This is a genomic window from Winogradskyella pacifica (genome assembly GCF_003386275.1).
GTDB classification, from domain to species: Bacteria; Bacteroidota; Bacteroidia; order Flavobacteriales; family Flavobacteriaceae; genus Winogradskyella; species Winogradskyella pacifica.
Window position 1 is genome coordinate 519,042 of record NZ_QREI01000001.1, and the last position, 115,343, is coordinate 634,384.

Below are 115,343 nucleotides of genomic sequence, written 5' to 3' on the forward strand. Positions count from 1 at the left end.
TTCCTAGTAGTCTAATTTTATGAGTTAAGAATTAATTACAACTTCTTTATTTGAATTATCTTATACGTTTCGTAAACCTCTGTGTATCCATTTTCATCTTCTTCTTCAAACTCAGTAATTTCGTAAGTGATTTCAAAACGTTTCCCAACCAAATCCTTAGACTTTAGGTTTACGGCCTTAAGAGCTTCTTCAGAAATTTCAGAAAAATATACTGTTTCTTCGCTGTCTTCATCGTCAGCATCCTCATTAATTAAAAAAGAATAACCATCATCGGGATCATAACCATCAAAGATACCAGTAGTCGTTACTTTTATCTTTTCCTGAATAATTTCACTTGCTTTTGAAAATGCATTTGCGCTTAAAACCATTACTAGAAGCACAAATACTGTAATTTTTTTTGTATTCATTGCGTTTAATTTTTATGCTGAATATTATCAGCATGTTTTAACTATAGATTGTGGTTTTGGGAATTTGCCACCTCAAGCCCAAATGCTTTTAGATTACAACCTCTTGGCTATAATTGCGTGGATATGTATGACGTTTATTTTTCTGTATCGTACTAAATAAATAGTAACAATTATATTTTAAATATGTCTTGAGAGTCTTTAAAACTCTTAAATTCTAACATGTAATCATTTGGATCCTTGATAAAAAACGACAAATGTTCGCCTATTTTATCTTTTAAAAATGTGGTTTGAGTGACCATTTTTAAATTCAAATGATTCAGCTTAGCATAGAGTTCTCCCCATTTTTCAACATCGATAATAACACCAAAATGAAATGAGGGTAATAACTTACCTTCAAACACATAATTTGGACTATTGAAATTGAATTTTTCGGCTTGAATAAAAGTGAGTTGATGATTAAATAAATTTATATCCAACCAGTTCTCACTAGTTCTTCCTATAGAAGCGCCAATATTGTTAGTATAAAAGTTTTTTGTGTCTTCTACACTTAAACATGGTAATGACATGTGAAATGATGATTCCATAATTCAACCATTTAAAATTTATACAATTTTAATTTAAAGTTCAACTTAACTTTTAGTAGGCCAAAAAGTTAAGTTGAAATCTTATAGTAAATTACAAAATTAGTTTCAACTAAACTAAACTTTAATCGAAATCTTCGTCCTCTGCACCAGGTTCTAAATCTGGATCTACAACAGCATCCGGATCGTCATCTTCGAAGTCTTCATAATCGTCTTCGTCGTAATTTTCCATGGTCTGCTCTAGTTTCGTACTCACTTTTACCAAATACTTGGTATCTTCTGTGGTAACTTCTACGGCTTCGACTGTTTCGTTTTTTGCATTTTTAAACGAGATAACATTATCGTCGTCATATCCATCAGGATATTTTTCAACCAGAAGGGACAAAATTTCTGGTGTCAATTTTTTAAAATCAACTATAACTCGTTTTAAATGTGCGTCTTTTGGTTTCATTAGGTAAATTCTATTTTTTCTATATGTCAGATGTTATAGTTATTTCAAAATTAATTCTCCGTGATAAACTTTTAGCAGCGGCTATTTCATTTGTAATACTATTTCTGATGCTAATTTTTTTTTAAATATAATACTTATTTGTTTACTCGAATAACATCATAAAAATCTTTTCTACGATCTTTTAAATTTTTCACCGCTCCGAAGGAATGTAATTCTCTTAATAATCCCAAATCTACATCAGCAACTAATATCATTTCTGTGTTTGGTGTCGTTTCTGCTTTTATACCATTACTAGGGAATGAAAAGTCACAAGGCGTAAACACAGCCGATTGCGCATACTGAATATCCATATTATTTACATTTGGTAAGTTACCAACACTACCAGCAATAGCAACATAACATTCGTTTTCTATAGCTCTTGCTTGCGCACACAAACGTACTCTAGAATAACCATTTTGGGTATCTGTTAAAAACGGAACAAATAAAATATCCATACCTTCATCTGCTAATAACCTTGATAATTCAGGGAATTCAGAATCATAGCAAATTAAAACTCCAATTTTTCCAGCGTCCGTTTCAAAGGTTTTTAACTGATGACCTCGTTGCATTCCCCAAACTTTAGCCTCATCTGGGGTCACATGAATTTTTTCATAACGCTCTAAACTTCCATCTCTACGACATAAATACCCCACATTATAAAGCACATCATCAACAACTTCAGGCATACTACCCGTAATGATATTGATATTGTAAGAAATTGATAATTGCTGCATTCTCTCTACAATAGTCTGCGTATAACTTGCTAGTTCTCTAATCGCTTGTGGCTCGTGCATATGATTATACTTAGCCATCAATGGTGCGTTGAAAAACTCAGGAAACACCGCAAAATCTGAACGATACGCAGAAACACTATCTACGAAGTATTCTACTTGCTGCATTAAGTCATCTAAGCCACTGTATGGTCGCATTTGCCACTGAATTAATCCTAGACGGACTACAGTTTTAACGCTACTCGCTTTTTTATTAGGCTTGGTATAATAAATATTATCCCACTCCATTAGCACCGCATACTCACTAGACGCTGTATCTCCTTCTAAATACCCTTTTATAATCCTTATTGGATGAAAATCATTCGACGTCTGAAAGTTTAAAACCGGATCGTGAATCTCCTTATGTTTTACTTTCTGAATGTATTCTTTTGGTGAATATTGATCTTTATACTTGTAATAATTTGGCATTCTACCTCCAAATACAATTCCTTTTAAATTTAGGTTTTCGCATAGTTCTTTTCGGTAATCATATAAACGACGTCCTAAACGTAAGCCTCTAAATTCTGGTTTTATAAAAACATCAATTCCATAAAGCACATCTCCATCAGGATCGTGATTTTTAAATTTATCACCTTCTATAATGTCCGCATAGGTATGGTTATCATCAATTTTATCGTAATCAACAATTAAAGATAACGCGCAACCAGCCAATTGACCGTCGATGCGAATAACCACCTGCCCTTCAGAAAAAATAGAAGTCAAACGTGCAATATGGTCCTTTTTCCAATAGGAATTTAGAACACCACCATACGCTTCTAAGGTTGCTGATTTTAATTCTTCAAAATCTCCAACCGTTAAAAAACTTAATTCTATATTATCAATTCTATGCTCTTCCATTACATATCTAAAAGATAAGCAAAAATTAAAGGTGCAACAATAGTAGCATCACTCTCAATGATGAATTTTGGGGTATTAATATCTAATTTACCCCAAGTAATTTTCTCATTTGGCACCGCTCCAGAGTACGACCCGTAACTGGTTGTACTATCGCTAATTTGACAGAAATAGCTCCAGAAAGGTGTTTCTGGACGTTCCATATCTTGATATAACATTGGTACGACACAAATCGGAAAATCACCAGCAATACCTCCTCCAATTTGGAAGAATCCGATACCATTTTGCGAATTATTTGTGTACCAATCGGCTAAAAATGTCATGTATTCAATACCAGATTTCATGGTACTAGCTTTCAATTCACCTTTAAGCACGTAGCTTGCAAAAATATTCCCCATAGTACTATCTTCCCAACCTGGACAAATAATAGGAAGGTTTTTCTCTGCTGCGGCATACATCCAAGAATCCTTAATATCTATTTCGTAATGCTCTTCTAAAACACCAGACAATAACAATTTGTACATATATTCATGCGGAAGGTAACGTTCACCTTTAGCTTCAGCATCTTTCCATATTTTTACAATATGCTCTTGTATACGTCTAAACGCTTCCTCTTCAGGAATACATGTATCTGTGACACGGTTTAAGCCTTTTTCAAGTAAGTCCCACTCATCTTGAGGTGTTAAATCTCTGTAGTTTGGCACACGTTTATAATGGCTATGTGCCACTAAATTCATGATATCCTCTTCTAAATTCGCACCAGTACAAGACACTATTTGCACCTTATCTTTACGAATCATTTCGGCGAAAATCTTACCTAATTCTGCAGTACTCATTGCACCCGCTAAAGACACTAACATCTTTGCGCCAGAATTTAACTGATCTTCATACCCCTTCGCTGCATCCACCAAAGCCGCTGCATTAAAGTGTAAATAATACTTTTCTATAAATTTTGAAATTTCTCCTTTATTAGTAGTCATCTTCTGTATCAAATTTAGATTTTTTATTTCCTGAGTTATTTGAGTCGTTGAAATTGCTTTCGAAACCATCTTCAATATTTTGGTCTCTAAATTTATAGCTCAACATTTTGTAGTATAATTTAGCCGCTAAGAAATCTGATGATTTTTCATTTTCATTTGGGCATAATTCTACGATGTCAAATCCAACAACATTCTTTTCTTCGAATACTTGCTTTAAGAATTCGAGTGTTTCATAATATAATAAACCTCCCGGTTCTGGTGTTCCTGTGCTTGGCATTATTGAAGGATCAAAAGCATCCAAATCAAATGTGATAAACACGTTATCTGTCATTTGGTCAATTGCAGAATCCATCCAACTGTCATCAACAGCCATTTCGTGAGCGAAATACGTTTTCTCCTCATCCATTACTGTTTTCTCAATGATGTCCATTGAACGAATACCAACTTGGATTAAGTTCGTTGTTTGGCTCGCTTCATAAACAGCACACGCATGGTTACATGTAGAACCTTCGTAGCTTTCACGTAAATCGGCATGCGCATCGATATGTAAAACGGTGATATCGTCAAACATTTCATTGAATGCTCTAATGGTTCCGATAGATACCGAGTGCTCACCTCCAAAAACAGTTACAAATTTATTCTTCTTAATGTATTTTTTAGTGGCTTGATGTACCGCTTCAACCATCGCTTCTGGCGACGCATTTTCAGTAACAGGATCTGCTAAAAACACACCTTGTTGATACACTTCAGAACTTGTTTCAATATCATAGAGCTCCATATTTTCTGAAGCATCTAAAAACGCATCAGGACCTTTATCAGCACCTTTTTGCCATGTACTTGTACCATCATAAGGTACAGGGATTAATACAATTTTAGCAGTTTCTAATTTTGCTAATTCTTCTGGAATACCAGCGTAAGTTTTTGTTTTCATTATTAAGTTATTCTAAGTAATTAGAAATTTAATTTAAATTTTTGATTTTGAAATCGAATTAGCCTTAGCTGCTTCAACTTTAGTTTCTGGTTCATAGCCCAAAATACCTAACAGGTTTTCACTTTTTTGTTGCTCCGCGAATACTCTTGTGTTTAAATTCCCATCGGCATCACGTTGAATTAAAATATGCTTTGGAGTTGGAATTAAACAATGCTGCAAGCCACCAAAACCTCCTATCGTTTCTTGGTAAGCTCCTGTATTAAAAAAGCCGATATATAATGGTTTGTCTTTATTGTATTTAGGCAAATAAATAGCATTAGTATGCTGCTCACTGTTATAATAATCGTCACTATCGCAAGTTAAACCTCCCAAAAGGACACGCTCATAACTATCGTGCCAACGGTTAATAGGCAACATTATAAAACGCTTGTTAATTGCCCAAGTATCTGGTAATGTAGTAATGAAAGATGAATTAATCATGTTCCATTTTTCACGATCATTCTGTTGCTTTTGGTATAAGATTTTATACAATGCTCCTCCACTTTCGCCAACGGTAAAACTTCCAAATTCAGTAAAGATATTTGGTGTATCTACCTCTTCTTCTTCACAAACTAGTTTGATTTGATTCACAATTTCATCAACCATATAGGCATAATCAAAATCGAAAGCCAATGAGTTTTTAATCGGAAATCCTCCTCCTATATTTAAACTATCTAAAGTTGGACAAATTCGCTTTAAAGACGTGTACACCTTTAAACATTTGTGCAATTCATTCCAATAATACGCATTATCTCTAATCCCTGTATTGATAAAGAAATGAAGCATCTTCAACTCTACTTTTTTATTATCTTGAATTTGATTTTTATAAAAAGGTACAATATTTTTATAGCCAATTCCTAAACGAGACGTGTAAAACTCAAACTTAGGCTCTTCTTCTGAAGCGATTCTGATTCCAACTTGGAATTTTCCATCTATTTCTTCAGATAACAAATCGATTTCCTCATAATTATCTATAATAGGGATGCAATTTTTATGACCACTATTAATAAGATCAGCAATATTAGTTACGTATTGTTCACGTTTAAAACCGTTACTTAATACAAACGTTTTATCTGTAATTTTACCTTCTTTTTTAAGTGCTTTTACAATATCGATATCAAAAGCAGAAGAGGTTTCAATATGAATATCATTCGTTAAAGCTTCATCTAAAACATGTTTAAAGTGCGAGCTTTTAGTACAGTAGCAATAGTTGTATTTGCCTTTATAATCATGCTTTTTAAAGGCATCGGCAAACCACGTCTTTGCACGTTGAATGTTATTAGATATTTGAGGTAAATATGTAAATTTTAATGGCACGCCATGTTCTTCAACCAATTTCATTAGGTCAATATCATGGAAATGCAGTTGTTTATCCTCAAGTTTAAATTCATCTTGTGGAAAGTGAAAGGATTGATCGATCAGATCAATATATTTATTATTCATATTATAAAGTAAATATTCAAGTGTAAATTAAAAAATATAAGCGTAAAAAGTGTTAAGGTTACGTTATATCATACCTGAATTTGGCTTTGTGTAGTAGGTACAAAACCATAAATATGCTGACTAGCAGCAATCGCAGATGCGGAAGTTAGCTCTAAAATTCGGTTACTTAATCTATAAGCTGCTCTTGAATATGACTTCCTAATTTTCAAGAACCCGAACATAAAAACATGTTTCAATTGTTCAGCTAAAATTGACTTTATAATCTTGTTAGATCGACACCAATTTCATTACAAATGTATATTATTTTTTAATACGTTAATCTTTTTTTTTAAATATTTGAATTATTTTTCAAAACACTGTATTAAAAGACATTAACAAGAATAAAACACTGTAAATCTTAATTAAAAGCGTTGACTTTGACTTAAATATTTGGGAATAAAACATCAATTAATGTTGAATTAAAGAATTTTCTAAAACAGAACATCAAGGACTAAAAGCACAGGCTGTTTTTCAATTTATAATAGTATTATTTTTGTGTTAATCACCATTAATAATAGCATACTTATTCTTTTTGAAGAAACTGAATTTAAGATTCCCACAAAAAAAGCACCCAATCTTGGGTGCTTTTTTAACTTATTGTATAAACGACACTTCCCCTTTTATAAGAAAAAGATAAGCGCATTTATATAGTGTAATTTTTTTTAGATGCCCACAAGTATTAGTCCATTGTTTACATCAATCTCTATTTCCATTGCATCACAAGGCACAAGTGTTAATTCCAATTTTTGCCCGTAAACAACGTCATTTGTTGCTACAACAATAACTTCGTAATTAGACAATTCGAGCCAACCGGTATTTTCTGAGGTGGATAATGCCTGGGAATACAGTTGGCTATAATCTTGTCCGTAAATGGCAAAATCAAAACTGTCCGTACCGTTGTTTGTAATTTTAAGTTGTGGTAAATCATCGATACAATTGAGTACTTGATAATTTAAATCATCTGACCTTTCCTGTATTTCGGGTGAATCTGTTGTACAATTCACCATAAGCAAAAGCAAAAACATAAGTCTAACATTTTTCATAAGTAGGTTATTTTTAATTGATTGGGGCGGCAATATATAAAAATCCTACAATCGGTCGACAAAATGAACCATTTATTCGACGAACGGTAATGTAAAAATGTAAAAAGCTGACTTACAGACTAAGAACTATATCATTTTTAAGGTATTCACCTCTTGTTCTGTAAGGTGTTTCCAGTGACCACGAGGAATGTCTTTCTTTGTTAAATGACCAATCGCAACACAATCAATTCTTACAATATCGTAATTAAGTTCTTCAAATATTGTACGTAAAATGGTGTTACCTGTATTTTTTATCTTAATACCTACTTGGCTTTTAGATTCACCTTGAATGTAGCTTATCTCTTCGACAGAAACTAGCTTACCCTCAACTTTAAAACCTTCTTGAATCTTTTTTAAATCTTCAAATTTCAGATTCTTATCCAATTCAACTTGAAATAATCTTGGTACTCCGTTTTTAGAGTTTGTAAACTTCTGAACGACTTTATCATCATTAGTAAACAATAATAAACCTAAAGAATTTCTACCTAAACGACCTATTGGCTTAATGCTAGAACTTGTTGCATTAGCTACTAAATCCATAACTGTTCTTCCTTTACCTTCTGCTGTAGTTGTTGCAAAACCTTTGGGCTTGTTTAATAAAATATAAACTGGAGGTTCTGGTGTAACACGTTGCCCATCAAAACGAACATCGTCTGAACGTTTTACTTTGTAACCCATTTCGGTAACAACTTTACCGTTAACCATAACCAAACCAATGGCGATATTCTCATCAGCTTCACGACGCGAGCATACACCACTATTGGCAATGTATTTATTTAAACGCATCTCATCTGGATTTGATGATCTTGGAGACGAAGATGTCTTATTAACTGTTGGTGATTTCTTATTAAAAGGAGCGTTCCCTCTAGCAGAACTATTCGTTTTGCTATTAGCATTTCCTCTTCCTGAAGTCTTTCCTTTTCCTTTGCTATCTTGATTTCTGCTCATGTTTCAATTTTTTGCAAAGATAAACAATAGTTTATATCTAGTGCTTAATTATTTAAGATGTTTATAGCGAGGCATTAGAATATTTAAGAAAGCCAATAAAATTGGTTCTAAATTCTATTTAAAACGACGGAAACATCAATTAAAAGAATAGAAAATACACCAAGTACAATAATAAATTTTAAGATGTTATGAAGTATGAGATAATGGTTTTTCTTGTTAGACTTCAGCAAAATAATGAGATAAAGAAACAAAAACACAATACTAAGATAGAAGAAGTAATACATGTGACCAATCTTAAAAAACAGAATAAGAATAACTGCTGAAATAATTGTTAAAAAAGCAACTATAGTTAGCATTAATTTAGACACCTTTTCACCATAAACAACAGGGATAGTTCTATAATTTAATGCTAAATCTCCTTTTAAATTCTCTAAATCCTTTGTAAGTTCTCGCATGGAGATTAGCAAAAACAGAAATAAACCATGCGCAAATATTACAGGTTCAAAATTTTGATAATAGATAAAAATAACAAAAAACGGAGTTACGGTTAATATAGCAGATACCATATTGCCAACCATAGGTTGTTTTTTTAGGCGATGAGAATATAACCATATCGCAAAAATGTATATTGAAAAAAAGATAACGGCTTTAAAAGAGACATAGCTAGCGAATACGACAGCTAAGAAATTTAAAACAAAGTAAAATGAGAGTTTAGTGTTTTGACTCACCAAACGATCTAGCATTGTTTTTCTCGGTTTGTTGATTAAATCCTTCTCGGAATCGTAAAAATTATTAATAATATAACCACCAGCTATGGTTGCCGAAGATGCCATTACAAGCATTAAAAGGTTAAGATCTAAAAGTACAGATTTAACAGGTTTATCGTGTGCAAAAATATATACTGACGCTAGATATTGAGCAATTACAACAACTAAAATATTATAACCTCTAACTACAGAAAAGAGGCTGAAAAATTTGAGTAAAATGTGTTTCTGCCGTCTTGATAACATTATTTTGAAGATATGAAATTCTTAAGCAACAGCATATTTAAGCGCTCTATTACAAAACCAAAAATTTAGAAGTTATAAACGACCTCTAATTTTTGCCCTTTAAGCGCTTCTCTTGCTTTGTCTATGTTTTCGGTAAATCCTAAAATATAACCTCCACCTCCAGAACCACAAAGCTTTAAGTAATAATCGTTAGTATCTAAGCCTTTTTTCCAAAGTTCATGAAATTGAACAGGAATCATAGGTTTAAAATTATTCAAAACAACTTTAGATAATTGCTTGGTATTTTTAAATAGTGATTTCATATCACCTTTTAAGAAATCATCGACACAAGCATCCGTATGTTTTATAAATTGGTCTTTAAGCATGCTACGGAAGCCTTCGTTTTTCATGCTTTCCATAAAAATACTCACCATTGGTGCAGTTTCTCCAACAATACCACTGTCTAATAAAAACACAGCTCCTTTCCCTTCTGCTTTTTGAGAAGGAATACCTGTAGCTTCAATATTATCTTTAGAGTTGATTAAAATTGGCAAACTTAAATAACTATTCAACGGATCTAAACCTGAAGATTTACCATGGTAAAACGATTCCATTTCAGAAAAAATAGTTTTTAATCGCAATAGTTTTTCGCGCGTTAAATTTTCTAAAACAGTGATTTTATCACTAGCGTATTTATCATAAATAGCAGCTACTAATGCCCCACTACTTCCTACTCCATACCCCTGCGGAATTGAAGAATCGAAATACATACCAGCATCAACATCTTTTTGTAATCTATTGCTATTAAAAATTACTAAATCCTTATCCAACCCCTTTAAATACGTAGCAAAACGCTTTAAGCTTTCGTTAGATTTTAGTGCTTCTTCAGTAGGATTTTCATCTTTCTTAAGTGCTCCATTATAAAAATTATAAGGAATAGATAAGCCTTTAGAATCTTTAATGATTCCGTATTCTCCAAATAGAAGTATTTTAGAATAAAATAGTGGTCCCTTCATGTTTTAATAGCAGTTTCTTTAACAAATATACGTATTAAAATTATATTTGGTTGGCGCCAAGTCCAATTTGGTCACAAATGTAGTGTCCATTTTGACAATAGCTAACCAATTCATTCTTAATAAATTCTAGGATCGATTCTTTTTCATTTTCCGGATATAAAACATGAACATTGGCTCCTGCATCTAGTGTGAAACAAACTTTTGAATCCGTTTTTTGTCTATAAGCCCAAATCTTATTAATGATTTCTAAAGTATTTGGCTTCATTAATATAAAATACGGCATACTCGTCATCATCATAGCATGAAGCGTTAAGGCTTCACTTTCTACAATTTTCACAAATTCATTTAAATCACCCGAAGCTAAAATTGTTTTCAGTTTTGCTAAATTATCATGCGCTTGAGAAAAGCGTTCTTTAGCAAATGGATGACCATACATTAGTTGATGCCCAACGGTACTACTCACTTGTTTTTCACCTTTATCAACTAACAAAATAGTGTCTTGATAATTTTTAAAATTTGAATGTACCTCTCCTTCAAATTTTACTCCATATAAATCTGAACTTGCCTCAATACTTTCATTTTTTCCCCAAACTACAAGTTCTCCTTCTATACTTCTACAAGCACTTCCTGATCCTAAACGTGCAAGAAATGATGCTTTTTGATTGAAATAAGATTGAGATTCTTCCATGTCACTTCGGCTACGTTCAGTGACCAAACTTAATGACTGTTCAATGCTCATTAAGCATAAAGCAATCGCACTCATGCCTGATGCTGAAGATGCAATACCAGAACTATGAGGAAAGGTGTTTGAAGTTTCAATTTTAAAGTGATAGTCCTTTAAAAAAGGCATATAAATTTCAATACGCTCAAAAAAGGTTTGAATCTTTGGTTTAAACGCTTCGTTTTTTTCACCTTCAAAATAAATATCGAAACTAAAATCTGCACTTTCTTTTTTAGTAAAAGTGATTTCAGTTATGGTTTTACAATCTGAAAGCGTAAAGCTAATCGATGGGTTTTCTGGAATTTGATCTTTCTTTTTCCCCCAATATTTTACCAAAGCAATATTACTTGGTGATGCCCATTTTACGGAACCATTTTCTAGTGTGGAATTGTAGCTTTTAGGTATAAAGTCTTGTTCTGTCATGTATTAATCTTGAATTGACAATGCGCGTTCAATTATATATTACAAAAATAAGAAATATCTAATGGTCTTATCTTTATTCTTATGACAATGCCAGTAGTTTTACCATTGTTTTATAGTTTCTGGCAGTAGCATTGCTATTCAACTTTTTTTCAAAATAACTCAGATTGAATTTTGCGCGACCATAACCGTTAGAACAAAAGAGATAAATACAGTCGTTAAGAATCACATACTCATCATCTGGATATGTTTTTTGAGAAGCCTCTTTAACTAATATCTTATCTGGAATTGCACTTAAAAACACAAAATAACTTTCTGTTTTTTTAGCATCAATAAAAGGACAATTATTAAAAATTGTAGTTAACTCATCTTTCGTTCTAACCAAAACAGGGACTTCAAAACCAAATTGATCTAAAATGAACTTTTGAATATTATTTTCTAATTTTTTTGAATCACTATTTGAAGATTGAAAAATAACATTTCCGCTTTGAATATAGGTTTTTACGTTTATCAATCCTGATTTTGCAAACAATTCTCTTAGCTCAGCCATTGGCACTTTTCTGTGTCCACCAACATTTATGCCTCGTAAAAGTGCGATATAGGTTTGCATTTAATAATTCTAAGTTATTATCCTAGTGTAAATATAGTTAAAACACATCTCCAAGCAAACCACAGTAAAAATAACTAAGAACAAGTGTTTATTCTGAACTATCAATTCTTCAAAATGCAAATAAAGCCGATTAAATGTTGTTTGGTTTGATAAAAAGTTTAATTTTGCTGTAATAACCCCCTAACTACATGTGTTTCCCCAAATCAAACGCTGTAATTGTATTATTTACGCTCTTGTTTTTTAATTGGCATCTTATTAATGCTCAAGAAAAACTTGTAACTAATAGTAACACTGCAGCTTATACTTTTGACAGTTACAAACTGGATTTATTGGTTAAAAATGATAGTCTTTATAAGGCGACAATTCTTTTAAATGATGCGATAAGTTTTTCAAAAAAACATAATTTAAAGACCACGCAGGCCAAATCATATAATGCTTTAGGAAATGTTTTAGCAAAAATGGCTAATTTTAAGAAAGCAGAAAGCTACCTTGAAAAAGCATTACAAATCTATGATTCATTAAACAATAAGAAAGGACAGGATCTCGCTCTATCTGGATTACTAAACACATACACTCAAGAAAAAAATTACGCAAAGTTTGATAGTATTTACCCAAAGGCCCAACAACTTTCAAAATCTTTAAACAGCGAAATTTACTTTCTAAATTTAGAAAACAAAATAAAAAGAGATTATTACGACTTTAATAATGAGAGCTTATTAGAAGTTTCTAGTATGGGTTTAAAGCTCTTAAACACTACCGATTTTGCAGCTTTAAATATTTCTAAAGAATATCATACTGAAAACTTAAAAGAAAACTTAATACAGTCCTTTAAATATTATAATGCGCTTGCACAAGTTAAAGTAGACCAGTCAAATCCCACGAATTATCGCCTCTTATTTTCTATAAATAATGAAGAGTTAAAAGCATCTTTAAATACCGATATTAACTCTTACAGAAAAATAGCCACATTCAATTATTATAAATATTTATATTATACAAATGCTAAGAAAAATTTAGATTCTGCTAATAAATATATTTTAAAATCTGACAACTACAAATACGAAGCCCTTGTAAATATTGAAGCCAAAAACAGCAGAAATGGTGACTTGGTTTATAAAATCTTAGATGCAGAGCAAAAGTTAGCTTTAGCAAACGAAACCCGAAAACAAGACGCACTTACCTCAAAAATATTTTTAGTTAGTACCATAATTATGAGTATTACTTTAGCCATAATACTAACTAGTTTTTACTTTTATTTTAAGGCCAGAAAGAATATTTGTAAGATTAATGATGCCTTAACAGCCTCAAACTCTAAACTTCTTGCCATTGATAAAGATCGATTAGAATTCTTCTCAATACTCAGTCACGAATTACGAACCCCAATTTATGGTATTAGCGGATTAGCAACACTTATAGACCAAGAGAGTGATGATACTAAAAAGCAATCGTATTTAGATTCACTAATATCATCTAGTAATTACCTATCTATTTTAATTGATAATATTTTGCAAGCTAATAGGTTAAAATTTGAAGATAAAAACCTTCGATTAAAACCAGATAAAATTGAAAAAATTGTTAACCACGTTGTTAGTACTGTTGCCATCGCAGCTGAAAACAAAGATTTAAAACTCAATGTCTATATTGATGAATCAGACAAAAATGAATATATTTTAGTAGACAAAGTCGCCTTTAGCCAAATACTAATCAATTTAGCATACAACGCCATTAGATATACTAAAAAGGGACATATTTCTATCAATGTTTTTGAAAAAAGCAGAAATGATAAAGAAATCACTTTACGTTTTGAAGTTAAAGATACGGGTATAGGAATCAAAGAAGAACATCGCTCTGTTGTGTTTAGTGCTTTTGAAAATAAGACGTTTTTAAATAAAAACAGTAGTGGTTCTGGCTTAGGATTATACATCGTAAAAACCTTATTAAAAAGCCACAATTCTGATATCGATTTTGTTTCAACACCAAACGAGGGCACTTGTTTTTTCTTCGAAATAACATTTCAGCTTTCAACAAAAGTAGAGCGCACAAGTACTGTTGCTGCTTTACCAAAAAGAGATATGCATGTTTTAATTGTTGATGATAATAAAATTAACTTATTAATTACTAAGAAGAATATCGAAAAAATAGAAGGTTATAGCTGTCAAACAATATCTAATGGTAAAGAAGCTATATCTCTCGTGAAGGCAAAAGATTTTGATTTGGTTTTAATGGATATTAATATGCCAGACATGGATGGTTATGACGTAACCAAACATATAAGAATGTTTAATCCCAATATTCCAATTTTAGCCTTAACCGCTTTAAATTCTAATGAAATTTCTTCAAAATCTGAAGCTGCAGGTATCGATCAAATTATTACAAAACCATATATTTTTGAAGATTTTAAAGCTATAATTACCGCTTATGGCCATAACCTAAATCAGTGCGACACTATAGAAGCTGAAGCAATATAAGCACTCGTCCATGCATTCTGAAAGTTAAAACCTCCTGTAACGGCATCTACGTTTATAACTTCACCTGCAAAATATAGATTAGGAATACGCTTGCTTTCAAAAGTTTTAAAATTCACTTCTTTTAAATCAATACCTCCAGCCGTCACAAATTCCTCTTTAAACGTACTTTTTCCTGTAACTTGAAAAACAGCAGAAGTTAACTGATTAGAAAAAGCCTCTAATTGCTGCTTATTAAGATCTGCCCATCGTGTTGTTTCACTGATATCTGAAGCCAAAACTAATTGTTTCCAAAGGCGTTTTGGTAAATCAAATTGCGTTAATTTAACGACTGTCTTTTTTGCAAATTCTTGCTTGAAGTTTTTCAGTTCTTCTAAACAAGATTTAAAATCTAATTGAATAAAATTAATTACAATCTTAAAATTATAATTCATTTTCGCCAATTCTACAGCTCCAAAAGCAGAGAGTTTTAATATGGCTGGCGCACTCATTCCAACATGTGTAACTAACAATGGTCCGTTAGATTCTAAATCGGTCCCGACCACTTTAATTTCTACATTTTTAGCCACCACACCAGGAATATCCTTGATGCGATGATCTTTAATATCAAAAGTGAAAAGTGATGGTACAGGGTTGATAATGGTATGTCCTAAATCTTCGAGAAGTTTCCAAACCTTAGGATTACTTCCTGTGGCAATTAATAGCTTTTTAGATTGAAAGTCCCCATGAGAAGTTTCAATGACAAACTCATTTTCTAATGCTTTTACAGTCTTTACCGAATGATTATAAAGCACGTCTACATTGTGCTTTTCAGCCTCATTTAAAAAACAATCTATAATCGTTTGCGATGAATTTGAAACTGGAAACATCCGACCATCATCCTCAATCTTTAATTCTACACCTCGTTCTTCAAACCAAGCAATCGTATCGCCTGTCATAAAACGATGAAAAGGTCCCAAAAGTTCTTTTTCTCCTCGTGGGTAATTCTGTACCAGTTCTGACGGTATAAATTCGGCATGTGTTACATTGCAACGTCCACCGCCTGAAATTTTTACTTTCTGCAAACCTTCTTTTCCACGTTCTAAGATGGCAACAGACAATTCCGGATGCTGTTCTGCAATATTAATTGCTGCAAAAAAACCTGCAGCTCCACCACCAATAATTATAATATCTTTTTGCGTATTCAAACCGTTTTATTAAGAAGATTTTGTGAGTTTTTATTTGTGTTTTTTAATGACTAATACTACTTTGAGTCAAAGTATAAAATTACAATGATATACATCAAAAGACTAATATTTCTAATATTTATTGTGAGCTCTTGTCAATCTACAGGACAATTAAAAATTGAGTCTCGCATTATTAACGAATTAAAGGAAGTATCTGCTGCCGAAATAAGCAAAGATTCTGGCATTGTTTGGGTGATTCAAGATGCGGGAAATAGCAATAACCTCATCGGACTAGACAAAAAAGGGCACATCGTCAGAAACATTCTTATCAGCAATGCCAAAAACAAAGACTGGGAAGATTTAACTTCTGATAATGAAGGCAACATCTACATAGGAGATTTTGGAAACAATAAAAAAAAGCGGAAGACATTTAAAATCTATAAAGTAAATCGCGCCGATTTAAATACCGATTCAGCCGTTGCTGAAATCATTGAATTTACACTTCCCAAAGAGCAAAAACCTGAAGATTTCGAGTCCTTTTTTATTTACAATAACTCCTTTTACATTTTTAGTAAAGAGAAGAAGAAATTCAGTGTTTTAAAAGTTAAGAATAGCATCGGAAAGCAAGTTGCAGAGTTACATTCTGAATATAAATTTAATGGTAAAAACAATAAAATCACCTCAGCCGATATTAGCGACGATGGAAAAACAGTGATACTCTTAAATCATGATAAATTATGGAAAATCACAAATTTTGAGACTGATGATTTTTTCTCAGGAGCTATCACTGAACATAAATTTGATCACAATTCTCAAAAAGAAGGTATTTGTTTTAAAACAGACTCTACGATTATCATTACAGATGAAAGAAAAGATTTTGAAGGAGGCTATATCTATTCTTTTAATTTAAATTAATTCTTAAATCTCATAGCCCAAAGAATTCACCTGTTGCAACCTTTTGATGCATGATTTTATAACCGAGATATCTGCTTCATTTTTATGGTTATCTAAGGCGTCTTTTTCAAGATTTTTTATCTCCTTAATCACAACTTTCTTATAGTTTTCGTTTAATACATTACTATTTTGAAGTAAATATTGCAACATTAAAAACAGCTTCTGCACAATAATAATATCATGCTTACAGTAGGTTCTAAGTGATGCCATTACATTATAAAGCAACTGTTCAAAACTTACTGTTTTAATAAATATAAGCGCGGTTTTATCCTCACTGAAATAATAACTTTTATCTTTCTTAGTCATCCGCAATGCAAATAACTCGGTAAGATAATCGATGCTATTAATACAGGTTCCTGGGTCGTTAATACCAGGCGACATTGCTTTTAGCGCAATTTCGGTTATCTGTTTAAACGCTAGTACGTAGTTATCCTCTATAAGTTCGCTATTAGAAAATGTTATGGCTTCTGCTAGCTTTTTTTCTAGGTCTTCATCGCTGTCACCTTTATATTTTAAAATCGGGATACCTTTTAAAACATAAGCCCCTTTTATAGGCACAATTTCAATTTTCAATTGATGTTCTTCTGCTAAATCGGCTAAAGAATTCAAGCTAACATCTTGCATATAGCCTGTTGAATCTGCCATAATCTCTTTCCAATTAGAGGTGTCTTCAAACTCGATATCAATATGCTTTTCGGCTTCAATCAGTTTATCTAATCGTAATTTCGATTTTTTGAAGATTTTATCCATTATTGTATTCACTTGAATTTCCTGTGAAATGGAGTGAATAAAATAAATGAACGCTCCTAAACTCAGCGTCATAAAAACAATACCTAATAACACCGAAAAACCAGGCATTTGGTATTTATCGCCTTGAGGTGTTATGGAAACCAATGTAAAAATGCAATAAAGCAAAGTGGAATTATAAATACCTAAAATAATTTGATGTCTTCTATTAGATATCAATCCTGGAAGTAATCTTGGTGAAAAGTTACTAGAGGCTTGATTTAGTAAAATCATCACCAATGAAAAACTAAATACCATTATTGAAATTAATCCGGCAACAAATGTGGTTAGTAAGCTTCTTGCTGTTTCGGCATTATTAACAACTAAAATTGGTGCATGCTCAACGAGGTATTTAGAAATGCCTATGCTCTCTAAATAAATCATGAAGAACGCAAAAAGTATCCCAAAAAGACTAATGATTGAAGGGTAGAAAGCAATATTACTTTCTAGCTTATCTAATGACTTTATTATGTTGTATAAATGCTTTTTCACGTTTGTGCGTTATAAAATTATGCAGCATTGAAATGATCTTTCAATTTAGCGATAAGAAACGCCATTATATTTTTATAACTTAACCCAAACGCATTAGGTTTTAATCGGTATCATTTTGTCCACAAACTATCCGTGAAGTAATGCTTACAATCTAAAAAATTATTTTCTACTTTAAAATCAGCATTTTTCGCCAAATCACTTATCTCATCTAATCCGTATTTTTTAGAGAGTTCTGTCCAAATCAATTCATCGTAATCAAAATCAATAAACTCATTTATAGCTTTTAAGTGTACGGTTTGCTTTCTAAGGCTAACTATATAGCTCTTTACATCGCCAGTCATTGGATTGTAATGACAATAAAAATCGAAATCATCAATCTTAAAATCGGCATCTAACTCTCTATTAATTCTAACCAATAAATTGAGGTTAAAACGCTTTGTAATGCCATGCTTGTCATAATACGCATTCTGAATAGTAATTGGGTTTTTCTTTAAGTCAAAACCAATTAAAAGCTTGTCACCACGTTTCATATTTTTATTAAAAAGCTGTAATAATTCTTCGGCTTTTTCTTCTAGGTAGTTTCCGATATTACCACCTAAAAACAGTAATAAACTAGGGTAATCACTTTGTCTATTATCTTTAAGTATTTCAAAATAATCACCCACTTTTGGATGTATTTTTAAAGCTGGTAATTTTTCTTTTAATCGTTGCGTGAGAATATCTATAGCTTCTTGAGAAATGTCTATTGGAATATAATGAAAGTCCACATTGTTATTCACTAAATATTCTAACAGTTTAAACGTTTTAAAACCATCACCAGCGCCCAATTCTACAATATTAAAAGGTCCTGAAAATTTTAAGGCCTCACTAATTTGTTTGGATTGCATAGATAAAATCTCAAACTCTGAATTGGTTGGATAATATTCTGGCATATTCATTATTTCCTGAAATATGCGACTACCATTATCATCGTAAAAATACTTAGATGGCAAGTGTTTATTTCTAGCAGTTAAGCCTTTAAGCACATCTTTTGAAAAGTTATCTGTCATTTATTTTGCTAATCTAATTCCTGAAAACAGCCAACGCATGTCTGGCTGAAAAAAATTTCTATAAGTTGGTCTGCAATGATTTTTTGAAGTCGCCACTGAGCCACCTCGCAATACCATTTGATTCACCATAAACTTACCATTATATTCACCAAGCGCACCGTCTACTTTGGTGTAATTAGGATAAGGTAAATAGGCACTATTGGTCCATTCCCAAAGCTGACCGTAATTAAATTTGGGTGACGCTACCTCCCATTCAAACTCGGTTGGTAAACGCATGCCTTTCCATTGTGCAAAGGCAAAAGCTTCATAAAACGTGATGTGAGTTACAGGTAAGTCGCCATTAACCTCAACAAAACCGTTAAGCGTATATTGCATCCATTTCCCATCGACCTTATGCCAATATAATGGAGCTTTTAAGTCATTATTCTGTACAAAATCCCAACCTTCAGCATGCCAATAATTAAAATCTTCGTAACCACCAGCATCTATAAATGCTATGTATTCTGAATTGGTGACGAGTTGATTTGAAATCTCAAAATCATGAAGATATACTTTATGTCTTCCTAATTCATTATCAAAACAAAACCCTTCAATATTATGACCAATTTCATAGACTCCTTCTTTAATTTGAAGAAATTTTTGAGGTTCGTTTTCTGCTTGTAATTGAATTTTATAATCTAAAACAGGAAACGAAGGCTGGTTTCCAAAAATATATTTGATATCGTAAATTAATAGTTCTTGATGCTGCTGTTCGTGCTGTAAACCAATTTCGATAATATTTGAAATATCTTCAGAAACACCTTTAGAAATAAATTCTGAAAGCTGCGCATTTACATAAGCTCTATACTCTAAAACCTCTTGCAACGTTGGTCGTGTCATTAAACCACGTTCTGCTCTCATCACACGTTTGCCAACATTGTTGTAATAACTATTAAAATAATACGCAAAATCGTCGTTAAACACTTTATAATTTGGCTGATATTCAGTCAATACAAACTGCTCAAAAAACCATGTGGTATGTGCCAAATGCCATTTTGGAGGCGACACAAATTCTGCGGGTTGGATGGATACATCTTCCGCCTGAAGCGATTTACAAATCAGTTCGGTTTGATGTCTAACGTCTAAAAAGCGTTCTTTTGAAATACTATGTTTTGTTATGGTTTCCACGTATAAATCTATATTATTTCAGTTTCAAAAATAACTTCACTCGCTATGGTTTTATGTACAGGACAACGTGACGAAATACTTTTTAAACGGTCTTTTTGTTCAGTCGTTAAATCACCAACAAATTTTAGTTTTTTGCTAATATGATCTAAGTATTTTGGCTTGTCTGTTTTGTCTTTCATGTCATCGCTATGCTTCCTAGAATGTGAAATATAAACAAATACTTCTCTCAGATCCCATTTTTTTCGCTCTGCATACATTTTCAAAGTCATTACCGTACATGCTGCTAATGCGGCATTGAGATATTCGTATGGTGAAGGACCGAAATCACTCCCACCAACACTTGCAGGTTCGTCAGCAATAAACGCATGGTTTTTAGTTTGGATTTCTGTAGTAAAATTATTTTCAATAATATTTAAATGACCAACTAATTGTTCTCCCTCTGTGCTTAACATTTTATTCTTAGTCTTAGGAAAATAGCGCTTTGCCCAAGTCCCTATAATTTCGCCAACATACTGACTATCTTCTTCCTTAGACAATAAATGATCTGCATTATCTAAAGTGATAAAACTCTTAGGGTGGTGTGCTTTTTTATACAATTGCTCCGCATTCTCTATACCTACGATTTTATCGAAAGGTGAATGCATAATTAACAATGGTTTACGTAAATTTTCAACTATAGAAGGTAAATCTGTTTTGTCAAATTCTTCAACAAAATCTTTATTAATAACAAATGGACGTCCACCAATATTAACCTCAACGGGTCCTTTTTCATCTGTTGCGTCAATTTGGTGAGAAAACAAATGCTTTACATGATTTACTGTTGATGGTGCACCTACAGTAGCAACCGCCTTTATAGTTTCTAGTTTTGAAGCGGCAACTAATACTGCTGCTCCCCCTAATGAATGACCAACAAGCAGACTTGGTGCTTGGTAGTGCTCTTCCATATATTGATGTACATCTAGTAAATCGTCAACATTTGCAGAAAAATGACTATCAGCAAACTCGCCTTCACTTCTACCTAAACCTGTAAAATCGAAACGTAAAACCGCAAATCCATTTTGAGTTAATGCTCTACTCACATTTCTTACAGCACTTAAACTACTGCTACACGTAAAACAATGCGCAAAAATGGCGTAGTAATTTGGTTTTTGATTGGCTGGTAATTCTAAATTAGCATTTAGAGTTATACCTTTTCTATTTTTTATTTTGAGTTTTGTGCTTTTCATAACCTAATTTTAGTCTTCAATTGTTACACCTCTCCAAAAAGCTACATGATTTTTAATCCCTTTTGCTAATTCTGATACTTCTGGGTAAAACCAGGCTGCATCTTTATTTTCCTTGCCATCAACCTCTATAGTATAGTAAGATGCTGTGCCTTTCCAAGGACATACGGAATGTAATTCACTTGGTTTAAAAAACTCCTTATTTATACTCTCATGAGGAAAATAATGATTGTTCTCTATGACTATAGTATCAGTACTTTCGGCTATGACTTTATTATTCCAAATTGCTTTCATCTCTATTGCTTTTTAATATCTAACAGGAACTTTTATTTTTCCTAATTGTGTTCACTTAATTTCTATCTGTATTCTGGGTTTTCGAAAGACCAATGTGTACCACTGTCCCATGCTTCTCGAGAATTACCGTAATTACTATAGCCTTTATTTTCTTTCAATAATTTGGCTAAGTGTAAAAGATTGTAGGTCATAAATGTGGTGTTTCTATTGGTGAATTCAGAATCAAAACCTACTGGTGGGTTAATGGTTTTATCCTTCCATTTGGTATCCCCATAACTTGGTCCTGGTCCTACTTCTCCAATCCATCCACAATCGGCTTGCGGTGGAATAGAATACCCTACATGTTGCATAGCATATAATATACCCATGGCGCAGTGTTTTACTCCATCTTCATTACCTGTAACCATACATCCTCCTACTTTACCGTAAAAAACATACTGTCCTTTATCATTGGTCTCTCCACTCATGGCATACAAACGTTCAATTAGCTTTTGAGCTTCAGACGATTTTTCACCTAACCAAATTGGTGTTCCTACGATTAAAACATCGGCTTCACTCACTTTTTTATAAATACTTGGCCAATCATCTTTTTCCCAACCGTGTTCTGTCATATCTGGATACACACCAACGGCCACATCTAAATCTATAAGTCGAATTGTTTCAAAAGAAACCTTCTCTTTTTTTAGAATATTTTGTGACACCTCCATAAGTGTTTCTGTATGACTTACAGCAGGTGATTTCTTTAATGTGCAATTGATGTATAATACTTTTAGTTTTGAAAAATCCATAGTTCTGTTTTTTTTAAATTAAAAATTAAGAGCTGCAACTCAGCATTGAGCAACCGACTTTATGCCTTGCCCATTCCGGACGCTTGGCAAACCATTTTTCATACTCTGGTTGCTCATCGTAAGGCTTTTTTAATACTTGAAATAATTCATCTACCAAACCATAGTCACCTTCATCTGCTTTATCAATAGCTAACTGCGCCATATAATTTCTAAGAACATATTTAGGGTTCACAGCATTCATGTTTTTTTGACGTTCTGAATCTGTAATTGTCTCCTTATGCAATCTTTGGTCGTAAGCTTTAAACCAAACTTTCCATTGCATTAATTTATCTTGATTAAGTTCTTCTGATTTATAAAATGCGTTTTCAATTATCTCTATGCCATTTTCGGGATATCCTTTTTTGTAATTCGCTAATAATCGGAACACTATCGTCATGTCGGTTTCAGATAGCAACATGCAATCTTCAAAATTTGCCAATAATTTAGCATCTTCTTCAAGTTCAACTTGCAACCCTAATTTAGAGCGCATCATTTGAAGGGATTGCTTTTCAAAATCAACTTGGTACTGATTTAAAATAGCTTCAATAGGTTCGGCTTCTTCAATTAATGGATACAATGCATTGGCGAGTTGTAGTAAATTCCAAAGTCCAATATTGGGTTGATTACCGAAACGGTAGCGTTTATTCTGCTTATCTGTGGTATTTGGCGTCCATCCGAAATCAAAATCTTCGAGCCATCCGTAAGGCCCGTAATCTATAGTTAAGCCAAGAATGGACATGTTATCGGTGTTCATAACTCCATGTACAAAACCAACGCGCTGCCAATGGATAATCATATCCAAAGTGCGCTGTGTCACCGCTTCAAAAAATTTGATGTAGGTTTCTTTGGAAGGTTTACCCAATTCGGGATAAAAATATTTTAAGGTATAATCGGTTAGTTTTTTAAGGTTTTTAATATCATTACGTGCTGCAAACAATTCAAAATTACCAAACCGAATAAAAGTCGGTGCTACTCTAGCGACTACGGCCCCTTTTTCATAATCGGCATTACCGTTGTAAAGCATATCTCGCAGAACGTCATCTCCAGACAACATTAAACTCAGTGCTCGTGTCGTTGGCACACCTAAATGATGCATGGCTTCACTACATAAGTATTCGCGAATTGAAGATCTTAAAACCGCTAATCCATCACCTTGCCTTGAGTATGGTGTTTCTCCCGAACCTTTGAGTTGAATTGCCCAACGTTTACTGTTTCCTTCAACTTCAAATAAATTAATCGCTCTACCATCACCTAATTGTCCGGCCCAATTCCCAAACTGATGACCAGCATAAGCCATGGCATACGGTTTTGTTTTTGGGTAAATTTTTAAACCTGAAAAAACGTCTAAAAAATCTTTTGATTTAATAGCAGCTTCATCTAAACCAATGGCATTTGCCATCTCTTTTGAAGCATGAATTAATTTTGGTTGCGATGGAATTCTAGGGCTAACATAAGAATGTGTTGCTTCAGTTACTTGACGCCTACTATTCTCTGTATTAGAATCTGAAGGTAATTCTTTATTAAATGTATCTTTTATATGTAGCTGCATCTATCTTACTTGACATTTGAGTAATATGATATGTAAATTCACTATTGCAATAAACCAATTAATATTACAATTGTTTATAAAAATACGATTTCATATTAACTCATTTGACAAATCAACGCATTGAGTCTTAAAAATTTTAATTGAAATTTTAAAATCCCTTAAAATTATTAAGCAAAATCAAATGAAACAGACAGCACTAATTATTACCTAGATAGTGGATATAGCTAAATATATTTATTCAAATTATTTCTTAACAAGACTGATAGCAAAACCTCCACCTTCAGCTAACTTTACATTTAATTTAGAGCCTTTACTCACCTCTATTTTTTCTATAGAAATAGCCAAAGGATTGTTATCCCAATGTGCATTTTCGCCATCTTTATAAATGATAACCTCATACGTTTGGTCCGCATCTAAAAAGTCGAAAACGACATCTATGCTTCTAGCATTTTCATCTGTGATACCTCCCACAAACCAATTGCCTGTTTCTCTTTCCTTTCTGGCAATAGTGACATAATCACCTACAACACCGTTTAATACTTTAGTCGTTTCCCAATCCACTCCAACATCTTTTATAAACTGAAAAGGTTCTGGGTTAGCCTCATAATGTTCTACCAAATCGGCAGCCATTTGCACCGGACTATAAATAACCACATACAAGGCTAATTGTTGAGCCAATGTGGTATTCACCTGGTTGTCTTTTTTAAACTCATCGAACTTAATATTGAAAATACCTGGAGTAAAATCTATTGGTCCAGACAACATTCTTGTAAATGCGACAATTGGTAAGTGCTCTGGTGGATTACCACCATCTGTTGCCCAAGCATTAAATTCTTGACCTCTTAAACCTTCACGCGAAATGGTATTTGGGTAGGTACGTCTTAAACCTGTCGCTTTAATCGGCTCGTGGGCATTGATGGCCACTTCATATTTAGCTGCTTTTATAACTGTATTGTTATAGTGATTCACCATATATTGCCCATGGTGATACTCTCCTTTTGGAAGAATCTTTCCAACATAACCCGTTTTAACGGTATGCATGCCATATTTCTGCATCAAAGCAAAAGCAGTGTCTTGTTGTTTTGTGTAGGTTTCTGTTGCCGCCGACGTTTCGTGATGCATAATAATATCCACCCCTTTTTCTTTTCCATAACGCACCACTTCATCAATATCGTAATCTGGATAGGTGGTTACAAAATCGAAAACACCTTCTCTGTCTTCAAAACCAATCCAATGTTCCCAACCTGTATTCCAACCTTCAACTAAAACGCCTCCTATGTTATTTTTAGCTGAAAAATCAATAAATCGTTTTACATTTTCGGTATTCGCTCCATGGGTTCCATTAGATTTACCACCATCTGTCCACGTACTCATATCTTGAGTCATCCCGTAATCCCAAGATGATTTACCTAAGTGCATTTCCCACCAAACCCCTGTGTATTTCATAGGTTTAAACCAAGAGACATCTCCAAGTTTATTAGGTTCATTCAAATTAACAATAAGATTAGACTCAATTAAATTTGGAGCATTATCTGTAATTTGAATCGTTCTCCATGGTGTGTTGAAAGGCATTGTTTTCTTCACTTTGTAATCCCTATTTTCTGAACCTACTAGATTACTTTTCAAGTCTAAATTTTCTGTATCTACTTTTAGAGTCATACCCGAATAATCGACTAATGCCGCCTCATGAAAACTTAAATGTGTGCCATCAGCTCCCACCATAGTAACTGGTGTATTTACCGCATTTTCTGGAATATAAGTTTGCGCTAAATTTTTGTGATTAGCAAACTGTAAAGCATCAACTTCCGATAATTTTGTGGTGTTATACAAGTGCTCATAAATATCCCAATCGCCAGGAATCCAAAAGGTATTGTAATCTTCTGTAAGGTTGAATTCGGTATGTTCTTCAGCGATAAAAACATCTCCTTTTAATCGTGCTTGCTCTGGGAACTCATATCTAAATCCAATACCGTCATCATAGACTTTAAAGACGATATTTAAAAAGCGCTCTGGACTTGTTTTTTCCTGAAGCTCAACCTTTAATTCGTTATAATGGTTAACCACATCTAACTGTTCTCCCCAAGGCATTTGCCATGTTTCGTTAAACGTTGAACTGCTTGTATTTTTAATTATGAAATTCTTATGAAAAGCAGGAGCATCTTTAAATTCAAAACCTAAATAAGAGGTATCAACAACGGTTTTATTGTTGAATTTAACGACGTAATATGGACGACCTTCTGTATTAACATCGAAATCAACTACTAGGTTTTTATTTGGTGATGCTACTTCAGTCTTTTGAGTATCTTCTGACTGACATGACCAAAAAACTAATGCAATTAAGAGTGTAATTAAAGGTGTTTTCATATTACGTTTTATTTAAATATTTATGATAGTTTGCAAGATATTTAAAATCTATTCTCGCTCTAACAATACCGTGTTAAACTTAGTGTTTATAGTGACTTTTCCATTTTCTACAGTTGCTGTTTCTCCAGAATAGGCATCACGTAGCATGACGCGTTCTTGAAATACCTTAGAGACATCTATCACTTTTTTATCTTTTTCGAGATCTAAACCAACAACAACGTTATCTTTAAAATCACCGTTTTGGTAACTTCTAGAAAAATAATAAGGAGCGTCTGAAATCATTTGGTGAGTTCCTGCACCAACAGCAGGATGCTTAGCTCTAAATTGCCCTAGTTTTTGCCAGTGTGTTAACACCTCTTTTGTTCGCTTATTATTGGCAATAGAATCCCAATTCATCATAGAACGTAAGGTTGCATCACCTTCTGTACCTGGAATTATAAGTGACCTTGAAGATTCATCTCCATAATAGACCTGAGAGGTTCCTGGCGACAACAATAGTTTATTAGCGGTTTCGAAAGGTTTCTTTCTTTGCGCATCAAATGGTTGACCATCATCGTGCGAACTTAAATAATTCACGGTTCCGAATCCTTTTAATTCATCATGTAAAATAGCATTATAATGTGTGAACAAATCTTCATAACCTTTGTCTTTTGAATTGTATTTGAACTCAAAATTTATCAAACTCTGAAAACTTGGTGGATTAAAATAATTCACTTTTCTGTCCCCAAAATTAAATTCCTGACCTGTACTTGCACCGTAATTATAGACTTCACCAAGCAAGTAAAAATTATTATCATCTAAAACTTTGTCAGGATTATTCTTTTTGTATTCGGCAAAAGCAAAATCACATTCCATTTTAAATTCCTGCCAAACATAGTCTTCTACATGTTTTACAGTATCTACTCTGTAACCATCGACTCCAAATTCTGTGATGTAATCCGTTAACCATTTCATGATGTAAAAACGTGGGGCTCTTGGATGACCTGTTCTTTCAAAAAACGCATCGAGTTCTTTTACTTCTTGTTCGTAGCGACCTTCTGCTTTCCACTTTTCTACTAATTGTGGTGGTAATTCTACATTGTCATTACTTTCTGTTCTTATATCTGGCAGATTAGCAACTAAGGTGCAACTCACTGTATTTTCATAATTATCGTAAGAACATTGTTTATCTGTTCTTACCCAATCTTCTGGCCAAACTGGGTCTTTTTCTGTTACTGGTCCTGTATGATTAATCACAGCATCTAATACAATTCTAATTCCTTTTGCATGTGCTTCTTTTACCAACGCGTGCAAATCCTCTTTGGTTCCAAAATTTGGATCCATACTTGTCCAATCTTTTGTCCAATAGCCATGAAAACCATAAGTGACTCCAGTGCCTTCATCTGTTCCACCATGAATTTGCTCAACAATCGGTGTCATCCAAATAGCATTGATTCCTAAATTGGTAAAATAGCCTTCTTTTATTTTTTGAGTGATGCCTTTAATATCGCCTCCTTTAAAACCTCTTAGCTTTGCGGTTTCTTTGGTTCTATCGAAATTGATATCGTTAGATGTATCTCCATTATTGAAACGATCCGTTAATAAAAAATAAATATTAGCAGCTTCCCAAATAAATGGAGTCTCTATAATTTCTGGCGTTTCCATTGCAGTTGTTTGGTTTTCGGTGTCCTTATTTTTGCAACTCAAAGTGATAAGAATTAGGGTAAATAAAAATAGTTTTTTCATCTTTTGTGCCCATGAAAATGGGTGACTTTTTATTAGACTTTTTTTAAACCTACAAGGTTTTTGAAACCTTGCAGGTTGGATAATTTAAAACCTGATAGGTCTAGACTTAGGTTTCTTTGGCGTAACTTTAATTAATCTTTAATATGAAAGATTCTAATGGCTTGATATCAATTCTCACTTTAGCTTTACCATTTTCAACATTTAAGGTTGAAGTATATTGATTATACAATTGGTCTTTTACGTCATAGTCTCCATCTTCTAGTTGTAATTTTTGAACTAAATCTGCTGGTAATTGCAATTCGAATCCATAAGTGTTTTCTGCATTAAAGTTTGAAATGATAATTAATTTTTCATCATCACTCCAACGCACAAACGACAAGACTTTATCATTATACCATTCCGTGTTTTGATGATTGTAATGTTGAATATCTTGATAGTCTCCCATTAAAGCCGAACTATTTATAGTGAAATTCAACAGTCGCTTATAAAAATCTCGAAGTTCTAATTCCTCTTTTGTAGATTGCCCACCATCAAACTTTTTATCGTTGACCCAACGCACATAACTAGGCACAGAACCATAATCGAAAATTGACGTTCTCGTTGGATCTCCAAAACCTAAATCTTCTGCGCCAGCATCACCAAATTCTTGTCCAAAATAAATCATCGTTGGTGCTGTAGAAGATGTTGCAGAAACAACCATTGCTGGTTTTCCTTTTTTTGCGCTTCCTGCAAAATCTGGACTCGCAATACGTTGCTCATCGTGATTTTCTAAGAAGTGAAGCATGTGGTGCTCAATATCTGATAAATCTTGTAAAATTGGAGGTATATTATCCGTACTGCCGTGACCTTGCATGACGTGTTTTATAGTATCGTATAATTGCACCTTGTCATAGAGGTAATCCATTTTTCCTCTCTTAATGTAATCTCTGTATAAACTCGGATTATAAACCTCAGCTAATAAAAACGCATCTGGATTTTTCATCTTTACATGCGAATTCATATAACTCCAAAACTCAACTGGCACCATCTCTGCCATATCATAACGGAAACCATCGACTCCTTTTGCTGTCCAATACAAAGCAATATCTTTAAATTTTATCCATGAACTTGGAACTGTTTTACCGTTCCAAAACTCGAAATGCTTTTTGTAATCTTCATTGTCGAAACCTTCTGGTAATTCGTTAAAATCTTTTCTCCCATCAGGACTTACTCCATAATTCACTTTTACAGTTTCGTACCAATCATTAACATCTGGTTGTGATGCTCGTGAACCGTTTCCTGTCCATTTTGCCGGAATTTCTTCAAACTTACTATCTGCTAATGGATGTTGTTCTCCACCTAAAGGTTGGTAACCGTGTTTCCACTCTGGGACTTTAAATTCTTCTCCAGGATTGTAATAAAAATTATTATTAACGTCGTAAGTCTTAGTTTTATCATCCTCTGCTCCAAAATCGGTTGTCCCTTCAGGATTGGTTAAACTTTGATAATTACGAGCCACGTGATTTGGAACGATATCAATAATAACCTTTAAACCTGCTTTGTGAGAACGCTCAATTAAGGCTTCAAATTCCTCTAATCGGTTGTCTACATTGACGGCTAAATCTGGATTTACATTATAATAATCCTTCACCGCATATGGTGAGCCTGCACGACCTTTTACTATATCTGGATCGTCATTTGAAATCCCGAATTCCGTATAATCGGTAATCACATCGTGATGCGGTACACCTGTATACCAAATATGTGTGACACCTAAATCTTTTATTTCATTTAGCGCTTTATCTGTGAAATCGTTGAATTTCCCAATGCCATTTTCTTCAAGTGTTCCCCACGGTTTATTAGTGGTATTCGTATTACCAAATAAACGTGTAAAGACTTGGTAAACGACTTCTTTTTTCTTCATTTCTGGTTTAATTTCTTCTGATTTAGGCAACTCTTTCACTTCGTTTTTACAACCTACAAGCACCGTAAAAACGAAAACAATTAAAATAAGATTTTTTATATGCATTGCATTATTTTTTTAATTTGATTTTTATCGTTTTCAATTTATTTATGGCAAACCATTTTATTGGTATTGTCAACATATTATTTTCTGAATTCCAATTAACGGATTCTTTATTATTGTTAACTGTAATACTTCTTGGCTTTTTAGCAACATTGTGAATCACTAGTTTAATAGATTTTAGATAATCAAAATCTACTTTTGACATCATCTCAAACTCAAAATTTAGAACGTTACGTTTTCCTTTTGCTCTATAATTGATAATCTCATATATTTCATTTAATTTATTGTTTCCTCGATCATTATAAAACTCACGATCGCTTTTAGTAATGGAAGCATCATGATAATAGTGTAATTCATAATTTACTGAATCATATTCATCTGTGCTTTGAACCACTTTGGTAAGCGGCACAAAACTTCCCCCTCTCACATAGGTCGGAATCGAATTTTCTTTGAGTTGAACCATTTTTGTTTGTCCACCTACAATTCTCTCATGAGTATAAAAATCGAACCACACATTATCCTTTGGAAAGTAAACCTCCTGTTCCGTGAGTCCCGCTTCTAAAACTGGAGATACCAAAATATCATTTCCCCATAAATAAGTTTTTGAGTAATTGAATAATTCAGGATTATCAGATTCTTCAAAAAACAATGGTCGCATTAAAGGTTTCCCAAATTGGTTGTTTTCATAAACTAAGTTATAATTATAAGGCAACAATTTGTAACGTAATTCAATGGCTTGCTTTGCTAAATCTTTTGCTTTCGTACTTCTAAAAACAGGTTCGCTAGGCACATCTTCTTGTGCATGTGGTCTAAAAATTGGATTAAACACTCCGTATTGCAACCATCGCGCATACAACTCATCATCTAAATTATCACCTGCAAATCCACCTAAGTCACTGTGCATATATGCCAAACCTTGCATTCCCATTTGAAGCGCAATTTCAGGTTGACTTTGTAATCCTCCCCAAGTTCGGTTCACATCGCCAGACCATGGAATCATGCCGTAACGTTGCGACCCAGAATAACCTGCTCGCATTAAAATAAATGGTCTTGTATTTGGAAAATCGCGTTTATAACCTTCGTGGATTAATCGCGCCCAATCGTGCCCATAGATATTATGAACTTCGTCTGCGCTACCTGTGTGATGCTGCACCCAATTGGGATGCACTTCGGGTTCTCCTAAATCTCCCCAGATACCTGCAACACCTTTATCGGCTAAGCCTTTATAGATGTTCCAAAACCATTTTTCGGCTTCGGGTTTGTAAATATCTATGAGCCCTGTGTTTCCAAAATAGAAATCGTATTTCGCAGGATTTCCTATAGAGTCTTTAGCCAACACATCTTTTTTAACAGCTTCATCCCATTTTTTAGACGTGGTTAAAACAAACGGTTCAGTAATCGTAATGGTTTTAACTCCTTTATTATTCAGACGTTTTACCATGCCTTCAAAATCAGGAAAGGAATCTCTAAACACTTCCAGATTTCCCATGGTGCCTTTTAAATCTTTTCCAAACCAATATAAATCGAGAATAATCGCATCAACAGGTATTTCTTCTTCCTTGAATTTATCGATGGTCATTTCTACTTCTTCCTGAGAATGATACCCAAAACGGCTTGAGAAATTCCCCAACGCCCAACGTGGTAACATGGGTTGCTTTCCAGTTAAGTCGGTATAATTATTAGTGATATCATACCAAGAATCTCCAACGATAACTTGATAGGTTTTTCTACCAGAAATGGTTTCATACTTCAACGTATTATCTCCTTTGCTATCTAAATCTAAAAAACCGATTGGTGCGTTATCAAAATGAATCATGTATTTCTTAGACGACAACACAATTGGTAAGGTGAAATTCATTAATTCACTATGCGTTTCGTAACCGTAATGTGCTTTATTGTATAATTGCAAACGGTGTCCACGACGATTCATTCCTAAAGCTCTTGCTCCGCCGCCATATAAAACTTCATCTTTAGTAAGATTGAATTCTATGGTTTCTAAGCTGTCGTTTTTTACGTAACCTGCTTTTTCGGAAGTGATGAGTTTGTCTTTGTAGTAGTAGGATATTTGGAATGGGGTTTTAGTAACCTTAATTTGAATGGTTTTTGATTCTATTACAATATCTTTTTCGTTCTCGGTTACTTTGAAAATTGAAAAATTCGGTTTTCCAACTACAGCGTGTGATTTTAACTGTAACGTTTCGCCAGTTGGTAAAAAACTAGTTTCAACTATTTCTGATGAATACGAGATAAATGTATAAATACCGTCGCTTACTTTAACAGATGGAACTCCCGTATTTGCCCACGAGAATGATTCAAATTTCCTTTCTGTGTTTTGGGCTGTTAGAGAAACTGTAAAAAATAGAAGTGCTAAATTTAAAATTAAGTGTTTCATTTTATAATTTTATACCTACAAAGTTTTTGAAACCTTGCAGGACTAGTATTGTTTGGATTTTTTAGACCTGCTAGGTTTTAAAAACCTGCAAGGTCTGATATCATGTATCATTAGGTTTTACTTACCCAACAAAAAAGTTAATGGTTCATCTAATCTCTTATTCCAAGAATTTTCAGAATGATCTGTCCCTTCAAAAAATAAGTTCTTAGCATCCAATTCTGTATAGCCTTTAGCTTTTAAAATATCGTCCACTCTTGAAGCGTATTGCGGGTAATGTGCATCTAAGGTTTTGTTACCATAATCGAAATAGAATTTATGACTTCCTGCTTGTGGTAAATTTTCTTCCATATACTTAAAAATCGCATCAGGATAAGGATTATTTACCATTGGCATTGCACCAACCCAATGTGTTGACAAACACGCTGCACCTCCAAAAATATCGGGATATTCACTCACAGCATACATAGACATTAAACCGCCCATGCTAGAACCTGCTACCAAGGTATTTTCTCTATCTGTAGCGACCGAATATGTTTTATCAATAGCAGGCTTTAATTCTTCGACTATAAATTTTAAATAATTATCTCCTGATAAATCGGTATTAAAATTATTTTTCTTCGCTAATGCCATCAAAGAATCTTTAACTTTAACATCCATATAATCTATAGCCTTTTCAGGAAACAGATCTTGCCAGCGGATTTTAGGAATATTATGAATCCCAACAACGATAAAATCTTTTACAGTGCCTTCCGACATTAATTTTGAAGCCCACTCATCTATTTTCCATTCTTGTTTATTCCAAGTGGTGATTGAATCGAATAAATTCTGACCATCGTGCATATACAAAACGGCGTATTTTTTATTTTCAACATAGCTTTCAGGTATCCAAACGTCTACTGCTCTTGATTGGATATATTTTGAAGGAAAACTATCAACACGATGAATTTCACCTTTAAAAAGTGTGGCATTTTTTAAATATTGAAAGTTAACATTTGGTGAATCTGCTACAACTTCGGGTGTCGTTATTTCTGTTGTTTTTGTATCATCTTTACACGACACAAAAACGAATAAACAAACTAGTATTATTAATAATCTTCTCATCCTAATTAGTTTTAGTGGTTAAAATTACACTTCCCTTTTGATTTAATTTTAGAGTTGTATTCCAAATTAGTGTTTCATCGGAAATGATATTTTTCAACGTTTTTTCTTTTAATTCTAATTCTTCAAATCGTTCTAAATCTATCTCTAGAGGTTCCTCATTTTTATTGATAATATGAACTATGGCTTCATTTTCTGTCATTCGTACTAAAACATAAACCCCATCTTGTGGTGCAAAATGTACCGTTTTACCATTGTGAATAGCGTCGCTTGTTTTTCTGAAATTCAATATTTTTTTGAGAAAAGACTGCATCTCTTTTTGAGCATCTGAAAGTCCTTCGCCTGTAAATGCATTAATGGCATCACCTTCCCATCCACCAGGAAAATCAGTTCTAATTAAACCATGATCTCCTGGGTTATCAAAATCATCCATTAAGATTTCTGTACCGTAATAAATTTGTGGAATTCTTGGCATCATTAATAAGTAACTTAAAGCCATTTTGGTTTTGGTAAGATCTCCATCGAACTCTGTATAAACACGACTCTTATCATGATTATCTAAAAATGCCATAATATCTTTTGGTGATGCATAAGCAAAATCATTAGCTAAACCTTCGTACATTTTTACGAGACCTTTGTCCCATGATTCCTCTTCGTTTAAGGCATCAACTATATTTTTCTGCATCGCAAAATCCATAGTCGATTTTAAGTTAGACTCGTATCCATCTTTATTCTTTTGGCCCTCTTGCCAATAGCCAATTAAAAGCGGGTTATAACTCCATTCTTCCCCAACAATTGAAAAATTAGGATATTCGTTCATAATTGCTCCTGCCCAATTCCTCATAAATTCTTTTTCGGAATACGGATAGGTATCTTGACGAATACCTCCTAAACCTAAAGTTTCTACCCACCAAATACTATTTTGAATTATGTAGTTTGCCACAAACGGATTACGCTGATTTAAATCTGGCATATCAGACACAAACCAACCATCTGCCATTTCCTGATGATCTTTTTTAGACGCATAAGGATCTTGGTTAGTAGTACGTCTGTGATTGGATGTTTTAGTCACTTTCCAATCCCAATTATCAATGTTTTCTTCGTATAATTCTTGGTAATTTATCCAATCTTTAAACGGTAAGTCTGTCATCCACCAATGCTGTAACCCACAATGATTCGCCACCTGATCCATGATGAGTTTCATATCTCGCGATCTTAAATCATCGGCTAATTTTCGATATTCTTCTATGGTTCCAAAACGTGGATCTACTTCGTAAAAATCCGTCATCGCATACCCATGATACGAGCCACTTGGCATATCGTTAGTTAAAACCGGACACGGCCAAACCGCTGTAAATCCTATATCGTCTATATAATCTAAATGTTCAGTAATCCCTTGAATGTCGCCTCCATGCCTAGCGTAATCATCCGCTCTATCAATTCCTTGTTGAAGTAATCCTTTTACCTCATCATTTTTAGGATTAGCGTTTGCAAATCGGTCTGGTGTAATTAAATAAATAGCATCAGAACTATCGAATCCGATATAATCTTCAGCTGGTTTTTCTCGTGATTTTAATTCATACGTTTGAACTCGTTCTGAATCATCTTCCAGTTTAAATCTAATATTGAATTGTCCTGCTTTTGCTGTTTTAGAAATTTTTAAATCTAAAAAGAGATAATTAGGACTATCCGCTTTATGAATTTTAGTTATAGAAACACCTTGATAAGAAATTTTAGGTGTTGCGTTTCCAATATTTGGATGCTTAACCAATAATTGGACACTTTGATTTTTAAAACCTATCCACCAGTTTGGAGGTTCAACTCGTTGAATGTCATTTCTAATTTCTGTGACAATTTCAGAAACAACCTTTTTTTCAGGCGTCTCCTCTTTACACGACAAAACACCAAAACATATAACTATTACTAAGATTTTGAGTACTTTCATATTATTGATATTTTGACATTCAGGTTATAGACCTAACTGGATTAAAATGGTTTCTAATTCATTTTATTATGCAAAAATACCTACAAGGTTTTGAAAACCTTGCAGGATATTAAAATTATGATTGTGCCAGTATCATTAGACCTTTTTAAACAAGGCCAGAAGATTTAAACCGTTACTAAATTATTAGGACTTATGGTTAGTTCTTTACCATTAACTAAAATTTGTAAATCGGTATCTCCTTCCAATTGAAATTGCGTTTCATTTTGGTTAACACTGACCTTGATGATTTGATTTCTAAAATTCACTTTAAAAGAATAAGCATCCCATTGGTTTGGAATTTTAGGTTCAAAAGACAAGGTGTCATTTTTAATACGCATACCACCAAAACCTTCAACAATACTCATCCAAGTACCAGCCATTGAGGTAATATGTAACCCTTCGTGTACTTCGTGATTATAGTCATCTAAATCTAATCGCGATGTTCTTAAATAGAATGTATAGGCCTGATCCATGCGATCTAACTTAGCTGCTTGAATACTATGCACGCAAGGAGATAATGAACTTTCGTGAACTGTAAAAGGTTCATAAAATTTGAAATGGCGTTCTAATTCTTCAGTTGAAAAATCGTCTTCAAAGAAATAGAATCCTTGAAGAATATCCGCTTGCTTAATATATGGTGAACGTAAGATCCTATCCCATGACCATTTTTGGTTAATTGGTCGTTGTGCTTGATCTAAATCTTCAACCGTAATTAGTTCTTTGTCTAAAAAGCCATCTTGTTGTAAAAACACATTATGTTCTTCTGAATATGGGAAATACATGTTGTCAGCTACTTTTTTCCAAAGCGCTAATTCTTCATGTGAAATATTCGTTTTCCCTGAAATTCTTTCAAAATCAACACTATGACCTTCTTTTACTTTTTCAATCGTTTCTAAAGTATAATCAATACACCATTTAGCAATATAGTTAGTGTACCAATTATTGTTAACGTTGTTTTCGTATTCGTTTGGTCCAGTAACACCCAAAATCATGTATTTATTCTTATGGGTAGAGAAGTTGGCTCTTTGATGCCAAAAACGTGAAATTCCGATAAGAACCTCAAGTCCCATTTCTGGAATGTAACTAAAATCTCCTGTATACCTATAATAGTTGAATATTGCAAAAGCAATGGCTCCGTTTCTGTGAATTTCTTCAAACGTAATTTCCCATTCGTTATGGCATTCTTCACCATTCATGGTTACCATAGGATACAACGCCGCTCCGTTTGAAAAGCCTAATTTTTCAGCATTTTCGATGGCTTTTTCAAGATGGTTATAACGGTATTTTAAAAGGTTTCGAGCAACCTCTTGATCTTTTGTTGCCATGTAAAATGGAATACAATAGGCCTCAGTATCCCAATAGGTACTTCCTCCGTATTTTTCGCCCGTAAATCCTTTTGGACCAATATTTAAAGTGGCATCTGTACCCGAATAGGTTTGGTTTAGATGAAAAATATTAAAACGAATACCTTGTTGTGCTTTAACATCACCATCAATTGTGATATCTGCCATATCCCAAATTTTAGCCCAAGCTTCTTTTTGGTTGTCTAATAACTTAGAAAAACCAGCGTCTGTAGCTTTGCTTAATATAGACTTTGCCGCTGCAACTAATTCATTTTTATCGTGATTACGATCTACCGTATAACCACCAAATTTATGAATGGTATACGTTTCATCTTTCTTAACATTATAAGTATAACTGAAAGACGCCAAATGAGCATCTGAAGCAAAATCTGGTTTATTAATTACAGATTTACCATCAATAAAAACTTGAGATTCCATAAACGTACAGGTATAGAAATCCGTTTTCATGGTTTTAGCCTGAATAAAGGCTTGATTATTCTCGTGACTCACATTTAAAGTATCCCAAAACTTATCATCCCAATTGGTATCTTCGTTTGTAATACCTGAATCTAAGTACGGTTGAAATGTAATTTCAACATCTGAATTCAATGGTTTTATATTGAAATTAATAGCGCCTATTTCGTCTAAATCTAAACTTAGAAATCGTGTGGTTTTCACTTCAACTTCAATATTATTTTGAAGCGTTGCTACGAAACTACGAAACAACCAACCTTCTTTCATATTTAATTCTCTACGAAAGTCTTTTACGTTTTTACATGCGAATAAATCGAGTTGCTCGTCATTAATAGTTACATTAATTCCTATCCAACTTGGCGCATTAATTACTTTAGCAAAGTATTCTGGATACCCATTTTTCCACCAGCCTACTCTGGTTTTATCTGGATAGTAAACGCCAGCAATATAGCTACCTTGAAAGGTTGGGCCTGAATATTTTTCTTCAAAATTGGCACGTTGTCCCATCGCACCATTACCGATACTGAACAAACTTTCTGATGCCTTTACCTGATTTGGGTCGAATCCTTCTTCTAAAATTGACCAGTTGTTTGGGATGATGTAATCTAGGTTCATTATAATATTATTTAAAAATCTCTAAATGAGACGTTTTACTTTTAATTAATTTTCGATTAGAGATTTTATAAAATCATCTGAGATTTCAGTAAAATCATTGAATACGTATGTGGCATGCCCTAAGACATCTTTACTCCCGATTCCTATTGAAATCATATTTGCCGCATTGGCAGCAGTAACACCTGCGACTGAATCTTCAAAAACGATACAATCTTCTGGCTTTATATTAATTTCCTTCGCTGCTATTAAAAACACCTCTGGATCTGGTTTTGCTTTTGTTACATCATTTCCATCTACAATAGCATCGAAACTAGATTTTAGGTGAACACGATCTAAAATTATTCTAGCATTTTTACTTGCAGAACCTAATGAAATAGGCTGATTTTTTTCTTTTAAAGTGTTAAGCACTCTTGGAACATCTGGTAGTATTTCATTCTCATCCATTTCTGCGATGTAACTTAAATACTCTTCGTTCTTTTTACTCATGAGTTCGTTAAACAAATCTTGCGAAATGGTTTTATTTCCCCAAGCCAAGATTTTTTCTAAAGAACGCACACGGCTTACACCTTTAAGTTGTTCGTTTTCTTCTTCTGTAAAATTTATATCTAAACCTTTAGCCAGTTGTTGCCATGCTAAAAAGTGATATTTTGCGGTATCTACAATGACACCATCTAAATCGAATATGAATCCTTTTTTGTTCATCTATTTATTTTTGAATAACGTCATCAACGTCTTTAACTTTTGATACTAATGCTGCTGCGATTAAAAAACTAACACCACTCATCATTAAAGCAAATATGGCTTGATTACCATATGCATATTTAACAAGAGGCCCACCAATTAAAGCGTTAATTATTTGAGGAATTACAATGAAAAAATTAAAAATTCCCATATAAACCCCCATCTTTTTTGGAGAAATTGAACCTGCTAAAATAGCGTAAGGCATTGCCAAAATACTTGCCCAAGCAATTCCTATACCAATCATAGAAACGATGAGCCAGTTTTCATCTGGCATAATATAAATTGAAAGTAATCCTAATCCACCAATGACTAATGATATCGCATGTGTACGTTTTCTTCCTATTTTCTTAGCGATATAAGGAAGTGCAAACGCATAAAACGCAGAAACTAGATTATAGACTCCAAAGAGAATACCAATCCAATCACCAGCATCCTGATACGTAGAACTGCTACTATCTGTGTAGGGCAAACCATAAATATGCTGTGCAATTGCTGGTGTTGCGAATACCCACATTCCAAAAAGACCGAACCAAGAAAAGAATTGCACCCAACTTAATTGACGCATTGTTGTTGGCATTTTTCTGAAATCATCGAAAATATCGAAAAGACTCGATTTTTCTTCATCATCTACCTGTTCCTTATCAGAACCTTCGTGTTGATCTTCAAAGCTATTTAATTCTTCTGGAGAATATTCTTTTGTAGTTACAACAGTTACTAAAATTGATATAATTAAAATAACGGCTCCAATAATAAATGATAAAATTAAATTTGTTGGAACAACACCTGCAACCGTTTCATTTGAAACGCCAAACCAATTGGTTAATGCATAAGGTAACCAAGATCCAATAACGGCCCCGAATCCTATTAAAGCGGTTTGAATACTAAAACCTGCCGTACGCTGATCGGTTCTTAAATTATCACCTACTAAAGCCCTAAAAGGCTCCATAGCAATATTAAAAGAGGCATCCATAATCATTAGCATTCCTGCTCCAACCCATAGCGCTGGTAAAAATGCAATGAACATGTCTGCTTGTGGCATAAGCACAAGACCAATTGACGATAGAATGGCACCTACTAAAAAATAAGGTTTTCTTCGTCCTAATTTACCCCAAGTTTTATCGCTATAATATCCAACAATTGGTTGAACGATTAGCCCCATTAAGGGTGCAATGATCCAAAACCATGATAGTTCGTGAACATCTGCTCCAAAAATTTGAAGAATTCTACTTGCGTTGGCATTTTGAAGGGCAAAACCCATCTGTATCCCCAGAAATCCGAAACTCATGTTCCAAATTTGCCAGAAATTTAATCTACGCTTTTCCATTAAAATAGTATAATTAGAGTTAATACTATTCTGACAAGCTTAGCTTATCAAAACTTATGTTGAGAAGTGAAAATATAAGTTTTGAATATGCCGCAAAGATATAAAAGATTTTAAAACGGCAATGATAAATTTTTATTTGGTAGATTCTCGCTCCACTAAATCGGTCGTAATAACGACAGTTTGAAACACCTCATCCGCACTATTAAATTCGCTTTCTAATTTATCTATTAATAGTTCTGCCGCTTTTTCTCCCATACGCTGTGCATGCTGACTCACCGTAGTAAGACTCGGTGTTGCGTGCTTTGATAACACACCATCTGTAAAACCAATAACTTGCACATCATTAGGCACATCTAAACCTAATTTCCGAGCGACTTTCATGGCCAATAACGCATATATTTCATTCACTGCAAAAACACCATCTAATTTTGAATTGGATTGAAATAATTGCTCTATTTCCTTTTCAAGTGCTTCTAAATGCGCTTCGTAATCCAAAGATTCATCAATTTTTAAAATTAACTCTGCCTTTGGTGGCATTTGGTGTTCTTCTAAAGCTTCAAGATAGCCTTGAGTCCTCAGTTTACCTACACTTACGTAATCTTTTGTAGTAATTAAAGCTATTGATTTACAGCCGTTTTCTATCAGCTTTTTAACTGCTTTCTTTGCTCCATTAAAATCATCAACTATAACTTTATCACATTTTATCTCTGACACCACACGATCAAACATTACAATAGGCATCCCTTGAGTCATCGTTTCATTAAAGTGATGATAATCTTGCAACTTTAAAGTTTCCTTAGACATCGATAAAATAAAACCATCAATGCTACCATTTGCAAGCATTTCCATGTTAATTACCTCTTTAGAAAACGACTCGTTAGATAAACCAATAATAACATTATAACCTCTTTTATTGGCTACAAGCTCAACCCCACTAATAACCTTTGAAAAGAAATGGTGCACAATCTCAGGTATTATAATCCCAATTGTATTTGTCCGTCTATTCTTAAGACTTAAGGCAATATTATTAGGCCTATAATTATACAGTTTAGCAAATGCCTGAACCTTCTGCTTGGTATCATCGCTAATTTCCGCACTATTACGCAACGCCTTAGACACCGTAGAGATAGAAACATCGAGTTCCCTAGCAATTTGTTTTAATGTTATTTTTCTTTTCATGTGTATATTTTAATTCTTTATTTTTATCACATCTTATTTCGACAAAAACCATTCTTTTAAGTCACAAAACATTTAATAGGCCTGATTCTTAAATAGAATTAAGAATAAACGAATATAAGTCAAATATTAAATTAAAGAATTTTTGACTTCGCAATTTTTCGATATCTTTAGTAAAAGATGCTCAGTTTTTCGCTAATCTACCATTAATATTAATATTTTAAGAAAAGTTCTTAACACGAAAACGTTTTCGTGACTTTCGTCATCTTTTTTAAGCATCAATTCACATTAAATTTACATAGATTTAACCCGAGAAGTGAAAATATAAACCAATTAAATAAGCAATTAACTTAAATACATTTTATGAAAACAGTTTTAAATGCTTTACTATTCTGTCTCATTATGCTGCCAGCAATATTGATGGCACAATCTACCGTAACTGGTACTGTTACAGATAAAGCAAACGCCATGCCTCTACCAGGCGTAAATGTTATTATTAAGGGTACTGCCAGAGGAACCGCAACGGATTTCGATGGTAAATATTCATTAGAAGTAAACCAAGGTGAAATTATTGTAATCTCTTATCTTGGTTACACAACACAAGAAATTGAGTTTACAGGCCAAGCTAGTATTGATATCGTTATAGAGGAGGATGCTTCTCAATTAGATGAGGTCATACTTGTTGGTTACGGCTCTGTAAAAAAGGATGATTTAACGGGAGCTGCAGACTTATTAAAGTCTGATGATTTCAATCAAGGTCCTCTTGTTTCTGCACAACAATTAATATCTGGTAAAATAGCTGGTGTGTCAGTTACTTCTGGAAGTGGATCTCCAGGTGATGGACAGAACATTATTATTAGAGGTAATGGGTCTTTATCATTATCTAGTAATCCATTAATCGTATTAGACGGTGTTCCATTAGATGGAGGCGGTGTAGGAGGTTCTAGAAACCCACTTAACCTCATTAATCCTAACGATATTGAAAGTATGACCGTATTGAAAGATGCGTCTGCTACTTCAATTTACGGATCTAGAGGAGCTAATGGTGTAATTATGATTACAACTAAAAAAGGTAAAGACACCGATTTTAGATTTAGCGCAACAACGTCTACAACTGTTCATACATCTATAGACAGAGTTGACGTATTAAGTGCTGATCAATTTAGAGACATCGTAAATAGTCATCCTAATGCGAATGCTGCGACTATTGCACTTTTAGGTAATTCTAATACGAATTGGCAAGATGAAATATATCAAACGGCGTTTGGGCAAGACCATTCTTTTAGTGCGCTAGGTAGTGCATTTGGAGTACCAATGAGAGTTTCACTTGGTCACTCAGACCATGATGGTAATTTAATTGGAGATAATTTCCAAAGAACTACAGCGTCTTTAAATTTATCACCAAAATTCTTTGATGATCATTTAAAATTAGATATTTCTGCTAGAGGAAACTATACCGAAAACACCTTTGCAGACAGAGGAGCAATTGGCAATGCTAATAGTTTTGATCCTACACAATCTGTTTATGACCCAAACTCACAGTTTGGAGGTTATTTTTCTTGGATTGATGCTTCAACTGGTCAACAACCTAACTTAGCAGGAACCAACCCTGTTGCCTTATTAAATTTAAGAGATGATAGTTCGGAGGTTAGACGTTATATCTTAAATGCAAAAGCAGATTATAAGTTACATTTCTTTCCAGATATTACTGCTACTATAAGTACTGGTATTGATAAATCTAATAGTAATGGTAGAACTTTAGTTTCTGATTTAATTCCAACTTCAGATTTAACATGGAATGGATCGAGAAATACCTATTCTAATATTTCTACAAATCAGTTATTTGATGCTTATTTTACCTATACAAAATCTATAAACGATGTGCATAATATTAATGCCGTTGCAGGATACTCGTACCAATCATTTGAATATGATAATTTTAGTTACGACAGTGAGGCTGAAGAAGACGGAAATGATTTTGAATTTATAGATAAATCTAAAAATGTACTCTTATCTTATTTTGGTCGTTTAAACTACGATTATGATGGAAAGTATTTAGTAACAGCTACTTTAAGAGCTGATGCTTCTTCTAAATTAAATCCAGATGACCGTTGGGGTTATTTCCCTTCTGTAGCATTAGCTTGGAATTTACACAATGAAGACTTTTTAAATGCTAGTAATAATGTAAATGAACTTAAGTTACGTGTTGGTTACGGTGAAGTTGGTAACGTTAATGGTTTAGGTGATTATTTATTTTTAACACGCTATACTGGTAGTCAGTCTACTGCGAATTATCAATTTGGAAATTCATTTTACCAAACGTACAGACCAGATCCTTTAAATGAAGATTTAAAATGGGAAATTGGTAACACCTTTAATATAGGTATAGATTACAGTTTGTTTAATAGAAGAGTTTCTGGTTCGGTTAACTTATACCAAAAACAAACTAAAGACTTAATCGCTTCGGCATCTGTAGATCCTTTTACAAATTTTGGATCTCAAATTGAAAAGAACATTGGAGACATGCAAAACCGAGGTGTAGAATTTACATTAAATCTAATACCTGTAAAAACAGAAGACTTTGAGTGGTCTATAAATTATAATATTTCACTTAATGAAAATGAAATCACTGATTTACCATTTGTACAAGAAACTGGTGGTATTAGTGCAGGAACAGGAAACAATGTACAATTACACACTGAAGGTGAAGCACCTTATAGCTTTTACGTCTTTCAACAAGTATATGATACTAGCGGAAATCCAATAGAAGGCGCGTTTGTTGATAGAAATGGAGACAACGTTATAAATGATGCTGACAAATACATCTATAAAAATCCTTATGCTGATATCTTAATGGGATTAAACACCAACTTAAGCTATAAACAATGGGATTTAGCTGTTGTTACTAGAGCCAATATAGGAAACTATGCGTACAATGATGTATCAGCGGGAAACTCTTATTTAGATGGTGTAATACCAACAACTAATAACTTTTTATCAAATTTACATTCAAGCTATTTAGATAATGGATTTGTAAATCAATCTAATGAAAACACGTTTTTAAGTAGTCATTATATTGAGGATGCTTCATTCTTTAAAATTGATAATATTACCTTAGGTTATACCTTAGATAATGCTATTAAAGATGTATCCTTAAGATTGTATGGTTCTGTACAGAATGTTGCAACCATAACAGACTATAAAGGCTTAGATCCAGAAATCACTGGTGGTATTGATAGTAATTTCTATCCAAGACCTAGATCATTTGTTTTTGGAGTAAATGTAGATTTTTAAAAAATAATTGAATTATGAAAAATAGAATGAAACAAATTATTTTTATTGTTACTATCTCGCTTTTTATGACGGCATGTCATGATGACTTAAATCAAGATCCAATTGATCCAGATAGTTTCACCGAACAAGATGTCTTTGTAGACATCACGGAGGCTAAAGGTGCTTTAGCTAAACTTTATGCTAGTTTAGCATTAACCGGACAACAAGGCCCTGCAGGTCAACCAGATATTTCTGGAATTGATGAAGGAGCCTCACAGTACACACGTATGCTATTCAACCTTAATGAATTAACTACAGACCACGCTGTGGTAGGTTGGGGAGATCCAGGATTACCAGATTTACATGGTTTATATTGGTCTGCCGGAAACGATTTTACCGGTGCTATGTATTTACGTTTAGCACAAGAGGTTTCGTTTACAAATGCTTTTATACAAAATGCCTCGGCTTTATCTGATGATGAAGCTCAAAGCTATATTGCTGAAGCGCGCTTTTTAAGAGCTTTTGCTTATTATAACTTAATTGACTTTTATGCGAATGTACCTTTAGTAACACAAATTACTACAGATTTACCTTCTCAAAGTTCTAGAACAGATTTATTTAATTATGTAGAGTCTGAATTATTAGAAATTCAAGATTTACTATCAGAATCTAATGAATATGGTCGTGTGGATAAGGTGGCAGCATGGGCATTATTGTCTAAGTTATATTTGAATGCTGAGGTTTGGACAGGAACCGCTCGTTATACTGATTGTGTTATTTACTCTGAGAATGTAATGAACTCATCATATGTTATTAATACAACAGATGCAAATGGTAATGGTTCAGCTTATGACGAATTATTTTTAGCAGATAACAACTCTAACGGAGCTCAAAACGAATTTATTTTTGCCTTAAATTTTGACGGCATTCAGTCTCAAACTTATGGAGGATCGACATTTATAGTTCATGCAGCAACAGGAGGTAGTATGGATCCATTAAGCTTAGGTGTTAATGGCGGCTGGGGAGGCTACAGAACAACAAAAGCGCTTGTAGAAAAATTTGATTACAACTTAGTCGTTCAAGAACTCTCAGATATTAATAATGCATTAGGAGCTATAACTGATTGGGGAATCGTTGGTGATGGGACTCCAAATGGTTGGGATGGTCCAGACACTGAAATGTTTGAAATAGCTACAAATAAATTTGCTTTATATACTGAGTTAACAGATGGATTTTTAAAATTCAGATTTAATGAAGATTGGGGAAACAATTATGGAGATACTGGAGCTGATGGAACTTTAGAAGCTGCAGGAGATAATATTCCTGTAACTGCAGGTGAATATTACATTACTTTTGACCTAGACAATTTAACGTACACTATTGAAGCTGTTAACTTTAACACATTACTAGAATCATATATAGAAGGTGACCACAGAGCGATGTTCTATACCGATGGTCAAAGCTTAGAAATAGAGAGCATTCCTCCTTTTGATCAAGGTTATGCGGTAACTAAGTTTAAAAACATTGACTCAAACGGTAATCAAGGAAATGATAGTAGTGGAGAATTTGTAGATACAGATATCCCTATTATTCGTTTGGCTGAAATCTATTTAAATTATGCAGAAGCTAACCTAAGAGGTGGTGGAGGTGATAATAACAGAGCAGTTTCAGCAATAAATGAGCTAAGAGCAAGAGCTTATGGTGATGCATCTGGAAATATTTCATCTTCAGATCTAGACTTAGGTTTTGTTTTAGATGAGCGTTCTCGTGAATTATATTGGGAAGGTCAAAGACGTACTGATTTAATTCGTTTTAATTCATTTACAACAAATGCTTACTTATGGCCTTTTAAAGGAAACCAAGCCAATGGAGCTTCAGTTAGTTCATTTAGAAATATATTTCCAATTCCATCAAACACCATATCAACTAACCCTAATTTAATTCAAAATGACGGATATTAATAAAACATTCAAAACAATGAAAACTATAAAATTTATAGCGCTATTACTTATCACTGCAATTAGCTTTAATGCATGTGATACTGACGACAGTTTAACATATATTGCGCAACCTAATGGTGAATTAGTTTTTACAAATTCATTTCAATCAGAATATCTTTTAATACCTTCTATTTCAGCAAATCTAGGAGAACGTTTTACATGGGGTGATGCTGATTTTGATATAGAAACAAACATTAATTACGAATTACAAAAATCGATAATTGGTGATTTTAGCGATATGGAGATCGTAGGAACGACTAACGAAAATTCCTATGCTGTTACTATTGGTAATTTATTAGATTACGCAGAAGAAGCTGGTTTAGATGCTGACCCAAATACAGAAGATATGCCAGATGCTGGTAGTGTATATTTTAGAGTAAGAGCTACTGTAGGAACAGATGCTACTTTAGAAATAATTTCTGAAACTGAAGCATTAAACTTAAGACTTCTTGGTGGTGACATTGTCGTTGAAGAAACTTTCAAAAATTTATTTTTAATTGGTGACGCTACTGCAGCAGGATGGGATAATTTAAATAACAACACCCCTTTAGTTAGACACCCTGATAATGAAAACATCTATAGTTATACAGGTTATTTTTCACCAGATGCTACCAATCCTGAAGGTTTTAAATTAATTGAAGTATTAGGACAATGGCAACCACAATGGGGAGCTGGTGCAAACACAGGAGAAGCAGCTGTAAATGATGGTAGTACAGACGACCCATCAGCATTTGTAATCTCTGCAGATGGTTATTATGCATTTAATTTAAACATTGATGAAATGACCTATACGTTAGAAACTTATGATGCTTCAGCAGCTGCAACATATGCTACTATTGGTATCATTGGAGATTCAACTGCAGGAGGTTGGGATGCAGACACTGATATGACGCAAACAACGTTCGATCCACATATTTGGAATATGAATGGTGTAGAATTAGGTGATGGTTTCCTAAAATTCAGAGCAGATGATGCATGGGATATTAGTTGGGGTAGTGCAAACGCTATAAGTGGTTTTGGAGACCTAGGAGGAGCAGATATACCTGTTACGGCTGGAACTTATAACATTTGGTTTAATGACCTAGATGGTAGCTACATTTTAATAGCTGTAGAATAATAAACATATTTAAAAAAAAGGCTATGAATTATCATAGCCTTTTTTAGCTTTTAAAAATCTTATTATGAAAAAAATCTTACTTAATTTGTTGTTATTACTTCCTTTAATAGCAATCGCTCAAGTTACAACTAGCACTAGTCCTATTTTAGTAAACGAAACGGTTACGATAACAATCGATGCCAATAGTACTGAGACAGACTGTAATGGTTTTAATAACCCATCAAAAGTTTATGCACATTTAGGTGTGGGAAATGAAAGTGATGAATACGGAATTGCCGTTATAGGAAATTGGGGATTTGACGATGGTGTTGGTGAAATGACAAATAATGGTGATGGCACTTGGAGTATTACCATTACACCAAACACTTATTTTGGTCTAAGTACGGCTGAAGAAAATAGTGTAACCAAAATGGGAATGGTTTTTAGAAATGAAGATGGATCTCAACAATTTAAAGCGTCCGGATGTGCTAACTTTATTTTCAATGTTGGTGCTTTTCAAGTTACAATGATTAACCCTTCAGCAAGTGCAAATGGAATTGTTGTTGTTAATAATGGTGCTAACACTCAAATTTTAGCTCAAAACACTGGAGGACCTGCTAATTATGAACTTTTCGCAAATGGAACCAGTGTTCATACACAAAACAATACAACATTTTACAATGGATATTTGTTTTCTAATTTGACTCAAAACCAAGATTGCGAATTAATTATCACACAAGGATCTTCAATGATCTCTAAGCAATTTTCAATAATTGTTAATAGTACAGTTATTGAAACATTGCCTGCAAATATGATAGATGGAATTAATTATAATTCTTCTGACCCTACAAAAGCCACTTTAGTTGTGGATGCTCCTAATAAAGATTTTATATATGTCGCTGGAAGTTTTAACGATTGGAATCCTACAAGTACATATGCGATGAAAAAGGATAACTCATCAACTAAATTTTGGATTGAGTTAACCGGTTTAACAGCTGGTGAAATTGAAACTTACCAATATTGGGTTGGTGATGCAAGTCCAATATCTGGATCGCCTTCATTGGTTAAAGTAGCAGACCCATACTCTCCTTTGGTTTTATCTCCTTTTGATGATCCCTATATTTCGGCTTCAACATATCCAAATATGCCAGCTTATCCTGCGGGTCAAGAACGTGAAGTAACCGTTCTACAAACCGGACAAACACCTTACAATTGGGAAGTTACTAATTTCACAAAGCCTGCTAAAGAAGATTTAGTTATTTATGAGGTTTTAATTAGAGATTTTGATGCTAATCGTAATTTTCAAGATATTATTGATAGAATTGATTATTTCAAAAATCTAAATGTCAATGCTATTGAATTATTACCGATAATGGAATATGAGGGGAACGAAAGTTGGGGTTACAACACGTCTTTTCATATGGCTATTGATAAGTTTTATGGAACACAAGAAAAATTTAAAGAACTCGTTGATATTTGCCACCAAAATGGTATTGCCGTTATTTTAGATATCGCTTTTAATCATGCTTACGGAAGAAATCCAATGGTCAGAATGTGGATGGATGATCCAGATGGTGATGGTTGGGGAGGTCCTTCAACCGAAAACCCTTATTTTAATGTCTTACCTACACACTCATATAGTGTTGGTAATGATTTTAATCACAGTTCAGATTATACTAGAGACTACGTAAAACAAGTTGTAGAATATTGGATTGAAGAATATAAAATTGATGGTTTCCGTTGGGATTTGACAAAAGGATTTACACAAAATTGTGGAAATGGTTCTGATGGCGGAGATGAAGGCTGTACCGGAAACTACCAACAAGACCGTGTGGATGTTTTAAAAGAATATGCCGATCATTCATGGGCATTAGACCCTGATCATTATGTGATTTTTGAGCATTTAGGATCTGACAATGAAGAAAAAGAATGGGCTAACTACAGACTTAGTGAGGGGAAAGGTGTGATGATGTGGGGAAATATGAATAACCAATACGCAGAAATCACAATGGCTGAAAGTGGTAACAAAAACATTAACAGAATGGGGCATAAAGCACATTCTGGTTTCAACGGACCAAGATTGGTTGGCTATACTGAAAGTCATGATGAAGAACGTCTAATGTACAAAAATGTAGCCTTTGGTAACACTAGCAATAGCAGTCATAATGTACGCGATTTAAATACCGCATTGTCTAGAATGTCTGCATTAGGTGCTGTTTCTGTAATGGTGCCTGGTCCAAAAATGATATGGCATTTTGGAGAACTAGGAATGGATACTTCTATTTTTACTTGTAACGATGGGAGCTATAATAACGACGGTTGTAAATTAGATACAAAACCTCAACCACAATGGACAAATAATTGGTTAACCGATGCGCTTAGAAGTCAGATTTATGAAGACTGGTCTAAACTACACAAACTTAAAATCGAAGAACCCGTTTTTGAAGGTGATTACGAAATTACTTCAGGAGATTTAACTCCAAGAATTGATATTTTTGATAATTCAATTCCAACTTCAGAATTAAAAAATGTAATTATTTATGCTAATTTTGATGTTGTCTCTCAAAGTATTGACACCAATTTCCCTAGCGGTGTAACCACTACATGGTATGATCTTATGGACGCTACAGGAAACACAACCGTTAGCAACTCTACCTCAACAATTACAATACCTGCTGGTCAGTTTAGAATATTAGGAAACAAAGCTTCAGAGGTGTTAAGTGTTAATGATCAGGAATTATTAGGATTCAGTATTTATCCTAATCCGTCACAAACAACATTTAGCATTAATGTTAATGTTTCAAATGTTGAAGTGTACGATCTAACAGGTAAATTAGTGAAGTCTTTTAAAGGAGATTTTACAAGAGTTGATACTTTTGATGTGTCCTCTTTAAATTCAGGAATGTATATGGTTAAGGTTCAAAATGACAATAACCAAACATTAACGACCAAACTAATAAAGCTTTAATTACTAATTTTTTCATATTACATTTATAATAATAATAATAATAAAGGTGCTCAATTGAGCACCTTTATTTATTAGTAGTAACTTATAGTTACACGTGTACCATTTTAGTATTTAAATACCTTAGTATGACGATTTTGTTCAAACCATTTAATTGAACATTAAAGTCGATTTCTTATTAACTAGTTTTCTTAATTTTTCGCTGTCTATAAAGTAATATTGATATGGCAATTATAGATCCCGAAAAAGCAAGAGCTGCACCAACTAATGAAGACGACGTTACACTGTAACCATAAGCAATTGGCAATCCTGCTAAATATGCCCCCATGGCATTTCCCATATTAAAAGCACTCTGATTCATAGAAGAGCCAAGCATTTCAGAACCTTTAGCTGTATTAATTATAGCCATTTGTATAGGTGTTGAAATACTAAAAGCAATTAATCCTATTATAAAAGTTAGTATCAAAGCCAACACACCACTCGAAGCGAGAAATGAATTTACTATTAAAACAACTGCCATTGCTAAAAGGCTAATCATTACTGAACGTAAAGGTGTAAATAGGTTTGCCATTTTTGCTCCTAAAAAATTCCCTACAAACATGCCTAATCCTGCAATTATCATTGCATAACTCACTACGTTATCAGAAAACTGCGCCACCTCGGTTAATAATGGAGCTATGTAACTATACCATGCAAAAAAACCACCTGTTCCTATGGTTGTAAGCGCAATTAATGCCCAAAGCTCAGGATTTTTAAGCCCCTTATTCTCTTCACTCAAAGGCTGTTTCTCTTCTTTTTTAAATTGTGGCATCCAGTAAAAGATACTCGCTAAAGTCAATAGACCAACAACACCAACCATTAGAAAAGACGCACTCCAGTGGTATTGATTTCCTAAATATGTTCCTATAGGAACTCCTATGACATTAGCTACTGTAAGTCCTGAAAACATCACCGCAATAGCTTGAGCCGACTTTCCTTTTTTAGCTAATTTCCCCGCTATCACTGCACCTACTCCAAAAAATGCACCATGCGGAAGTCCAGATAAAAAACGCACCACCAATAACATATTATAGCTTGTTGCAAAAGCCGAGAGTGTATTAAAAACAGTAAACCATACCATCAACAATAAAAGCATACGGTTAGGAGATAACTTATGACTAAAACTCGTTAATAAAGGTGCGCCAACCACCACACCTAAAGCATAGGCAGAAATAAAATGACCCGCTTGTGGGATGGTAATCGCTAAAGAGTTGGCAACATTTGGTAAAATACCCATTATTACAAACTCGGTAAGCCCTATTCCAAAACCACCAATTGCCAATGACAATAAGGCTTTTTTATTAGAAAATTCAACTTTCATAAAATGCTATTTACTACCTAAATTTTAGAGTGCAAATTTCCAAACAAAACCTTGATCTCATCACAAGTTGCTTATCTTATATATATACTATTTTAACCTTGTTAATGTTATATTAAAACTCAGTAGTTAATTTAGTATAGAAGAGCTGATTATTACAAAACATGAAGCTAACTTTAACACCTCCAATTTCTTAGTCTAAAAAGGCTAAAGGGCTACAAACACTTTTAATATATTATCTCACTCTAAACCAACCTTCACCTATTAAAATTTTAGCATTTTATACGTTAGGTTTTAAACATCGGTTCTAATTTCTTATAACTTAGTTTAACTAGTCTATTTTTACGATAGCGATAATCAAAGCCTCCTATAAGGCTTCAATTCATAAAACATGTAACATTACAAAAAACTAGGCCTCATTTTATCTATTTCCTTTTGATTATTTTTTATATTTCAAATTCCTAACCTACTCTGCTTTAAAACCAGATAAAAAGTGTTTTCAAATGTGTTTTCAATCCCAATATCTTAGAATTTCTTTCCGTAATTTATGGGCTCTAAAATTTGTATTTGTTTTTTTATGTGTGATGATTGTTCCACATCACTCTTATGGATCAACAGATCCTAAAAAAGCCACTATGATATATTATGAAAAAAAGGCATATGGCGTGGAAGAGATCTTAAGCAAATACTTGCAGATAAATTCACCAAGTGGTTCAGAGTTGGAAGCTGGTGAGTTTCTTAAACGTATATGTATAGAGAATGGCCTACATATTACCCAAATGGGAAATGAAAATGGTAATTACAATTTTACAGCTTCCATTTTTCCTCTAGATCAAAAAAAACCAAATGTTATTTTTCTAAATCATTTAGATATTGTACCCGCTGGAGATGATGAGCTTTGGGAATACCCTCCGTTTTCAGGAAAAATTACAGATACAGAAATTTGGGGTCGTGGTGCTTTTGATAATAAAGGTGCTGCAGTAATGCAACTATTCAGTATTATCGAAATCGCTAAACGCTATAAAAATAAATCACTCAACTATAATTTTACGTTTCTATCGGTATCTTGTGAAGAAACACAATGCGATGGAGGTATTAAATATGTTGTAGATAATTATCTCAACGATTTAAACGCAGCTGTCGTTTTAGGAGAAGGCCCTCCTGCAATAAAAGGGCTTATTGAGGCTAAACCAGATTTAGCATTATTCGGAATTTCCGTAGCTCAAAAAAGAGCATTATGGCTAGAGCTTAGTCTCGAAATTAAAACCAATGGACATAGTGCTGTAACTCCTTTTCACTATGCGAATAAGGAAATGGTTATTGCTCTCAATAAATTACTAAGTGATAAACCTGATGTCATTTTCAATAGTATAAATACGAACTTACTAAAGCAGTTAGGAAAACTTAATGGTGGTGTTAAAGGATACGCACTAAGACACCCTAAATTGTTTAAAAAAGAAATTCTAAAAAAACTACAAGAAGATCCTTTGATGCTGTCTCTATTTTCTAACACCATTACGCTGACAAGTATAAAAGACGAAAATGAAAAAGTTAATGCTATACCAACCAAAGTAATGGCGACATTAGATTGCAGATTGCTTCCAGACGAATCGTCTCAAACGTTTATAAACAATCTAAAAGCTAAGTTAGATAATGAAGCTATAGAAATAAAGATTATAAGTGAAATGAAAGATGGAGGGATTTCTTCAACCAAAACCTCCTTTTTTAAACATTTAAATACCGCTATACTTAAAAGTTATCCTAAAAGTAAAACGGCGTCTGTACTATTACCAAACTCCAATGACATCAGTGTTTTTAGAGAACATAACATCCCTGCATATTCCTTAATTCCTATAAAACTAGAACGTAAATACTTAGAAACCATCCATAACTACAATGAACGGATTCCAAAAGGCATTATAGAAAAAGGAACACAAACTTATATCCATTTTATGGAACTATGCATTACAGATTGATGTAATTGTTTTAAATTGTCTACTAAATTCAGAAAACGTTCTTGTTTATATATGTTATAATATTCAATTATATCTTGCTTTGACTTTTTAAATACAAGTCGAAAAATATCAGGAAGCACAAAATAATTATCATATCTAGACACTAATTTTATTTATAATTTCTAGACTAAAAACGTTTTAAAATGAATATATCTTAGGTATAACACAGGCCTTAATATCCTTCATTTATAAAAAAATGATAGTAAATATCACTTTATTCGACTATTAAAACAATGTAAATTTGTAATATGAAAGAAAAGCTCTTACTCGATGTAGAAATATACGTTGCAGAACTGCTAAATAAGCAGCTAGCTTCAACAAACTATTATCATAATGCTATTCATACTAGAAACGTTGTTGCTAGTATTACAGAATTAGCCAACAGAGAACAATGCACCAAACAGGATACTTTGGGCTTGTTGTTGGCTGGCTGGTTTCATGATACGGGTTTCATTTATACAGATCTTGGTCATGAAGAAGAAAGCGTTAAGATTGCGCATTCTTTTCTAAAGGAACAAAATGTACCTGAAGACACACGGAATTTAGTTGAGCAATTAATTCTAGCAACAAAAATTGAGCTTAAACCTAATAATAAACTAGAATCTATAATTAGGGATGCCGATTGTGGCCATATTGCTTCTGATGACTATTTAGATATTTCAGAGAATTTATTTAAAGAAAAGAATGCTAAAAATGGCAATCATCTTTCTGAGATAGAATGGATGAAACAGAACCTCGACTTTCTTAAAGGCCATTCGTTTTATTCCGATTCTGCTAAGCAAATTTGGCAGCCTAAAAAGGAACTTAATCTATTAGAAGTTCAAAAAAGGATCTATAAAATATCTCAGAAAAAAAAGAAGAAAAAAAAGAAAAGCACAAGATTTGGTAGAGGTGTCGAAACCATGTATCGTGTACAATTAAAAAATCATATAGAATTAAGTGCCATTGCAGATACCAAAGCCAACATCCTGCTTTCTGTAAACGCTATTATTATTTCGGTTGCTTTATCTAATTTAATTCCAAAATTAGATAATCCATCCAATTTATTTTTAGTGTATCCGACTTTAATCTTAACACTTTCTAGTGTCGCCTCTATAATATTATCGGTACTATCTACGCGTCCTAAAATATCTAATGTCGCCATCACAAAAGAAATGATTAAGGAGAATAAAACAAACATTCTATTTTTTGGAAATTTTCATAAAATGAATTTGCAAGATTTTGAATGGGGAATCGACTACTTAATGGATAATGAAGATACCTTATACAATTCACTTACAAAAGATTTGTATTATTTAGGTTTAGTCCTTAATAGAAAATACAAGTTACTACGCATCACTTATACCGTTTTTATGTTCGGAATCATTATATCGGCAGCATCGTTTATATACAGTTATTATATAAACATGCCTTTATAATTTTAATTTAAACTATATGAAGAATAAAACTACAGGACCCTTCAAGGTAAATATATCTTTACGTTTATTGAAGGATAAATTTGAAGGATTATTAGAATCAAGTAATGTTTCGGTGCAAACACAAGCGAAGCAAGCTTTAGAATTATTTGAAAAGTATCCTGTTTTATCATCCGGATCAACTACAACGGAAGATTTCTTAAAGAATAAGCCCATCGTAGATCAGCTAATGTCTTATATATTCCCTTCAGCTTTATCTGAAAACGAAATTAAGGCTGCAGTAACTCCGTATACAAGTGAGGTTTTTTATTGCAGTTCTAGATTAGAGAACATTATTAGCAATGCAGAAGTAAGCGATACTATTTTTAATGAATTGTATAAGGATTATGAAGACTCTTTTGATCTACTCACCTATGCTATTATATTAAATATTCATTACAAATTCAATGTCGATTTCGAAAGACCCAAAACCCTATCTATTATAGACAAAAATGGAAACAGAAAGCGTTATCGCGTGGCTTTTAATGCCGATTTCTTAGACATATATCCCAACGAAAATGCCATTGAAATTACAGATGATATTTTAGATGAATTGTTAAGTAACGCAAATAATATTGAAATCTGGGAAAAGTACTTTCCAAAAGATTCTTGGACCATTGAAGGCTTTGGAATAGTAAACCTTATAGACACCTCATTAGACGAACGCATAGATGATTTTAAAACCCATTTAATAGAGCCTAATAGTGAAAGTTTTCAATATTTAATTGAAGACATTAGACGCATTTTTAACAATCCCGATTTACAACTTGGGAGCTACAGCGTAGAACACGACAAAATCATCTCTCCTTTTGATAGAAATTTTAATATGCTAACGCTAGTAGCTGATGAAGATGTAAGCATTAACGAATACGCTTGCGAGCACATCAACTGTCAACTATTTAAAGATCGCAAACCTATTATTATTTCAAATGTAGAAACGTATCACAAAAAAAGTGGTGGTAACAGACTAAGTAATGCTTTGTTAAAAAAAGGATTAAAAAGTGTTGCGCTTATTCCTGTTCCTGTTAATGGTGAATTAGGTTTTATTATAGAATTAGCAGCGTTTAAACCCAATCAGCTTAATGCCATTAATATGGTAAAGTTAGATACCATTTTGCCGTTTATTATTAGTTATTCTAAACGTACATTTTCTGAACATCAAAATGAAATTAGTGCCATTATACAACAAGAATGTACAGCTATTCATCCTTCTGTGCAATGGCGCTTTGAAGAAGAAGCTAGCAAATACATACAAGAACGAAATTTTGGAGAAAACCCGGTATTTAAAGAGATCGTATTTAAAGATGTCGTTCCTCTTTTTGGGCAAATTGATGTGGTTGGCTCATCTAATGCCAGAAACGAAGCCATTAGAATTGACCTCACAAGGCAATTAGAAAAAAGCAAAGACATTCTTAAAAATAGGATTAAAATAAACCTCCCCTTTTACGAACAATTAATTTTTCAAATTGACAACTATTTGGTTGAATTAGAAGATAATTTTCACACCAATTCAGAACAAGAAATTAATATTTTTTTCGAAAAACAACTCTTTCCATTATTCGAACATTTTCAGCATAATTCTAAAGGTGTCGAAGATGTCGAAGATTTTCTTAAAACGATTGATAAAGCAACAAGTAGTTTATATGATGCCCGAAAAGCTTATGATACTACTATTGAGAAAGGAAATAAGGCCTTGTCTTCATTTTTAGACCAACAACAACTTAGGGCTCAAGAAATATTTCCGCATTATTTTGAGAAATTTAAAACAGATGGTATTGAGCACAACTTATATATAGGACAATCTATTTCTAAGCATTTAAACTATCATCCAACGGTGTTGTACAACTTACGTTTGTGGCAACTTCAGGTGACTTGCGAAATGGAAGCAATGTATTACGAAAAGCAAAAAGAATTCCCTTTGCAATTAGAAGTGGCATCCTTAATCCTTGCTTATGACATTCCGATTACAATTCGCTATCGCATAGATGAAAAACAATTTGATGTTGATGGGGCCTATAATGTGCGTTATGAAATGATTAAAAAACGTATTGATAAAGCCCATATTAAAAATACAAACGAACGTTTAACACAACCGCATAAACTTTCTGTAGTGTATTCTAGCAATGCCATAGAAAAAGAATACTTGGCTTATTTCGAGTTTTTACAAGCCAAAAATTATATTGAAAATGATTTCGAAATAGTAGAGTTAGAAGAACTTCAAGGTGCGAGTGGAATGAAAGCGCTTAGAGTAAGTATAAACAGAAAACTTAAAAAAGTATCCGATATTTTTACAATAGAAGATTTACAAACCGCATAAGAAAAGATAACAGAATGAAAGCAAAACTACTATTGGGTTTAATTAGTATGGGATTAATTATTAGTAGTTGTGCTACTTATAATGCGCATAATGTTAATGCTAGTGCTAAAGAAATTAAGCATATTGATAAAAACACCACCAATGTTTTTTTAATTGGAGATGTAGGAAAGCCTGAAGACGATGGCTCAGCACCTAAAACATTATTAAATCTACAAACTCAATTTGAAAAAGCAGACAAAGACGATTTCCTTTTGTTTCTAGGAGATAATATCTATCCACGCGGTATACCTTTAAAAAATGATAAAGCCATTGAAGCGGCAGAACATGCTTTAAAGCTTCAATTAGACGTTGCCAAAACATTTCCTGGAAGTGTTTATTTCATCCCAGGAAACCATGATTGGTACAGCGGTTTAAAAGGACTAAAGGAACAAGAAAAAATGGTTGAAGACGCCTTGGGAAAAAATACGTTTCAACCAGAAAACGGCTGTCCGATTGAAAAAATTAACATTAGCGATGATATTGTTATGTTAATTGTAGATTCACACTGGTACGTTACCAACTGGAATAATCACCCGACAATTAATGATGATTGCGAAATAAAAACTAGAGCTGATTTTTTAGACGAATTTAGAGGTGAAATAAAAAAAGCTAGAGGTAAGGTTACCTTAGTTGCCATTCACCATCCTATGTATAGCAACGGACCACATAATGGCCGTTATGGTGTAAAAGAAAACATGAAACCTATACCTGTTCTTGGTACCCTAAAAAATATTTTAAGAACATCTACTGGTATTGTAAATGCTGACTTTTCTAATCCTTTTTATAACGAATTAAGAAAAAATCTAATTGCAACAGCGCAACAAAACGAAAATGTAATTTTCTTATCAGGACATGAGCATAATTTGCAATATTTGGAGTCTGATAATGTATCTCAAATCGTTAGTGGTTCGGGTTCTAAAACAACACCTTTAAGAATCCGTAATTCTGATAATTACGGACATGCTATTCCTGGTTATGCGGTATTAAATATAGGAAATGATAAAGGTGTAGATGTTCAGTTTTTTAATTCAACTTCAGAAGAAGTCGAGTTTTATAAACAAATAAAACAGCCAGAACAGATTTCTGAAACTGAGTATGCCAAAATAACGTCAGATTCTATAAGTGCTTCAATTTATTCAAAAGAAGACACCGATAAATCAGGTTTCTATAAATTCTTATGGGGAGATCGCTATAGAGATGAATACAGTACAAATGTTAAGGCGAAGGTCGCTAATTTAGATACCTTGATGGGGGGTTTAAAACCTTTCAGAAAAGGAGGTGGTACACAATCTAAAACGCTTCATTTAAAAGCTTCAAACGGAAAACGCTATGTAATGCGCGCTATGAAAAAGCAAGCAGACCAATTTATGCAATCTGCTATTTTTAAGGATCAATATGTTGAAGGACAATTTACAGAAACAGCATCCGAAGATTTATTAGAAGATATTTTTGCCGGTGCCTATCCATACGCCCCTTTTGCAGTAGGTGCATTATCGAATGCTATAAACCTAGCTCATTTAAATCCTAAATTATATTATATTCCAAAACAAAGTGCCTTAGGGGCTTATAACGACGGTTTTGGAAACGAACTATACCTGTTTGAAGAACACCCTTCTGATGGTCATAACGAATTAGCATCTGGCAATTTCACAGGAGAGATTGTGAGCACAGTAGATATGTTGCAAGATGTGCTAAGTGACGAATCTAAGGTTATAGACGAAAAAGAATTTATAAAAGCACGCTTGTTTGACATGCTTATTGGAGATGCAGACAGGCATCAAGACCAATGGCGTTGGTTGGTATTTGAAAACGACGGCAAAACAATTTATAAACCCTTACCAAGAGATAGAGATTTTGCATTTTCTAAAATGTCTGATGGCTTTTTGTTTGGTTCTGGAGTAAAACTTATTCCGGCAGCGCGAAAATTTAGAAAATATGAAGACGATTTAAAAGATGTCAAAGGATTTAATGTCTCAGGTTTCTCATTAGATGTCGCCTTTATTCCTGAATCTTATAAGTTAGATTGGGATGAACAAGTACAATTCATTCAATCTCAAATTACAGATGCTGTTATAGATGATGCTTTTAACAATATTCCTAAAGAAGTAGATCCTCAATCTATTATTGAAATTAAAAACATTTTAAAAGAAAGACGGGCTAATCTTCAAAAGATTTCAGATAGATACGTAAAACTAATTAGTAGATATGCTGTCGTAACAGGCACCAATAAAGACGACTATATCCATGTTAAAGCTTTAGAAAGCGGACAGGTAGAAGTCTCTCTATATCGCAAAAAAGATGACACCATTAAAGATCGTTTTCATCATAAAATTTATGAACCAAAATCAACTAAAGAAATCTGGATATACGGTTTAGACGATGACGATAGCTTTGAGGTTGAGGGAAAAATTTCTAAAATTAAAGTGCGTTTTATTGGTGGACAAAACAATGATGATTACAAAGTAGAATCTGGTAAAAACATTGTGATATACGATTACAAATCAAAGAAAAATGATGTATCACAAGCTAAAAAAGCTAGAATTAAATTAACAGACGATTATAATACAAACGTGTATGATTATCGAAAAATCAAAAACAATGTCAATCAAATCATTCCTACCTTAGGTGCCAACCCAGACGACGGATTAAAATTAGGTTTAACTAATACTTACACCGTTTATGGTTTTGAACGCAACCCATTTACATCACAACACCAATTAAAAGCTGCCTATTATTTTGCAACTGATGGTTATGAATTAAATTATAAGGGTGAGTTTGCAAATGTTATTGGAAGTTTAAATTTTGGATTTCAAGCACATTTTCAAAGTCCTAACTATAGCGTCAATTTCTTTGGTTATGGTAATGAAACTGAAAATAATGATGACGACTTTGGCTTAGACTATAACCGCGTAAAAACTAGAGTTTTCAGATTAAGTCCGCAACTGATCTGGAATTCTAAACGTGGAAGTCTTATTCATTTTGGTATTAGTTATGAGGTTAATGAAATTCAAAACAGTGATAATCGTTTTGTATCAGATAATAATTTATTGCCAAGTAATGTGTTTGACGAAGAACATTTTGGTGGTGTAAATGCAAAGTACACCTACTCTAACTACGATAATGAAGCCTACCCAACTAACGGCATGAATTTCTCTATTGAAACAGGTTATAAAGATAATTTAGAAGTCAGCAATCGTAATTTTGGATATCTTATAACAGACATAGGCTTTGCTAGAAAATTAAATCCATCAGGACGATTGGTTTTCGCAACTAAATTAAAAAGTCATTTAAATTTTGGTGATGGTTTTGAATTCTACCAAGCCGCTTCAATAGGTGGACTCGATGGACTGAGAGGCTACAGAAATCAACGTTTTACAGGAAAGAATGCCTTTTATCAAAACACAGATTTGAGATATAGTTTCAACCGTATGAAAACAAAATTAATACCTATAAAGCTAGGTATGTATGGAGGCTTTGATTATGGTCGTGTTTGGATTAATGATGATACCTCTGAAAAATGGCATAATGCTTATGGTGGAGGAGTTTTTGTTAATGCTATAGATTTACTATCCGCAAATTTAGGAGTCTTTAATTCTTCTGACGGTGTTAGAATTTCCTTTGGAATGGGCTTTGATTTTTAAAAACTATAATTATCAATACTTTATGTAATGACAAATAAAAAGGTGCTCAATTGAGCACCCTTTTTATTTGTGAATTATAACTAGAATCAGGCTTTAAAATTATACGTGAAATGTATTTGTAAACACTGTTGATTCAATAAAAATGGTTTTGAGTGAATTCAAAGAACTCATAACACCAGACTTTAATTTTCCATTACGAGAGTCCTTACCTGCTGTTTTAATAATCGCATCCTTGATTTTTTTTCGATTCGGGTTTTCTTTTTTATCTGTGATATAAGCTAAATAAGAAATCGGCTGCCAGATCGTAGGGCTTATGGCTATATTTTTCATAGTTCTTTTTTTAAATTAATAGAAGAGAGTTATTTAATTTCTCTGGTACAAAATTCGGAAGAAAAATATAGTCACAGCATTACCCCTTTATCACATATATATGCTATCTTAACAACACACCAATGACAAAACAACGTTAAAGATAATAGAATACACTTTTAAGGTAATTATATAAATAGTCACCTAATTTTAGTTTTATAATTCATCATGTTTTTAAAAAATTACTATGCTAAGAAATGAAGCTAAACCATAAAGTATTTTAGATATTTAATTATAACATCATAGAAACAGAATTATAACAAACAAAAAAAAGCCTCTCATTATCGAAAATCTGCACCCATCCTATACAAAATTGCCATTGTCCTGCCAATTCGTATACTTACCCTTTCCTAAAAAAGAAACCTCTCTTTGTGAGTTCATCTAGTTTTGTCTATTGACAATTGTTTAAACGGGTTGGAAGACTATCTTCATTGCTCATAAGTAATTCTATTTACATCATAGGAAATCACGATGCTTGTTTGTGATTTTACAGAAGTTAATATTAATGTATTATACGTATTTTTAATACTTTACTTTCTTTTCTAATAATACCGTATAACACTAATTCTAAATCTGTAATTTTATCTAAGGCTATACCTTGGCCTTCATACGGAATATCATAAGTGTTAGTCCACTCTAAAGTATATCCCAACTCAGGAAATCTAAGTTCATATAACTCTTTGTTATCATGACCTGTGATTAAAATAGTTCCGGATTTAGTTATTACTCCACCTGAATTACTTCTAGTTCCAAACTTTTCTATTAGATCTTTAGGAAAAATCCACCCTTCAATCCGTTGCCACTCTTTAGTAAATTTCACCAATTGGGTCCAGCTATTCGTTTTTCCTTCACTTTCACCTCTGCCCCTATAATGTGCAAATGCCACATACCAATGATTGTCGTAAAAATCTAACCAAGTAGCAGAGCCTAGATATATTCCTAAACTAATATTTTCAATAGGCTTCAACGTATTGGGATCAAACACTTCTATAGAACTTACCATAGGTGATTCAGGGTAGTTAGAATGGGTGCAATATAATTTTTGGTCTAGAATAATACCGCTATTTAAATGCTTTATTTGTTTAGTAGAATCCTGCCATTTTATTAATTCTTTTCCATCGTGTTGATTGTATTTAACAATACTTGAATTGTTAATTACGTAAAAATAATTACTATCCACTGCCACACCTTGTTTTGCTTCAGCTACGTTATAAACACGTTCTATTTTGGTGCTTTGAGAAAAGCCACTCGTGACTCCTAGTAATACTAGAAAGCACAAGTGACCTATTTTATTTAAAGTCATAAATTAATTTTATAATTCAAACTTAAGTCCTAATGAACCCCAAAAACCATAACCTTCAGTTTGGTGAATTCGTGTAAAATCTTCACTTGGACTACCAAAGTATTCTCTTTCTAGCTGATTGGTTAAGTTGTTTAACTGAACGAAAGCAGAAAGTTTATTCGTTATTCTTTGACTTGCAGAAATATCTAAATGAAACTCTTCTCCAAAATAGAAATCATTCAGTTCATTTGTTCCTAAATCAATTAGGATAGCATCTCTATACACTGTCGAAATTGTAAAGGTTAAACCTATTTTAGGGTTTTCGTAGAATAAGCCAAGGTTGAAAATATTTTCAGGACTTTCAAAAGGTAAAGTTCTTGTAATAACCTCATCATCCTCTACCGTTGATATTTTTTGCTCAGAAAAAGCATAAGTATAATTGGTACTTACACCAAACCATTTTAAAAATGGAACACCATCATTTAAAAATTTGTGTACTAATGATACCTCTACACCCATAGCTTTAGCACTTTCCCCATTAATAGACTGATAAACTGTATATAAATCGTTATTTATAGTTTCAAAACTCTTTTGGGTTTGAATTTGATTATTAATAAACTTACCAAAAACACCGATTGAAAAGACACCAAGATTTTTAGAGTATTTTTCAAAAATGATATCGAAGTTATTTACAGTGCTCGGTGCAATTTCCGGATTTTTTCTCGTTATCGTGCGTTCATCAATATTGACCACATCTGGCCCAGGTATAAGAGCGCTAAAAGGAGGTCTTGTAAATCCTGTACTGTATGCGACTCTTAATAAAGTGTTAGTATTAAAGTTATATTTAATTTGTGCGGATGGTAAAAAATTATCGTAACTAAATTCATTTATGCTATTAAAGTCATCAGCTCTAATTGCTGTATACTTATTAGTTGTTTTTTCGTAGCGCACTCCTGTTACTAACGACAAATTATCCGCAAGACCTAAAGTAAGTTTTATGTATGCTGCACTTGCATCTTCTTCTGCTTTATAATCTGAACCATCTCCTTGATCCTCATCAACCACAAACTCATCCAAACCACCTACTTGAGAGGCTTCAGAATCATTAGCACGAACATCAATGAATCCGAAATTACCACCATTAATAGGAAACGGATTTACATCTTCATCAACATCTAACTGAGAACGTTTTGCATCAGAAATTCTACTTTTACTACGCATCTTACCTCCCACTTTAAGTTGACTCTCCATACCAAATAGGTTAAAGGGTATTTCTACATCTAGTTGTCCTTCGTAATTTTTATCATTGGTTAAATTATTATCAAATCGAATACGATTCAAATACAATTGCGTGTCTGGATTAGGATCATCTGAAACCCCTAAATTAGTAAGCTCATCATTTGATAAACCACTATAATCGATATCTCTACCATATCGCCAATAGGTTCTGTATGGCATATCTTCTTCAGCCTCTGTATAACTCAAACGGTATGAAATATCCATCAGATCTAAATTATGATCCCCAGATAACTGGTACAACATATGTTTTTGGTACTCACCACGGTTACGTGTTTCACGTTCTTCTTCTCCATCAGTAACAAGATAATCTACAAGCCTTCTAATTTCGTCATCATCATAAACATTATAATTGAATAATAGTTTTAAGCCATTATTTTCATTAAATTGAATATCAGGACTTAGCATTAAGCCATAGCGTACACGCTTTACATCATAATCATTATTACGTTTTTCTTCAATATCTAAAGATGTATCATCTGTATAAGTGTATTGATCTAATAATGATCCTCTGTTTGTTTTATAATAACTTCCTGCGCCAATAAGACCAATTTTATTATTTAAAAATCGCTTTCCCATGACCACTGAATACGATTGTAAGTCCTTTCCATATTCTTCAAATTCTGAATCTTGCTGATTAAAACCTCCGCTTACTGATGCATTTAAAATAGGTTTATCTGGTGCTTGTTTTAAATTGAAGTTTACAGTACCACCAATAGCATCTCCGTCCATATCTGGTGTAAGCGTTTTATTTACAACAATCGATTCCATTAAATCTGCTTGTAATAAATCTAAACCTACTGCTCGATCTGTATCTGGATCTGGACTAGGAATACGAGTGCCATTAACTTGTACAGCGTTAAATCTAGGGGAAAGCCCACGAATAGAAATAAGTTCACCTTCACCTTGATCTCTACTAAGAGCAACACCAGGTATACGCTGTAAAGCTTCAGCAGCATTTCTATCTGCGTACTTGCTAAACTGTTCATAAGACACCACATTCTTAATATTATCAGCATTTTTTTGCTCATTTAAGGCTTTTGCCTGCCCTCTAGCAATTTTACCGTAAACTACGGTTCCATCAAGCTCTTGTGCATTCTCCTTTAGGATTACAGTCACAGTAGTCGTTTCATTTTCTTTAATAGTAACCTCTAAATTAGTCTCTAAATACCCTAGATACTGCACAACTAAGACGTAACTCCCTAGCTCTAATTCTAAAGAGAATTTACCTACTTCATCAGAGATGGTACCTATACTCCTACCCTCAACAATAATGTTTGCATAAGGAAGGAAGTTTCCATTAATATCAGTTATGATTCCTACTAATCTCCCATGATCCTGATTTTGTGAGATTTTAACAGGAATTTCCTTTTTCTTCAAGATAATTTTTTTCTTACTTGTGGCGTAAGTAACCGTTTTAGGAAGCGCATCATTTAAAATGTATTCCACTGTTTCACTCGTATACGTTCTTTTTATTTTATGGTTTAATGAGATTTTGCTTTTACTGTAAACAAAACTAATATCTGAAATACTTTCTATTTTTTTTAATAATTGTTCAATGGTTTCATCATTGGCTTTCACTGACACTTTAGTACTCAAAACAGAAGGTTGCGAGTTGGATAAAGCCCAAGTGCTTGTATAAAAAAGTAAAGCAAGTAGCATACATGTGTGCCTTAGCCAATAATAAAGATAATTGTTCTTTGGTTTGTGTTTAATTTTTTCCATTTTTGAAATACATTTAATTAAAAATTAGTTATTGATTTTTGGCCGGAGATACTACCAATATCTCTGGTTTTTTTTCACATCCGTTCCCAGATAGTATAATAGTATTATGTTCTACTTTTTTAAATTCACAATCTAAAGAAGCACAAATAATGGTGAGTATGTTTTTTAAAGATTCGTTTCTGAAGTTGGCTGTAATTAAACAGTTTTTTAAATTAGGATTATTGACTTCAAAATTTACCGCGTAATTTTTAGATAAATAATTGAGAACACTTTCTAAACGCGTATCATTAAAAACAAACGTTTTGTCAACCCAAGCCATTTCATTTTCAACATCTAATAATATTTTTTTAAGTATTCTATTTGAGGTGTCATCATAAACCGCTTTCTGTCCACGTTCAAGAAGCACTAATTCACTAGTATTCAAAATACTTACCGCAACTTCCCCACTAATAACACTAACCGAAGCCTTCTCATTTACATTAGAATTAATATTGAAGCTAGTACCCAAAACTTGAGTTGTAAAATATTGACTTTCTACTATAAATGGTTTTTGTTCATTTCTCTTTACATCAAAAAACGCTTCACCTTCTAATTTTAAAAGTCTTTTATCCTTACTTGAAAAGTTATACGATATTGATGAATTCTTGTTAAGCCAAATAAGCGTGCTATCTGGTAATACAATTTTTAGTTTTTCGTTTTTTGCTGTTTTAAATTCTTTCCAATCCGTATCTAAGAGATTATTTAGAAAAAAACAAGACACTAAAACCAATACTAAAGTGGCAGCAATTTTTGAGAATGCGATATACGTAGATTTAGAAGGAAAGAAGTTTGTTTTCTTTTTAGTATTAATTTTTACAAACAACGCTTCCTTGCTTGCATCTGTATTAAAAATTTTAGTATCAATAGCATTAACAGCATTCCATTTCGCTATCGTTTCATCTAATGCTATTTGATATTTTTTATCAGTTTCTAACAACAAAAAAAGACTATTTATATCCTCTTCTGATGCTTCATTTGATAAATATTTAGTAACAAGTACCCAAAAATCTGGATTCATCTTTATGTTTTGAATTACACTTATAAGACAAGTATTAGTGGTACAAGCTACTACTCAATGTTGTTAAGAAAACTTAAAGAAAACGTTAACTAAAGAATACGTGAAGATTAATTCAATAATTTTTTATTAGGATATTTAGAATTCAAATATTTTACAGCTTCTACCATTTGGTTTTGTACTGTAAAAACAGAAATATTCAAAATTTCAGCAATCTCTTTATATTTAAGTCCATCAATTCTATTAAGAATAAATATGGTTCTTCGTCTTTGAGGCATTTGATCAATAATGTCTTGAACACTTCTAAGCTCTTCTCTAATAATAAGCTTAAACTCTTGAGTCTCTTCTCCAACTACACAATCCGTATCATCTAGCCAAACAGGTTGCTGCTTAGTTGTTTTTTTAAGATTCAATGTCGCATTTTTCACACTCGTGTATAAAAAAGGAAGTAAATTGTGGATCTCCGTTTTTTTTCTATTGTCCCAAAGTTTCAGTAAAACATCGGCAACCACTTCTTCTGCTATTTCTTTTCCGACAGAAAATTGCATAGCAAAATAACAGAGTTTAGAATAATGTCTGTCGAAAAGAAGTTCAAAGGCTTCCTTGTCGTTATTTCGTATTGCTTTGTATAATTGACTGTCTTGCATCACTAGTTGTGAATGCCAAATGTAAGAGGTTCAATTATGACTAATGATAAATTAAGTTTAAGTTTTGATTAAATCTACTTGACAATATCTTTTTAATACTTTTTTAAAAATCGGTCTAAATTCAACATTTTGTAAGACTTCTATAGGATGAATTTTCGATATTTAATTATAACAAAAAAAAGCCTCTCAAAATTGAGAAGCTTTCTTACTTTGTACAGGCGGAGAGACTCGAACTCTCACACCTCACGGCACTAGATCCTAAGTCTAGCGTGTCTACCAATTCCACCACGCCTGCAACTATCCAATAAATATTGGGTTGCAAATATAAACAATTGTTTGAATAAACAAATATTAAAGTTTCAAGAATTCTAAATGATTTCTTAAAGTTTGTTCATGATTAACTTATTCCTCTTTAAATTCCTACTTTTGATTAAAATCAAAGCGCTATTATGCAATCTATAAAATCTTATATCAACGATAATAAAGATCGATTTCTTAACGAACTTATCGATTTATTAAAAATTCCATCAATTAGTGCAGACTCTGCATACAAATCAGATGTTCTAAAAACAGCGGATGCTATTAAAATAAGTCTAGAAAAAGCGGGTTGCGACCATGTCGAAATTTGCAAAACAGAAGGTTATCCTATTGTTTATGGTGAAAAAATAATTGATAAAAATTTACCAACTATTTTGGTTTATGGTCATTATGACGTGCAACCACCAGATCCATTAGATTTATGGAATTCACCTCCTTTTGATCCTATTATTCAAAAAACAGAATTACATCCTGAAGGCGCTATTTTTGCTAGAGGAGCTTGTGATGATAAGGGTCAAATGTATATGCATGTTAAAGCTATGGAATACATGACGACCAATAACGAATTGCCTTGTAACGTAAAGTTTATGATTGAAGGTGAAGAGGAAGTTGGTAGTGTAAACTTAGCCAAATTTGTAAAAGCGAATCGTGAAAAATTAGTGAATGATGTTATTCTAATCTCAGACACAGGAATGATTGCACCAGATGTACCATCAATTACAACAGGCTTAAGAGGTTTAAGTTATGTTGAAGTTGAAGTTACTGGGCCAAATAGAGATTTACATTCTGGACTTTATGGAGGAGCTGTAGCAAATCCAATTAATGTATTAACCAAGATGATTGCATCGCTTCACGATGAAAATAATCATATTACCATTCCTGGATTTTATGATAAAGTTGAAGAGCTTTCGCATGCTGAACGTGCAGAAATGGCAAAAGCTCCATTCTCATTAGACGCCTATAAAAAATCATTAGATATTGACGCGGTGTATGGTGAAGCAGGCTATTCTACTAACGAGCGTAACTCCATTAGACCAACTTTAGATGTCAATGGTATTTGGGGAGGTTATACAGGTGAAGGTGCAAAAACAGTTATTGCAAGTAAAGCCTATGCAAAAATATCTATGCGACTAGTACCACATCAAGAATGGGAAGAGATTACAGAATTATTTAAAACGCACTTTGAAAGTATTGCACCAAAAGGAGTAACGGTAAAAGTTACACCTCATCATGGTGGACAAGGCTATGTGACTCCTATTGATAGTTTAGGCTACAAAGCCGCCTCAAAAGCATACGAACAAACTTTTGGAAAAACACCAATTCCACAGCGTAGTGGAGGCAGTATTCCTATCGTGTCGCTTTTTGAAGAAGAACTAAAAAGTAAAACTATTTTAATGGGCTTTGGTTTAGACAGCGATGCTATTCACTCACCAAATGAGCATTTTGGAGTATGGAATTACCTTAAAGGTATTGAAACGATCCCTTGGTTTTACAAGTATTTTACTGAATTATCAAAATAATTAAGTGATTTAAAAGTAGCTAATAATATTACGAAAAGCCTTATGATTACTGTAAATCATAAGGCTTTTTACATTTAAAAATTCGAAATATTGTTTACGGACTCAATAGATTTTTAAACTCTACACTTGTAGAATCAAATTTATTCTCTACATTTGTAGAGTTAATTCTAAAAACGTAGAGCATGCAACTTTCAAAAACCGAAGAACAACTAATGCAACATCTCTGGAAGCTCGAAAAAGCTTTTATGAAAGATTTGTTAGAGATCTACCCAGAACCAAAACCGGCTACCACAACTATTGCGACCTTATTAAAACGCATGATAGGAAAAGGCTTTGTAGATTATAAAACCTACGGTAAATCGAGAGAGTATTTTCCGCTAGTTAAAAAAGAAGATTATTTTTCTAAGCATGTTAACGGGCTCATTAAAACCTTTTTTAATGATAGTGCTTCGCAATTTGCTTCATTCTTTACGCGTAAAACAGATTTAACAACAGAAGAGTTAGAGGCGTTAAAGAAAATCATAGATACAGAAATTAAAAATCGATAATTATGGAAACGTACTTATTAAAATTTTCAGCGTGTTTATGTGTATTTTGGTTAGTCTATGTGCTCTTTTTAGAACGTCAGAATATGCACCGTTTTAAGCGGTTCTATTTACTAAGTGTTTTGATCTTGGCATTCGTAATTCCTACCTTAACCATAACAGAATATGTAGAACCTGTAAGTGCCACATTTGAAACTGCTCCTGTATATTTTCCAATGGAATTAGCATTAGAACAAGCAACCATTGAAGAAGTTCCTTTCTTTAATTTAGAAACCACGCTTTGGTTAATTTACGGATTTGGTGTTTTATTATTTGCATCACGGTTTATTATAAATCTTATAAAAATGCAGCGACGGATTTCTAAGAATAACAACATCAAAAAGCGCTCTTTTATTTATGTTTTACTGCATGAAAATACAATTCCACACTCCTTTTTTAGATATATCTTTTTTAATAAAACAAGGTATGAATCTGATAACATTCCGAAAGAAGTCTTACTTCACGAAGAAACTCACGCTAGGCAATTACACAGTTTAGACATTATCATTCTAGAGTTACTTCAAATTGTATTTTGGTTTCATCCCTTGATTTATATATTGAAACATCATGTAAAACTTAATCATGAATTTTTAGCAGACCAAGCCGTTTTAGAACAAGGAACGGACACTAAAGTCTATCAACATATTTTATTACAATTTTCATCAAACACTCAAAATCATCAACTATCGAGTGCCATCAATTATTCATCAATCAAAAAACGATTTACAGTTATGAAAACACAAACCTCAAAAACCAGAATTTGGCTAAGTACGGTATTAGTATTGCCAATTATTGCGATTCTTTTTTACAGTTTTGCTGAACGCGTAGAAGTTGTACAAGAAAAAGAAAAGCTTCAAAATAATAGTATTGTAGCTCAAGAAAAACCATTAACAGAAAAAGAAATTTCCGCTTATAATGCTTGGGCTAAAAAGATACGTAGTGAAAGCACAAAACTTTCAGACGATGCCACATTCTATCCACCTATTAACGAACAAGACTTTATAAAATTCTCAGAGATATATAAAAGAATGTCAACCCAACAAGAAGATCAATCTATTGAATTTCCGTTTCCAGGTCTTGTAGTAAAAGATAGCGAACAAGAAAAAGCAACAGCAAAACAAGTTGAAGAATACAATGCTTGGGCTAAAAAAATAAATACCGCTATGGCAAAAGCAAGTGCTAATAACGGTAAAATAAAGGAGTATCCTATTGTAAAACAAAGAGATTTAGATAAGTACAAGCATATCTATAATATCATGACTGATGAACAGAAAAAAACAGCAGCGGCTTTTCCTCAAGGACCACCTCCACCTCCACCAGCTAAGCCTCAGAATACAACGACTATAAAGCCTGTTGAAATACTAATCAAAAAAGATAACAGTATTATTTTAAATGATATGCCAGTTGAGTTTGCAGATTTAGCTAATGTTGCGATTAAAATCAACAAAGACATTACTATTGAAGAACGTAGAGATTTTGCTTTTGCATCTATTTTAATTGAGTATAACGACAGCTTAAGTTTTGCTCAAAAAGTACAGGAGGAATTAAGAAATGTAGATATTTGGTCTTCTTCCATTGGCTACTTAGAAAATCAAGAAAAATCCGGTTTACCTTCTAAACATTTCAATCTTTATGCTGGCTTAACGCTTGAAGAAGCTAAAATTGAAAAAGAAAAATCATTAAAAGAATATAAAAATAGAGATACTATAGTAAAATCACCATGGAAGGTAACGATGGGTTCAGCGACTTATATTGAGCCAAAGGACACCCAACTAAAACAAGGTCCAATAGAAATCAACGGAGTTAACTATTACTTTACACAGCAAAACGGAAAAACAACCTATTTTGATAAATATGGTAAAACAGTAGATATTAATAAAATTCCGCCGCCGCCACCAATTCCAAATAATGCAACGCCAGAGCAAGAAGCTAAAATGAAAAAGGCTACTGATGCTTATATGAAAGCCAATCCTGATAAAGTAGGAACAGTAGAAACAACAGAAGGTGATATTTATGAGGTTATAGAAATACCTAATGATCTCCAAGGCAGTGTAGATATTAATGGGGAAACGTTCTATTACACCACCAGTCTTGGCAAAACGACTTACTTTAATCGTTATGGTAAAGAAGTAAAAATGGATAACTTACCTCCGCCACCTCCAGCACCAGAATCAACGTTAGATTTCGTAATTAGAATGGCTAAAACCAATGCGAATTTTTTTAGTGAAGGCAAAGCAATTTCATCTGATAAGGCTATTGACTTATTAAAAAAGAATCCTAAACTAAATATCAACGCTCAAAAAACAGACACCGAACATCCCTTAATTTATATATCCAAGAAACCAATTCTTATCGGAGTGAAAGGAAAAGTTGGGGAGCAGATCCCTAAAGAACAAGAAAGCATTTTGCCCATAGTTAATGGTAAAACTATTACATCAGGGAAATTATCTTTGACAAGAAATGAGATTAAGGATATAACACTAAGTACTAAAAATGGAAAAATAACCGAATTTAAGTTTAAAATCCCTGGTAAACGAACTCAACAAATAAAGAGTAATGTGCTAGATATTGATGCCCTAAAACATCTTGAAAGTGCCAAAAAAGATGATCAGCTTGTGCTGTTTGCTATTAAAGATAGTTCTGACTCAGAGATAGCATCTATAGTTATTACTGTCACGGATTAAATATAATAGTAGCCTCATTAATTTTAAATTCTCATAAAAAAAGCCTCTTAATTGAGGCTTTTTTCACCTCAACATGTAACAAAACCAATCATTTAGCGTTCTAATAGGTAATCAATCAAAAATCAATCACTTATGTTAAAGCAATTCTTCATCCTTTGCTCTGGCGCTGACACGGACATTTTAAACGACTGCTCCATTGGAGAACAGAACAAATATGCTGGTATTGGAGCTACCGTTTTCTTTACGGCTGTAATGGCAACTATAGCCGCTAGCTATGCGCTCTTTACCGTTTTTGACAATCTTTATGCTTCACTATTTTTCGGATTAATTTGGGGTTTACTCATTTTTAATCTCGATCGCTATATTGTTTCGACCATTAAAAAACGAGAGAACATTTTAGACGAAATTCTTCAAGCGACACCAAGACTATTCTTAGCACTAATTATTGCTATAGTCATTTCAAAGCCTTTAGAATTAAAGATTTTTGAAAAGGAAATTAATCAGGTTTTATTAGAGCAAAAAAATGATTTAACGCTCGCCAATCAGAATCAAATCGCTGAACAGTTTAGTCCTAAAATTGCTACGCTAGAAAGCGAAATTTCAGATTTAAACGCTCAAGTAGATTTAAAAGAAGCGGAAGTTAATGGATTATATAACACTTACATTTCGGAAGCAGAGGGCACCGCTGGCTCTAAGCTTTTAGGCAAAGGCCCTGTATATAAAGAAAAGCGAGACAAACACGATGCTGGATTAGCGCAATTACAACAGTTAAAATCCGATACTAAAACAAAAATCGAAGGGATTGAAACCCAAATTGCAACACTTCAATCGGATTACACCACTAATGTCGCAGAGACACAACCTGTGATTGATAATTTTGATGGTCTCATGGCGCGTATTACAGCGTTAGGTGAATTACCGTGGTTACCATCCTTTTTTATTTTCCTGCTGTTTTTAGCCATTGAAACGTCTCCAATCATTGCCAAACTTTTAGCCCCAAAAGGTGAATTTGATTATAAACTAGAAGATCAAGAAACAGCAATTAAAACCTGGACCATGCAAAAAATTGCAGAACGAAAACTCCTTTTAAAAACAGACAATACTATTAACAATAGAGTTTATGATGAAATTGCTGATGAAGAAGAGGTGATGAACTACAAACGAAAGCACGCACGGACACTAATGCAAAATCAAGCGGATGCATTTTTAAAACAACAAAACGGTATTTTATAAAACCTAGTCGTATTTAATAGTATAATCAATCTGTAATTTACAATTTCACACCTCTAAAGTCCCCTCAAGGGGGCAACTGTTAGCTAAACTATTTTTGCTTTAGTTGTGAACAGTCTACCCATTGCACTTTTCTCATTGCAATTTTATAATGAATTTATATTGAGTGAATTGCCCCCTTTTGAGAATTAGTAAAAAACAAAATATTTTTTTTTTAGCTACCAAGTGAAGCTCTTAGGAGTGCTTTGTTACTCCCTGAACAAACCGTTAAAATTAATTTAAAACATTGTTCTCTAAATTGTTCTTATTTTTAGCTTTAAAACAACAACCAATTCTTATGAAACATATTGTCGCCATTGCATTGGCATTATTAGCTTTTAGCTGTATTAGCATTAAGGCAGACGTCACTACAGAAACAACAACAAATAGCGATTCTGCAGCACTTGTTGAAGCTGGAATCCGCCTTGTAATGGCAGAGCAAGAAGCCGCATGGAATAATCATGATTTAGAAGGTTTTATGCAAGGCTACTGGAAAAGTGATTCCCTTAAATTTTACGGCAGTAGAGGCCTAACCAAAGGATGGAAGCAAACATTAGCCAATTACAAAAAAGGATATCCAACAAAAGCAGAAAGTGGGACTTTAAAATTTGTAATTAATGATATATCAAAAATTGAAGGAGATAATTATTGGGTCATGGGAGAATACCACATTAATCGCGAAGTTGGAGATGCCAATGGTGTTTTCATCATTATCTTTAAAAAGATACATGGAGAATGGAAAATTGTAGCTGACATGTCTTGCTAAAACAAAACTCAAGCCACAAGAATAGAAAACAAAATGCTTGCTAAAAATCCACCTATGATCTAAGAGACTCAGGAAACATTTTGTTTATATATTGATAGAATTTCTCTTGGCTTAAGCTGCCACAACTCTATTTTCAGCGATCATAGTTTCTTTTGGTTCTTCAGATTTAAAATGCTGAAACAACTCTTTACATCCATAACCTATTATTGATAATCGTTTTGATTTTGTAATAGATTCATTATGCAATTTTGCTAAAGCCATCACTCCTGCTCTATCTATACTACTGACCTGTTCGATATCTAATAAGACATCATCGAGTTTATCGAATATATTAGAAAATTGAGCATTGAAAGTTTTTAGATTTAACTTGTTTAAAGTTCCTTTAATCTGAAAACGATTGTTGTAGTTTGTAATCTGTAAATCCATAATAAATAGTGTTTAAAAGTTCATACTAATTGAGGCTATTAATCAGTATACCTTATACATTAATCAGAGGGATTGTGTTCAATATCGGATATATATGTGGGTCTTTTGATACATTTTCGATAAAGAGTAAGTTTGAATGGACTATTCGAAGCATTATGCTCATTTTTTCGACAAACAACAGCTTTTAAAATCATCCATTTGTAGGAAAAATAAAACCTGAATCAGTTAAGAATCAGGTTTTTGAAATTATTTTAAGCAATAAATTTGAACTTAATTTAGTCTCTAAATTTTTAAGTTTTCTTTACATATTCGGTAATAATGACAATTTGTTGTCCATCTACTCGACCTTCAATATAGGTTTCATTTTCATGGTCTAGTCTTATATTTCTAACAGCAGTACCTTGTTTAGCAACCATACTAGACCCTTTGACTTTAAGATCTTTAATTAGCACAACAGAATCACCATGCTCTAAAATCACACCGTTCACATCTCTGTGAATCAGTTTATTTTCCTCATCTTCACCATCACCAGAAGCTTTAGCCAATTCTAAGGTTTCTTCTTCCATGTACATCATGCCTAATAAATCCTGAGTCCAGTCGTCCTTAATTCTATTAAGCATTCTCCAGGCCATAATTTTCACAGCTTCATGTTCACTCCACATACTATCATTAAGACATCTCCAATGATTAGGATCTATAGCATCTGCATCGTTCATTTGTTCTGTACACACATTACATGCATATAGAACTGTTTTTAATTCGTTTTCTTTAATATCCGATACGGTGTAAACAGATAATTTTTCCTCGTTGCCGCAAAGCTCACATTTGGAGCCACTGCGCTTTTGTAGTTCTCTTTCTAATGACATAATAAATATAGTATTGTGCAAATGTAAAATTAATTCAGACTTTCTCGTAGTTTTTTAGATAAGCCTTTTACAACCATCTCGTAAGAATGGTCTATTAACTCTTTAATAAGTTGTTGTGTGAGTTCCCCTTTTTGTACATAAACACTATTCCATTGTTGTTTATGCATGTGATAACCAGGTTTTATACTGTCGTATTCTGCTCGCAATTCTTGAGCATATTCAGGATCGCATTTTAAATTAATAAAAGCGTCCCCATTTTCCCATTGCTTTAACGAGGCTAAAGCAAACATTTTATTACAGATTTTAAACACAAGAGTATCGTTATCAAAAGGAAAATGTTCGGTAACCGCTTTTTTGCTTAAACAATAGTTTCTGTAATCTTCTATGTTCATTTCAACAATTTCTTATCGTCTCCTCCTTCTATCTTCAACGCTGAATAATCTAAAGTCCAACCTATCGTTTCTACTAGGTTTTCAATAAGGTGAATGGCTTCTAAAGCCTCTTGTTTTGCAATAGTATACAAACCACTTTCTGGAACTTTATCCATAATATGCGCCTTTGCTTTGGTATGTAAATCCGTTAGATCCGCAGCCTCAAACCGATTAAACATACCGTCTTTTTTGTCGTAATAATTAATATCACTTTCAATAGAAAGTACTTCAGGTTGCGGAAAGTGAGATAATACTACGGTTTTTGTTTTAGCATTTGAACTCATTTCAATTTTACTTAAATCAAATCCCACATGTGCTTTTGCTTTAATCACAACTAAGGCCTTTTTTCGACTAGATATGAGTTTTAAAAACTTCGCTTTTACATCCTCATAATGGTATATTTCAGCAAAATCACCTTCTACCGTTACAAACTTACAGACACGTTTTATTTTGTCTAAAAGCAATATGGATTGCTCATTGGCCACTTTCTTGGTTTTCCAATGTTCATAGAGGGTTACTAACCCTAAAGTGACCAGAATACTAATGATGATTATAAAAAATGTTTCCATATGCTTTAAATATATGACACTAACATTAGCGTATTGTCACATGTAATTACCCTATTATTTTATATAAAATTGGTTTACTCGGACTCGCATCATTCTCAAATGGAGCAATTTGAAGGTTAAGCATATACTTACCGTCTTTAATTTTATTAGACACATAGATAAACTCTGTTATTGTAGCATCTAAACGAAATTTTCCGCTTGTATTCCAAAACGCATTATGTGCTAAAAGTTCACCTCCATCTTGCTCTTTATCTACACTTGGCAAATCGATAAGTAAATGTTTAATGGCTTTACTTTTTAGATAATCTGCAGCATCTTCTAATAAATACGTTGGATTGGTATTTGAGTATTGTCTAGAAAATTTCTCTCGCGTATTTGGCATCGTTCTAATAACAATGGCATCGCGTTTTTTATTTCCTAAGGCAAATTGTAATTGCTTTCTCGAAATTACATAATCATCACCTAGTTTTTCTGGTGCCACAGTTACCACCTCAGCCAAAAAGAAAAACTGCTTTAGATGCTGATTTATAGAATACATTTCTTCTGTGATATGACCAACGGTCTCCGTATGTGTACCATGCGAGTGCGGATTAAAACTTATAGTATTAAAATTTACAACCGCTCCATTAGCAACGCTAATTATTTCACCGTCCATAACCTCAGGTGTTATTTTTGGTGGATCTAAATACCAGGCATTAACATTAGTCGATTTTCCGGTAATAGGAATTGAAAGATCTAAAGGTAGAGATAAATCTATTTTTAATTTTCTCGATTTGTATTGTATTGTTGCTATCAAATTTAATTAAGTTTAAAAAGTTCTGAAGCAATACCATCACATAAAAATTGTCCCTTCTTTGTGACCTGTACATGCTTATCATCAATATACAATAATTGTTGATTTATAAAAATTTCTGATTGCTCTATTAGATAATCTTTAAAATCCATACCGAAATCAGTTTCAACCTTATCTAATGACACCCCCCAAATAGTTCGTAAACCCGTCATTACATACTCGTTGTATTGATCTGTATGTGTTAAGGTTTCAATTTCTATGGGTAGTTCATTTTGCTCAATTGACTTTATATATTTCGCATTATTACTCACATTCCAACCGCGTTGTTTTCCATTAAACGAATGTGCGGAAGGTCCAATTCCCAAATAGGATTTCCCTTGCCAATAGGCTGAATTGTTTTTACTAAAATAACCGTTTTTTCCAAAATTAGACAGTTCATAATGCACAAATCCTGAAGTCTCCAATTTGTCTTTCAATATATGAAACTGATCATGTGCTTGCTCATCGTCAACATTATCAATAATACCTTTTTTAATGAAAGATGCTAAAGCTGTTTTAGGCTCAACGGTTAAAGCATAACTCGAAATATGAGGCACTCCAAAACTTAAAGCCATTTCTATATTTGCCAACCATTGCGAGTTTGAAGCCCCTGGTATGCCGTAAATTAAATCTAAAGAAATATTGTCGAAATGCTTCGTTGCTTCTTCTAAGCACGATTTTGCTTCATTGGCATTGTGTGCACGATTCATGAGTTTTAAATCATTTTCAAAAAATGATTGAATACCGATAGATAGCCTATTGATTGGACTTTTAGAGAGCTCTATGATGCGCTCTTGAGATAAATCATCCGGATTCGCTTCAAGCGTAATTTCTGAGTGGTCTGAAACCTTGTAATTTTTATAAACTGAATCTATTATAAATTGTAATTCATCATTCGTTAATAAGCTCGGTGTTCCTCCTCCAAAATAGATGGTTTCAACTACTGTATTTTTGAATTCATCTTTCCTAAGCTCTAATTCTTTGGCTAAAGCAGGAATGAGATCATCCTTTTTTTTCATGGAGGTCGAAAAATGGAAGTCGCAATAATGACACGCTTGCTTGCAAAATGGTATGTGGATGTAGATGCCGCTCATATTAGTTTTTAGTATTCAGTCGCAGTTTGCAGTCGGTTGCACTCAAATTTTTCTTATTATTCAAACAAATCATATAACATTGAAATTCTTAAATCACAATACATTTTTATGAAATTAAAATAAAGCATATCAAATTGACTTCCATAAGTTTCTCGTCTAGTTTCCCACGATTCGTAAGCTGGAAATTTCAGTTTAAATTGTTCATCGATAAATAGATCCCAAAGTTTCTCAGAAGTATCTAAAGCGACTATAAACGTGGAATCCTTACTATTTATATGTTTCAATTCAATGACTAATGAATCTTTTATTTTCTGAGATTGGTAATAGTTATCATGGGCAATATCATTCATTTCAACCTGCCCTTGGCTAAAACTCAAAAACGACTGACTGACTATTAAAAGTAAAATAATGATTCTCATTTACTATTTTTAACTGCATACTGAGACAGCAAACTGTTTACTTCTTAACGCGACCTTCATTCTGTTTCACAAAAGCAGACCAGCCAGAATAACTCTTACCAACCTCAACTCTGCCTTCATTATAAAAATGACAAACGGCAGCCGCCAAACCATCCATAGAATCTAAATTCTTGGGAATTGTTTTAAGCCCTAACATGCTTTGTAACATTTTAGCAACTTGCTCTTTACTGGCATTTCCATTTCCGGTGATAGCCATTTTAATTTTTTTAGGAGCGTATTCTGTAATCGGCACTTCGCGAGACAAACCGGCTGCCATAGCAACCCCTTGTGCGCGTCCCAATTTGAGCATACTCTGTACATTTTTACCAAAAAACGGAGCTTCAATTGCAATTTCATCTGGATGATACGTATCGATGAGTTCTACGGTACGTTCAAAAATAAGTTTAAGTTTTAGATAATGATCATCGTACTTTTTTAGCATGAGTTCATTCAACTGTAAAAATTCCATTTTTTTACCTACAATTTTTATGAGTCCAAACCCCATAATTGTAGTACCAGGATCAATACCTAAAATAATTTTTTCTTTACTCATGCTTTTAATTACAGTATCGACAACCATCTAACGCGACTGCCAAGCCAAAGGTAAGGTTAAAAACACTACCATTAAAAGCACCTAAACCATTTAAAACAGGATTATAATCTTCTAGAGACGTTAAACCATAGATATAAGAAACATCGGTGTACACTGAGACTTTTTCATTAATTGCGTAATGCACTTCTAAACCCGCTAAAAGGTTTACAAAAGTCTGTTTATTATCTCCCAATGTTCCTAATGGTTTTACAAAAGACATTCCAGGACCTGCATGTGCAACCGTTCGTAATCGCATTGGTAAAAACGTAAGATATGCTGTAGGGTCATAGACAAATTGCGCATTAATTCTGGTATAGTTTATTTTAAATTCTGGCGTGTCGTCCGCATTCTTAAAACGATTAAAACCAAAATCTAATTTTACTCCGTATTGCGGTGTTAGCTTATGTTGAATCCCTAAATTAATTGTTGGAAAATTCACAGGCTTCGCATAAGAACTTTTTACAAATCCATCTGTTGTTGGATAATTAAGACCAACAGCAAAAAGAGCTTTCCACTTCGCAGTGTCCTTTAATTGCGCCTGACTATTAAACGTTATAAAAACGATAATAAAAACGAAAAGGTATTGTTTAAAATAGTATTGCATCTGTAAGTTTTTGATTTTATTTGTAGTATGCGTTACAATGTACCATACAAAATTAAACAATTCTTATTTGTGCTTATTAAGTTGAGTATTGTTGTTGTTGCATTTTGTTTTATGTATTCTAAAATTGTTCAAAACGAAAATTTAGAATTCAACAAATTTGTCGCTTTTTTAAATAAAAATGACGTTTTTTCATTAAAAAATAGCCTTATTCTAATCCTTTTAAGCAGTTTTAATTGGTTTTTTGAAATTCTTAAATGGCAACATCTCGTTACTATTTTAAAGCCTATTTCCTTTAAATCAGCATTAGAACAAAGTTTAGGAGGCTTAACAGTGTCCTTAATAACACCAAATCGTATTGGCGATTATGGAGCAAAAGCCATTTACTACACCAAAACATATAGAACAAAAATTGTGCTACTCAACCTTTTAGGAAATATGGCACAAATGACCATAACGATGGTTTTGGGTGCTATTGGTTTTATTCTCTTTATCAATAGCTATCCCATTGGCATTAACTACAATAAAGCAGTAGGTATTGGAGCCATTATTTTATTGATTGGATTGGTTATTTTCTATGTAATGACCCAAAAACGGTTTAAAATAAAAGGGTTTTCACTCGTTTTTATAATCGATTTTATTAAATCCATTCCTTTGAAAACACATGGTTTAAATCTGTCATTGTCTTTAATTCGATATCTTATATTTTCATTTCAGTTTTATTATTTACTGTCGGTCTTTGGTGTTACCATCAGCTATGTTGATGCCATGATTGTAATAACGAGTATGTATGTATTAGCCTCGATTGTGCCCACTATTTCAATTTTTGATGTGGTAGTAAAAGGCAGCATCGCTATGTTTTTGTTTAGTTACCTAGATGTAAATGAGTTTATTGTTTTATCTACGACAACCTTAATGTGGCTGCTTAATTTTGTAATTCCGAGTATCTTTGGAAGTTATTTTGTGCTTAACTTTAAACTTCCAAAACCAATAGAATAATGCTCTCATTTTTATTCATTTTTATCATCATTATATATCTACTTATTATAGGTTGGTTGAGTTATGGGTTTGATAAGGTTGATAATTTCAGAGTACAAGATTTACCATCTAAAACGAAATTCTCTGTTATTGTTCCGTTTAGAAATGAAACTAAAAACCTCCCGAAATTATTAGATTCTATTTCAAAATTGAAGTACCCAAAATCGATGTTCGAAGTTATTTTGGTTGATGATGATTCTGAAGATGATTCGGTTGCCGTAATTAATAAGCTAATTAAAGACAGATCTGTAGGCTTTGGTCAACTTGATATTTGGGTTATAAAAAATGAAAGAACTACAAACTCACCAAAAAAAGACGCGATAACGTCTGCTATAAATGTTTCAAAATATGATTGGATTGTAACTACCGATGCCGATTGTATTTTACCTAAATATTGGCTCGATACTTTTGATGAATGCATTCAATTAAAAAATTCCAATTGTATCGTTGCTCCAGTGACGTATCATGGGAAAATGACGTTTCTTAATCGTTTTCAAACCTTAGATTTTTTAAGCTTACAAGGTGCAACTATTGGTAGTTTTGGTATTAAGAAACCTTTGATGTGTAATGGTGCTAATTTCGCTTATCGTAAGTCCCTATTTATTTCTGTCAGAGGTTTTGAAGGCAATGACACTATCGCCAGTGGTGACGATATATTTCTTCTTGAAAAACTCACAGCACACGATGCAGAGTGTGTGCACTATTTAAAATCTCGAAACGCAATTGTCACTACAAACCCTGCCCAAAGCACTAAGTATTTAATACAGCAACGTTTACGTTGGGCCTCAAAAACAAGCCAAAATAAGAACTGGTTTACTAAATCAATTGGATTAGTGGTTTTGTTAGGAAACTTGGTTTGCTTAGGACTGCTACCTGCCGTTTATTTCAATATTATAACACTGAAAATCGCTTTGGCATTATTTATTATTAAAGGCTGCATCGACTTCTTATTGTTGTTTAAAACAGCACGCTTTTTTAAACAAGAGAACCTTCTTTTGTCTTATTTATTTTCGAGTATTATCTATCCATTTTTTTGTGTAAGCATTGTTTTTCTATCATTCTTTAAATCTTATAAATGGAAAAATAGGACTTTTAAAGTGTAAGTTCCTTCAAAATAAAAAAGACTAATTAATACGTACAATCACGGGTAACTCAAAAGCGGTAGTGACTTGCTGATTTCTTTTAATGGCTGGGTATATTTTAGGAACACCTTTTAAACTGCGACGTAGAAGACTGTCAATTTCTGGAATTTCCTGAATAGTTTCAGGATGAATTTTAATAGATTCTACTTCTAAAAATCCTGTTTTATCAATCTTTATTTTTAGAGTAATCGTATCATTAACGTCGTTAGAAACCACTAAGTTTTGTGCTTTTAAAAATTCATTCACACTACTAATTAAGGTATTTTGAAAACATACTTTCCGATCTTCTTTTTCCGTCAAAGAATCGCAATTAGTAAACATAGGATAGGTATCTACCTCATTCCAATTAAAAGTTTGCAGCTCCTCCTCAAGTAGATCTTCAGGATAGACTTTCTTCTTTTCAAAATAATTGCAAGAGGTTGCAAAAAGCAAGATTAAAAGACAAACAATTCGATTCATTACTAGTGTTATGATAGCGAAAAGTACGATATTTTATTCAAAACCATGCTAGTCAGCTTCGCTTTTAGATTGCAGCGTTACATCTATGCATTGATTTTAATTTTTATGAAGAATTTTACTCGCCTTCTAAAAACTTTTCTTGCTTTAATTCTTTGAGTCGGCCTTCAGCATAGCCCAAAAATGGACTTTTTGTATTCTTTTCAATAAATTGCTCATACATCTTAATTTTACTACCAGTATCAGCATAATATTCATCTTTGGTTCTAAGTATATAAAACTCGGACATTATATTAGAAGGATCTTCTTTTAACGATTTTTGAAACGCTTTAATCGCTTGATCATATTTTTTCTGGCGATTAAAAATAGTACCTAAACGTTGGTACTCATCTGAAAGTGGAAGATCTTTCAATAGCAAAGCCTTTGTGATATACTCTTCAGCCATTTCAAAATCACCTAAACTCTGGTAATACGCACCAATCACAAAAATAGCATTAGCATCATTTGGGCTATATTTTAAGGCTTGTTTCCTGTGAAAAATAGCATCTTTATAATCTGAATTTTGCGCATAACTCAAACTTAGTTTTTCATGAATAAACTCGGATTTCTCACCTAAATCTAACAATTTATTAAACCAAACGACGGCATGCGTATAATAGTCTTGATGGTAATAGGTTTGCGCTTTTAAACTGATAAGCTCTATATTGTTTTCATAACTTTCTAATCCTCTATCTATATAACCATGTGCCTCAATAAAATTTCGCTTTATTAAATGATGTTTGGCTATTTTAAAAATGGCTTTTTGGTGTGTTTCATCAAGTTGAAATGTTTTTTTAAATTGTTGTAATGCGGTAGTGTCTTTTTGCTTTTCTAAAACCACACCTAATTCGTAATAATAATTAGGGTTTAAGCTATCAGATGCAATTAAGTTTGAAAATCGCTGATTGGCATCTTTATAATGTTTCGTTCTTGCTAACAATTTTGCGTATTCATACTGTAATAGAAGGTCACCTGCATTCGCTTGTATTGCTTTTTCATAATTATTTAAAGCTTCTCCATAGTTCCCTATTGCCATATACGCTTTTGCAATATCATCGTAAACGTCATCTAAGTTAGGAAGTGTTCTATAGGTCTCAATGGCTTTGGAAAAATTACCATTCACATAAAGATGATCTCCTTCCGCTTTTATATTTTGAGCATTTAAATGAATGGTAAAAACAAAACAGAAGAACCCTAAAATTAATTTCATAAGCAGTAATTAGTCTTTTTTAGAATCATGAATTTGAAACACAACGGGTAAAGCATACGATACATCTACAGCTTTACCATCATGTCTTGCCGGTGTAAATTGTGGTAGTAATTTTAAGACTCTAACTAGTTCCTCTTCTAATTTAGGATGTGGCCCTCTTGCTATGATGTTAGTAACATGCCCTGTTTTATCAATTATAAATTGTGCAGAAATTCGTTTTTTCCCTGCTGATAAACCTAAAGAATTTGCTAAATCAGTATCGAAATTTTTACCGACTAGTTTATTAACCGCGCTAGCTAAACAATCTCTTTGTTCAGCATCGTTAGAAACCGATTTACAATCTGGATGAATTGGCGCAACTTCTACCGCGTTAAAAGAAATTACTTCCGACCGTTCTATATCTTCTTCTAGTTGATCATCCTCTTGCTTTAAATATTCTACAAGCTCCTTCTTATTGTTTTCTTTACCTGATTTTCCTTGAATCTGAAAAACGATAGGCACAGAAAAAGGTACCACAACCACTTTTCCTTTTTGTTTCCCTGGAATAAATTGAGGCAATGTCGCTATAACACGTTTGGCTTCTATTTCTAATTCTGGACTTGGACCTCTAGCAACAATATGTTTAACAGTACCATCTTTATCAATTTTAAATTGTACAAAAACGCGTTTTCTACCAGGACTCAAACTATCTCCAATACTTGTATTAAAGTTTTTAGCAATGTGCTTGTTCACAAAACTATTAAAACAGTTTTTTCGATCTTTATTGCTTTCTAAATCTTGACAATCAATGGTGGTTGGTGTTTCTTCTACGACAGAGAATGGGACTTCTACAATTTCAACCTCTTCTTTAATCATTTCGACACCATCATTTGAAATATATGAATCTAATACTAAAGTTGACCTACCGTCTGTCACTACGAGTTTATTAAAAAAATCGTCGTTTTCTAATTGTTTCAACAATCTATTAAAACGCTTGGTTTCTTCATCTGTTTTGTTTCCAGCATCTTCAACATAAAGTTTTAAAATACCATCTTGGGTGTTTGATTCCCATCGTTCTTTAGCTTCTTTTGTTTTTTTCCATTCTACATAATCTGCATAAGACTGGTGTTTGCCTAATTTCATTACATCAGCGGAGTTAATATCTTCTTGGGTTAATGTGCCTTCTTCTGATTTTCTTTCAATCGTACCTTCAGCGATAAAAATCATAAATGCCTTAAATTTTAAGTAATCTTCACGAGAGTTTATATAATTATATTTTTTATCTCCCATAAAACCTGCATAATCAACAATTTCAGCAAAGGTTGATCCATTTTTTTTCATTGTAAGTATCTCTTCATGATACTTTTTAATTAACTCGTCATCAGTTAACTCTTGATTGACGAAGGTTTCTTGTGAGTCTATCTTTTGTTGCGCTCTAACCTCCGTAGACGTATAAATTAACATCCCAAAAACCATAGGAATTAACAAGGCGTACTTGAGAAGATTCAACTGTTTTGATTTTGATTTTTGTAACATAGCGATTCGTTTTTTGATTAATGACTTATTAAAAAATGTATTAGTAAAAGACACCTGATTAACATCTAAAACCTGATTGAGTAAACTTGTATAATAATCGACTTTACCACTTTGTTTTACCGCTTTGGCATCGGCAATATATTCGTGTAATTCTTTGATTCTATTTTGATAGATATAGACTAAAGGATTAAACCAGAATACAACTCTAAGCAATTCGAAAAACAATAAATCTACCGTATGATATTCTTCAATATGTACCAACTCGTGCTTATAAATCGTTGGTTTTTCAGACTCTGAAATATGTTCTCCTAAAAATATGGTGTTGAAAAATGAAAATGCAGCACTACTTTTTATGAGCTTTACAATAAGAACATTGCCTTTCCATCGTTTTGGATTTTTATGTTTTAACCAATATAATTTGGTGATTTTAGCTAGAAAAATTAATGATGCAATTGCGATACCCGTTACTGCTATTATTTGCCAAATTGGTGTTTGTGGTTGCTCTAAAATAATACCAGCTAGTTCTGCCGTTTGAATCTCGTAAACCGTTGGTGCTTTTGTACCAATAAATACTTCTGGCAAATGAATAACCATATCTTTTGTGGCCATCGTTTTTAGTTGAGGAAATTTAAGAAATGGTAATACAAGCGCTAATACAGACGTAATTATTAAGTAAGCTCTATTGTAATTAAAAAAGGTTTCTCGCTTTAAAAACAAATCGTATATCAATAAAAACAGGGCTTGAAATGCGATAATTTGAAGAATAGAATACAGCATAATTATTTAATTCGTTACTATTTATTTTTTTTAATACTCTCAGTGAACCTTGTAAATTATGTACAGTTCAATGTCTAAAACAAAAGATCTACTGCGGTTTGTTTTTATTAATTTCATCGAGTAAGACTTCAATGTCTTTAACATCAACATCATTTTTCTGAACAAAAAACGACACCATACTTTTAAAAGAACCTTGAAAATAATTATCCACTAATTTATTTATGGACTGGTTACTGTAAGATTCCTTAGCAACTATAGGAAAGTACACATGCCCTTTTCCTTTTTTCTCATAGTTTACAAAACCCTTACTTTCTAAAATTCTTACGATTGTAGACACCGTATTATAAGCAGGCTTAGGCTCTGGTAACATTTCAATTATCGATTTTACATTGGCTTTTTTAAGCTGCCATAAGGTTTGCATAATTTCCTCTTCTGCTTTTGTCAACTGCTTCATAGAACTCTATTTTTTAGATTAACTCACAACAAATATAACTAAATAATTAGTTCAAACTAATTATTTAGTTGTAAAACTGTAACAATAACCTACTTAAAGCGTCCTATTAATGAATTTAATTTTTTAATATGGAACTATTTTTAGTGTGTATCGCACTGCTTTTAATGATATTAGGCATCTTAGGTAGTTTTCTTCCGGTATTGCCTGGACCACTAACGAGTTGGGCTGGCCTTTTGGTGCTTCATTTTACGGAAGGCGTAGAATTGAGTCATACCTTTTTAATTGTCTCTCTAGTATTTGCTGTTTTTATTTATGTCTTAGATTATATTATTCCCGCCATAGGCACTAAACGATTTGGTGGTAGTAGAGCCGGAATGATTGGGACGACCTTAGGTTTAATCATTGGGCTGCTCTCTCCTATTCCCTTTGGAATTATAATTGGTCCATTTGTTGGTGCACTTATTGGAGAAATGATGCATCGCAATGATTTTAATAAAGCTTTGAAAGCTGCTTTTGGATCGCTCTTAGGGTTTATAGCCTCTACCTTTTTAAAATTTATTGTGGCTATAATTTATCTCGGCTTTTTTATTGTGAAGTTATCGGAACACAATGCAAGCTGGTATTAATCTATTTCGAACCTCCTTTAATAGAAAAAAACCTAGCCACATACTATGTGATTAGGTTTAATTTTCTTGCTATTAATTCAACAAATACTTAATAAGGGATTAATTAACTCTTGCTGACAGGTGTAAATATATTGAAGTCTTTTTACTTTTTGCTGTGGGAAAACCGTACACTTGCTGTGGAAAAACCGTAGTTTCCTGAATTCACGGTACCTTCAAAGGTTTCAAAAACCGTATAAAATGCGATATTTCTGCGCTTTTATTACAAATAACCTTTTTCTCGTGCTTCTTTTAACAAGCTTTCATCTTTTCCATCATCAATAGAGAACAAAATCTTAAGCTGTTTTTTACGTTTTTCAATGGCACTTGTAGACATGTCTATATATTCATTAAGACTTTTAGTTTTTATGCCTTGAGACAATAAATGTAAGATTTTTCGATTTATATCATCGACGTAGATATCACTCGAAATTCTTTTTTTAGTATAATTGCTAACCGTGCTACTATAGTAAGGTGGCGACTTTAAAATTTGCTGAAAACCATCAGCCAATTCCATAGACGTTAAATCACTTTTAATTAAAAAACCGTCTGGATCAATCTCTTTAATAATATTATGAATTCGAAACGTTTCATTAAACATGGTAAGAATTACAACCTTAGCTCTTGGCATTAAACGCTTTGCTAACAATGCTAAATCCTCACCAGAAGCATATCTCCCGTCTTCTGAACCTGGTAAACTAATATCAAAAAAGCAAACATCGTATGGATATTTTTTTGATTGGCGCTCTATCATAGCTACAGCTGTATCACAATTGTTCGCTGTATCGATATACAAGGTTTGATCGTCTTTTTTTGTTGCCATTAACACATTCTGGTAACCCTCTATAATAATTGGATGGTCGTCTACCATTAAAATTTTGATGTGTTCCATGTGAAATTAATTTGTATAGGGAATTTTTACATTAACTGTTGTACCAGTATCGGATTGCGATGTAATACTTATAGTGCCTTTAAGGTCACTTACTCGAGATCGCATATTTTTCAGACCAATGCCTTTTTTACTTTTGGAAGTATCAAAGCCAGAACCGTCGTCTACAATATCCAAGCAAATTAAGTCTTTTTCTAGTGAAATACAAACTGAAATGACTTTAGCATTGGCGTGTTTATAGATGTTTTGCATCGACTCTTGAATGATTCTATAAATATTGATTTTCACTTTATTAGATACTAAATCCCAATGAATATCATCGGTATAATCAAATTTATGTTCTAAATCATAAGCTTGAGTTTGGTTTTCAATGAGTTCGGTTACAATATCTATAAAACTAGATCCTGATATAAAATCGGTATTTAACTCGTGTGATATTTTGCGAATGTCATGTTCTATCGTTTTAAGCTGACTAATATATTTTGCCCGAGACATCATCGCCTCTTTTCCCTCATTAAAATTAATACTATCTAAACTTAATCGCACTCCAAAAAGTCCACCTAAAACTCCATCGTGCAACTCTTTTGATACTCGTGTTTTTTCCTTCGCTCTAGCTTCATCTACTTTATCTTGTTGCCCTAACAGTAGATTATAAATATCTTCGTTAGCTTTTTGCTGCACTTGTATTAACTTTAACTTCCTGTTCTTTGCCCGTTGAGAAATTAAGACGTAAACTAATATAGCAGTAACTAAAAGACCAATAGATAAGATTAATAAATATAAATTCTCTTTAGATATTTGCTTATTTTTCGCTACTAATTGATCTGTTTCAAGCTCAATTCTGGCAAATTTATTTCTTACATTCCGTTCTACATATAATAAACTATCTGTAAGTTTTATATGATCGTATAGATACCTTTTACCTTCCTCGCCATCTTTTAACTCAGAAAGCAAAACCATAGACTTTAATAAGATATCTGTTGACGATATTTTCTTAGCTAAATTATAAGCCTTAACGGTATATTTTAGAGTAGAATCCTTAATAGCTAAATGTTTGTAATATTTTGATAAATCTATTGTTACGGCAAGCTTAGTAACATCGTCATTAAGATTATTACTGATTTTATATGCTTCATAAAACATATCGCTTATTTCATTATAATCTTTATATCCGGCTAATACCTTAGTATAGGCAAGATTATCAATAATTAATGGGTAAAATGTGGGATCTATCTCTTGGTAAACTGGTCGCAATTCAATGAGATCGTTAAAAAGTTGAATAGCCTTTTCATAGTCATGTAATTTGATATACATGTTAGCCTGATTATGAAGTGAGATGGTTTTGTTCTGTTCACCCTTTCTCATGTCATTAGCTATATCAATGGCTTTATTATGATATTCTAAAGCTTCAGTATAGCGGCCTAAATGTCCCGATATTTGACCTAATAGATTATTTACAATCCAAATATCATCTAAAATAGACTCTGTTTTTGGCAGAGTATTAAATAATCGTAATGCTTTAATTGCATTTTCCTCACTACTTATATAAACTTTCTCATTAAGTTGAATTTCGGCAATATAACAATAGAGTGTTGCCACAAGTTCTGTATCGCCTAATTCATCATAATATTTTAATGCGCCTCTGTAATAATAAAATGCGCTATCATATTGAACCTCATAATACTGTTTTGCTATACCAATATTAAGTTTAGCTACAGCTAATGCCAATGTATCGGATAATTTATGCGCTAATTGTAAATTATTTTTATTCTGTTGTTGCCACAGATCAGTTTGACCTAACACATCGTACAAAATCCCTAAACTTCTGCCACTTTTAAGAATTGTGCTGTCTTCAGAAGTTTTATGTGATAACACCATCGCTTTCTTGGCATAAACAACCCTTAAACTATCAGATAAATCATCATCGAACGATAGGCTTCTTAGCTTAAAAATACTATCGTATGTATTTGAATAGTGTTTTTGAGCAAATGCGTTTCCAAACAAGAATAAAAAAATTAAAGCAAGATAAATACGCATCTAAACGAAGTAATTAATTAGTCACTCAAATATATACTAAAATATCAATACTATATTTTAATAATCGATAGGTTTCATACTAACGCAAAAAGCCCACTCAATGAGTGGGCTCTGAAATCTTATTAAATAAAATGTTATATTATCCTTGAGTTTTCAATTTTATTCTAGTCTTATCATGAGCCAATAGATCATAACTCGTTTTTTCTTTGTAGGTAGGTTCTTCATCATTAACTGCAACGATGTCTGATTGGATTCCAGATACTGTTAATAATAAAACAGCTAGTAATGCAAAAGTAATTTTTAGGGTTTTCATAAGTATTATATTTAGGGTTAAAATTAGTCAATATCAAAATCGGTAACGCTACGCGATACACTGAGGGAAGGGAATGGATAATTAACTATTTTAGGGAAACCTAAAACAATACTAAAACTTAAAACGAGGGACGTTTTTTAGACAATTACTTGCCTCTAGTAAAATGAATTAAAATTATTCTTTTTAAGCGTTTTCAAAACTTAATAAGAACTGCAAATATACACGTATTTCTGAATATTCCTAATGAATATCCGACTAAACGCTTTTATTACCCGATTAACCGCGAAATTAATGTTCACAACCTGTTGAAAACTTGCACTCTAGTTAACATTATCGCTTAATTAAATTTTATACGGTTTATAACTTAAGTATCTCGTAAAAACATAAAAAAAAGGGCAACAATTTCTTGTTGCACCTTTTTTGTTGATTAATAGCGTTTATATGACACTTACTCTTTTGAAAAGTCACATTTATTAAAACCAATAGCCTAAAAAAACATTTCAATCTTATAATTTAGAAAGCAAAAACCCCTCATGACCATTTTTGTTAGGTAGACATCAAACACTTAGTAAAACGCACCCATATTTTACCATTTCTTAAACACAATATTTAAGTTTTTACAAGGCCCTTACCCTAATACACTTATACATTTAGAAAGCTAACCACCTCATAACTAAGACAATTAAACTATATGTAAAATACAATTTGAAAAGAACCAAATTATTCTGAATATAAAGCAAGAAGAGTATCATTTTTGGCCAGGATAAAATTGTTAGACAAAAAATTAATTTGAGTGCGATTATTATATATATTTAGGATTTTTCAAGTAAATACATACAGAATATTAAAAGGAGTCATCAGTAAATACCTAATCCATTTTTTTTAATTTAGCTCACCATTAAACGACCCTACCCGCTAATGCTTAACCACTATTTCAAAATTGTTTTTTATTTATTTCCTGTTCTAATCACCGCACAGAATATTGATCCCGTTGCCTTAGAAGACGAAATATCAAAACTCAATGATCAGCAACATTACGAGACCTCTTTACTAAAATTAAACGAAATCATAGAAGACCCTAAGTCTGATTCATTTGATAAAGCACACGCTCACATTCAGATGGCGTACACATTTAAACGTGTCTATAATTATGTAATGACCATAAATAAACTTGAACTAGCGGAAATAGAGGCAAAAAAATCCATTCATAAAGAGGAATTGGAGGCAAAAATTTTAGCTGAGAAAATGCTTGTTTATTTTGACATGCAGGATCAGTCAAAAGTGTTAATGCTTCTTGAAAAATTTAATGACAATACAGTTAAACACTTAACGAGAGAAACGCTTGCCCATTACTACACTGTGTTAGGCTCTGTAGCTATTTGGAGGGACGACTACATAAAGGCAGAAGAGAATCTTGACCATGCCATAGCTATTTTAGAAAAAGACAATCCCAAACATTTACCTAATATATACCGAGCAAAGTTAGCACTATACTCTACTCTTGGTGATTATAATAAAGTAATGACAGCTTTTAACAAAGGTTTATATTATGCAAAAAAACATAATGTACCAATATATGATATTATCATACATGAAGGACTAACTAAACATTATGAGAACATTCACGATTATGAAAATGCATTAAAAACTCAACAATTAGTTTCTAATAAAAGAGATGAGTACAAGGCCACTACTAACAGTGAGAAGCTTTTAGCTTTACAAAACCGCCTCAAACAAGAAAGATTACAAATTGGACTGGAAGCCGAAGAAAAGCAACAGTTTTATTTATCTGTTATTTCTATATTCGTAATTGTCTTAATTATTATCCTCTTAATATTACTCCGCGTTTATAAACAAAAGAATAAATTAATATTACATGAAAACCAATACATCCGAAAGGAAGTTGAACGCCTTTCTACCCAAATAGACACCAAACACAATGCTAAAACTATTTTAGAATCTCACAATTTAACCGAAAGACAACTCGAAGTCATTAAATTAATTAAAGAAGGCAAAACAAATAAAGAAATCGGAGTTGAACTTTTTATTTCCGAAAATACCGTAAAGTATCACCTCAAAGCTATCTACGAACTTTTAGGAGTAAAAAACCGAATCGTTCTACGCCAAACCTATGAGCTATAATTAAATTTATATAAGTTTATAACATGGTAAATACAATACTGCCATAAAAGAGTAATATAAGAAAACCGTTAAAAGCGGTTTTTTTTTATAATAACAATTTAACAAACTCATTAACAGAAGTTATTTCAATCAATATCGCAAAACTTCCCCCCAATTAGAACAGAGTTATTTTAAAATAGTTAAGGTTAATCAAAAATAATACTGATAGAATAACAAGCCATTTCGTACGCAATAACCATCAAAAACAATGATTTCAACCTAATTTTCAAGCTTTTCATCGGCACAATTAAGAGGAAAAGTGTAATTATTGATGGTATAAAATTTAAAACACCTCACGAAATATAATTCTTGTTTTTTTTGATACGCACACAAAGCACTAAAATACAACACTCTAGACTACACCACCCTGTGGGTAGTGTGTAAAACTACACGCTCACTACCCGTAGAATTTTCAGTTTCATAGAAAAATCAAATCATATTTGCGAATACCAAATCGAAAATTATGATGAATCTAAATCTTTTTAAAACCGAAATGAATCTTACATCTCACAAAAAGCAACAACAGCTATAAAGATTCCAATCCACAACTTAAATATTTAAAACCTCTGGTCATTCAAAAAAAATTGACATAGAGAATAACAAAAAAGCATCTTACAAATAGCAGTACCAAGTTGCGCTTACAAAAAAAACAAACGATTAACAACACGGAATAATTCAACTAGCAAAAAGGGATCACAATCCCAATACTTTTAAACCCAATCAATTCTTAATTTAAATATGATATGAAAAATACAATTACCTTTTTATGCCTACTGTTTTCAATTTCAGCAATTAAAGCTCAAAACAGAACCACTATTGCGTTTCTACCAATATCCTATGACGAAGCTTCCATTAACAGCAATGAAGCCAGAATAGTTCAAGAAACCATAGTAAATGGCTTTGTGTCTTCTAAACGATTCACCGTGGTAGATAGAGAAAAACTAGAAGAAATTGAAAAAGAAAAAAGCCTCCAAAGAACGGAAGCTTTTATGGACAGCGACAATACCGTCGCAGATGGCCTAGGCAAAGGAGCTAACTTTTTAGTTGACGGAAGCATTATTGCTATTAGAAACTCTGAAATCAAAAAGAATAAATGGACCTCTAGTATTAGTGTTCAGATTAGAATGCTAGACGTTTCTACTGGTGAAATTTTATCAACTGAAACTGTGAATTCAGATTTTATCCCATACAGTGATGACGTTAAAAAAGTGATGAAATCGTATTACTCAAAAGATGAATTTAAAAGAGTTGAAGAAAGAGAGGATCGATTGGAAGAGCCATCAACCTCAAGTTCAGAAGCTTTTAATATTGCCTTAATGCCCTTAAGTGATAATATCGTTAAGGTTACACGATCTCTTTTTCCAATGCCAGCAGAAATCATTAACTGGAACAAGAAGAAAAAAGATGAATTTACATTTGGAGCAGGACATGCTGCTGGTGTACAAATAGGACAAATTATGGACGTTGTTAAATCCTCAACAGTTGCCATTGGGGAAAAAGACTTACAAAGAAATGAGATCGTTGGTTCTGCTTGGGTAATTAGAGTAGATGATCAAAATTTTTCTGTAGCCACATTAATAAACAACCAAAAAGACATTAAAAAAGCGATTAAGAAAGGCGAACCAATAAGCGTCTTAATTAGATAAATAACCAACCAAATATTTAACCCTTAAATTTTAACAATTATGAAAAACACGTACTTATTATTAATTCTTGTTGCTATACTAGTTACAAGCTGCGGATCACAAAAAATGGCCAATCCGTACTCTACTTCTGAACTTATAGCTCACGACACGCAAGGTATTGTGACGTTACGAGGCGTTAGTGATGAATTTAAAGAAGAACCTGAAGCCGAAGCTAATGCTCATAAAAAAGCGATACAACATTTATTCTACATGGGCTTCCCAGGAACAGACATGAAAAATCCTATGATTCAAAAAGGTCAGCGTATTGAAACTGAGAACAAAGCTTTTTTTGATGAGTTTTACAAATCAGGCTACAAACAATACATCACAAGTAACAAAGTTGACTATTATGGTTGCCAAAATGAGACGAAAAACTGCGTCACTGCAGCGTCAACTTTTAAACTTAACTATAATCTTTTAAGAAGAGATTTAGAACGCAATAAAATTTTAAATAAAATAGGATTTTAAACATGACTAAAAGAACAAATATTATCAAAATAGGAGTTTTAGTAATGTGCTTTTTGCAAACCTTTTCTACGTTCGCCCAAATTGCATCTACTAGAAGCGATGAAGTTGAAAGGGCACAAGCCAAATTAATGGTCGTACCCTACACCAAAACTGGTGAAGAAGTGAAATCAATCTTAGACGACAATCCATACATTCGTTCTGCAATGTCTATGGTTAAACAATCTTTTGATCAACGTGGATGGACTACCGTAGATTTTGTTGCGAGCCTTAGAGCTGCCGAATCTAATCGCGCTTTTCAAATGGATAGACAAGCAGATTTTAAAGCCGATTTAATTGCTGGTTCTGGTGCGGATATCTATGTTGAAGTAGATACACAACTTACAACCGATGATTCTGGATCTGCAAGTGTCACCCTGGTACTGCAAGCATTTGAAGCCCATTCGGGAGCTAGTTTTTCTAACCAATCTGAAAATAGTGGCCGTTTCAATACTCAAGATTACGATAAGTTAATCGAAAAAGCGTACGACCGCATTAGAGAAGAGTTTTTAAATATGCTTCTTACAAAAACTGATGAAATTAGGGAAATAGGACGTGCTATTAAAATAGAACTCAACTTGCATGAAGATGCTGAATTAGATTTTGATGCCGAAGTCGGTGACGGCGATTTCCTTAACGAAGCCATTGAAGAATGGATCTATACAAACGCCTATAAAGGACGGGCTAATCTATCAGGAATCACGGAGAAATCAATGGCTTTTGACGAAGTGAGAATACCGCTTTTTGATCAAGAATCAGGCAGACCGTATAATCCGAATCGATTTGCAAGCGAACTGATTAAGTTCTTACGATCCAATGAGGTATCAGCCTCTAGAAACGTAAAAGGACAGAACCTATTTATTACAATTAAATAATGTTTATACAACGCACAACATATAGTTTATTTTTGATTTTGTTTCTAGTATTCTCTAGCAATATAATTTTTGGTCAAAATTCTAGTACCATTAACTTTAGCTACAAAATGCCAAATATAAAGACTAGAAACGGTGTCAATAAAGAGCATTACAAATTGTTGAGACAAAAAATCGAAGGGAGTTACAATGAAAGAGGTAAACTTAAGGTAGGGCTTAACTTTTCCCCTAGTCAAACTCCCTTTGAAATTATTCCTAGCATAGAAATCGTTGACGAAAAGAACGCTGGAGATATTCAAACCGTCAAGGTCGTTAAGGTTGCAGTGTATTTAACTATAACAGAAGCAGAGAATCAAACGCTATTCAATCAATTTAAAACAACGGTTATAGTTACTGATAAAGACCTGGATAAAGCTATAGCAAAAGCCATTCTACAAATAAAAACTTCAGACTCAAAATTCAGAAGCTTTTTTACTAAAGCCGAAACAAACATATTGGCGTATTACGAAAATAATTGTGCCAAAATAATCAAATCGGCAAATACTTATATAGAAAGAAAAGAATACAATAAGGCTTATGGATTGTTAAAATACATTCCTGAAAACATAAGTTGTTTTGCCGATGCTGAGCGCTTAATAACCAAAATTTACACTGACAACAAAGATGATAATTGCAAGAAAATACTTGAACAAGCACGTAATCAAAAAGCATATAAGGATTATCCTTCAACCTTATACAGTTTAGTATTTATTGATTCAGATAGCTCATGCTATCCTGAAGCGATAAAAATGGTTCAAGACGTAAAGCTGCTAATGGACAAAGAGGATGCTAAAGAACATATGCAAACACTTGAAGAACGAAAAGCTAAGTTTTCAAAAATGTCAGATTTAGAAAAAATTAGAATGCTAGCTGCGCAAGCACGTATTTTAAATCTCGATTTTATTGAAGAATAGATTTAGGGGATCTATTAATTCTAGTAAAGCCGTCTCAATTTCATTTTTAGAGTCGGCTTTCTTGTTTGTCAATTTCTCTACATATTTCATTAAAATCCATTTTAATTCAAATCACTTAGACCACTTTATCGTTAAGCAATCTTAGTTAAAGAAACCAACCATACATGACTTTTTAATAATTTATAAAAACACCGAATTATGAAAATCAGATTTTTAGTTTTACTACTATTTGTTTCAAAAATAGGTTTATCACAAAGTGAAACGCTTGATCCGCTAAAAATATCCAACATTAACACACTAATAAGCTTATTTGAAGCCAAAAACATTGACCAACTAGCTAAACACATCAATTACCCTCTAAACCGAGAATACCCTCTACCAAGCATTAAAAACGAGGTCGATTTTAAGCAGCGCTTCTCTGAGGTTTTTGACGATAAACTTGTTGCACTAATTGTAAATTCTAAAACTGAACAGTGGGAAGAAGTTGGCTGGAGAGGCATCATGCTTAATGATGGTATTATTTGGATAGATAGCACTAACGGAAAAATAAAAGCCATAAATTATGAAAGCGAAACTGAAAGAAAGAACAGAACCGCATTGATAGCTATGGATAAAGAAAACCTTCACAGCTCTTTAAAAGCATTTGAAAATCCAACATTAAAATTCAAAACTAAAAATCACCTCATTAGAATAGACCAGCTCGCTAGCAACACTTACAGATACGCATCTTGGAACATAACTGATAACGAATCTTCAAAACCCGATTTAATATTAAACGACGGATACTATGAATTTCAGGGCAATGGGGGCAATTACGCTATTATATTTACAAACGAACTACACACTTACACTATATACAGAAATAGCATATCTAAAGACGAAGAACCCAAAGTTACACTCGAAGTTTTAAAAAGCGATCAGGTCGTTTTAACAGAGAATGGCAAATTAATGGACAAAAATTAAATACAGCAACGACTTTAAAACTTAAGAAAGAGACTTAGACTTCATAGATCTCCTCATTACATAGGTATTAAAGCAACTTAAGAAGCCCAAAAAACAAAAAAGCATCCCGATTTTCTTATACAGAAAAAAGGAAAGCTTCTCATTGGTAAGAACTCAACAACAATGAGTTTCTTACAACTACTCTAGGATCTCTCCTAGAACAACACAACGTCTTTATGTCGCTAAAAAAAAGCCTCAATTTCTTGAAGCTTCTTTCTGCAATTTTAGCGGTCTGGACGGGACTCGAACCCGCGACCTTCGCCGTGACAGGGCGACATTCTAACCAACTGAACTACCAGACCGTTGCTTAATTGCGAGTGCAAATATACACTGCATTTTCAATTCCACAAACAAAAAACAAAAAAAATAAAAAATATTTTAAATAAATTTTTGTCGCTCTATCATGTAGGTCGTTAATATACTATTAAAACCAGCATTAATATCAGCCTCTACATACTTAATTCGGTATTGACCACACCTTAATTTTAAGTCTGTAAAGTATTCTTTTACAGATTTTTCGTAGTTCTCTTTGATGTTATCGGCATACAAATTTATATGGTCACCAGTCTCAACATCTATAAATCGTGTTGGTGTATTATTAAAATTAAAAGTTTGTTCTTTTTCTTTATCAAAAACATGAAATAAGACCACTTCATGCTTATTATGCTTTAAATGTCGCAACGCTTCAAACAGTTTTTCGTCATCTTCTGACGTTTGAAACATATCTGTAAACACAAAAATTAAGGATCTGCGATGAATTTTTTCTGCAATCTGATGTAAATAGCGATACGTTTCCGTTGTTTTAGTCTCAGATTTAGAAACCACAGCCCCACTCAACTTATGTAATAACATTTGATGATGACGCTCACTACCTTTTTCAGGGGAATAGAAATCATAAGTATCACTATAAATACTTAGGCCAACAGCATCGCGCTGCTTTTTAAGAATATGCATCAAGGAGGCACTTGCTAAAGCCGAGAACGCAATCTTATTAAGATTGTCTAAAGCAGTCCCAGCCGTTTCAGGATAGTGCATAGAACGGCTATTATCTAATATAATATGGCAACGCAAATTGGTTTCCTCATCATAACGCTTGGTATACAAACGGTCTGTTTTTGCATATAACTTCCAATCAATATGCCTGGTGCTTTCACCCGGATTATAAATCTTATGCTCGGCAAACTCTGCAGAAAACCCATGAAATGGACTTTTATGCATACCAGCAATAAAGCCTTCAACGACTTGCTTCGCTAACAATTCGAGGTTTTTAAAACCTCCTGTTTTATTGAGTTCTTGTTGTAAATCCATCAGTTACCGAAACTAAAAAAGGTTTGCCGTATAGGCAAACCTTTTATCATTTCTTTTAGAGTATTGACTACAAGAGTGCGTCGATAGCGTCAGAATATGCCTTTTTAGGCGCAACTCCAACTTGGCGACCAACAACTTCACCACCTTGAAAAACCAATACTGTAGGTATGTTTCTTACACCATACTTAGCTGCAAATTCTTGGTTTGCATCAACATCTACCTTACCAACAACAGCTTTACCTTCGTATTCTGTGCTGATTTCGTCAATGATTGGTCCAACCATACGACAAGGTCCACACCAAGCAGCCCAAAAATCAACTACTACAGGTTTGTCACTCTTTAATACTGTCTCTTCAAAATTTGCATCTGTTATTTCTAATGCCATAATATTTATTTTTTAAATGTATTCGACTTTGTTTTTATTCTAACTTTCTTCCAGTTAGAACTACAAAATTAGTCAAAATATTTCGCAAACCTTACAATGGCTGTATATGTTTTGGTTATAGCCATATAGACGACTTATATGTTTATTTATTTTAGCGCAACCGAAAAGGTCAGGCTGTCCGTTATATCTTTTTTTTGCCATATGTGGCAGCAAAAAAAAGGATGCCACTTCCATCCTTTGCGCAAATTTAGTATACAGACAAGCTTTTTCCTTTAAAATGAACACTAAATACGTTTTGCATTGCGTCCTTTATTCTATGCCATTCTTAGACAAAAATTCTAAAATGAGTTTTGCAATGTCTCTGGTCTTTTCTTCCGCTGCAAAATGACCTGCATCTAATAAATGTAATTCTGCATCTGGTACATCTCTTAAATACGCTTCCGCTCCTTTGTAAGTGAATTTCAAATCCTTTTTACCCCAAACAATTAAGGTTTTTGGTTGGTTATCTCTCAACATCTTTTGCCATTTCGGATAGCGAATCAAATTGGTATTGTAATCTTGAAATAACTGCACTTGAATTTCTCTATCACTTTCAGATCTTAAAAATGCTAAGTCGTGTGTCCAAGCATCCGGACTTTGTCTATTGATATTCGTAGCATCTAAATCAAATAAATATTGTTTATTTATTATGGCATCTTCACCTGTTAAGCTATATAAAAAATCGCGCTTTGCTTGCGACGTATCGGTTTGTGCCGTTCTAAAAAAATCTTGTCGGTTCGATGATAAACCATCTAAATACGCATTCGCATTCTGAACAATTAAAGCTTCAATCCGTTTTGGGTTTTTCATCAGCATTCGGTAACCCACAGGAGCTCCAAAATCTTGCATGTACATCACGTAATTCTTGATATCAAGTCTATCAATTAACTTCTCTGTATAATCCGCCAAGAGATCAAAAGTGTATGTCGTCGTTGCTGGATCTAAATGTGTGCTATAACCAGACCCCAAATTGTCTGGTGCAATCACATGATAATGCGTCGCCAACATCGGAATTAGATTTCTATACGAATGTGAAGATGACGGGTAACCATGCAACAATACTATCGTTGGGTTGCTTTGATCTCCTGCCTCTCTATAAAATAGTTTTACACTATCAATTTCAACATAATTATAGGTCGTCACTGGTGGTAAAAAGAATTGTTTTTTAGTTTCTTCTGATTTACGCTGACATCCAAATAAGGCTAGTGATACCAGTAAAATTATCACAAATTGTTTCATTCTAGTTTTCTATTTATTCTGATTTCTCATGAAGTTTCTAATATTTTCAATAATAGCATCCCCTTCTTCTTCTAATGCAAAATGTCCCGTATCATAAATGTTATAATCAATGTCTTTTACGTCTTTTTTAAACGCTTCTGCACCACTTTCTGGAAAAAAAGCATCGTTTTTACCCCAAACTATTAATAATGGAGGTTGGTTATCCCTTAAATAGTCTTGCCATTTTGGGTATAACTTCACGTTATTTTGATAATCGTAAAACAAATCTAAATTTACGGCATGTGCATTTGGTCTAGAGAGTCTTAAAAAATCCAAATTATAACTATCAGGATCTACGGTTTCAATATCTCTAACACCATGTGTGTATTGCCATTTTAAACCTTCCAAAGAAAAAGCAGGCAATAAAGCATCTTCAGTTTCTTTAGTTCTGTTTTTCCAAAGTGCTTTTATGCCAGCCCAAGCATCGCCTAGACCTTCTTCGTAAGCATTTCCGTTTTGGTTGATGATTGCTGTAATGCTTTCAGGATGTGCAGTTGCTAATCTAAAACCAATAGGTGCTCCATAATCTTGAATCATTATAGCATAAGAATTAATCTCCTTTTGCTCTAAAAAGGAATCCATAGTAGTCGCTATATTATCAAACGTATAGATAAACGTTTCCGCATCTGGAAAATCACTATTACCAAAACCTGGATAATCAGGTGCTATTAAATGAAACTCGTTAGATAATTGTGCTAACACTTTTCGGTATTGGTACGATGATGCCGGAAAACCATGTAGTAAAACAATAGTCGGGTTTTTAGGATTACCAGCTTCTCGATAGGCAATATTTATCCCGTTTACAGCTAATGTTTTATATTTTAATGTTGATTTTTTACTAGTATTATTGGACGTTGTCGTTTTAGACATACGGTCCGTTTCTGTTGTTACCTTCTCTTTACAAGACATAAACAGTAAAACAATACTTACGGTTAGGACCAAATTTTTCATAGTTTGAATTCAAATTTAAATCTCAAAATTATTTTGAGACTTATGGAATAGAAAAGCCATAACCTAAATTAGTTAAGATTATGGCTCATTAATTATTTATACTTTTAATTTCTACCAGCCATAACACCACCGTCGGTATCCCAAATAGCACCTGTTACCCAAGCCGCTTTGTCTGATAATAAAAAGATAATACTATTGGCTACATCTTCCGATTCACCAAAACGACCTATGGGGTGAAATCCGTTAAAACCAACCAATGCTTTTTTAGCCGCTTCTTCACCTCCAAAAACACCATGATACACAGGAGTATTAACTAAAGCAGGAGACACCGCATTCACCCGAATGTTATCTTCTGCCAATTCCATCGCCAAATGTTGTGTCAGCGAATGTAAACCTGCTTTTTGCATAGAATATGCTGTAGAAGGAGTTGCTTTTACGGCTTGTTTTGCCCACATAGATCCCACATTTACTATAGCACCACCTTTAGTCGCTTTCATTTTTTTTGCGGCACTTTGTGTAATAAAAAAGAAGCCTCTATTTAAATCTAAATACGAATTATAGTCTTCCATCGTATGATCTAAAAACGGTTTAGGACCAAAAATCCCTGAAGCATTTACCAAATAGTCCAAGTTATCTAAACCATCAATTTTAGCGATTAAAGCATCTACATCTGTTGTACTAGATATGTTTGCTGTGTGTTTAACCAAGTTTGGTGCATCGGCAATTTTATCTGTATTTCTACCCACAACATGCACTGTTGCTCCTCCTTCTAATAAGGCGTTTGTAGTGGCATTACCTATTCCGCTTGTTCCACCAATAACTAAAGCTACTTTGTTTTCAAATTCTTTCATTATATTTTTATTAAATTATTAAAATTAGACAGACAAGTCTGTCTTTGATAGTTCAAATTTTTTTAAGCAATTATTTTTTTACATAAATTTTTAGACTCAACAATAGGCCAATCTTCTTGGTGTAGGTGACTTTCTCCAACGGCACTTTCGTAAAGTAAATATATTTGTCTTGAGAGTGAATTTACTTGTTCACTTTTAACTTGCTCTAAATTGCTGGTGATCAGTTTTGCGATAAGTGCGATAAAACTATTTTTCTGAGATTGAATTTCATGTCTAATAATCTCATTGTCTTTTGGTATTTCTGAAACGGTTTTTATACACCAACACCCATTAAAATCTTTATCCTGATAAAACAGTTGAAGGAAATCGAATATCGCTAGGATCTGATCTTTTCCTTTTGGTTTAGAGGTCGTGAAATTTTCAAAATCTTCTAAAAAATTGACATTCTTATATTGGAGATAAGCCAAACAAATCTCCTCTTTAGATTTAAAATGATTGTAAAGCGTTGCCTTAGCAATGCCTGCTTCTGCGATAATTTGATTTATACCCGTAGAGTTATACCCATTCTTATAAAATAAAAATGAGGCCGTTTCTGTAATTCTATTTTTTACTTCGGCATGTTTCATGGTGCAAATATATAAAACAATTCCAAAAACAGACAAGTCTGTCTATTTTATTTATTGAGTATCTTTAAATTCTTCTTTCATTTTTTTCTCAACTTTAACGATTAATAAAACTACCATTAAAATCATTAAACCTAAGCCTAACATAGTAGAAATACTTTCAGCTGGCTCGTACACCAAACCAACTAATCCAAATACTGAAAGTAGCAGTCCATATTTTATCATTTGTTTAGCCGCATATAGCTGTGCAAAATCCCATCTCACTTGATTTTTCATAGAACTTGCTGTTCTATAGCCATAGAGTCCATTGATTTTCTTTGGTGGAAACTTATACATTATCAGTCCTACAACGTAAAAAATGAGTCCGCTACTGAATGGAATTAAAAATAATGGATTTTCGAATAACATATTATGCACTAATTTTTAGGCTTGGCCTTGACCATAAATGTATAAAATTTAATATCGTTTGAATAGCTCAACCGTTATTTTTGTATGCATTATTACCATCGTATTTATTTTAGATATTTATGCATATAAATATTTGAAACTATTAAAATCCCCATTAAACCAAAGAGCAATAACATTATAAAGATGGAATCCTTATGTTTAACATGTGCAACTAATGCCGTTACTAGGAATAATCCAACGCCAGCATAAGTCCATTCTTTTAACTGCGAGGATACAAATGGCAGTACTAATATAATAGCTGCTATACCTTTTAGTACTGCCAACTCTATCCTAAAATAGTCAGGAAAACCCAATGCTTTAATGCCATCAATAGTACTTTTACTAAATAGATAAGAATACGAACTTAACAATAGAAATGCAGAAATGATGCCTGTAGATATCCAGTATATTGTTTTCATACGAATTGCTTATAAAAAACTTGCCTTTAACTGATTAACAATCTTAGTGCCATCTGGATCGGCTTGCGTTTTTAGTTCACAAAAATCTTCAGCCCATTTTGAGGTTCTAATTCGCAGTGGTGGCTGTTCATGCTGTGCGACATTTAAAACCACTTCTGCAACCTCAGCTCCTGTTTGATACACTTGATTTTCACTTTCATTTGCTCGTTTTTGATTTCCTGCCATATATAGTTCAAAGATTGGTCGGTATTCTCCAGTTGCAAATTGACCTTCAACAGCGGTTTTTTCAATGGCAGACGTCATAAATTCTGTAGCAATTCCTCCTGGTTCTACACAAGTGATTTTAATATTGAAAGCATCACTGACATAAGTTGCTAAACCTTCCATAAAACCTTCTACGGCAAACTTTGCTCCACAATACAATTCGTTGAATGGCTGTCCTACTAAACCACCAACAGACGTAATACTTATGATTTGACCACTCTTTTGTTTTCTCATATAAGGCAGCACAGCTTGTGTACAGAATACCACTCCGTGATAATTCACTTCCGTCACCCATCTAATTTCATCTTCTGTAGATTGTTCAGTTGTTTTGGCAAATCCGGCTCCTGCATTATTAACCAGCACATCTATTTTACCATCTTTTTCTATAATGGTCTCAACCGCAGAAGCAATGGAGTCAATTTTAGTGACATCTAAAGGAAGTAACTCAATATCCAAATTTTCTTCTTCTATTTTCTTTTTGAGTTGGTCAGCTTTTTTTAGGTTTCGCATTGTAGCATAAACCTTATAATTATTCTTAGCAAATAGCATTGAAGCTTCAAACCCTACTCCTGTTGATGTTCCTGTAATTAATACATTTTTTTTCATAATTATTGTTTTATGGAATGAATATTCATTCCAATTATTAGATAAATTTTTTTATTCTTTAATGGCGTCCCAAACCATTTGTGTTTGATTTTTAAGCGATGTCGTTTTTGTTTCTGACTGGTGAAAATACCATCTTAGATAAGCCAAAACAGCACCACCAATAAACATTAATATTTCGTCTAATTCTATAGCTTTAATAATGCGCTCTTGTTGACCTTTAACTAATAGTTCATAGACTGGAGCAACAGATTTCCCTCCTTCTTCTCTACTTTCTTTAGTAATAATTGGAGACGCTTGTAATTGCTCCATAAATTTAAAATAAGCAGGATTCGCAATAAAAAAATCAATAATAGATCTTAGATAATTTTCAAATTGTGTTTTTATTGGTTGCTCTACATCAAAATCTAAAAACACTGATTTTTCTTTGACCTTTATATTTACATAAATCTCATTGATTAAGGACTCTTTGTTAGGGAAATAGTTATAAATTGTTCCCATTCCTGTTCCGGCAGCTTTTGCAATAGCAGACATTGGTGTATTATGAACTCCTTTCTCTGTAAGCAGTATAAGTGCAGATGATAATATGGCCTCTTTTTTATTCACGTTGCAAATATAACTATATTGGAATGATTATTCCAAATAATACTATAGATTTCTTAAATTTAATGTGTTAATCGAAAATAGAATCATGAAAAACGAAATTTAGATTTATAGATAAAACCTTTTCGTTAAATAATCTTTTATAGTTTCTTGATTTAATAATAAAAGAATCTTCCATTTTCGTGTTCATTTCGAATACTAATTCAACTTATAAATTATATCATGCTCCTTCAAACTATTTAAGAGTTGTTGCGACCAGCTTAACCTTATTTTCTCGATATTATCATAAATCACAAATTCTTTTTTATTTCCTTGTTTTGTTCTTTGCAATTTCCCATTTTTCTAAATTCTTTATTTTAAGCTCAATTTCCATACAATCTGCCTCCGTTAATATACCAGTTTCATTTTTTCCATACTGAACACCGACAATGTTTAACTCGCTTGGCTTCCCAACTCGAGCCTTAAGTCTTCTATCATAAAGTTGGGGATTCTCATTTATATCATAATTAGCACCATTAAATTTAGATGACGTAATCACATTATTTATTATGACTTCATGAAAACTTGCAGCTCTAAAATCACAACTACCAAATAATTCTAATTTCGAGAAAGCTATTTTTTCAATATGAGAACATGAGAAATCACCAGAAACGATAGAGCAGTTATCAATCGAAATATTTTTCAAATAAGAACTGGAAAAATTAACATCATAAAAAAAATTAACATTATCAAATTCAACATCTTCAATTTCACATTCTAAGAAAACTGTTTTAGATATTTCAGAACCACTAAATATGGAATTCTTTATTTCGCAATAATGAAAAGTCGTAAACATTAAATCTGATTGTGAGAAATCTACATCAATTAGTTTAGATGTTCTTAAAATAGAATTAGATAATTTACTTAACTTTAAATTAGACCCGTTTAAATTTGGAAGATAACATGATGATAAATTATAATTTTGAAAATTACAATCTGTTAAATCTAATCCGTTTAAATTTGTATAACTTAAATTACCGACCAAGTTATTGTAAGTAGAGTTTGAGTTTTTTTTGAATAAATAGTTAACTATCGTTTGAAGTGCTCTATGATTTATATCATCTGCTTTCTTTGTATATACATCAGCAGTTGATTTTATATAACTGCAAAGTATATTAAATACAACTTCTGAATAATTTGTTTTATTTTCTTTAGCAATTTGATGCAATTCAGCAATACCGCCCAAAATAATAGGTTCTTTATCACTCCCTAAATGTTCAATTGCATTTTTAAATCTCTCATCTATTTGAGATTTACGAGACAACTCTAATTGTTTGCTTTGGTTATCTATTGATTCAGATTGCTTTTCGACACCACTTTCCATTGCTTTTGCCCTTCTTAGTGATATATATAAACCATATACGACAGCAATAGCACCAAAAACACTCAAGATAATTTTAAACAACTCACCTTTACCATCCGAATCTCCAGGAAACAAATAGTGAGAAAAATCTTCGAATTTTAGTCTTATCAAATTCCAATTAGAAACACATAGCGCTATAGTTAAAAGGATTACTATAATTGGTATTAACTTAACTATCTTTTTCATATACTAATTCAACTTATAAATTATATCATGCTCCTTCAAACTATTTAAGAGCTGTTGCGAAATCTTAACTTTATTTTTTCGACTTGGCATCTGTACTTTTATCTTTTCAGCATTATCATAGACCACAAAATTTAAGGTTTGAGTGCCTTCATGGAATTTTATTAAGTCATACAACACAGAAACTGTTTCCCTTTCTAAATCCTTAATGTTTAATTGAATGGATAACTTTTTAGCATAGGTATCCATCACATCATGCAGCAATTGAAAACTATTAAACTGAATCCGTGGATCCCCTTTTTTACCTGTGTCTCTGTTTACCCAACCTTCGCGCACAAAAGCTCTGACATAAACAAAAGAGTTAATCACAAAGAAGTGTCTAAACTTTAGATAATCTTCTCCAAAAATTCGAAACTCAAAACTATCGGTATAATCTTCAATCGTAAAAATAGCCCAACCTTTTCCTTGTTTACTCACACGATGTTGCACATCGGTGACAACTCCCCCAAAAGTAACTTCCTTATTTACAATGGTTTCCAAATCATTAAAATGCGCCACCACTCCGTTGCAGAAGGTTTTCATTTCAATATTAAAATCATCTAATGGATGACCAGAAATATAAATCCCAACCACTTCACGTTCTCGCGATAATTTCTCCATCGTTCCCCAATCTTCACATGGAGGTACAATAGGTTCTGCAATCTGAACATCACTTGCCGCACCAAATAAACTGACTTGCGCCGAGTTCTCATTTTCCTGATGTTTGGCTCCATACTTAACTGCTTTTTCTAAAAAGCTAATACCATCACCTTCATCTGCAAAGTATTGCGCTCGGTGTGTATCTGCCCAACAATCAAAACCACCTGCATTCGCTAACCCTTCAAAAGCTCTTTTATTGGCAGCACGCAAATCAATACGTTTGGCAAAATCGAAGATAGATTTATAGTGTCCATCTTCTTTTCTGTTGTCTACAATCGTTTGAACAGCTCCATGACCAACACCTTTTATCGCTCCCATTCCGAAACGAACGGCATTATCTTTATTTACTGAAAACTTGTAAAAACTTTCATTAACATCGGGTCCTAAAACCGGTAAGCGCATCCGTTTACATTCTTCCATAAAGAAGGTTACGGATTTAATATCATTCATATTATTGGATAATACCGCAGCCATATATTCTGCTGGGTAATGCGCTTTTAAATAGGCCGTTTGGTAAGCAATCCACGCATAACATGTGGAGTGCGATTTGTTAAAGGCGTAACTCGCAAAGGCTTCCCAATCCTTCCAGATTTTTTCTAACTTTTTAGCGTCTAAACCTTTTGCACTTGCTTGTTCAATGAATTTTGGTTTCATCTTATCCAAAACAGCAATCTGCTTCTTACCCATTGCTTTTCTCAAGACATCGGCTTCACCTTTGGTAAAGTCAGCCAATTTTTGAGACAGTAGCATTACTTGCTCTTGGTAAACCGTAATTCCGTAAGTTTCCTTAAGGTATTCTTCCATTTCTGGTAAATCGTACACAATCTCTTCATCACCATGTTTACGCGCAATGAAACTTGGAATATATTCCATCGGACCAGGACGATACAAGGCGTTCATGGCAATTAAATCATCAAAAACCGTAGGTTTAAGATTCTTCATGTGTTTTTGCATTCCAGGCGATTCATACTGAAACACACCAACCGTTTCTCCACGCTGGAATAACTCGTACGTTGGCACATCATCTAACGGAAAATTCTCCGGATCGAGTAAAATATCGTGCTTGGCTTTTACAAGTTTAACCGTATCCTTAATTAAGGTTAAGGTTTTTAATCCCAAGAAATCCATCTTTAACAGCCCTGCATCTTCTACAACAGAGTTATCAAATTGGGTGACATATAAATCGGAATCCTTCGCCAGCGCAACAGGCACATAATTGGTAATATCTCCTGGCGTGATAATAACACCACAAGCGTGAATTCCTGTATTACGGACCGAACCTTCTAAAATCCGTGCTTGGTTGATGGTTTCGGCTTGTAAATCATCACCATCAGAAATATTGAGTAATTCATTAATTTTCTCTAAATCTTCAGCTCTAAATTTACTTGCTAATTCTTTTTCCGAAAGTCCAAAAATCTTACCTAGTTTGGACATCAACGGAATTAACTTCGCAATATGATCGGCTTCATTAAGTGGTAAATCTAAAACTCTGGCGGTATCTCTAATGGAGGATTTTGCAGCCATGGTTCCGTAAGTAATAATCTGCGCTACTTGGTTAGAACCGTATTTATCAATTACATATTGCATGACGCGACCTCGACCTTCATCATCAAAATCGATATCAATATCGGGCATACTTACACGATCTGGATTTAAGAAACGCTCAAAAAGTAAATCGTACTTAATCGGATCAATATTGGTAATCCATAAACAATAGGCAACCACCGAACCTGCCGCAGATCCACGACCAGGACCAACGGAGACATCCATTTTTCTAGCTTCGCGAATAAAATCTTCTACAATTAGGAAGTAACCTGGATAACCCGTTTTTTCAATAACGCTCAACTCAAAATCGAGACGCTCTTCAATAGCTGGTGTAATCTCACCATAACGTATTTTGGCACCTTTGTAGGTTAAATGTCTTAAAAATGCATTTTCTCCACGTTTACCGCTATCGGCTATATCTTCTTCAAATTTAAATTCTTCAGGAATATCAAACGCAGGCAATAATACCGCTCGCGCTAATTCGTAAGGCTCAATCTTATCGACTACTTCTTGAATATTTACAATTGCTTCTGGCACATCCTTAAAGAGTGCTTTCATTTCTGCTGAAGACTTAAAGTAATATTCCTGATTTGGTAAACCGTAACGATAACCACGACCACGACCAATTGGCGTCGCCTGTTTTTCACCATCTTTTACACATAATAAAATATCGTGCGCATTGGCATTTTCTTGATCGACGTAATAGGTATTATTGGTAGCGACCAATTTAACATCATGCTTTTTTGCCAATTGAATTAATACCGGATTCACCCGATTTTCATCCTCTTGGTTATGACGCATTATTTCAATATATAAATCATCTTGAAACGTTTCTTTCCACCACAATAAGGCTTCTTCCGCTTGATTTTCACCAACATTTAAAACCTTACTTGGTACTTCACCATACAGGTTTCCGGTTAAGCAGATTAAATCTTCTTTGTACTGTTCAATCAGTTTTTTATCAACTCTTGGCACATAATAAAAACCATCCGTAAAGGCCGCAGATGATAATTTTGCTAAATTGTGATAGCCTTTTTTATTCTTGGCCATTAACACAATTTGATACCCATTATCTTTTCTGGTTTTATCTGCGTGATTTTCGCACACAAAAAACTCACAACCGATAATTGGTTTCATGATTTTACCTTTCTTTTCTAATCCGGCTTCTTCTGCTTGTTTGTGTTGTGCTTTTACGCCTTTATTATGATTAGAAACCGCAGTCACAAAGTGAAATGCTCCCATCATATTTCCGTGATCCGTCATCGCGACGGCCGGCATATTTTCTCTGGCAGCTGCAGCCACTAAATCTTTAACGCTAATCGTCGATTGAAGAATGGAATACTGTGAATGGTTATGTAAATGTGCAAAATCAACATCTTTAATTTGCGATGCCGCTTCTTTATCGATGGTTATAGGTACCGCTTGTTCCTTTTGAAGGCGCGCATTAATCTTAGCACTTTCTTTTTTTAGATTAATGTGTTTTAAACCGATAAGCTGAACTTCCGCAGGGTTTTCTTGAGTGAAATTCTCAAAATATTCTGGCTCTACATCTAACTGCTCTTTGGTGTATTGTTTACGTCTTATTAATTCTAAAAAACAACGTGTCGTTGCTTCCACATCGGCTGTAGCATTATGAGCTTCAGAAAATGGCTTATTAAATAAGTACTGATGTAATTCTGTTAAAGTTGGCAATTTAAACTTCCCGTAACGTCCACCTGGCAACTGACACAAACTTGCGGTATGTTCTGTACAAGTATCTAAAACTGGTAATTCTTGAAGTGGATTTGTGACGTTTTCGCGCACAAACTCCGCTCCCATAATATTTAAATCGAACTTTACATTCTGACCAACAACGAATTTCGTTTTAGCCAAAGCCGCATTAAATTTTTCTAAAACTTCAGAAAGTGGCACACCTTGTTCTTGCGCTAATCCTGTTGAAATACCATGAATTTTTTCGGCATCATACGGAATATTAAAGCCTTCTGGTTTTACCAAATAGTCTTCGTGTTCAATACAATTCCCCATACCGTCATGCAATTGCCAAGCAATCTGAATACATCTTGGCCAATTATCAGTATCGGTAATTGGTGCATCCCAGCGTTTTGGTAATCCTGTGGTTTCGGTATCGAATATTAAGTACATGCGTTGTTCTGTCGTTTATTATTAAATGGTGTGTTTTTACTGCAAGGACATCAAAGCGTAAAACACTTATAATCAGCAAAAACTACAATTTTAGTCTTCAAAAAGTTAGCTTATAAAATTACATAGAATTTGAACTTTTCTAAAGTGAAATTACAAAGAGTTTTGAACATAAAAAAAGCCAGCTTTAAAAGCTGACTTCAATCTTTATTTTAAATTAATTACGATATTAACTCCTCTTGTACTTTCTCTGAATTAATTGCGGCTTGGATAGCATTTTTATGCTTTAACAACAAGGCGTCAATACTTGGCGGCAAATTACGTTCCTTAATTAAATCGTTATAAACCTCTAAACTCGCTTCTTCCCCTTTAATAGCCTCTTCTAAAATAGTCTCTTCGTTATTAGAACTAAATGCAGACTTTAAACTCATCCAATTTCTGTGCATTGCACCTTTAAAACTGCCTGAATCTTCTGGAATCTCACCATACTGCAATATCTCAGTTCTTAATTCCTTTGCAAATTCACTGCGTTCTGAGGCTCTACGTTTAAAAAACATTTCTAATCGTTTACTATCCACATTGTCAATAGCATTTAAATAGCCTTTTTCGGCGTCGTAATTCTTAATCAATAATTCGTTTAATTTATTTGAAATTTCTTCTGTATACTTCATTATATCTTGTTCATTTAAGATTTCAATAAGTTCTTTTAGGTTGCGTATTGTTTCACAACCATAATTAATATAACAGAAATGATAGGAAACACTGCAAAATTTAACCTCTTTAACAAAGACTTATAAGTCTTTAACAAAAAAAGCGTCACTCATAATGAGTAACGCTTTAATAGTCTTATATATCGTTTAATTTATGCTTGTAAATAATCTGGCACTCCATCACCATCGGTATCAACAGCATCATCAGGATTACCATCACCATTTGGATCTGCATTTTCATTTATAGTCAATATTGTATCTCCGTCATCATCATTATCTAAATAATCCACATCACCATCACCATCAGTATCAATAGGATTTCCGTCTGCATCTTTAGCTTCATATTGAGTTAATATACCATCACCATCATCATCATTATCTAAATAATTTGGAATTCCATCATTATCCGTGTCATCATCCTCAAGATCACCATTACTATTAAAATCTTCATACGCATCAGGCACACCATCTCCGTCGGCATCACCACAATCTAAATTATCTATTTGCAATTGAATACTACCATCAGCATCACCACAAATTTCTATTTGTTCTTGTAAGTAAAGGATAAACTGTGCACACTTTTCATTATAATTACCAATAGTTGCCGTTGTATATTGTGAATTAGCTTCTACAACATTTGCAGTAGCAATTTCGCAAGATATTTGGCAGTCAGCTAAACTATCTATTATATCTTGTAAAGCGCCATCGGTATCACCACAATAGACACGTTGATTTATTAAAGCTTCAGAATAAGCACTACATGCCGCTAAATAAGCCGCACTATTTACAAATTCTAAATCAGAAGAAAATGTGTTTTCAAAAGCCAACAATGCAACATCAGAAACTATTTCTACATCTATACACGTTATAGGGTTTGTTGGAAATTCACCAGAGATCAAAGGCACTTTATAAAAAATACCATTGGTAAACCCAACGGAATTTAATCCAGAGGCATCAAAAGCTAAAAATCGATAAGTTCCTGTAAAAGTTCTGTTTACCACATCTATTTCCTCAATGATAATCTCACCAAGTTCAGGGTAGATTGAAACACTTTCATCTGGTTTATTGGTCGTAGAATAGGTTGCACCAAAACCATCACTATATTGTGCTTCAACAATATCTATATCACCCACAACAAAGGCTGACTCAATTACAGAAGGAACAATCAGTTTTACAGTTTCAGAGTTGTTAATTCCTGTAATGGTTAAAAACCCAAATGCGTCAATACTAGCTGAGAAAGCCTTAGCTCTCCACAGTTCATTTTCACGATCACCTTGAAAAGCAGGCGTATTAAACTGTACTTCGTCACCACAACTGAATGCTGTTAAAAAAATAAGAGATAAGAGGATTAGTTTTTTCTTCATTTAAAAAAGGCTTTTGTCTGTGCTCCAAATATAACGAAACAACAATGTCAAAAGTATAATAATTTTTAATAATGAGCATAACTCCACTTTTTCTTTTAGTTAAAGTACACTTAGCGCTCGTTTAAAACAAATTAAACCGCTGCAGATTAAAAAATTATAGTATCTTTGCGCCCTCATTAATAACAGAGGTCGAGAACCTCATTAATTAATTATTATGCCTGTAAAAATTAGATTACAAAGACACGGTAAAAAAGGAAAACCTTATTACTGGATCGTAGCAGCGGATTCTCGCGCTAAAAGAGATGGTAAATACCTAGAAAAATTAGGTGCTTACAATCCAAACACAAATCCTGCAACTATTGAATTAAATGTTGACGGAGCTGTACAATGGTTACAAAATGGTGCACAACCAACTGACACTGCAAAAGCTATTTTATCTTATAAAGGAGCAATGCTAAAAAATCATTTAGCTGGTGGAGTTAGAAAAGGTGCATTAACTGAAGAGCAAGCAGAATCAAAATTCAACGCTTGGTTAGAAGAAAAAGCAGCTAAAGTTGAAGCAAAAACTGATGGTTTATCTAAAGCTGATGCAGATGCGAAAGCTAAAGCATTAGAAGCTGAAAAAGCTGTAAACGAAGCACGTATTGCTGCAGCAGCGCCAGTTGTTGAAGAAGAAGTAGCAGAAGATGTTGCAACTGAAGAAACAGCAGCTAACGAAGAAGAATAA

General features: G+C 33.2%; 93 protein-coding genes and 2 tRNA genes (1 of these 95 only partly in view). 26 read left to right on the plus strand and 69 right to left on the minus strand.

Annotated features, from left to right (window positions below; translation table 11 throughout):
* On the plus strand, positions 1 to 7 hold the end of the coding sequence (locus tag DFQ09_RS02220) for a mannosyltransferase (protein WP_394347262.1). Its footprint begins 1,358 nt before the window's first position; only the last 7 of its 1,365 coding nucleotides appear in the window; the start codon falls outside the window, past its left edge; its stop codon occupies positions 5 to 7.
* Between the two features lie 28 nt (positions 8 to 35).
* On the opposite strand, the gene DFQ09_RS02225 is transcribed toward DFQ09_RS02220, so the two are convergent.
* From DFQ09_RS02225 to DFQ09_RS02285, 13 genes are all read right to left on the minus strand, one after another.
* A complete protein-coding gene (locus DFQ09_RS02225) occupies positions 36 to 407 on the minus strand; it encodes a hypothetical protein (protein WP_147298309.1) in 372 nt (123 codons plus the stop codon).
* 170 nt (positions 408 to 577) lie between these two features.
* Positions 578 to 991, minus strand: coding sequence for a VOC family protein (locus tag DFQ09_RS02230; RefSeq protein WP_115807957.1), 414 nt, complete (start codon positions 989 to 991; stop codon positions 578 to 580).
* 121 nt (positions 992 to 1,112) lie between these two features.
* Complete coding sequence (locus DFQ09_RS02235; RefSeq protein WP_020895942.1) at positions 1,113 to 1,439, minus strand: hypothetical protein; 327 nt, start codon at positions 1,437 to 1,439, stop codon at positions 1,113 to 1,115.
* A 134-nt stretch (positions 1,440 to 1,573) separates the two neighbouring features.
* Positions 1,574 to 3,106: a carbon-nitrogen hydrolase family protein gene (locus DFQ09_RS02240; protein ID WP_115807958.1), complete on the minus strand. Its 1,533-nt coding sequence runs from the start codon at positions 3,104 to 3,106 to the stop codon at positions 1,574 to 1,576.
* Entirely contained in the window at positions 3,106 to 4,083 is a 978-nt protein-coding gene (locus tag DFQ09_RS02245) for a deoxyhypusine synthase family protein (RefSeq protein WP_115807959.1), read from the minus strand. Before DFQ09_RS02245 ends, DFQ09_RS02240 begins: the two co-directional genes overlap by 1 nt.
* The gene (speB, locus tag DFQ09_RS02250; protein ID WP_115807960.1) at positions 4,073 to 5,014 is read right to left on the minus strand and encodes an agmatinase; all 942 of its coding nucleotides are present in this window, start codon (positions 5,012 to 5,014) and stop codon (positions 4,073 to 4,075) included. Before speB ends, DFQ09_RS02245 begins: the two co-directional genes overlap by 11 nt.
* A gap of 33 nt (positions 5,015 to 5,047) precedes the next feature.
* A complete protein-coding gene (locus DFQ09_RS02255) occupies positions 5,048 to 6,496 on the minus strand; it encodes a type III PLP-dependent enzyme domain-containing protein (RefSeq protein WP_115807961.1) in 1,449 nt (482 codons plus the stop codon).
* Between the two features lie 701 nt (positions 6,497 to 7,197).
* Positions 7,198 to 7,560, minus strand: a complete 363-nt coding sequence (locus DFQ09_RS02260) for a hypothetical protein (RefSeq protein ID WP_147298310.1) — start codon at positions 7,558 to 7,560, stop codon at positions 7,198 to 7,200.
* Positions 7,561 to 7,704: 144 nt separating this feature from the next.
* A complete protein-coding gene (locus tag DFQ09_RS02265; protein WP_115807963.1) occupies positions 7,705 to 8,565 on the minus strand; it encodes a pseudouridine synthase in 861 nt (286 codons plus the stop codon).
* A gap of 107 nt (positions 8,566 to 8,672) precedes the next feature.
* A complete protein-coding gene (locus tag DFQ09_RS02270) occupies positions 8,673 to 9,575 on the minus strand; it encodes a geranylgeranylglycerol-phosphate geranylgeranyltransferase (RefSeq protein WP_115807964.1) in 903 nt (300 codons plus the stop codon).
* 65 nt (positions 9,576 to 9,640) lie between these two features.
* A complete protein-coding gene (locus DFQ09_RS02275; RefSeq protein ID WP_115807965.1) occupies positions 9,641 to 10,570 on the minus strand; it encodes a mevalonate kinase family protein in 930 nt (309 codons plus the stop codon).
* 40 nt (positions 10,571 to 10,610) lie between these two features.
* On the minus strand, positions 10,611 to 11,714 hold the full coding sequence (locus tag DFQ09_RS02280) for a diphosphomevalonate/mevalonate 3,5-bisphosphate decarboxylase family protein (protein ID WP_115807966.1): 1,104 nt from the start codon (positions 11,712 to 11,714) through the stop codon (positions 10,611 to 10,613).
* A 79-nt stretch (positions 11,715 to 11,793) separates the two neighbouring features.
* Complete coding sequence (locus tag DFQ09_RS02285) at positions 11,794 to 12,321, minus strand: DUF1697 domain-containing protein (RefSeq protein ID WP_115807967.1); 528 nt, start codon at positions 12,319 to 12,321, stop codon at positions 11,794 to 11,796.
* Positions 12,322 to 12,509: 188 nt separating this feature from the next.
* Between DFQ09_RS02285 and DFQ09_RS02290 the strand changes: the two genes are divergently transcribed.
* Complete coding sequence (locus DFQ09_RS02290) at positions 12,510 to 14,789, plus strand: response regulator (RefSeq protein WP_115807968.1); 2,280 nt, start codon at positions 12,510 to 12,512, stop codon at positions 14,787 to 14,789.
* On the opposite strand, the gene DFQ09_RS02295 is transcribed toward DFQ09_RS02290, so the two are convergent.
* Positions 14,756 to 15,973, minus strand: coding sequence for a BaiN/RdsA family NAD(P)/FAD-dependent oxidoreductase (locus DFQ09_RS02295; protein ID WP_115807969.1), 1,218 nt, complete (start codon positions 15,971 to 15,973; stop codon positions 14,756 to 14,758). The two genes, DFQ09_RS02290 and DFQ09_RS02295, sit on opposite strands and share 34 nt — an antisense overlap.
* Before the next feature lie 84 nt (positions 15,974 to 16,057).
* Between DFQ09_RS02295 and DFQ09_RS02300 the strand changes: the two genes are divergently transcribed.
* Positions 16,058 to 16,867: an SdiA-regulated domain-containing protein gene (locus tag DFQ09_RS02300; RefSeq protein WP_115807970.1), complete on the plus strand. Its 810-nt coding sequence runs from the start codon at positions 16,058 to 16,060 to the stop codon at positions 16,865 to 16,867.
* 3 nt (positions 16,868 to 16,870) lie between these two features.
* Here the strand turns inward: DFQ09_RS02300 and DFQ09_RS02305 are convergent, their stop codons facing one another.
* The 17 genes from DFQ09_RS02305 to DFQ09_RS02385 all read right to left on the minus strand — a co-directional run bounded on the left by DFQ09_RS02305 (position 16,871) and on the right by DFQ09_RS02385 (position 41,537).
* On the minus strand, positions 16,871 to 18,184 hold the full coding sequence (locus DFQ09_RS02305) for a DUF2254 domain-containing protein (protein ID WP_115807971.1): 1,314 nt from the start codon (positions 18,182 to 18,184) through the stop codon (positions 16,871 to 16,873).
* Between the two features lie 110 nt (positions 18,185 to 18,294).
* On the minus strand, positions 18,295 to 19,233 hold the full coding sequence (locus DFQ09_RS02310) for an L-histidine N(alpha)-methyltransferase (protein ID WP_115807972.1): 939 nt from the start codon (positions 19,231 to 19,233) through the stop codon (positions 18,295 to 18,297).
* The gene (gene egtB, locus DFQ09_RS02315; protein ID WP_115808402.1) at positions 19,234 to 20,391 is read right to left on the minus strand and encodes an ergothioneine biosynthesis protein EgtB; all 1,158 of its coding nucleotides are present in this window, start codon (positions 20,389 to 20,391) and stop codon (positions 19,234 to 19,236) included.
* A gap of 17 nt (positions 20,392 to 20,408) precedes the next feature.
* Positions 20,409 to 21,626, minus strand: a complete 1,218-nt coding sequence (locus DFQ09_RS02320; RefSeq protein ID WP_115807973.1) for a bifunctional alpha/beta hydrolase/OsmC family protein — start codon at positions 21,624 to 21,626, stop codon at positions 20,409 to 20,411.
* A gap of 9 nt (positions 21,627 to 21,635) precedes the next feature.
* Positions 21,636 to 21,917, minus strand: coding sequence for a DUF427 domain-containing protein (locus tag DFQ09_RS02325; protein ID WP_115807974.1), 282 nt, complete (start codon positions 21,915 to 21,917; stop codon positions 21,636 to 21,638).
* A 62-nt stretch (positions 21,918 to 21,979) separates the two neighbouring features.
* Complete coding sequence (locus tag DFQ09_RS02330) at positions 21,980 to 22,705, minus strand: flavodoxin family protein (protein WP_115807975.1); 726 nt, start codon at positions 22,703 to 22,705, stop codon at positions 21,980 to 21,982.
* A gap of 25 nt (positions 22,706 to 22,730) precedes the next feature.
* Positions 22,731 to 24,293 carry a protein adenylyltransferase SelO gene (locus DFQ09_RS02335; RefSeq protein ID WP_115807976.1) on the minus strand — a complete coding sequence of 521 codons (1,563 nt, stop codon included), beginning with the start codon at positions 24,291 to 24,293 and terminating at the stop codon, positions 22,731 to 22,733.
* Positions 24,294 to 24,536: 243 nt separating this feature from the next.
* Positions 24,537 to 26,657 carry a glycoside hydrolase family 97 protein gene (locus DFQ09_RS02340; RefSeq protein ID WP_115807977.1) on the minus strand — a complete coding sequence of 707 codons (2,121 nt, stop codon included), beginning with the start codon at positions 26,655 to 26,657 and terminating at the stop codon, positions 24,537 to 24,539.
* A gap of 48 nt (positions 26,658 to 26,705) precedes the next feature.
* Complete coding sequence (locus tag DFQ09_RS02345) at positions 26,706 to 28,382, minus strand: alpha-amylase family glycosyl hydrolase (RefSeq protein ID WP_115807978.1); 1,677 nt, start codon at positions 28,380 to 28,382, stop codon at positions 26,706 to 26,708.
* Between the two features lie 127 nt (positions 28,383 to 28,509).
* A complete protein-coding gene (locus DFQ09_RS02350) occupies positions 28,510 to 30,390 on the minus strand; it encodes an alpha-amylase family glycosyl hydrolase (protein ID WP_115807979.1) in 1,881 nt (626 codons plus the stop codon).
* A 4-nt stretch (positions 30,391 to 30,394) separates the two neighbouring features.
* Positions 30,395 to 32,779, minus strand: a complete 2,385-nt coding sequence (locus DFQ09_RS02355) for a TIM-barrel domain-containing protein (RefSeq protein ID WP_115807980.1) — start codon at positions 32,777 to 32,779, stop codon at positions 30,395 to 30,397.
* Positions 32,780 to 32,896: 117 nt separating this feature from the next.
* Positions 32,897 to 33,880 (minus strand): alpha/beta hydrolase, encoded by a 984-nt coding sequence (locus DFQ09_RS02360; RefSeq protein ID WP_115807981.1) that lies wholly within the window; start codon positions 33,878 to 33,880, stop codon positions 32,897 to 32,899.
* 1 nt (position 33,881) lies between these two features.
* A complete protein-coding gene (locus tag DFQ09_RS02365; RefSeq protein ID WP_115807982.1) occupies positions 33,882 to 35,822 on the minus strand; it encodes a glycoside hydrolase family 13 protein in 1,941 nt (646 codons plus the stop codon).
* Positions 35,823 to 35,986: 164 nt separating this feature from the next.
* Positions 35,987 to 38,293, minus strand: coding sequence for a glycoside hydrolase family 65 protein (locus tag DFQ09_RS02370; RefSeq protein WP_115807983.1), 2,307 nt, complete (start codon positions 38,291 to 38,293; stop codon positions 35,987 to 35,989).
* Between the two features lie 45 nt (positions 38,294 to 38,338).
* Positions 38,339 to 38,995: a beta-phosphoglucomutase gene (pgmB, locus tag DFQ09_RS02375; RefSeq protein ID WP_115807984.1), complete on the minus strand. Its 657-nt coding sequence runs from the start codon at positions 38,993 to 38,995 to the stop codon at positions 38,339 to 38,341.
* A 4-nt stretch (positions 38,996 to 38,999) separates the two neighbouring features.
* The gene (locus tag DFQ09_RS02380; protein WP_115807985.1) at positions 39,000 to 40,358 is read right to left on the minus strand and encodes an MFS transporter; all 1,359 of its coding nucleotides are present in this window, start codon (positions 40,356 to 40,358) and stop codon (positions 39,000 to 39,002) included.
* 132 nt (positions 40,359 to 40,490) lie between these two features.
* Positions 40,491 to 41,537, minus strand: coding sequence for a LacI family DNA-binding transcriptional regulator (locus DFQ09_RS02385; RefSeq protein WP_115807986.1), 1,047 nt, complete (start codon positions 41,535 to 41,537; stop codon positions 40,491 to 40,493).
* A 360-nt stretch (positions 41,538 to 41,897) separates the two neighbouring features.
* Between DFQ09_RS02385 and DFQ09_RS02390 the strand changes: the two genes are divergently transcribed.
* From DFQ09_RS02390 to DFQ09_RS02405, 4 genes are all read left to right on the plus strand, one after another.
* The gene (locus DFQ09_RS02390) at positions 41,898 to 44,828 is read left to right on the plus strand and encodes a SusC/RagA family TonB-linked outer membrane protein (protein WP_115807987.1); all 2,931 of its coding nucleotides are present in this window, start codon (positions 41,898 to 41,900) and stop codon (positions 44,826 to 44,828) included.
* 14 nt (positions 44,829 to 44,842) lie between these two features.
* Positions 44,843 to 46,768, plus strand: a complete 1,926-nt coding sequence (locus tag DFQ09_RS02395) for a RagB/SusD family nutrient uptake outer membrane protein (protein WP_115807988.1) — start codon at positions 44,843 to 44,845, stop codon at positions 46,766 to 46,768.
* 16 nt (positions 46,769 to 46,784) lie between these two features.
* Positions 46,785 to 47,924 (plus strand): SusF/SusE family outer membrane protein, encoded by a 1,140-nt coding sequence (locus tag DFQ09_RS02400; RefSeq protein ID WP_181897130.1) that lies wholly within the window; start codon positions 46,785 to 46,787, stop codon positions 47,922 to 47,924.
* 64 nt (positions 47,925 to 47,988) lie between these two features.
* Positions 47,989 to 50,871 carry an alpha-amylase family glycosyl hydrolase gene (locus DFQ09_RS02405; RefSeq protein WP_115807990.1) on the plus strand — a complete coding sequence of 961 codons (2,883 nt, stop codon included), beginning with the start codon at positions 47,989 to 47,991 and terminating at the stop codon, positions 50,869 to 50,871.
* 175 nt (positions 50,872 to 51,046) lie between these two features.
* On the opposite strand, the gene DFQ09_RS02410 is transcribed toward DFQ09_RS02405, so the two are convergent.
* Entirely contained in the window at positions 51,047 to 52,228 is a 1,182-nt protein-coding gene (locus tag DFQ09_RS02410) for an MFS transporter (protein ID WP_115807991.1), read from the minus strand.
* Between the two features lie 632 nt (positions 52,229 to 52,860).
* On the opposite strand from DFQ09_RS02410, the gene DFQ09_RS02415 reads away from it, so the two are divergent.
* The 4 genes from DFQ09_RS02415 (at position 52,861) to DFQ09_RS02430 (ending at position 61,691) form a co-directional block, all read left to right on the plus strand.
* Positions 52,861 to 54,201: a M20 family metallopeptidase gene (locus DFQ09_RS02415; RefSeq protein WP_181897131.1), complete on the plus strand. Its 1,341-nt coding sequence runs from the start codon at positions 52,861 to 52,863 to the stop codon at positions 54,199 to 54,201.
* 287 nt (positions 54,202 to 54,488) lie between these two features.
* The gene (locus tag DFQ09_RS02420; RefSeq protein ID WP_115807993.1) at positions 54,489 to 55,658 is read left to right on the plus strand and encodes a Pycsar system effector family protein; all 1,170 of its coding nucleotides are present in this window, start codon (positions 54,489 to 54,491) and stop codon (positions 55,656 to 55,658) included.
* Between the two features lie 16 nt (positions 55,659 to 55,674).
* Positions 55,675 to 58,011 carry a hypothetical protein gene (locus DFQ09_RS02425; RefSeq protein ID WP_245940294.1) on the plus strand — a complete coding sequence of 779 codons (2,337 nt, stop codon included), beginning with the start codon at positions 55,675 to 55,677 and terminating at the stop codon, positions 58,009 to 58,011.
* A 14-nt stretch (positions 58,012 to 58,025) separates the two neighbouring features.
* Positions 58,026 to 61,691, plus strand: a complete 3,666-nt coding sequence (locus tag DFQ09_RS02430; protein WP_115807994.1) for a metallophosphoesterase — start codon at positions 58,026 to 58,028, stop codon at positions 61,689 to 61,691.
* 99 nt (positions 61,692 to 61,790) lie between these two features.
* On the opposite strand, the gene DFQ09_RS02435 is transcribed toward DFQ09_RS02430, so the two are convergent.
* The 6 genes from DFQ09_RS02435 to DFQ09_RS02460 form a co-directional block, all read right to left on the minus strand.
* Positions 61,791 to 62,021: a hypothetical protein gene (locus DFQ09_RS02435; protein ID WP_115807995.1), complete on the minus strand. Its 231-nt coding sequence runs from the start codon at positions 62,019 to 62,021 to the stop codon at positions 61,791 to 61,793.
* A 541-nt stretch (positions 62,022 to 62,562) separates the two neighbouring features.
* The gene (locus DFQ09_RS02440) at positions 62,563 to 63,363 is read right to left on the minus strand and encodes a hypothetical protein (RefSeq protein ID WP_115807996.1); all 801 of its coding nucleotides are present in this window, start codon (positions 63,361 to 63,363) and stop codon (positions 62,563 to 62,565) included.
* Between the two features lie 9 nt (positions 63,364 to 63,372).
* A complete protein-coding gene (locus tag DFQ09_RS02445; RefSeq protein ID WP_115807997.1) occupies positions 63,373 to 66,363 on the minus strand; it encodes a TonB-dependent receptor in 2,991 nt (996 codons plus the stop codon).
* A gap of 28 nt (positions 66,364 to 66,391) precedes the next feature.
* The gene (locus tag DFQ09_RS02450) at positions 66,392 to 67,420 is read right to left on the minus strand and encodes a FecR family protein (protein ID WP_115807998.1); all 1,029 of its coding nucleotides are present in this window, start codon (positions 67,418 to 67,420) and stop codon (positions 66,392 to 66,394) included.
* A 107-nt stretch (positions 67,421 to 67,527) separates the two neighbouring features.
* Positions 67,528 to 68,064, minus strand: a complete 537-nt coding sequence (locus DFQ09_RS02455; RefSeq protein WP_115807999.1) for an RNA polymerase sigma factor — start codon at positions 68,062 to 68,064, stop codon at positions 67,528 to 67,530.
* Between the two features lie 213 nt (positions 68,065 to 68,277).
* Positions 68,278 to 68,359 (minus strand) — tRNA-Leu (locus DFQ09_RS02460).
* Positions 68,360 to 68,513: 154 nt separating this feature from the next.
* Here DFQ09_RS02460 and DFQ09_RS02465 point away from each other — a divergent pair.
* The 5 genes from DFQ09_RS02465 to DFQ09_RS02485 all read left to right on the plus strand — a co-directional run bounded on the left by DFQ09_RS02465 (position 68,514) and on the right by DFQ09_RS02485 (position 75,205).
* A complete protein-coding gene (locus DFQ09_RS02465; protein WP_115808000.1) occupies positions 68,514 to 69,902 on the plus strand; it encodes a dipeptidase in 1,389 nt (462 codons plus the stop codon).
* Between the two features lie 182 nt (positions 69,903 to 70,084).
* Entirely contained in the window at positions 70,085 to 70,450 is a 366-nt protein-coding gene (locus tag DFQ09_RS02470) for a BlaI/MecI/CopY family transcriptional regulator (protein WP_092466404.1), read from the plus strand.
* Positions 70,451 to 70,452: 2 nt separating this feature from the next.
* A complete protein-coding gene (locus DFQ09_RS02475) occupies positions 70,453 to 73,170 on the plus strand; it encodes a M56 family metallopeptidase (RefSeq protein ID WP_115808001.1) in 2,718 nt (905 codons plus the stop codon).
* A 132-nt stretch (positions 73,171 to 73,302) separates the two neighbouring features.
* On the plus strand, positions 73,303 to 74,403 hold the full coding sequence (locus tag DFQ09_RS02480) for a DUF4407 domain-containing protein (RefSeq protein ID WP_115808002.1): 1,101 nt from the start codon (positions 73,303 to 73,305) through the stop codon (positions 74,401 to 74,403).
* A 334-nt stretch (positions 74,404 to 74,737) separates the two neighbouring features.
* The gene (locus tag DFQ09_RS02485; protein ID WP_115808404.1) at positions 74,738 to 75,205 is read left to right on the plus strand and encodes a YybH family protein; all 468 of its coding nucleotides are present in this window, start codon (positions 74,738 to 74,740) and stop codon (positions 75,203 to 75,205) included.
* Positions 75,206 to 75,316: 111 nt separating this feature from the next.
* On the opposite strand, the gene DFQ09_RS02490 is transcribed toward DFQ09_RS02485, so the two are convergent.
* The 9 genes from DFQ09_RS02490 to DFQ09_RS02530 form a co-directional block, all read right to left on the minus strand.
* Positions 75,317 to 75,631, minus strand: a complete 315-nt coding sequence (locus DFQ09_RS02490; protein ID WP_115808003.1) for an STAS domain-containing protein — start codon at positions 75,629 to 75,631, stop codon at positions 75,317 to 75,319.
* A 290-nt stretch (positions 75,632 to 75,921) separates the two neighbouring features.
* A complete protein-coding gene (locus DFQ09_RS02495; protein ID WP_115808004.1) occupies positions 75,922 to 76,497 on the minus strand; it encodes a PhnA domain-containing protein in 576 nt (191 codons plus the stop codon).
* A 29-nt stretch (positions 76,498 to 76,526) separates the two neighbouring features.
* On the minus strand, positions 76,527 to 76,889 hold the full coding sequence (locus DFQ09_RS02500; protein ID WP_115808005.1) for an MmcQ/YjbR family DNA-binding protein: 363 nt from the start codon (positions 76,887 to 76,889) through the stop codon (positions 76,527 to 76,529).
* Positions 76,886 to 77,497 (minus strand): DUF4230 domain-containing protein, encoded by a 612-nt coding sequence (locus DFQ09_RS02505; protein ID WP_115808006.1) that lies wholly within the window; start codon positions 77,495 to 77,497, stop codon positions 76,886 to 76,888. Before DFQ09_RS02505 ends, DFQ09_RS02500 begins: the two co-directional genes overlap by 4 nt.
* A gap of 46 nt (positions 77,498 to 77,543) precedes the next feature.
* A complete protein-coding gene (locus DFQ09_RS02510) occupies positions 77,544 to 78,293 on the minus strand; it encodes a cyclase family protein (RefSeq protein WP_115808007.1) in 750 nt (249 codons plus the stop codon).
* A gap of 2 nt (positions 78,294 to 78,295) precedes the next feature.
* Positions 78,296 to 79,423, minus strand: a complete 1,128-nt coding sequence (gene hemW / locus DFQ09_RS02515; protein WP_115808008.1) for a radical SAM family heme chaperone HemW — start codon at positions 79,421 to 79,423, stop codon at positions 78,296 to 78,298.
* A 56-nt stretch (positions 79,424 to 79,479) separates the two neighbouring features.
* Positions 79,480 to 79,842 carry a hypothetical protein gene (locus DFQ09_RS02520; RefSeq protein ID WP_115808009.1) on the minus strand — a complete coding sequence of 121 codons (363 nt, stop codon included), beginning with the start codon at positions 79,840 to 79,842 and terminating at the stop codon, positions 79,480 to 79,482.
* Between the two features lie 37 nt (positions 79,843 to 79,879).
* The gene (ruvC, locus tag DFQ09_RS02525; protein WP_115808405.1) at positions 79,880 to 80,434 is read right to left on the minus strand and encodes a crossover junction endodeoxyribonuclease RuvC; all 555 of its coding nucleotides are present in this window, start codon (positions 80,432 to 80,434) and stop codon (positions 79,880 to 79,882) included.
* Positions 80,435 to 80,438: 4 nt separating this feature from the next.
* Positions 80,439 to 81,077, minus strand: coding sequence for a cell envelope biogenesis protein OmpA (locus DFQ09_RS02530; RefSeq protein WP_115808010.1), 639 nt, complete (start codon positions 81,075 to 81,077; stop codon positions 80,439 to 80,441).
* Between the two features lie 27 nt (positions 81,078 to 81,104).
* Between DFQ09_RS02530 and DFQ09_RS02535 the strand changes: the two genes are divergently transcribed.
* On the plus strand, positions 81,105 to 82,073 hold the full coding sequence (locus DFQ09_RS02535) for a lysylphosphatidylglycerol synthase domain-containing protein (RefSeq protein ID WP_115808011.1): 969 nt from the start codon (positions 81,105 to 81,107) through the stop codon (positions 82,071 to 82,073).
* Positions 82,073 to 83,215, plus strand: coding sequence for a glycosyltransferase (locus tag DFQ09_RS02540; protein WP_115808012.1), 1,143 nt, complete (start codon positions 82,073 to 82,075; stop codon positions 83,213 to 83,215). Before DFQ09_RS02535 ends, DFQ09_RS02540 begins: the two co-directional genes overlap by 1 nt.
* 21 nt (positions 83,216 to 83,236) lie before the next feature.
* Here DFQ09_RS02540 and DFQ09_RS02545 read toward each other — a convergent pair whose 3' ends face one another.
* The 4 genes from DFQ09_RS02545 to DFQ09_RS02560 all read right to left on the minus strand — a co-directional run bounded on the left by DFQ09_RS02545 (position 83,237) and on the right by DFQ09_RS02560 (position 87,705).
* Positions 83,237 to 83,713, minus strand: coding sequence for a hypothetical protein (locus DFQ09_RS02545; RefSeq protein ID WP_115808013.1), 477 nt, complete (start codon positions 83,711 to 83,713; stop codon positions 83,237 to 83,239).
* Positions 83,714 to 83,828: 115 nt separating this feature from the next.
* Positions 83,829 to 84,959: a tetratricopeptide repeat protein gene (locus tag DFQ09_RS02550; RefSeq protein ID WP_115808014.1), complete on the minus strand. Its 1,131-nt coding sequence runs from the start codon at positions 84,957 to 84,959 to the stop codon at positions 83,829 to 83,831.
* Between the two features lie 9 nt (positions 84,960 to 84,968).
* Positions 84,969 to 87,251, minus strand: a complete 2,283-nt coding sequence (locus tag DFQ09_RS02555) for a M56 family metallopeptidase (protein WP_115808015.1) — start codon at positions 87,249 to 87,251, stop codon at positions 84,969 to 84,971.
* Positions 87,252 to 87,339: 88 nt separating this feature from the next.
* Positions 87,340 to 87,705, minus strand: coding sequence for a BlaI/MecI/CopY family transcriptional regulator (locus DFQ09_RS02560; RefSeq protein ID WP_115808016.1), 366 nt, complete (start codon positions 87,703 to 87,705; stop codon positions 87,340 to 87,342).
* A 128-nt stretch (positions 87,706 to 87,833) separates the two neighbouring features.
* Here DFQ09_RS02560 and DFQ09_RS02565 point away from each other — a divergent pair, with 128 nt between their 5' ends.
* The gene (locus DFQ09_RS02565) at positions 87,834 to 88,331 is read left to right on the plus strand and encodes a DUF456 domain-containing protein (protein ID WP_115808017.1); all 498 of its coding nucleotides are present in this window, start codon (positions 87,834 to 87,836) and stop codon (positions 88,329 to 88,331) included.
* Between the two features lie 259 nt (positions 88,332 to 88,590).
* Here the strand turns inward: DFQ09_RS02565 and DFQ09_RS02570 are convergent, their stop codons facing one another.
* The 3 genes from DFQ09_RS02570 to DFQ09_RS18820 all read right to left on the minus strand — a co-directional run bounded on the left by DFQ09_RS02570 (position 88,591) and on the right by DFQ09_RS18820 (position 91,606).
* On the minus strand, positions 88,591 to 89,259 hold the full coding sequence (locus DFQ09_RS02570; protein ID WP_115808018.1) for a response regulator: 669 nt from the start codon (positions 89,257 to 89,259) through the stop codon (positions 88,591 to 88,593).
* A gap of 6 nt (positions 89,260 to 89,265) precedes the next feature.
* Positions 89,266 to 91,293 carry an ATP-binding protein gene (locus tag DFQ09_RS02575; protein WP_115808019.1) on the minus strand — a complete coding sequence of 676 codons (2,028 nt, stop codon included), beginning with the start codon at positions 91,291 to 91,293 and terminating at the stop codon, positions 89,266 to 89,268.
* A gap of 139 nt (positions 91,294 to 91,432) precedes the next feature.
* A complete protein-coding gene (locus DFQ09_RS18820; protein ID WP_181897132.1) occupies positions 91,433 to 91,606 on the minus strand; it encodes a hypothetical protein in 174 nt (57 codons plus the stop codon).
* Positions 91,607 to 92,524: 918 nt separating this feature from the next.
* Here DFQ09_RS18820 and DFQ09_RS19140 point away from each other — a divergent pair.
* The 6 genes from DFQ09_RS19140 (at position 92,525) to DFQ09_RS02605 (ending at position 98,764) form a co-directional block, all read left to right on the plus strand.
* Positions 92,525 to 93,748: a helix-turn-helix domain-containing protein gene (locus tag DFQ09_RS19140; protein WP_317124898.1), complete on the plus strand. Its 1,224-nt coding sequence runs from the start codon at positions 92,525 to 92,527 to the stop codon at positions 93,746 to 93,748.
* Between the two features lie 782 nt (positions 93,749 to 94,530).
* Entirely contained in the window at positions 94,531 to 95,433 is a 903-nt protein-coding gene (locus DFQ09_RS02585) for a CsgG/HfaB family protein (protein ID WP_115808020.1), read from the plus strand.
* 39 nt (positions 95,434 to 95,472) lie between these two features.
* Entirely contained in the window at positions 95,473 to 95,940 is a 468-nt protein-coding gene (locus DFQ09_RS02590) for a hypothetical protein (RefSeq protein WP_115808021.1), read from the plus strand.
* Between the two features lie 2 nt (positions 95,941 to 95,942).
* Complete coding sequence (locus DFQ09_RS02595) at positions 95,943 to 96,851, plus strand: DUF6175 family protein (RefSeq protein WP_115808022.1); 909 nt, start codon at positions 95,943 to 95,945, stop codon at positions 96,849 to 96,851.
* Between the two features lie 107 nt (positions 96,852 to 96,958).
* Positions 96,959 to 97,801 (plus strand): hypothetical protein, encoded by an 843-nt coding sequence (locus tag DFQ09_RS02600; protein ID WP_147298311.1) that lies wholly within the window; start codon positions 96,959 to 96,961, stop codon positions 97,799 to 97,801.
* A gap of 198 nt (positions 97,802 to 97,999) precedes the next feature.
* Positions 98,000 to 98,764, plus strand: a complete 765-nt coding sequence (locus DFQ09_RS02605; RefSeq protein ID WP_115808024.1) for a hypothetical protein — start codon at positions 98,000 to 98,002, stop codon at positions 98,762 to 98,764.
* Positions 98,765 to 99,031: 267 nt separating this feature from the next.
* On the opposite strand, the gene DFQ09_RS02610 is transcribed toward DFQ09_RS02605, so the two are convergent.
* From DFQ09_RS02610 to DFQ09_RS02680, 15 genes are all read right to left on the minus strand, one after another.
* Positions 99,032 to 99,105, minus strand: a tRNA-Asp gene (locus DFQ09_RS02610).
* A 76-nt stretch (positions 99,106 to 99,181) separates the two neighbouring features.
* Complete coding sequence (locus tag DFQ09_RS02615) at positions 99,182 to 100,111, minus strand: DUF58 domain-containing protein (RefSeq protein WP_115808025.1); 930 nt, start codon at positions 100,109 to 100,111, stop codon at positions 99,182 to 99,184.
* 67 nt (positions 100,112 to 100,178) lie between these two features.
* The gene (gene trxA, locus DFQ09_RS02620; protein WP_020898224.1) at positions 100,179 to 100,496 is read right to left on the minus strand and encodes a thioredoxin; all 318 of its coding nucleotides are present in this window, start codon (positions 100,494 to 100,496) and stop codon (positions 100,179 to 100,181) included.
* Positions 100,497 to 100,805: 309 nt separating this feature from the next.
* Positions 100,806 to 101,774: an alpha/beta fold hydrolase gene (locus DFQ09_RS02625; RefSeq protein WP_115808026.1), complete on the minus strand. Its 969-nt coding sequence runs from the start codon at positions 101,772 to 101,774 to the stop codon at positions 100,806 to 100,808.
* Between the two features lie 9 nt (positions 101,775 to 101,783).
* Positions 101,784 to 102,764 (minus strand): alpha/beta fold hydrolase, encoded by a 981-nt coding sequence (locus DFQ09_RS02630; RefSeq protein ID WP_115808027.1) that lies wholly within the window; start codon positions 102,762 to 102,764, stop codon positions 101,784 to 101,786.
* Between the two features lie 104 nt (positions 102,765 to 102,868).
* Positions 102,869 to 103,615, minus strand: coding sequence for an SDR family NAD(P)-dependent oxidoreductase (locus DFQ09_RS02635; RefSeq protein ID WP_115808028.1), 747 nt, complete (start codon positions 103,613 to 103,615; stop codon positions 102,869 to 102,871).
* Between the two features lie 62 nt (positions 103,616 to 103,677).
* Positions 103,678 to 104,241 carry a TetR/AcrR family transcriptional regulator gene (locus DFQ09_RS02640; protein ID WP_115808029.1) on the minus strand — a complete coding sequence of 188 codons (564 nt, stop codon included), beginning with the start codon at positions 104,239 to 104,241 and terminating at the stop codon, positions 103,678 to 103,680.
* A gap of 51 nt (positions 104,242 to 104,292) precedes the next feature.
* The gene (locus DFQ09_RS02645) at positions 104,293 to 104,646 is read right to left on the minus strand and encodes an SdpI family protein (RefSeq protein WP_115808030.1); all 354 of its coding nucleotides are present in this window, start codon (positions 104,644 to 104,646) and stop codon (positions 104,293 to 104,295) included.
* 104 nt (positions 104,647 to 104,750) lie between these two features.
* Positions 104,751 to 105,104, minus strand: coding sequence for a DoxX family protein (locus tag DFQ09_RS02650; protein WP_115808031.1), 354 nt, complete (start codon positions 105,102 to 105,104; stop codon positions 104,751 to 104,753).
* 9 nt (positions 105,105 to 105,113) lie between these two features.
* The gene (locus DFQ09_RS02655; RefSeq protein WP_115808032.1) at positions 105,114 to 105,974 is read right to left on the minus strand and encodes an SDR family oxidoreductase; all 861 of its coding nucleotides are present in this window, start codon (positions 105,972 to 105,974) and stop codon (positions 105,114 to 105,116) included.
* 51 nt (positions 105,975 to 106,025) lie between these two features.
* Entirely contained in the window at positions 106,026 to 106,577 is a 552-nt protein-coding gene (locus tag DFQ09_RS02660; protein WP_115808033.1) for a TetR/AcrR family transcriptional regulator, read from the minus strand.
* Positions 106,578 to 106,878: 301 nt separating this feature from the next.
* Entirely contained in the window at positions 106,879 to 108,162 is a 1,284-nt protein-coding gene (locus DFQ09_RS02665; protein WP_115808034.1) for a pentapeptide repeat-containing protein, read from the minus strand.
* Between the two features lie 3 nt (positions 108,163 to 108,165).
* Positions 108,166 to 112,545: a DNA polymerase III subunit alpha gene (gene dnaE / locus DFQ09_RS02670; RefSeq protein ID WP_115808035.1), complete on the minus strand. Its 4,380-nt coding sequence runs from the start codon at positions 112,543 to 112,545 to the stop codon at positions 108,166 to 108,168.
* A 218-nt stretch (positions 112,546 to 112,763) separates the two neighbouring features.
* Complete coding sequence (locus DFQ09_RS02675; protein WP_115808036.1) at positions 112,764 to 113,213, minus strand: ferritin-like domain-containing protein; 450 nt, start codon at positions 113,211 to 113,213, stop codon at positions 112,764 to 112,766.
* 191 nt (positions 113,214 to 113,404) lie between these two features.
* Positions 113,405 to 114,616: a DUF6252 family protein gene (locus DFQ09_RS02680; protein WP_115808037.1), complete on the minus strand. Its 1,212-nt coding sequence runs from the start codon at positions 114,614 to 114,616 to the stop codon at positions 113,405 to 113,407.
* A gap of 214 nt (positions 114,617 to 114,830) precedes the next feature.
* Between DFQ09_RS02680 and DFQ09_RS02685 the strand changes: the two genes are divergently transcribed.
* A complete protein-coding gene (locus DFQ09_RS02685) occupies positions 114,831 to 115,343 on the plus strand; it encodes a 30S ribosomal protein S16 (protein WP_115808038.1) in 513 nt (170 codons plus the stop codon).

Coding starts and splice junctions, on each gene's coding strand:
- DFQ09_RS02225 (WP_147298309.1), bottom strand. CDS start 407: ATGAATACAAAAAAAATTACAGTATTTGTGCTTCTAGTAATGGTTTTA.
- DFQ09_RS02230 (WP_115807957.1), bottom strand. CDS start 991: ATGGAATCATCATTTCACATGTCATTACCATGTTTAAGTGTAGAAGAC.
- DFQ09_RS02235 (WP_020895942.1), bottom strand. CDS start 1,439: ATGAAACCAAAAGACGCACATTTAAAACGAGTTATAGTTGATTTTAAA.
- DFQ09_RS02240 (WP_115807958.1), bottom strand. CDS start 3,106: ATGGAAGAGCATAGAATTGATAATATAGAATTAAGTTTTTTAACGGTT.
- DFQ09_RS02245 (WP_115807959.1), bottom strand. CDS start 4,083: ATGACTACTAATAAAGGAGAAATTTCAAAATTTATAGAAAAGTATTAT.
- speB (WP_115807960.1), bottom strand. CDS start 5,014: ATGAAAACAAAAACTTACGCTGGTATTCCAGAAGAATTAGCAAAATTA.
- DFQ09_RS02255 (WP_115807961.1), bottom strand. CDS start 6,496: ATGAATAATAAATATATTGATCTGATCGATCAATCCTTTCACTTTCCA.
- DFQ09_RS02260 (WP_147298310.1), bottom strand. CDS start 7,560: ATGTTTTTGCTTTTGCTTATGGTGAATTGTACAACAGATTCACCCGAA.
- DFQ09_RS02265 (WP_115807963.1), bottom strand. CDS start 8,565: ATGAGCAGAAATCAAGATAGCAAAGGAAAAGGAAAGACTTCAGGAAGA.
- DFQ09_RS02270 (WP_115807964.1), bottom strand. CDS start 9,575: ATGTTATCAAGACGGCAGAAACACATTTTACTCAAATTTTTCAGCCTC.
- DFQ09_RS02275 (WP_115807965.1), bottom strand. CDS start 10,570: ATGAAGGGACCACTATTTTATTCTAAAATACTTCTATTTGGAGAATAC.
- DFQ09_RS02280 (WP_115807966.1), bottom strand. CDS start 11,714: ATGACAGAACAAGACTTTATACCTAAAAGCTACAATTCCACACTAGAA.
- DFQ09_RS02285 (WP_115807967.1), bottom strand. CDS start 12,321: ATGCAAACCTATATCGCACTTTTACGAGGCATAAATGTTGGTGGACAC.
- DFQ09_RS02290 (WP_115807968.1), top strand. CDS start 12,510: ATGTGTTTCCCCAAATCAAACGCTGTAATTGTATTATTTACGCTCTTG.
- DFQ09_RS02300 (WP_115807970.1), top strand. CDS start 16,058: ATGATATACATCAAAAGACTAATATTTCTAATATTTATTGTGAGCTCT.
- DFQ09_RS02310 (WP_115807972.1), bottom strand. CDS start 19,233: ATGACAGATAACTTTTCAAAAGATGTGCTTAAAGGCTTAACTGCTAGA.
- DFQ09_RS02320 (WP_115807973.1), bottom strand. CDS start 21,626: ATGAAAAGCACAAAACTCAAAATAAAAAATAGAAAAGGTATAACTCTA.
- DFQ09_RS02325 (WP_115807974.1), bottom strand. CDS start 21,917: ATGAAAGCAATTTGGAATAATAAAGTCATAGCCGAAAGTACTGATACT.
- DFQ09_RS02330 (WP_115807975.1), bottom strand. CDS start 22,705: ATGGATTTTTCAAAACTAAAAGTATTATACATCAATTGCACATTAAAG.
- DFQ09_RS02335 (WP_115807976.1), bottom strand. CDS start 24,293: ATGCAGCTACATATAAAAGATACATTTAATAAAGAATTACCTTCAGAT.
- DFQ09_RS02340 (WP_115807977.1), bottom strand. CDS start 26,657: ATGAAAACACCTTTAATTACACTCTTAATTGCATTAGTTTTTTGGTCA.
- DFQ09_RS02345 (WP_115807978.1), bottom strand. CDS start 28,382: ATGAAAAAACTATTTTTATTTACCCTAATTCTTATCACTTTGAGTTGC.
- DFQ09_RS02350 (WP_115807979.1), bottom strand. CDS start 30,390: ATGCATATAAAAAATCTTATTTTAATTGTTTTCGTTTTTACGGTGCTT.
- DFQ09_RS02355 (WP_115807980.1), bottom strand. CDS start 32,779: ATGAAACACTTAATTTTAAATTTAGCACTTCTATTTTTTACAGTTTCT.
- DFQ09_RS02360 (WP_115807981.1), bottom strand. CDS start 33,880: ATGAGAAGATTATTAATAATACTAGTTTGTTTATTCGTTTTTGTGTCG.
- DFQ09_RS02365 (WP_115807982.1), bottom strand. CDS start 35,822: ATGAAAGTACTCAAAATCTTAGTAATAGTTATATGTTTTGGTGTTTTG.
- DFQ09_RS02370 (WP_115807983.1), bottom strand. CDS start 38,293: ATGAACCTAGATTACATCATCCCAAACAACTGGTCAATTTTAGAAGAA.
- pgmB (WP_115807984.1), bottom strand. CDS start 38,995: ATGAACAAAAAAGGATTCATATTCGATTTAGATGGTGTCATTGTAGAT.
- DFQ09_RS02380 (WP_115807985.1), bottom strand. CDS start 40,358: ATGGAAAAGCGTAGATTAAATTTCTGGCAAATTTGGAACATGAGTTTC.
- DFQ09_RS02385 (WP_115807986.1), bottom strand. CDS start 41,537: ATGAAAAGAAAAATAACATTAAAACAAATTGCTAGGGAACTCGATGTT.
- DFQ09_RS02390 (WP_115807987.1), top strand. CDS start 41,898: ATGAAAACAGTTTTAAATGCTTTACTATTCTGTCTCATTATGCTGCCA.
- DFQ09_RS02395 (WP_115807988.1), top strand. CDS start 44,843: ATGAAAAATAGAATGAAACAAATTATTTTTATTGTTACTATCTCGCTT.
- DFQ09_RS02400 (WP_181897130.1), top strand. CDS start 46,785: ATGAAAACTATAAAATTTATAGCGCTATTACTTATCACTGCAATTAGC.
- DFQ09_RS02405 (WP_115807990.1), top strand. CDS start 47,989: ATGAAAAAAATCTTACTTAATTTGTTGTTATTACTTCCTTTAATAGCA.
- DFQ09_RS02410 (WP_115807991.1), bottom strand. CDS start 52,228: ATGAAAGTTGAATTTTCTAATAAAAAAGCCTTATTGTCATTGGCAATT.
- DFQ09_RS02415 (WP_181897131.1), top strand. CDS start 52,861: ATGATATATTATGAAAAAAAGGCATATGGCGTGGAAGAGATCTTAAGC.
- DFQ09_RS02420 (WP_115807993.1), top strand. CDS start 54,489: ATGAAAGAAAAGCTCTTACTCGATGTAGAAATATACGTTGCAGAACTG.
- DFQ09_RS02425 (WP_245940294.1), top strand. CDS start 55,675: ATGAAGAATAAAACTACAGGACCCTTCAAGGTAAATATATCTTTACGT.
- DFQ09_RS02430 (WP_115807994.1), top strand. CDS start 58,026: ATGAAAGCAAAACTACTATTGGGTTTAATTAGTATGGGATTAATTATT.
- DFQ09_RS02435 (WP_115807995.1), bottom strand. CDS start 62,021: ATGAAAAATATAGCCATAAGCCCTACGATCTGGCAGCCGATTTCTTAT.
- DFQ09_RS02440 (WP_115807996.1), bottom strand. CDS start 63,363: ATGACTTTAAATAAAATAGGTCACTTGTGCTTTCTAGTATTACTAGGA.
- DFQ09_RS02445 (WP_115807997.1), bottom strand. CDS start 66,363: ATGGAAAAAATTAAACACAAACCAAAGAACAATTATCTTTATTATTGG.
- DFQ09_RS02450 (WP_115807998.1), bottom strand. CDS start 67,420: ATGAATCCAGATTTTTGGGTACTTGTTACTAAATATTTATCAAATGAA.
- DFQ09_RS02455 (WP_115807999.1), bottom strand. CDS start 68,064: ATGCAAGACAGTCAATTATACAAAGCAATACGAAATAACGACAAGGAA.
- DFQ09_RS02465 (WP_115808000.1), top strand. CDS start 68,514: ATGCAATCTATAAAATCTTATATCAACGATAATAAAGATCGATTTCTT.
- DFQ09_RS02470 (WP_092466404.1), top strand. CDS start 70,085: ATGCAACTTTCAAAAACCGAAGAACAACTAATGCAACATCTCTGGAAG.
- DFQ09_RS02475 (WP_115808001.1), top strand. CDS start 70,453: ATGGAAACGTACTTATTAAAATTTTCAGCGTGTTTATGTGTATTTTGG.
- DFQ09_RS02480 (WP_115808002.1), top strand. CDS start 73,303: ATGTTAAAGCAATTCTTCATCCTTTGCTCTGGCGCTGACACGGACATT.
- DFQ09_RS02485 (WP_115808404.1), top strand. CDS start 74,738: ATGAAACATATTGTCGCCATTGCATTGGCATTATTAGCTTTTAGCTGT.
- DFQ09_RS02490 (WP_115808003.1), bottom strand. CDS start 75,631: ATGGATTTACAGATTACAAACTACAACAATCGTTTTCAGATTAAAGGA.
- DFQ09_RS02495 (WP_115808004.1), bottom strand. CDS start 76,497: ATGTCATTAGAAAGAGAACTACAAAAGCGCAGTGGCTCCAAATGTGAG.
- DFQ09_RS02500 (WP_115808005.1), bottom strand. CDS start 76,889: ATGAACATAGAAGATTACAGAAACTATTGTTTAAGCAAAAAAGCGGTT.
- DFQ09_RS02505 (WP_115808006.1), bottom strand. CDS start 77,497: ATGGAAACATTTTTTATAATCATCATTAGTATTCTGGTCACTTTAGGG.
- hemW (WP_115808008.1), bottom strand. CDS start 79,423: ATGAGCGGCATCTACATCCACATACCATTTTGCAAGCAAGCGTGTCAT.
- DFQ09_RS02520 (WP_115808009.1), bottom strand. CDS start 79,842: ATGAGAATCATTATTTTACTTTTAATAGTCAGTCAGTCGTTTTTGAGT.
- ruvC (WP_115808405.1), bottom strand. CDS start 80,434: ATGAGTAAAGAAAAAATTATTTTAGGTATTGATCCTGGTACTACAATT.
- DFQ09_RS02530 (WP_115808010.1), bottom strand. CDS start 81,077: ATGCAATACTATTTTAAACAATACCTTTTCGTTTTTATTATCGTTTTT.
- DFQ09_RS02535 (WP_115808011.1), top strand. CDS start 81,105: ATGCGTTACAATGTACCATACAAAATTAAACAATTCTTATTTGTGCTT.
- DFQ09_RS02540 (WP_115808012.1), top strand. CDS start 82,073: ATGCTCTCATTTTTATTCATTTTTATCATCATTATATATCTACTTATT.
- DFQ09_RS02545 (WP_115808013.1), bottom strand. CDS start 83,713: ATGAATCGAATTGTTTGTCTTTTAATCTTGCTTTTTGCAACCTCTTGC.
- DFQ09_RS02550 (WP_115808014.1), bottom strand. CDS start 84,959: ATGAAATTAATTTTAGGGTTCTTCTGTTTTGTTTTTACCATTCATTTA.
- DFQ09_RS02555 (WP_115808015.1), bottom strand. CDS start 87,251: ATGCTGTATTCTATTCTTCAAATTATCGCATTTCAAGCCCTGTTTTTA.
- DFQ09_RS02560 (WP_115808016.1), bottom strand. CDS start 87,705: ATGAAGCAGTTGACAAAAGCAGAAGAGGAAATTATGCAAACCTTATGG.
- DFQ09_RS02565 (WP_115808017.1), top strand. CDS start 87,834: ATGGAACTATTTTTAGTGTGTATCGCACTGCTTTTAATGATATTAGGC.
- DFQ09_RS02570 (WP_115808018.1), bottom strand. CDS start 89,259: ATGGAACACATCAAAATTTTAATGGTAGACGACCATCCAATTATTATA.
- DFQ09_RS02575 (WP_115808019.1), bottom strand. CDS start 91,293: ATGCGTATTTATCTTGCTTTAATTTTTTTATTCTTGTTTGGAAACGCA.
- DFQ09_RS18820 (WP_181897132.1), bottom strand. CDS start 91,606: ATGAAAACCCTAAAAATTACTTTTGCATTACTAGCTGTTTTATTATTA.
- DFQ09_RS19140 (WP_317124898.1), top strand. CDS start 92,525: ATGCTTAACCACTATTTCAAAATTGTTTTTTATTTATTTCCTGTTCTA.
- DFQ09_RS02585 (WP_115808020.1), top strand. CDS start 94,531: ATGAAAAATACAATTACCTTTTTATGCCTACTGTTTTCAATTTCAGCA.
- DFQ09_RS02590 (WP_115808021.1), top strand. CDS start 95,473: ATGAAAAACACGTACTTATTATTAATTCTTGTTGCTATACTAGTTACA.
- DFQ09_RS02595 (WP_115808022.1), top strand. CDS start 95,943: ATGACTAAAAGAACAAATATTATCAAAATAGGAGTTTTAGTAATGTGC.
- DFQ09_RS02600 (WP_147298311.1), top strand. CDS start 96,959: ATGCCAAATATAAAGACTAGAAACGGTGTCAATAAAGAGCATTACAAA.
- DFQ09_RS02605 (WP_115808024.1), top strand. CDS start 98,000: ATGAAAATCAGATTTTTAGTTTTACTACTATTTGTTTCAAAAATAGGT.
- DFQ09_RS02615 (WP_115808025.1), bottom strand. CDS start 100,111: ATGGATTTACAACAAGAACTCAATAAAACAGGAGGTTTTAAAAACCTC.
- trxA (WP_020898224.1), bottom strand. CDS start 100,496: ATGGCATTAGAAATAACAGATGCAAATTTTGAAGAGACAGTATTAAAG.
- DFQ09_RS02625 (WP_115808026.1), bottom strand. CDS start 101,774: ATGAAACAATTTGTGATAATTTTACTGGTATCACTAGCCTTATTTGGA.
- DFQ09_RS02630 (WP_115808027.1), bottom strand. CDS start 102,764: ATGAAAAATTTGGTCCTAACCGTAAGTATTGTTTTACTGTTTATGTCT.
- DFQ09_RS02635 (WP_115808028.1), bottom strand. CDS start 103,615: ATGAAAGAATTTGAAAACAAAGTAGCTTTAGTTATTGGTGGAACAAGC.
- DFQ09_RS02640 (WP_115808029.1), bottom strand. CDS start 104,241: ATGAAACATGCCGAAGTAAAAAATAGAATTACAGAAACGGCCTCATTT.
- DFQ09_RS02645 (WP_115808030.1), bottom strand. CDS start 104,646: ATGTTATTCGAAAATCCATTATTTTTAATTCCATTCAGTAGCGGACTC.
- DFQ09_RS02650 (WP_115808031.1), bottom strand. CDS start 105,104: ATGAAAACAATATACTGGATATCTACAGGCATCATTTCTGCATTTCTA.
- DFQ09_RS02655 (WP_115808032.1), bottom strand. CDS start 105,974: ATGAAAAAAAATGTATTAATTACAGGAACATCAACAGGAGTAGGGTTT.
- DFQ09_RS02665 (WP_115808034.1), bottom strand. CDS start 108,162: ATGAAAAAGATAGTTAAGTTAATACCAATTATAGTAATCCTTTTAACT.
- dnaE (WP_115808035.1), bottom strand. CDS start 112,545: ATGTACTTAATATTCGATACCGAAACCACAGGATTACCAAAACGCTGG.
- DFQ09_RS02675 (WP_115808036.1), bottom strand. CDS start 113,213: ATGAAGTATACAGAAGAAATTTCAAATAAATTAAACGAATTATTGATT.
- DFQ09_RS02680 (WP_115808037.1), bottom strand. CDS start 114,616: ATGAAGAAAAAACTAATCCTCTTATCTCTTATTTTTTTAACAGCATTC.
- DFQ09_RS02685 (WP_115808038.1), top strand. CDS start 114,831: ATGCCTGTAAAAATTAGATTACAAAGACACGGTAAAAAAGGAAAACCT.